Annotated in this window: 68 protein-coding genes, 2 tRNA genes and 1 rRNA gene (1 of these 71 running past the window's edge); 57 read left to right on the top strand and 14 right to left on the bottom strand. The window is 42.1% G+C overall.

From position 1 onward, the window contains the following. The 21 genes from AB5217_RS09960 to AB5217_RS09860 all read left to right on the top strand — a co-directional run. Positions 1-1652 carry the final stretch of a TonB-dependent receptor gene (locus tag AB5217_RS09960; protein WP_004299861.1) on the top strand. It extends 1924 nt beyond the left edge of the window, so 1652 of the gene's 3576 nt are visible here — the last part of the coding sequence; its start codon lies beyond the left edge, outside the window; it ends in the stop codon at positions 1650-1652. A gap of 23 nt (positions 1653-1675) precedes the next feature. Continuing rightward, entirely contained in the window at positions 1676-3427 is a 1752-nt protein-coding gene (locus tag AB5217_RS09955; protein ID WP_004299862.1) for a RagB/SusD family nutrient uptake outer membrane protein, read from the top strand. 18 nt (positions 3428-3445) lie between these two features. Then, positions 3446-5299, top strand: coding sequence for a phosphodiester glycosidase family protein (locus AB5217_RS09950; protein WP_368117364.1), 1854 nt, complete (start codon positions 3446-3448; stop codon positions 5297-5299). 44 nt (positions 5300-5343) lie between these two features. Next, complete coding sequence (locus AB5217_RS09945; RefSeq protein WP_004322169.1) at positions 5344-6363, top strand: phosphodiester glycosidase family protein; 1020 nt, start codon at positions 5344-5346, stop codon at positions 6361-6363. 271 nt (positions 6364-6634) lie between these two features. Next, positions 6635-8095 carry a rhamnulokinase gene (gene rhaB / locus AB5217_RS09940; RefSeq protein ID WP_117683211.1) on the top strand — a complete coding sequence of 487 codons (1461 nt, stop codon included), beginning with the start codon at positions 6635-6637 and terminating at the stop codon, positions 8093-8095. 46 nt (positions 8096-8141) lie between these two features. Further along, positions 8142-9398: an L-rhamnose isomerase gene (locus tag AB5217_RS09935; RefSeq protein WP_368112702.1), complete on the top strand. Its 1257-nt coding sequence runs from the start codon at positions 8142-8144 to the stop codon at positions 9396-9398. Between the two features lie 3 nt (positions 9399-9401). Next, positions 9402-10421, top strand: a complete 1020-nt coding sequence (gene rhaT, locus AB5217_RS09930; protein ID WP_008776397.1) for an L-rhamnose/proton symporter RhaT — start codon at positions 9402-9404, stop codon at positions 10419-10421. Between the two features lie 93 nt (positions 10422-10514). After that, on the top strand, positions 10515-11324 hold the full coding sequence (rhaD, locus tag AB5217_RS09925) for a rhamnulose-1-phosphate aldolase (RefSeq protein WP_004304990.1): 810 nt from the start codon (positions 10515-10517) through the stop codon (positions 11322-11324). Positions 11325-11343: 19 nt separating this feature from the next. After that, positions 11344-12498: a lactaldehyde reductase gene (fucO, locus tag AB5217_RS09920; RefSeq protein ID WP_004304988.1), complete on the top strand. Its 1155-nt coding sequence runs from the start codon at positions 11344-11346 to the stop codon at positions 12496-12498. A gap of 144 nt (positions 12499-12642) precedes the next feature. Beyond that, on the top strand, positions 12643-13542 hold the full coding sequence (locus AB5217_RS09915; protein ID WP_004304986.1) for an AraC family transcriptional regulator: 900 nt from the start codon (positions 12643-12645) through the stop codon (positions 13540-13542). Positions 13543-13653: 111 nt separating this feature from the next. Continuing rightward, positions 13654-17679, top strand: coding sequence for a hybrid sensor histidine kinase/response regulator transcription factor (locus AB5217_RS09910; protein ID WP_211420489.1), 4026 nt, complete (start codon positions 13654-13656; stop codon positions 17677-17679). A 335-nt stretch (positions 17680-18014) separates the two neighbouring features. Further along, entirely contained in the window at positions 18015-21152 is a 3138-nt protein-coding gene (locus AB5217_RS09905; protein WP_149944178.1) for a SusC/RagA family TonB-linked outer membrane protein, read from the top strand. 13 nt (positions 21153-21165) lie between these two features. Further along, positions 21166-22635: a RagB/SusD family nutrient uptake outer membrane protein gene (locus tag AB5217_RS09900; RefSeq protein ID WP_008776394.1), complete on the top strand. Its 1470-nt coding sequence runs from the start codon at positions 21166-21168 to the stop codon at positions 22633-22635. 14 nt (positions 22636-22649) lie between these two features. After that, positions 22650-23261: a fasciclin domain-containing protein gene (locus tag AB5217_RS09895; protein WP_004304976.1), complete on the top strand. Its 612-nt coding sequence runs from the start codon at positions 22650-22652 to the stop codon at positions 23259-23261. A 28-nt stretch (positions 23262-23289) separates the two neighbouring features. Continuing rightward, on the top strand, positions 23290-24852 hold the full coding sequence (locus tag AB5217_RS09890) for a hypothetical protein (protein ID WP_128857334.1): 1563 nt from the start codon (positions 23290-23292) through the stop codon (positions 24850-24852). Positions 24853-25240: 388 nt separating this feature from the next. Next, positions 25241-26797: a hypothetical protein gene (locus tag AB5217_RS09885; RefSeq protein ID WP_032849584.1), complete on the top strand. Its 1557-nt coding sequence runs from the start codon at positions 25241-25243 to the stop codon at positions 26795-26797. A gap of 57 nt (positions 26798-26854) precedes the next feature. After that, positions 26855-27868, top strand: coding sequence for a DUF6528 family protein (locus AB5217_RS09880; protein ID WP_004310453.1), 1014 nt, complete (start codon positions 26855-26857; stop codon positions 27866-27868). A 56-nt stretch (positions 27869-27924) separates the two neighbouring features. Then, positions 27925-29718, top strand: coding sequence for a glycoside hydrolase family 71/99-like protein (locus tag AB5217_RS09875; protein WP_022199023.1), 1794 nt, complete (start codon positions 27925-27927; stop codon positions 29716-29718). A gap of 8 nt (positions 29719-29726) precedes the next feature. Then, positions 29727-32084, top strand: a complete 2358-nt coding sequence (locus tag AB5217_RS09870; protein WP_368112700.1) for a TIM-barrel domain-containing protein — start codon at positions 29727-29729, stop codon at positions 32082-32084. Positions 32085-32103: 19 nt separating this feature from the next. Then, positions 32104-34779 carry a glycoside hydrolase family 2 TIM barrel-domain containing protein gene (locus AB5217_RS09865; RefSeq protein WP_032844611.1) on the top strand — a complete coding sequence of 892 codons (2676 nt, stop codon included), beginning with the start codon at positions 32104-32106 and terminating at the stop codon, positions 34777-34779. Between the two features lie 17 nt (positions 34780-34796). After that, positions 34797-35594: a sialate O-acetylesterase gene (locus tag AB5217_RS09860; protein WP_032844609.1), complete on the top strand. Its 798-nt coding sequence runs from the start codon at positions 34797-34799 to the stop codon at positions 35592-35594. 259 nt (positions 35595-35853) lie between these two features. Here AB5217_RS09860 and AB5217_RS09855 read toward each other — a convergent pair. After that, positions 35854-35926, bottom strand: a tRNA-Met gene (locus AB5217_RS09855). 237 nt (positions 35927-36163) lie between these two features. On the opposite strand from AB5217_RS09855, the gene AB5217_RS09850 reads away from it, so the two are divergent. The 4 genes from AB5217_RS09850 to AB5217_RS09835 all read left to right on the top strand — a co-directional run bounded on the left by AB5217_RS09850 (position 36164) and on the right by AB5217_RS09835 (position 40688). After that, entirely contained in the window at positions 36164-36754 is a 591-nt protein-coding gene (locus AB5217_RS09850) for a TetR/AcrR family transcriptional regulator (RefSeq protein ID WP_004299903.1), read from the top strand. A gap of 16 nt (positions 36755-36770) precedes the next feature. Beyond that, complete coding sequence (gene fabG / locus AB5217_RS09845; RefSeq protein ID WP_004299904.1) at positions 36771-37517, top strand: 3-oxoacyl-[acyl-carrier-protein] reductase; 747 nt, start codon at positions 36771-36773, stop codon at positions 37515-37517. 9 nt (positions 37518-37526) lie between these two features. Beyond that, positions 37527-38198 (top strand): RluA family pseudouridine synthase, encoded by a 672-nt coding sequence (locus tag AB5217_RS09840; protein WP_004304960.1) that lies wholly within the window; start codon positions 37527-37529, stop codon positions 38196-38198. A gap of 219 nt (positions 38199-38417) precedes the next feature. After that, entirely contained in the window at positions 38418-40688 is a 2271-nt protein-coding gene (locus AB5217_RS09835; protein WP_032844607.1) for a GH92 family glycosyl hydrolase, read from the top strand. Positions 40689-40989: 301 nt separating this feature from the next. Here the strand turns inward: AB5217_RS09835 and AB5217_RS09830 are convergent, their stop codons facing one another. The 5 genes from AB5217_RS09830 to AB5217_RS09810 all read right to left on the bottom strand — a co-directional run bounded on the left by AB5217_RS09830 (position 40990) and on the right by AB5217_RS09810 (position 48647). Further along, positions 40990-42150 carry a glycoside hydrolase family 130 protein gene (locus AB5217_RS09830; RefSeq protein ID WP_008997875.1) on the bottom strand — a complete coding sequence of 387 codons (1161 nt, stop codon included), beginning with the start codon at positions 42148-42150 and terminating at the stop codon, positions 40990-40992. Between the two features lie 495 nt (positions 42151-42645). Next, positions 42646-44091, bottom strand: coding sequence for a glycoside hydrolase family 125 protein (locus AB5217_RS09825; RefSeq protein ID WP_080706983.1), 1446 nt, complete (start codon positions 44089-44091; stop codon positions 42646-42648). A gap of 59 nt (positions 44092-44150) precedes the next feature. After that, positions 44151-45308: a glycoside hydrolase family 76 protein gene (locus tag AB5217_RS09820; protein ID WP_011108409.1), complete on the bottom strand. Its 1158-nt coding sequence runs from the start codon at positions 45306-45308 to the stop codon at positions 44151-44153. A 52-nt stretch (positions 45309-45360) separates the two neighbouring features. Continuing rightward, the gene (locus AB5217_RS09815; RefSeq protein ID WP_032844604.1) at positions 45361-46311 is read right to left on the bottom strand and encodes an endonuclease/exonuclease/phosphatase family protein; all 951 of its coding nucleotides are present in this window, start codon (positions 46309-46311) and stop codon (positions 45361-45363) included. A gap of 53 nt (positions 46312-46364) precedes the next feature. Next, positions 46365-48647: a GH92 family glycosyl hydrolase gene (locus AB5217_RS09810; RefSeq protein ID WP_004299912.1), complete on the bottom strand. Its 2283-nt coding sequence runs from the start codon at positions 48645-48647 to the stop codon at positions 46365-46367. A 210-nt stretch (positions 48648-48857) separates the two neighbouring features. On the opposite strand from AB5217_RS09810, the gene AB5217_RS09805 reads away from it, so the two are divergent. The 7 genes from AB5217_RS09805 (at position 48858) to AB5217_RS09775 (ending at position 64564) form a co-directional block, all read left to right on the top strand. Further along, positions 48858-52898: a response regulator gene (locus AB5217_RS09805; RefSeq protein ID WP_042994406.1), complete on the top strand. Its 4041-nt coding sequence runs from the start codon at positions 48858-48860 to the stop codon at positions 52896-52898. A 188-nt stretch (positions 52899-53086) separates the two neighbouring features. After that, positions 53087-55060, top strand: coding sequence for a LamG-like jellyroll fold domain-containing protein (locus AB5217_RS09800; RefSeq protein ID WP_032844600.1), 1974 nt, complete (start codon positions 53087-53089; stop codon positions 55058-55060). An 18-nt stretch (positions 55061-55078) separates the two neighbouring features. Then, positions 55079-56326, top strand: coding sequence for a SusE domain-containing protein (locus tag AB5217_RS09795; RefSeq protein ID WP_004299915.1), 1248 nt, complete (start codon positions 55079-55081; stop codon positions 56324-56326). Positions 56327-56340: 14 nt separating this feature from the next. Beyond that, positions 56341-57732, top strand: a complete 1392-nt coding sequence (locus tag AB5217_RS09790; protein ID WP_004299916.1) for a glycoside hydrolase family 76 protein — start codon at positions 56341-56343, stop codon at positions 57730-57732. Positions 57733-57768: 36 nt separating this feature from the next. Further along, positions 57769-61014 (top strand): SusC/RagA family TonB-linked outer membrane protein, encoded by a 3246-nt coding sequence (locus AB5217_RS09785; protein WP_032854814.1) that lies wholly within the window; start codon positions 57769-57771, stop codon positions 61012-61014. A 13-nt stretch (positions 61015-61027) separates the two neighbouring features. After that, positions 61028-62956 (top strand): RagB/SusD family nutrient uptake outer membrane protein, encoded by a 1929-nt coding sequence (locus tag AB5217_RS09780; protein ID WP_004299918.1) that lies wholly within the window; start codon positions 61028-61030, stop codon positions 62954-62956. A gap of 36 nt (positions 62957-62992) precedes the next feature. Then, positions 62993-64564, top strand: a complete 1572-nt coding sequence (locus AB5217_RS09775; RefSeq protein WP_368112699.1) for a LamG domain-containing protein — start codon at positions 62993-62995, stop codon at positions 64562-64564. A gap of 119 nt (positions 64565-64683) precedes the next feature. Here the strand turns inward: AB5217_RS09775 and AB5217_RS09770 are convergent, their stop codons facing one another. The 3 genes from AB5217_RS09770 to AB5217_RS09760 all read right to left on the bottom strand — a co-directional run bounded on the left by AB5217_RS09770 (position 64684) and on the right by AB5217_RS09760 (position 68370). After that, complete coding sequence (locus AB5217_RS09770) at positions 64684-64950, bottom strand: hypothetical protein (protein WP_004299920.1); 267 nt, start codon at positions 64948-64950, stop codon at positions 64684-64686. Between the two features lie 274 nt (positions 64951-65224). Then, positions 65225-66781 (bottom strand): sulfatase, encoded by a 1557-nt coding sequence (locus AB5217_RS09765; RefSeq protein WP_032845547.1) that lies wholly within the window; start codon positions 66779-66781, stop codon positions 65225-65227. Between the two features lie 215 nt (positions 66782-66996). After that, positions 66997-68370: a sigma-54-dependent transcriptional regulator gene (locus tag AB5217_RS09760; protein WP_004304936.1), complete on the bottom strand. Its 1374-nt coding sequence runs from the start codon at positions 68368-68370 to the stop codon at positions 66997-66999. Positions 68371-68457: 87 nt separating this feature from the next. Between AB5217_RS09760 and AB5217_RS09755 the strand changes: the two genes are divergently transcribed. The 23 genes from AB5217_RS09755 (at position 68458) to rodA (ending at position 107440) form a co-directional block, all read left to right on the top strand. Then, complete coding sequence (locus AB5217_RS09755; protein WP_022199759.1) at positions 68458-69297, top strand: peptidylprolyl isomerase; 840 nt, start codon at positions 68458-68460, stop codon at positions 69295-69297. A gap of 5 nt (positions 69298-69302) precedes the next feature. After that, entirely contained in the window at positions 69303-70541 is a 1239-nt protein-coding gene (locus tag AB5217_RS09750) for a M16 family metallopeptidase (protein WP_004299932.1), read from the top strand. 83 nt (positions 70542-70624) lie between these two features. After that, positions 70625-71983 (top strand): MATE family efflux transporter, encoded by a 1359-nt coding sequence (locus AB5217_RS09745; protein WP_022199757.1) that lies wholly within the window; start codon positions 70625-70627, stop codon positions 71981-71983. A gap of 40 nt (positions 71984-72023) precedes the next feature. After that, the gene (locus AB5217_RS09740) at positions 72024-74354 is read left to right on the top strand and encodes a hybrid sensor histidine kinase/response regulator (protein ID WP_032845537.1); all 2331 of its coding nucleotides are present in this window, start codon (positions 72024-72026) and stop codon (positions 74352-74354) included. A 65-nt stretch (positions 74355-74419) separates the two neighbouring features. After that, on the top strand, positions 74420-74995 hold the full coding sequence (locus tag AB5217_RS09735; RefSeq protein WP_004304929.1) for an RNA polymerase sigma-70 factor: 576 nt from the start codon (positions 74420-74422) through the stop codon (positions 74993-74995). Positions 74996-75028: 33 nt separating this feature from the next. Next, on the top strand, positions 75029-76201 hold the full coding sequence (locus AB5217_RS09730; RefSeq protein WP_004324638.1) for a FecR family protein: 1173 nt from the start codon (positions 75029-75031) through the stop codon (positions 76199-76201). A 16-nt stretch (positions 76202-76217) separates the two neighbouring features. Then, entirely contained in the window at positions 76218-79562 is a 3345-nt protein-coding gene (locus tag AB5217_RS09725) for a SusC/RagA family TonB-linked outer membrane protein (protein ID WP_032845534.1), read from the top strand. A gap of 20 nt (positions 79563-79582) precedes the next feature. Then, positions 79583-80998, top strand: coding sequence for a RagB/SusD family nutrient uptake outer membrane protein (locus AB5217_RS09720; RefSeq protein ID WP_032845532.1), 1416 nt, complete (start codon positions 79583-79585; stop codon positions 80996-80998). A 13-nt stretch (positions 80999-81011) separates the two neighbouring features. Beyond that, complete coding sequence (locus AB5217_RS09715; RefSeq protein ID WP_004304925.1) at positions 81012-81467, top strand: hypothetical protein; 456 nt, start codon at positions 81012-81014, stop codon at positions 81465-81467. Between the two features lie 12 nt (positions 81468-81479). Further along, on the top strand, positions 81480-84281 hold the full coding sequence (locus AB5217_RS09710) for a M16 family metallopeptidase (RefSeq protein ID WP_195647150.1): 2802 nt from the start codon (positions 81480-81482) through the stop codon (positions 84279-84281). Between the two features lie 48 nt (positions 84282-84329). Next, positions 84330-85832: a hypothetical protein gene (locus AB5217_RS09705; protein WP_225450265.1), complete on the top strand. Its 1503-nt coding sequence runs from the start codon at positions 84330-84332 to the stop codon at positions 85830-85832. Between the two features lie 100 nt (positions 85833-85932). Beyond that, on the top strand, positions 85933-87456 hold the full coding sequence (locus AB5217_RS09700; protein ID WP_032844154.1) for a calcineurin-like phosphoesterase C-terminal domain-containing protein: 1524 nt from the start codon (positions 85933-85935) through the stop codon (positions 87454-87456). Between the two features lie 269 nt (positions 87457-87725). Beyond that, positions 87726-92237 carry a translocation/assembly module TamB domain-containing protein gene (locus AB5217_RS09695; RefSeq protein WP_032844155.1) on the top strand — a complete coding sequence of 1504 codons (4512 nt, stop codon included), beginning with the start codon at positions 87726-87728 and terminating at the stop codon, positions 92235-92237. 2 nt (positions 92238-92239) lie between these two features. Continuing rightward, on the top strand, positions 92240-94582 hold the full coding sequence (locus tag AB5217_RS09690; RefSeq protein WP_032844153.1) for a BamA/TamA family outer membrane protein: 2343 nt from the start codon (positions 92240-92242) through the stop codon (positions 94580-94582). Positions 94583-94710: 128 nt separating this feature from the next. Then, entirely contained in the window at positions 94711-95622 is a 912-nt protein-coding gene (locus tag AB5217_RS09685; protein ID WP_004299937.1) for an NDP-sugar synthase, read from the top strand. Between the two features lie 142 nt (positions 95623-95764). Continuing rightward, complete coding sequence (locus AB5217_RS09680; protein WP_032844152.1) at positions 95765-97720, top strand: ABC-F family ATP-binding cassette domain-containing protein; 1956 nt, start codon at positions 95765-95767, stop codon at positions 97718-97720. A gap of 209 nt (positions 97721-97929) precedes the next feature. Then, the gene (locus AB5217_RS09675; RefSeq protein WP_004299939.1) at positions 97930-99966 is read left to right on the top strand and encodes a M13 family metallopeptidase; all 2037 of its coding nucleotides are present in this window, start codon (positions 97930-97932) and stop codon (positions 99964-99966) included. Between the two features lie 151 nt (positions 99967-100117). After that, positions 100118-101641 carry a bifunctional phosphoribosylaminoimidazolecarboxamide formyltransferase/IMP cyclohydrolase gene (gene purH, locus AB5217_RS09670; RefSeq protein WP_349824663.1) on the top strand — a complete coding sequence of 508 codons (1524 nt, stop codon included), beginning with the start codon at positions 100118-100120 and terminating at the stop codon, positions 101639-101641. Between the two features lie 126 nt (positions 101642-101767). After that, a complete protein-coding gene (locus AB5217_RS09665; protein WP_004299941.1) occupies positions 101768-102790 on the top strand; it encodes a rod shape-determining protein in 1023 nt (340 codons plus the stop codon). Between the two features lie 7 nt (positions 102791-102797). Then, entirely contained in the window at positions 102798-103643 is an 846-nt protein-coding gene (gene mreC / locus AB5217_RS09660) for a rod shape-determining protein MreC (protein ID WP_004299942.1), read from the top strand. After that, positions 103640-104137: a rod shape-determining protein MreD gene (mreD, locus tag AB5217_RS09655; RefSeq protein WP_004299943.1), complete on the top strand. Its 498-nt coding sequence runs from the start codon at positions 103640-103642 to the stop codon at positions 104135-104137. The genes mreC and mreD overlap by 4 nt, the downstream gene beginning before the upstream one ends. A 2-nt stretch (positions 104138-104139) precedes the next feature. After that, complete coding sequence (gene mrdA / locus AB5217_RS09650; RefSeq protein ID WP_004324644.1) at positions 104140-106002, top strand: penicillin-binding protein 2; 1863 nt, start codon at positions 104140-104142, stop codon at positions 106000-106002. Beyond that, positions 105983-107440, top strand: a complete 1458-nt coding sequence (gene rodA, locus AB5217_RS09645) for a rod shape-determining protein RodA (protein WP_004304911.1) — start codon at positions 105983-105985, stop codon at positions 107438-107440. Before mrdA ends, rodA begins: the two co-directional genes overlap by 20 nt. 2 nt (positions 107441-107442) lie before the next feature. Here the strand turns inward: rodA and gldH are convergent, their stop codons facing one another. The 5 genes from gldH to AB5217_RS09620 form a co-directional block, all read right to left on the bottom strand. Then, positions 107443-107916: a gliding motility lipoprotein GldH gene (gene gldH / locus AB5217_RS09640; protein ID WP_004324646.1), complete on the bottom strand. Its 474-nt coding sequence runs from the start codon at positions 107914-107916 to the stop codon at positions 107443-107445. Then, positions 107894-109408, bottom strand: a complete 1515-nt coding sequence (locus AB5217_RS09635; RefSeq protein WP_004304909.1) for a stage 0 sporulation family protein — start codon at positions 109406-109408, stop codon at positions 107894-107896. The genes gldH and AB5217_RS09635 overlap by 23 nt, the downstream gene beginning before the upstream one ends. A 15-nt stretch (positions 109409-109423) precedes the next feature. Continuing rightward, positions 109424-110548, bottom strand: a complete 1125-nt coding sequence (locus tag AB5217_RS09630) for an ATP-binding protein (RefSeq protein WP_004299948.1) — start codon at positions 110546-110548, stop codon at positions 109424-109426. 1 nt (position 110549) lies between these two features. Continuing rightward, positions 110550-111503, bottom strand: coding sequence for a methylenetetrahydrofolate reductase [NAD(P)H] (metF, locus tag AB5217_RS09625; RefSeq protein WP_004299949.1), 954 nt, complete (start codon positions 111501-111503; stop codon positions 110550-110552). A gap of 187 nt (positions 111504-111690) precedes the next feature. After that, a complete protein-coding gene (locus tag AB5217_RS09620; RefSeq protein WP_004299950.1) occupies positions 111691-112203 on the bottom strand; it encodes a ferritin-like domain-containing protein in 513 nt (170 codons plus the stop codon). Between the two features lie 1330 nt (positions 112204-113533). On the opposite strand from AB5217_RS09620, the gene AB5217_RS09615 reads away from it, so the two are divergent. Together AB5217_RS09615 and AB5217_RS09610 are read left to right on the top strand one after the other, a co-directional pair. Beyond that, positions 113534-115062: ribosomal RNA gene (locus AB5217_RS09615) — 16S ribosomal RNA — on the top strand. A gap of 184 nt (positions 115063-115246) precedes the next feature. After that, positions 115247-115323 (top strand) — tRNA-Ile (locus AB5217_RS09610). Positions 115324-115343 lie beyond the last annotated feature (20 nt).

Here is a 115343-nt window from a genome sequence, read left to right as displayed (position 1 = left end):
ACAATATTTATGGAAATTATACAAATACATTTGCCGATGTGCACCATGTAAGTGCAACTGCCGGTGTCAATTATGAAACTAAATTTTTTAAAGACATCAAAATACAACGTAATGATTTATTGTCCGAAGATTTAACTGATTTTAATTTAGCTAATGGTGATGAAATGAGTATTGCGGGTGGTAAAAATAGATATGCTCTTTTCGGTCTTTTTTATCGTTTGAATTATGACTATAAAAATAGATATTTATTTGAATTTAGCGGACGCTATGATGGTAGTTCACGGTTTGCCCGGGGACATCGCTATGGCTTTTTTCCTTCAGTTTCTGCCGGGTGGAGAATTAATGAAGAAAAGTTCTTTGCACCATTACGTAAACAAATTAGTAATTTGAAATTACGCTTTTCTTTGGGAGCATTAGGAAACCAACAAGTCGGATATTATGACTATTTGCAGACTATATCTTCTGGTGGTACAATTTCTTATGCTTTTGGTGATAAAAATAAAGCGTCAGGTGCTAGTATCTCTGCTCCGAATGCTTCTGATTTCACTTGGGAAACGGTTGTTACAAAAAATATCGGTTTGGATCTCGGACTATTGAATAATCGTTTGAATATGACGGCTGATATATATGTACGTGATACGAAAGATATGTTGATGGCTTCCAAGGATCTTCCGAATGTATATGGTGCTTCTTCTCCAAAAACAAATGCTGCTAACTTACGTACGAAAGGTTGGGAAGCATCGATTAGTTGGAATGATTCTTTTAATCTAAAGGGAAAAGCGTTCCATTATTCTGTCGTACTAGGCTTGGCTGATAATACGACTAAAGTGACAAAGTATAACAATGATAACAAAACATTGGGCACTCCATATGAAGGACAACAACTGGGAGAGATTTGGGGATATGTTGTTGATGGTCTCTTCAAAACTGATGAAGAAGCTGAAAACTATCCGGTAAATCAGAGTTACGTAAATAATATATTGAATATTTCTGTAAAATCTCAAGGTCTCCATGCGGGGGATGTGAAATATGTGGACTTGGATGGCGATAATATTATTTCTCCTACTTTATCGGCAAACGATGTGAAGGATCAGAAAGTGATTGGAAATTCTTTACCAAGATATACATATTCTGTCAGATTAGCTGCAGATTGGAATGGAATTGATTTTTCTGCTTTGTTGCAAGGCGTCGGTCGCCAACATTGGTATCCCAATGGTGAAACTAGTCTGTTCTGGGGTCCCTATGCCCGTCCTTATTGTACTTTTATTCCGAAGGATTTCTTGACAGATGTTTGGTCAGAAGATAATCCGGATGCTTATTTCCCACGTCCGAGAGGCTATGTGGCATTGGATGTTAATCCACGTGAGTTGTCTAAACCTAATACTCGCTATTTGCAAAATGTGGCTTATTGCCGTCTTAAAAATGTAACAGTCGGTTACTCTTTGCCACGTACTTGGCTAAAGGCTTTGCATATGGAACGTGTCAGGGTTTATTTTAGTGGAGAGAATCTTTTTACATTCAGCCCTTTACATAGTAATTATATTGATCCGGAACATGCTGGGGCTTCTACGAGCTGGAAAAGTGGTCATACGAACGTGACTTCTTATCCAATGAGTAAGACCTATTCATTTGGAATTGATGTGACTTTTTAATGGAAAATAAAAACTAGGATAATATGAGTAGTATAAAATATAAAATATGGATGCTCTTGCCTCTGATGGCAATGATTTCTTGTGAAAGTATTTTGGATAAATTTCCGGAAGATAAAATTACACCGGAAACATTCTTTACAACAGAAAACGAGTTAGAATTGTATTCAAACAATTTCTATGTCGCTTGTATTTCGGGTACAGGAGTGTTTAAAGATTACGGTGATGTAATTATTCAGCCTATCTTGGAAAAAGCGATTAGCGGGCAACGCACTATACCTGAAACAGATTCTAATTTCGATGGTTGGGGTTGGGGAGCCCTTCGTGATATTAATTTCTGCCTGGAGAACATTTATCGTTGCCAGAATGAGGAAGTACGGAATCATTATGAAGGTTTGGCACGTTTTTTTAGAGCTTATTTTTATTTTGTAAAGGTGAGGCGTTTTGGAGATGTGCCATGGTATGATTATGTGATTGGAAGTGCTGATACGGAAGCTTTGAGTAAACCTAGAGATTCTCGTGAGTTTGTAATGGGGAAAGTATTGGAGGACATTGATTTCGCGATTGATAATTTGAGAAAACAAAAAGATGTATACCGGGTGACTCGTTGGACTGCTTTGGCTTTAAAATCCAGAATTTGTTTGTTTGAAGGTACATTTCGAAAGTATCATGGTTTGAATGATTGGGAAAAGTATCTTCGTGAATGTGCATCCGCATCGGATATCTTTATCAATGAGAGTGGTTATACAGTTTATACGGCAGGTTCTACCCCTTATTTCAATTTATTTGGCTCTTTGAATGCTGAACCCACGGAAATAATCCTGGCGAAAGATTACAATGCAGCTTTGGGATTGACTAATATTGTACAGGCATTTTGCAATTCTCCTGGTGAGGCAAATTCAGGTGTGACAAAGCGTTTTGTTAATTCTTATCTGATGAAAGATGGTTCTCGTTTTACAGATAAGAGTAATTATGAGACTATTGGATTTGTGGAAGAGATGAAAAACCGTGATCCGCGTCTGACACAAACGATTCGTGCAGCAGGATATGTACGTGATGACGGGAAAAAATATCTGCCAAACTTTAAGTTGGCAAAATTAGGGTATCATCTGAAGAAGTACGATTGTGGAGTTAAATATGATATGTCTTCTGAATCTGATTTGCCATTGTTTCGTACAGCCGAAGTTTATTTGAATTGTGCGGAAGCAAAAGCAGAATTGGGGACATTGACTCAGGATGATTTGAATAAAACAATTAATAAGCTAAGGGCTCGTGTAAATATGCCGAATTTATTAATGGCAACAGCAAATGCTAATCCGGACCCTTATTTGAAGGAGTGGTATCCGCACGTGGAAAGTGACGATAATCAGGGGATTATCCTTGAAATTAGACGTGAACGCGCTATAGAACTGGTAATGGAAGGCTTTAGATATTATGATATCATGCGTTGGAAGGAAGGTAAAATATTTGAAAAACCATTTCTTGGTATTTATTTTCCCGGTCCGGGTGAATATGATTTGGACGGTGATGGAACGAATGATGTTTATCTGTATTTGAGTACTGATAAAGGAAACTCTTCTTGTGTAGATCAGTTTGAGATAGGTGGTGAACTTAGCTTGGATCATGAGACAAGTGGTAATTTGATTATTCATCAAAGTATCAAAAGAGTATGGAATGAGGACAAGGATTACTTGTACCCGATACCAACAAAGGATCGTGTTTTAACCAATGGAGCATTAACGCAGAACCCGGGTTGGAATGATGGACTTATTTTTTAATTTTAAATGGAGAAAATAATGAAAATGAAATATTTATATATGTCTTTTCTATTGGCGTTAGTCTATAGTTGTAGTGACTCTGGAGATAATTCAGATTATAGCGAAATGTTGAAAAAAGATTTCAACCAAGAAATTAAATGGGATGTGGATTCATTGGCTCTTATGAGAGCATCTTGGGAAAAAACGGATTTAGGTAACGGGGCAGCTGTTTGTACGGCACAAGCGAGCATGTGGGGGACTACCCAAAGCGTTTCTTATGTGGTATATCCGACGACTATGTTTTCTACCAGAGTTGCTGTATGTGATACTCCTGCCAAAACTAGTATGATTGCTAAAGATAAAAAAGCATTGTTTGCTATCAATGGCAGTTATTCTATTTCCGGAAATCCGTCTACATTTACTATGGTGGATAAGGTGGTGAAGGTTGCGCCTACGATCGAATCTGCCAGTAAAGTGAACGGAGTGATTGCTATTGATGCGGAAGGTTCTGTAGATGTGAAGTCTTGTACGTTTTCAGATTATACGGATGTGGAAGATGAATATGAATCAGCTTTAGCATCAGGTCCAATGTTACTTATGGAAGGGAAAGTGTGTTCGTTTCCTCAAGATGCTATTTATACACAACGTATGGCTCGGTCTGTGATTGGGATAACTGCTCAGGGAAAAATGATGCTGCTTACTATTGATGGTGCTATAACGGGAAATGCTGATGGTGAAACACTTGAGGAGGCAGCTTTTATTGCCAAAGCATTGGGGATGAAGAATGCGGTTTGTTTGGCTGACGGAAGTTCTTCCACGCTATGGACATCAGGTAAAGGCGTAGTGAATCATCCGGTTGGAAATGGACAGTATGATCATGAAGGCGAAGGTACAGTGTCTACTGTGATCTATGTTGCAGCTTCTTCTTTATTTGACGGTGGTGATGGAACGGTTGATAATCCTTATTTGATTAGCAATAGGAATCATATGAGGAACATGATGTCTGTTGTAGAACTTGATAAAACTTATTATTTCGAAATGACGAATGATGTTGATATGACTGGCATTGACTGGAAACCGCTGAATACGGGTGAGCCTGTTGACCGTTTTGATATAAAGATTCATTTTGATGGTAAGGGACATACGATTAGAAATTTACATTGTGAGATCAGTTCTCGGTACGCCAGTTTCTTTGGGGTAATGAATGGTTCATGTCGTAATGTGCGCTTTGAAAATGCGGAAGTTATTGGATATGGTTCTTCTTGTACGGGTATTGTTGCCGGTTATTTGGGAACAAATGCTTTGGAGTGTTTGATTGAAAATGTATATGTGTCTGGTACTGTAAGTGGCATACAGCAAGTGGGTGGTATTGGTGGCATTTTTGCTAAAGGTACTGTACGGAATTGTTATGCAGATGTAAAAGTAATCGGGTCTTCTCGTGCCGGTGGTATTGTTGCTGAACCAAGGAATGCTGTAGTTGTTGAAAACTGTTTTGCGACAGGAACTCTTTATAGTACAGGAAATGCAGGTGGTATTGCCGGAGGACTTAATGGCAATAATCCTACAATAAAAGGTTGTATCGCTTGGAATGAACAGATTGATGGTGAACCTGTATCAGGACGTGTTATTGGATGGCAGTCAAATACCTATACGAAGGCTACGGATTGTTATGCGAAAAAAGATATGATTATCGCATGGGGACCCAACAAAGGTATGACGGGGGCCGATGCTAATACTGCCGGAACTTATGATTGGGGTAACAATAAAACTGCAATTTGCCATGGTATTACTACGGAAAATAGTGTAGATGCTGCTAAGAAAATAGGTTGGTCTACAGATATATGGGATCTTTCAGGCGTAACTCCATTATTGAAATCTTTTAATGATAAGTAATGATACGAATAGGGAATCTATATGTTTATTTAAAAAATTATATTATGAAGTTTACGAAGTTAACAATTGCTTTTTTATCCGTATTTTTTTGTCTAGTTGTCGCTTGTGGAAGTGATGGGATCAATGATGACCCCAAAACACCGGATGTTACAGAGCCGGTAACACCAAATGAACCGGACGAACCGGACAACCCTTCCGTTGTAAAAGTTCCGACTCTACAGAAGAATGTCCAAGATGAATGGAAAATTGATTCTATCGATGATGGTTTTATTTATTATAACTATGAACGGTATGACGATGTGAGTAAGGCTCAACAGATTGTAAATGTGCTGGAAATTGATTTACTTTCCAATAAGTACAAAGTTGAATTTACATATAATAATGGAGATTCTCTTTCAACTACAGCACAAGTACGTGGGGCTATTGGTGGTATTAATGGTGGGTATGAACAGGAAGCTATTTATATTCGTATCAATGGAACTAATATCTCTGAAGTGACACTACCGGAGGGACATTTACGATACTGGAAACATGATGGTGCGCTTTATTCGGATGGAAAATCTGATATTGGAATTATATATGGCGGCAGAAATGGAAAGGCTGCAATTGATACATATAAACAACATTCTGCAAAGTATTTGTTAGCTAGTGCCCCCACACTGATTGACGATTACAATCCGTTAGGTGAAACTTTTGTTGGTAATTATACTATGGAACAATTGGAGTCTTTTGACTATGAAGATTATCGCAGACATCAAGGAGTACGTCATCCTCGTACGGTGGTTGCTGTGACAGAGGATAAAGATTTGTTGTTAGTCACTATTGATGGGCGCTGGGCTGGTAAGGCGGAAGGTATGAGCGCAAAAGAAGTAACCTTATTCCTCAAAAAGCATTTCAATCCTCAATATGCACTTAATATGGATGGTGGTGGATCTACTACTATGTATGTGAAGGGGAAAGGAGCGGCAAAAACAGATGTTGTCAATTATCCTACTGATAATGGAGTCTTTAACCACTATGGACAACGTCGTGTAACAACTCATATTATAGTAAAAAGAAAGTAGATCTTAATCATTTCATCATAAAATAGGTATTTTATATATTGTAAACGGTATAAATCCATTTAGCAAAGATGGCTTTATACCGTTTATTAGTACCTATACAGAGGTGTAGGGAAAATGTGAATCTGTTTATATTTGCAATTGTATTGTGTCTTTTGTCTTTTGTGTCAAAATGTATACCCTTTCAATCAAAATACATAAGGAAAAGGAGGAGGGAATCGCCTATCTTTGCCATGTAGGTAAATGGATACCTTAAATATATAGACAGAATACCATGAAACAAAACTTTTTTGCAGTCGACCTGGGCGCAACGAGCGGCCGTACAATCTTAGGAACTTTCATTGAAGGCGGATTGAATCTGGAAGAGATTAATCGTTTTCCTAACCACCTGATTGAAGTAGGTGGACATTTCTATTGGGATATTTATGCATTATATCGTCACATTATTGACGGATTGAAGTTGGTTGCTCATCGTGGCGAATCCATTGCTTCTATCGGTATCGATACCTGGGGAGTGGATTTTGTATGTGTCGGAAAAGACGGTAACTTGCTTCGCCAGCCTTATGCATATCGTGACCCGCATACAGTAGGAGCACCGGATGCTCTTTTCTCCCGTATTTCCCGTAGCAAAGTGTATGGTAAAACGGGTATTCAGATTATGAATTTTAATTCACTTTTCCAATTAGATACTTTACGTCGCAATCACGACAGTGCGTTGGAGGCGGCAGATAAAATTCTGTTTATGCCGGATGCGTTGAGTTATATGCTTACCGGAGAGATGGTGACGGAATATACGATTGCTTCGACAGCCCAGCTGGTGAATGCACAGACACGACGTTTGGAGCCGGAGTTGCTGAAAGCGGTAGGATTGAGTGAGAAGAATTTCGGCCGTTTTGTATTCCCGGGTGAAAAGGTGGGAGTATTGACGGAAGAAGTGCAAAAGATAACCGGACTGGGTGCAATTCCTGTGATTGCGGTAGCCGGCCATGATACCGGTTCTGCTGTTGCTGCCGTTCCGGCATTGGATCGCAACTTTGCTTATTTGAGTAGCGGAACCTGGTCACTGATGGGAGTTGAAACGGATGCTCCGGTGATTAATGCCGAAACGGAAGCGTTGAACTTTACCAATGAAGGTGGTGTGGAAGGAACTATCCGTCTATTGAAGAATATCTGTGGAATGTGGTTGCTGGAACGTTGCCGTCTGAATTGGGGAGATACAAGTTATCCTGAATTAATCAGTGAGGCGGATGCTTGTGAACCGTTCCGTAGTCTGATTAATCCGGATGATGACTGTTTCGCGAATCCTGCGGACATGGAAAAAGCTATTACAGAATATTGCCGGGCTACCGGACAGTCGGTTCCCGAGAAACGCGGACAAGTAGTGCGTTGCATCTTTGAAAGTTTGGCTTTGCGTTATCGCCAGGTGTTGGAGAATTTGCGTTCACTTTCTCCCCGTCCGATTGAAACATTGCACGTGATTGGCGGAGGTAGCCGGAATGATTTGCTGAACCAGTTTACTGCCAATGCGATAGGAATTCCTGTGGTAGCCGGTCCATCTGAAGCAACAGCCATCGGTAATGTGATGATTCAGGCCATGGCGGCAGGCGAAGCGACGGATGTTGCCGGTATGCGGCAGTTAATTAACCGTTCTATCCCGTTGAAGACTTATCAACCACAAGACACGGAAGCTTGGGATGCGGCTTATATCCATTTTAAAAATTGCGTTCGGAAATAAATAGAACGATCGACAGAATAATCATTTTTAAAACTAATAGAATATCATGAAAAAAGAAGAACTGATTCAGAAAGCGTATGAAATTGCTGTGGAACGTTATGCAGCAGTAGGTGTAGACACCGAAAAAGTATTGAAAACTATGCAGGATTTTCATCTGTCACTTCACTGCTGGCAGGCTGATGACGTTGCAGGATTTGAAGTACAGGCCGGTTTATTGACCGGAGGTATCCAGGCAACCGGTAATTATCCGGGCAAAGCTCGTAACATTGATGAACTGCGTGCTGACATCTTGAAAGCTGCTTCTTATATCCCGGGTACTCATCGTTTGAACTTGCATGAAATCTATGGAGATTTCCAAGGTAAGGTGGTAGACCGTGACCAAGTGGAACCGGAACATTTCAAGAGTTGGATAGAATGGGGTAAAGAACATAACATGAAACTTGACTTCAACTCTACTTCTTTCTCTCATCCGAAATCAGGTGACTTGTCACTTTCTAATCCTGATGAAGGTATCCGTCAGTTCTGGATTGAACATACCAAACGTTGTCGTGTAGTTGCAGAAGAAATGGGTAAGGCACAGGGCGATCCATGTATCATGAACCTTTGGGTGCATGACGGAAGCAAGGATATCACTGTAAACCGAATGAAATATCGTGCGTTGTTGAAAGATTCTTTGGATCAGATTTTCGCTACCGAATATAAGAATATGAAAGATTGTATCGAATCTAAGGTGTTCGGTATCGGCCTGGAAAGCTACACGGTAGGTTCTAACGACTTCTATATCGGTTACGGTGCTTCTCGCAATAAGATGATTACTTTGGATACCGGTCACTTCCACCCGACAGAAAGTGTAGCTGATAAAGTATCTTCACTGTTGCTTTATGTGCCTGAATTGATGTTGCACGTAAGCCGTCCGGTTCGTTGGGATTCAGACCACGTTACTATCATGGATGATCCGACAATGGAACTGTTCAGCGAAATCGTTCGCTGCGGTGCTTTGGACCGTGTACATTATGGTCTTGACTATTTCGACGCATCTATCAACCGTATTGGCGCTTATGTGATTGGTAGCCGTGCAGCACAGAAATGTATGACTCGTGCTTTGCTCGAACCGATTGCGAAGTTGCGTGAATACGAAGCAAACGGACAGGGATTCCAGCGTCTGGCTCTGCTCGAAGAAGAGAAAGCGCTGCCTTGGAATGCTGTTTGGGATATGTTCTGCTTGAAGAACAATGTTCCTGTAGGTGAAGATTTCATTGCAGAAATTGAAAAGTACGAAGCCGAAGTAACTTCTAAACGATAAGTTATGGAAATTTTAATCGGCTTATTGATTATAGCCATCGGTAGCTTTTGCCAGTCCAGTTCTTATGTGCCTATTAAGAAGGTAAAGGAATGGAGCTGGGAAAGCTTCTGGTTAATACAAGGTGTATTTGCCTGGTTAGTGTTCCCGTTTCTGGGTTCACTACTGGGTGTACCCCAAGAGAGCAGTTTGTTCGACTTGTGGGGAGCGGGAGGTGCTGGAATGAGCATCTTTTATGGTATATTGTGGGGAGTAGGAGGTTTGACTTTCGGACTTTCCATGCGCTATTTGGGGGTTGCACTGGGACAGAGTATCTCATTAGGGACTTGTGCCGGTTTCGGAACCCTTCTTCCGGCTCTTTTTGCAGGTACAAACTTGTTTGAAGGTAACGGGCTGATTCTTTTGTTGGGTGTTTGCATCACGTTGGCAGGTATTGCTATTATCGGGTATGCCGGTAGTTTGCGTGCGCAAAACATGAGCGAAGAAGAAAAACGTGCTGCTGTAAAAGACTTTGCATTGACAAAAGGGTTACTGGTTGCACTCCTGGCCGGTGTCATGAGTGCTTGCTTCGCTTTGGGACTGGATGCAGGAACACCTATCAAGGAAGCTGCCTTAGCCGGTGGAGTGGAAGGACTTTACGCCGGTCTCCCGGTGATTTTCCTGGTTACATTTGGCGGGTTCCTGACAAATGCAGTTTACTGCCTGCAACAGAATGTGGCTAATAAATCGATGGGTGACTATGCTAAAGGAAAAGTATGGGGCAATAATTTAGTTTTTTGTGCGTTGGCTGGCGTATTATGGTACATGCAGTTCTTCGGACTGGAAATGGGTAAGAGTTTCCTTACGGAAAGTCCGGTATTGCTGGCTTTCTCCTGGTGTATTTTGATGGCATTGAATGTCACATTTAGTAATGTTTGGGGAATTATTCTGAAAGAATGGAAAGGTGTGTCAAACAAGACCATAACTGTGCTGATAGCTGGTCTGATCGTACTTATCTTCTCATTAGTGTTCCCAAATTTGTTTTAAAAAATTTAGGTGTGGATTACATGGATTACGCGGTTTTTTTATAACTTGCGACGAAATCAGTGTAATCCATGCCTAATTAAAATTATATATAGAATGAAATCAATTTTAGAGAATCGTCCGGGACTTGCCAAAGAAGTAAACAAGGTAGCAGAAGTTGCCGGATACTTGTGGCAGAAAGGATGGGCTGAACGTAACGGTGGTAATATCACTGTTAATATCACAGAGTTTGTAGACGATGAAATCCGTCAGATGAAACCGATCAGTGAAGTTAAATCTATCGGTGTGACTCTTCCTTATCTGAAAGGATGTTATTTCTATTGCAAGGGAACTAATAAACGCATGCGTGATTTAGCTCGCTGGCCGATGGAAAATGGTTCGGTAATCCGTATTCTGGACGACTGTGCCAGCTACGTAATTATTGCGGACGAGGCTGTGGCTCCGACATCGGAATTGCCTTCTCACTTGAGCGTACATAATGACCTGTTGAGTAAAAACTCTCCTTATAAAGCATCTGTACATACACACCCGATCGAACTGATTGCCATGACACATTGTCCGAAGTTCCTGGAAAAAGATGTGGCTACTAATTTGTTATGGAGTATGATTCCCGAAACAAAGGCATTCTGCCCGCGTGGTTTGGGTATCATTCCTTATAAATTGCCTAGTTCTGTAGAATTGGCGGAAGCTACCATCAAGGAATTGCAGGATTATGATGTTGTGATGTGGGAGAAACATGGTGTATTTGCAGTTGATTGCGATGCGATGCAGGCGTTCGATCAGATCGATGTACTTAATAAATCGGCTCTCATCTATATCGCAGCGAAAAATATGGGCTTCGAGCCGGATGGTATGAGTCAGGAACAGATGAAAGAAATGACTGTTGCTTTCAATCTGCCTAAATAAAACAACAAATAGCACAACCATGAATCGAATTATTTTAAACGAAACTTCTTACTTCGGTGCCGGATGCCGAAGTGTGATTGCTGTGGAAGCAGCTAGACGTGGCTTTAAGAAAGCCTTTTTTGTAACAGATAAAGACCTTATCAAGTTTGGTGTGGCTGCTGAAATCATTAAAGTATTTGATGAGAACCAGATTCCTTACGAACTTTATAGCGATGTAAAGGCTAACCCTACTATTGCAAATGTGCAAAACGGTGTGGCAGCTTACAAAGCTTCCGGAGCCGATTTTATCGTTGCTTTGGGTGGTGGCTCTTCTATCGATACTGCCAAAGGAATCGGTATTGTTGTGAATAACCCGGATTTTGCGGATGTGAAGTCTCTGGAAGGTGTAGCTGATACCAAACACAAAGCTGTACCTACCTTTGCACTGCCTACTACTGCCGGAACGGCTGCCGAGGTAACTATCAATTATGTGATTATTGATGAAGATGCCCGTAAGAAGATGGTTTGCGTAGACCCGAACGACATCCCTGCCGTGGCTATCGTAGACCCCGAACTGATGTACTCAATGCCGAAGGGGCTTACTGCCGCTACCGGTATGGATGCTTTGACACATGCCATCGAAAGTTATATTACTCCCGGTGCCTGGGTAATGAGCGATATGTTCGAATTGAAGGCTATTGAGATGATTGCACAAAATCTGAAAGCAGCCGTAGACAATGGTAAAGATGTGGCAGCCCGCGAAGCAATGTCGCAGGCACAATATATTGCCGGTATGGGATTCTCGAATGTCGGTTTGGGAATAGTTCATTCAATGGCTCATCCGTTGGGTGCATTCTATGATACTCCTCACGGGGTAGCTAATGCCTTGCTGTTGCCGTATGTGATGGAATACAATGCTGAATCTCCGGCAGCTCCGAAATATATCCATATTGCGAAAGCAATGGGAGTGGACACTACCGGAATGAGTGAAGCGGAGGGCGTTAAAGCTGCTATTGAAGCTGTGAAAGCACTTTCTATCAGCATTAATATCCCACAGAAATTGCATGAAATCAATGTGAAAGAAGAAGACATTCCTGCATTGGCTGTAGCTGCTTTCAATGATGTTTGTACAGGTGGTAATCCTCGTCCTACTTCGGTAGCGGATATTGAAGCCTTGTATCATAAAGCATTCTAAATCTCGTCATAGTAAAGTTTGTTTTTATATAAACATCCGGGGATACTTGAAAGTACACTCCGGATGTTTTTTTATACCCTTGCATGTGTTTTCTGAAAATAATTCCTATTTTTGTCCAACTCAATTACATGAAAACACTCTGATATGATCGAGGATAATAGTTTGGGATTGGAATTTAAATATCTGATTGTAAATGACATGGACCGTAAATTCGGGCTGTGGGTGAATACCGTCGGCTATCAGTCTATCCCTCCTGATTCACCTTATCCATTGAAAGAGCATCCCTCCGGTTACTTTTTTAATGCGGAAAAAGGAAGGGTGCTTCGCGAATATCAGTTGGTCTATATCACAAAAGGGCGTGGTTTGTTTTCATCCGATTCCACTTCTGAAAAGCAGGTTTGTAAAGGCCGGCTGATGGTATTGTTTCCCGGGCAATGGCATACTTACCGCCCGTTACGGCAGACTGGTTGGACGGAATATTACATCGGCTTTGAGGGGCCAATGATAGATGCCATCGTTAATGATGCTTTTTTGTCGCAGGAGCAGCAAATATTGGAAATCGGTATTAATGAAGAGTTGGTTTCCTTGTTCTCCCGTGCTCTTGCTGTAGCTGAAGCGGATAAGATTTCCGCGCAACAATATCTTTCCGGGATTGTGCTCCACATGATAGGTATGATTCTTTCTGTCTCCAAGAATAAAGTTTTCGAGATGAGTGATGTGGATCAGAAGATAGAACAGGCGAAAATCATCATGAATGAAAATGTTTCCGGTAATGTAGATCCGGAAGAGTTAGCAATGCGGCTTAACATCAGTTATTCATGGTTTCGACGTGTTTTCAAGGAGTATACTGGTTATGCTCCTGCCAAATATTTCCAGGAATTGAAACTCCGTAAAGCCAAACAAATGTTAGTAGGAACTTCCCAATCCGTGAAAGAGATTTCTTTTTTTCTGGGTTTCCAGTCTACTGAATATTTTTTCTCTTTTTTCAAGAAACGTACAGGGCTTACCCCGTTGGAATATCGTTCGTTCGGACGGGAAGAATAAAATAGGGTGAAGTCTATATCTATCAGTTATTTTGCTCTGATTTTGGGAATATCATAAAAACTGTTACTTTTGTGACGAGATTAATGTGTGCTATAAACCATCATTCTTGATATGCGCGAACAAAGACTATCTAAGATCCATTTTTTTATTCTGCTATCTCTTTTTGGATTTGTATTTCCACTCCGGTCACAGGAATACAAGTTCAGAACATTGGGTGTGGAAGATGGATTGTCGCAAATAACGGTGAGCGATATTTGCCAGGATGAGAAATCGCGTATATGGATTGCCACTCTGGACGGGCTGAATTGTTTCGATGGCAATCACATCAAAGTCTTCAACCACTTTCATAACGACTCTATCAGTTATGGTAATTTATATGTGACTCAAATGGTGGAAGACGGTCAGGGAAGTCTTTTCCTGTTGACCTCTACCGGACTTTTCCAGTTCGACCTTGAAACAGAAAAATATTATATTCTTCCGGTGACTTCTCCCTCCACTCTTGCCAAAGGAAAGACGGGAGTGTGGATTGCAGAAGGAGGGAAACTGTTCTTATACGATAAGAATACCCGCCTCTTGAAACCGATGTATGCCGATTTGCAGCTGCCGGATAGTGGCCCGACGATGGTGGAAGGTTCCGAAGGAAGTCTCTGGATTGCTTTGAAAGAGGGTGGGGTGATGCGTGTAGATACTTGCGGATCGATGTCACTTCACTTGCCCGGAATTAAAGTGATGAAACTGATAAAAAGTAACGACCAGAATATCTGGATTGGTTCGCAGGATCAGGGCGTTTTCTGTTTTTCACCTCAAGGTACGATCATACATCACTATGAATATAATGATAAGAGTGTTTACACGGTTCGGGACGATATGGCGAGAGCGTTATGTCAGGATTTGGAAGGGAATATATGGGTAGGCTACAGAAGTGGATTGAGTAAGATTGAAGTGGCTACCGGGAAAATATTCCATTATCAGGCTGATCCTAACCGGGTGGGTGCTATGTCCAATCGTTCGGTGACGTCTCTTTATACCGACAAACAAGGAACTGTTTGGGTGGGGACTTATTGGGGAGGGGTAAACTTCTTCTCTCCGGAATATCAGCATTTTGTGCATTATCATGCTTCGGACACCGGATTGTCTTTTCCGGTGGTCGGTGCTATGGCAGAAGATAAAGTCGGAAATATCTGGATTTGTACGGAAGGAGGGGGATTAGATTTATATCAACCGGAACAGGGAAAGTTCAAGCATTTTAATGCGCATACGGGATATCATTTCAGTACGGACTACCTGAAAGATGTTGTTTTTGATGAGGCTAATAATTGCTTATGGATTGCAGCCGACTTTACCAATAAGGTGAATTGTTTTCATCTTAATAACTATCGGAATGATATCTATAATCTCGAACCGCTTGGAGAAGAAAGTGTAGGAGAAGCCCTGTTTGCCTTGGCGGATACTCCTCGTAAATTGTATGTCGGGACAACATCCGCTATTGTGAGTTTGGATAAACAGACCTTGAAATCCGAGGTGTTGTTTCATCAGAAGGAACTGTTTACACATAATTATAACACCCTATTGCTTGATTCGAAAAACAGATTATGGTTTGCTGCCGACGACGGTTGTGTAGCCTATGTGATTGATGAAAAGCGGTTTGAAACCTATAGGATAAGTCTGAAGAAACGGGTCAGATCTCAAAAAGAGTTGGTCAATGTTATCTATGAAGATCGAAAGGGAAATATTTGGGTAGGGACACATGGCAACGGACTTTTCTTGCTGGATAAGAAAGAACGTTTGTTTCGTTTACATACTTCTGAAAGTGTGTTGTCGGGAGAAAATATCAGGGTACTGGGGGAAACCCCTTCCGGGAATTTATTGATTGGTACCGGGCATGGATTGTCAATGCTGGAACAGAAAGAGAGGAAAGTGGTAAACTTCAATTCTAAAACCGGATTCCCGCTGACTCTTGTGAACCGGAAATCCATGCATGTATCCCGCAACCATGATATTTATATGGGAGGAGCTACCGGATTGGTAACCATTCGTGAAAGTAGTCTGTATTATCCTCCGAAAATATACGATCTGGAGTTGGCTCATTTGTATGTCAACAACAAAGAGATAACAACAGGCGATCAAACCGGTATTTTAAATAAATCCTTTGCCTATACCGGACGGATCAAATTGAATTACTTGCAAAATGTGTTTTCTATCGGTTTCTCAACAGATAATTTTCTGCATATAGGCGGTGGTGAGGTAGAATATCGGTTGATGGGGTATAATGATGAATGGAGCGAGAACCGTCTGGGAAATGACATTACTTATACAAATATCTCTCCGGGTGATTATGTCTTTGAGATCAGGCTGAAGAACTTCCCGGAAGTAATCAGATCGCTGGATATAACGATTACGCCACCTTTCTATGCTACTTGGTGGGCCTATACTATTTATGTATGCGTGATTCTGACTATTCTATTCTTCATCGTGAGAGAATATAGAATCCGTCTGTTCCTGAAAACTTCATTGGATTTTGAACTTCGCGAGAAACAATACATTGAAGAGATGAATCAATCCAAACTTCGTTTCTTCACGAATATCTCGCATGAAATCAGAACTCCGATCACTCTTATCCTGGGGCAGGTTGATCTGTTGCTGAATTCCGGCAAATTGTCTACCTATGCTTATTCGAAACTGTTGAATATACATAAAAATGCAGGTAACCTGAAATCATTGATTACGGAGTTGCTTGATTTCCGGAAACAGGAGCAGGGACTTTTGAAACTGAAAGTTTCTCAATTTGACTTATATTCTTTGCTCAAAGAGCATTATGTATTGTTTAAGGAGTTGGCTGCTAACAGGAATATTTCGTTTGTTTTGCATGCCGACTGCGAGCAATGCCTCGTGTGGGGAGACCGGATGCAAATACAGAAGGTGGTTAATAACTTGCTGTCTAATGCTTTTAAATATACTTCAGACGGTGGAACTATCCGTATGGAATTGGCTGATGGAACGGAGGAATGTATGTTTTCCGTTTCCGATAATGGTGCGGGAATATCCGAGGAAGACTATGTTAAGATATTCGAGCGGTTCTATCAGGTTGAGAATATAGGACAGTATGGAGGAACTGGTATCGGGCTGGCTTTGAGTCAGGGTATTGTGAAAGCCCACCAGGGAGATATAACAGTAGAAAGTCAGCTGGGAAAAGGTTCTTGTTTTAAGGTCACTCTGAAAAAAGGGGATGCTCACTTTGATTCTTCTGTCGCCCGGGTTGAACCGGAGCAGGATAAGGAATATATTTATTATTCGGAAGACAAAGAACTGCTGGTTAAAGAGGTGCAGTCAGCCCAAAGTGAAAGCGGGACTACTGACTGTAAATTACTGGTGATTGATGATAATGAAGAAATCAGAAATATCCTTGTAGATATCTTCTCTCCGTTGTATACGGTTGAAACTGCAAGTGATGGCAAGGAAGGGTACGAGAAAGTAAAGGTAATGCAACCCGACCTGGTTATTTCGGATATCATGATGCCCGGAATGCCCGGAACAGAGTTATGTGCCAAGATCAAGAACAATATAGAAACCTGCCATATCCCTGTCGTTCTTCTGACTGCCCTTAGTGCTCCCGAACGTGAGTTGGAAGGATTGAGAATTGGAGCGGATATTTATGTGGTGAAGCCATTTAATATGCGGCGGCTGGTGATGCAATGCAATAATCTGATTAATACCCGCAGACTTTTACAGAATAAATATGCCCATCAACTGGATAGCAAAGCGGAGAAGATTGCGACGAATGAACTCGACCAGAAGTTTATCGAACAAGCTACTCAAGTGGTGGAAGATAATATGGAAAATCCCGAATTCAGTGTAGATGCTTTCTCACGGGAGATGGGAGTAGGACGTACCGTCTTATTCCAGAAGATAAAAGGTATTACGGGAAGTACGCCAAATAATTTTATCATGAATCTTCGTCTGAAAAAAGCAGCATATTTTCTACTGAATGCTCCGGAGATGAACATTTCGGATATTGCTTACCGGTTAGGATTTGGAAATCCTCAATACTTCAACAAATGCTTTAAAGAACTTTTTGATATTGCTCCTACACAGTATAGGAAATCTCATGATGCCCCTTCCGATCCCTCTGTAAAGTGATTAAAATAAGTCATCTGAATTTTTAGACTAGATAAAACGAACAATTCGATAGGGTGCAATATGCTCAAATGCGATACTTTTGTGGCGTTGGATCATGCCAGCTTGTACTTGAGTTTTCTTTAATTGGGTGTGTCCGCACACACTTTTATTTAGCAGACCGGGTATTGTATAATCTTTATTCTAATATAATAATTATTGTATAGTATTATGAAAGACGATTATCTATGTGATAAATAAAAGATAACATCTTACGGGAGAGAGCCAATGTATTTCTCCTAATTAATTAAGTAGTGAGTAAAACCTTGATAATTAACCAATTTAATTTTATTCTAGTTATGAAAAATTTGCAGAGTAGGACAAAAGTGCGGTTGTTGCAGTCGTTTCTTTTGATTTCCTTGAGTCTCTTTTTCCTTGCCCATCCGGCTTATGCTCAAGGCGGGTTTGCAGTGAAGGGAGTTATTGTAGATAAAACAGGATTTCCTTTGCCTGGCGCCAATGTGATGGAGAAAGGAACATCTAATGGGACAATTACGGATTTGGATGGTAATTTCTCATTGAATGTTTCAAAGAAGGGAGTTACTTTGACTGTCTCATTCATGGGGTATACCCCTAAAGATGTGGTAGTGAAAGATAAAACAATGAATATTACGCTTGAAGAGAACGCTAAGTTGTTGGACGAAGTAGTGGTGGTGGGTTATGGTACGATGAAAAAGCGTGATGTAACGGGAGCTATTACTTCCATCTCAAGTGAGGCTATTGAGCAGAAGATGGCTACCAATGTTTTTGAAGCACTGCAAGGTACTACTGCCGGTGTACAGGTAGTGTCCGGCTCGGGACAACCCGGTGAATCTTCTTCTATTAAAATTCGTGGTACATCCACTTTCTCCGCCGAAGGAGTTACTCCTCTTTATATTGTAGACGGTGTGCCTTTGGAAAGTATCGATGGTATCAATACCAATGATATTACTTCCATGGAAATTTTGAAGGATGCGGCTTCTGCAGCGATCTACGGTTCCCGTTCGGCTAACGGTGTGATTATTATCACTACCAAGAGTGGTCAGGAGGGTAAAGCCCGTATTGATATCAAGTATAATCACTCGTGGGGTACATTGTCTCATAAGGTGCCACAGGCAAATCGTAAAGAGCGTCTGTTGTACGACCAGTACCGTAAAGAGTATTTTGAAACATACGGCGGAGGTAATCCGGATGAAAGTATTGATATTCTGGATGATCCGTTGAATTCATTCTTCAATGTAGACAATGATTATCTGGACATGATTACAAGTACTGCGCAGAAAGATCAGGTGGATATCAGCGTAGGTGGCGGTACAAAGAAACTGAAATATTTCATCAATACCGGTTATTATAACGAGAAGGGTATTATTTCCAATACTGGTTTCCAAAGATTAAATACTCGTATCAACTCCGATTATTCACCGACAGACTGGATGAATATGGGTAGCCGTATTTCTCTTACTTATTCTAAAAAGAAAGGTCTGAATGAAGGTACGTTATTGAGCGCAGTGTTGACTCGTCGTCCTTATTTCAATACTTATTATCCGGATGGCTCTTTGGTCGGGGTGTTTAATGGTCAGAAGAATCCTATTGCACAGGTCAATTATACCACTGACTTTACGGATTCTTATAAGGCTAACTTCTTCCAGTTCTTTGAAATCAAATTCAACAAGTACCTGAAGTTCAGAGCCAATATAAATGCCAACTTCTATTTGGACAAGCGCAAAAAACTCGAACCTAGTCTTATTACTGATGAATGGCAGAAACAGAATAAAGGGTATTCTTATAATTACCTCAACTGGAACTGGATGAATGAAGATTTCATCACTTATGCACGCAAGATAAAAGGACATAATTTCAGCGCGATGGTGGGTGTCAGTGCTCAACAATGGCGTTATGAAAATGAAACTTTTGTGGGATTGAATTCCTCTACCGACTTTATTTATACAATGAACGCGTTTGCTGCCAATCTGGATTTATCCTCTACGGGATCTACATTGAGTAATCACTCCATGGCTTCCGTTTTTGCACGTGTGACGTATGATTATCTGGGGAGATACCTGTTTACAGCGAATATGCGTCGTGACGGTTCTTCTCGTTTTGCGAAAGAAAACAAATGGGGTAATTTCCCGTCAGTGTCAGTGGGATGGCGTTTCTCAGATGAAAAATTCATGAAGTTCTCGAAGAAATTCCTGGAAGATGGTAAGATTCGTGTAAGTTATGGTATCACCGGTAATGAAGCGATCGGAAATTATGATTATATTTATTCTTATTCTCCGAATTCTATCTATGACGGAGTGGGCGGCGTTATTCCGACCCGTATCGGTAAAGACAATCTGAAATGGGAGGAAACTAAACAGTTCAACCTTGGTTTGGACTTGAATTTCTGGAATAGCCGTTTGACGATTACTGCCGATTACTACGATAAATACACAGACGGTTTGTTGGCAAACTACCAATTACCTAAGGAGTCTGGTTTTGCATATATGAAAACCAATGTCGGTGAGATGAGCAACCGCGGGTTTGAAATTGCCGTTACCGGTGATATTATCCGCACGAAGGATTGGAAATGGAATGCTTCTTTCAATATCTCCAGAAACATCAACCGTATTGAAAAGCTGTCTGAAGGTAAGGCATATATGGAAGGTGATATCTGGTGGATGCAGGAAGGCGGCCGTGTAGGTGACTTCTACGGATTTAAAAGTGCCGGTGTCTTTGCTTATGATGAATCAAATGCTTTTACGGATAACTGGGAGCAACTGACTCCGGTGTTTGAAAATGGTGTATTCCAATACAAGTATTTATTGAATGGAAAGGAATATGCAGGTGATATTCGCCAGAAAACGTTACCGAACGGCAAACCGTTCCGTGGCGGAGATTACAACTGGGAAGAACCGGAAGGAACCCGCGACGGTGTGATTGATGATAACGACCGTATGGTGATTGGTAATGCCATGCCTGATGTGACCGGTGGTTTGAATACAACCGTAACTTGGAAAAACGTAAGCTTGTATCTCGGATTCTATTATTCATTAGGAGGACAGATTTATAATGCAGCCGAGCATAATCGTAATATGTTCAAATATACCGGAACCACTCCTTCGCCGGAAGTCATCCATAATATGTGGTTGCATCCGGGTGACCAGGCAATCTATCCGCGTCCGTATAATGATGATTATAACAATGCACGTATGGGTAACTCGTTCTATCTGGAAGATGCTTCCTTTATTCGTCTGCAGAACGTACGTATAGCCTATGATCTTCCTGAAAACTGGATAAAGAAGCTGATGTTGAAGAATATAAATATCTACGCTTTTGTAAACAACGCATTGACATGGACCAACTATTCGGGATTCGATCCTGAATTCTCTACAAGTAATCCTCTGCAGGTAGGTAAAGACTCTTACCGCTATCCGAGAAAGAGAGAATATGGTATTGGTTTTTCTGCAAACTTTTAATTGAAGATATCGTATGAAGAATATAAAATATTTTGTTGGAGCTGTATGCCTGGCTCTATCATTGAATAGCTGTTCAGACTTTCTGAATGAGGAACCGGTGAGTGAGATCCCGGCAGGTGACATGTGGCAGACCGCCCGCGACGCTAAGGCAGGTATAAATGAAATCTACGGACTGTTGCGTTCCACTTTACGCGAGAATTATTTTTACTGGGGTGAGTTCCGTTCGGATAACGTAGCTCCCGGAGCACCAGTGATGGCCGATCAGGCACGTGTGATCAACAACCTGATGTCTACGGACGAGAAATGTGCGAAATGGACGACCTTGTATCAGATGATTAACCAGACCAATCTGGCCATCAAATATGTTCCTAATATCAGTATGCCTGATGTGGCAGACCGTAATGATTACCTCGGACAAGCGTATGCGTTGCGTGCTCTGGCTTATTTCTATGCTATCCGTGTCTGGGGAGACGTACCTTTGTTTATAGAACCTACTGAAAAGTATTCGGAGGCTATCTATAAGGAACGTACAGATAAGAATTATATTCTGGAACATGTTATTCTTCCTGACCTGAAAAAGGCGGAAAGCCTGATTAACCGTAATAAGAATTACGAACGCAAGCGTATTTCTATCTGTGGCGTATGGGCTATCATGGCGGACGCTTATATGTGGGCTGAAGAATATAATCTGGCTGACCAAACCATTGATAAAATGGCAACTATTGCCTCCAAAAAGGGTGGACGCTTTGTAGACTTCGAACCTAACATTGCTACTTGGCATACCATGTTTACAGAAGAACTGAACAATAAGCCTTCGGATGATACGCCCGAAAATGATGAATATAACTCCAGAGAGTTAATATTCCTTGTTCATTTCAACATGGATGAAGTCGGCACGAATGGTTACAGTTATATGTATCAATGGTTTTCCGGTTCAGGAAACCGTGCGGCAGTTATGTCCGACAAGTTTATGAGCATCTTTGATGAAAAGGATATGAAAGGTGATTTGCGCAAAGATTATACGGTGAAGAATTACCAGAATGGAAATGAATTGCGTAAATATATGGCAGGTGACATCAGTAACTCTTTGAATAAGACATGCGAAGTAGCCTATCCAATTTATCGTTACACAGATATGATGTTGTTGCAAGCAGAAGCTCGTGCTCATCAGGGAAAATGGGGTGAAGCTTTGGATTTAGTAAAAACTGTACGTGACCGTGCCGGATTGAACACGTTGACTGAAAATGATTTTGCTTCTGAAGACGAAGTCGTTAATTATATATTGCGTGAACGGCAAGTGGAATTAGCCGGCGAAGGACGCCGCTGGTTTGACTTGTTGCGTACCGGAAAGTGGAAGGAAGTGATGAAACCGATTAACGGAATGGAACAGGACGGAAACGAACTCTTCCCGATTCACTATTCACATATCTTGGAAAATCCGAAGATTGTGCAGAACACGTATTATGGTAATACTAACAACTAAAAAAGGTAGAAACAATGAAAAAGACAATATTATATAAGACCCTTTTCTTTTGTTGGGCGATATTGGCATTGACCGGCTGTGACCTGGACTTGCAGAAGAATTATGATTATGAGCCTTCGGTGGATGATCCGTATGTAAAAGTGACAGCGTGGGAATATTTCCAAGATCACAAAGATATGTTCTCGGAGTTGATAGCAGCTATTGAGTATACAGGTCTGAAGGACTATTATACCCAGACTGACAATAAATATACTTTTCTGGCTTTGAATAATGCAGGTATGCAGTTGTATCGTGAAAATGAATTTGCAGGTGCAGCATCCATTACCGATTGTGATAAAGAGAAAGTAACGAACATGTTGCTTTATCACATTGTAGACGGTGAATATAGTTCTTATGGACAGTTGCAGGTGGAACCGATGTTCGTATTGACGATGCTGAAAGGAGAGAATGGACTGATGACAATGTCCGTATGGAAAAACCCATGGCAGGCTGCAGTAGGTAAGATTCTGGTGAATCAGACCGGAAGCAACGGGAAATCTCCACAGCGTCAGGCTAAGACTAGCAACATTCTGCCGACGAACGGTGTGATTCATATATTTGAGAACTATTGCAAATATTCCAAATAACCACAGTTAATTAAAAAGAGAACTAATTATGATTCGTAAAATATATACCTTATTAATACTAGGACTTTGCCTGGGCTTTGCTGCCTGTAGCGATGATAATGATGGTCTGGATCCTAATGCGGCTGCTCCTGTGATTAAATTCCCGATGGAACAACTGGATGTGGATTTAAATAAAGTAGATAATCTGCCGGTAGTGGCTGTCATAAAGTCGCAGGCCGGACTACAGAGTGTGACAATGAAATTGCAGACAGTGGAGGGGGTGACCGAATATAAAACGGTGACTGAATTTTTTAATCCCAATTCTTACAGCTTGTCTGAAAATCTGGAATACAATGCAAATTACGAAGCCTTTATCATTGAGGCTACGGATAAATTGAATCATGTTACGAGCGGAACTTTACCAATTGCTGTTACCGATGTAATGGCACGTCCTGTCATAACATTCGACCCGGAAGAGATTATATATGATGAAATGGATGAAAACCCGGTAATTCCCCGTACTACTTTCGAAGTTGTTTCAGAAGCCGGTTTGAAGGTAGTGGAGGTCTATTTGGTATCTGCGACCGGACAGGAATCGAAAGGAAGCGTGGAACTGAATGGGAAGAAGGATTTCTCGTATGATGAGATGATTAATTACAAAGAAGGCGATAAAGGTTTCAAAGTAAAAGCAGTGGATATATATGATAATGTGACCATTTCAACTTTACCAGTGGAATATAGAACAGTGCCAATACCTGTATTGACCTTGCCTGAATTGCCTATTTTTGCTACAACGGATGCTAAACAAGGAGTGCCGGTAAAGGTGGAATCTGTACGTGGAGTTCACGAAGTGATTATTTACCGTATTGAGAATGGACAGGAAGTCGAAGTCTTACGGGAACAGAAGAATGGTGAGAAACAATTGGATTACACTCCGGAAATTGATTTTACTGAAACTACGTCTCAAATTAAAGTGGTGGTTTCTGATGGGAGAGTAGGAAAAGAAGCTGTCGGAACTGTGAAAGCATATGTAAATATGGACGTTGCTACTGTGAATATATCCAGTAAGACTTTTGCTAATAGTGCGCACGAAAAATATCCGGATGCTTATGGCTTGTTATCTTTCAAAGATTTGAAAACTTATTCTATTGATTATGCATTAACCAGCGCAGACAATGCGAAGAATGTTGATTTGAAATTCTATTGTATGGGAAAAGGTAAGGACGTTCCTTCAGAGCCTCGTCTGTATTCTATAAATGCAGCGAAATCTGATGAGTATAAAGGTTCTAATGGTGCAGGTCTGAACACTGCGGCAGTAAAGAATAGGACTACGTTAGCCAAACTCTCCGACTTTGATTATGATAATGCAACAGTTACTTCTATTGCTTCTGAAATATCAGCCAGCTTGATTGTGAAAGAAGACTTGATTCCTATAGCGGAGGGAGATATTATTGCCTTTAAAACTGCATCGACTTCTGCAGCAGGTGGAAATAGGATCGGAGTAATGAGAATTATCAGTATGACACCGTCTACCGGGGAAGGTGTGTTGAAGCCCGGAGATACAACAGCTCGTGTATTAACGGTTGAAATCAAATTCCCTAAGAAGAAGTAAACAGGGTAGTATTACCTACCGTCTGAAGTCTTAATAGAAAACTTCTTTTCTATTAAGACTAAACTTCCCTTTCATTGGGAATAAAGTTGTTCTCTGTCCGATACAAACTATAAACGAAGCTTCCGTTTTTATAAATGCAAGTTGCGTTTATAAAAACAAAGATTTCAATTATAAAAACAAAGCTTTCGTTTATAGTTTATGTTAGGGATAAAAGAAGTTTGCAACAAGGGGGAAGGGAGTTCTCTCCTTGTAGAGAATAACTTTTCTATTAATAGCCAACGCGAGAGTTAGTAACAGCTATCCGGTGAACCGTAGATAGAGTATACGAAAGATGCGACTGATAACAAATACGATGGTTAAGTAATAATGTGCAGTAGCTGAAAGTAATATGAGAAAACATATAATATATAGGTATTTCCTCTTTTTATCTTTGGTCGGACTGATGCAGTTGACGTTTAGCTGTTCCTCCTCTTCCAACGAAATAGAACCTTTGAAACCGGAAGGAGAAGATACTCCTTTGGAAAAAGATGAATATACTTTTATGAATGTAGAATACCGGAAGTGGCAGAACGGAACTTTCCAGGCATGGACAACGGCAGATTCAAGGGAAACACGTACCATTGATAATATGAATTGGTATACTCCCTCTTCGGGTTATAGCCGGACTGCATGGGGAGGACGAATCGGTTTGCAACCTTCATCTGTGGTTGGAAAAGAAGGCTTTTTCCGAGTGGCTTATTGTGGAGGCCGTTCTTATTTGCTCGATCCGGATAATGGAGCTGTTATCATTCATGGAATTCAGCATGTTCGTCCGGGAGAATCTACTGCTCATAAGAAGGCTTTCGGTACTCGATACGGTAGTGAGGCGCAATGGAGTGAAGAGACTGGCAAACTGTTAGCAGGCAATCATATAAACTATATTTCGTATGGCTCGAACCGTATTGAAGTATTTCCTGCTGCAGTACGTGGTAACTTGTTGACCCCTAAGACGCAAAAGATTGCTTATGCAGAGAATCTGTATCTGCTTCGTACCTTTATGTGGGATATGAGTAAGAATTTGGGCTACGCGTTTGATGATGACAAATATAATCGCTTAGTTCTTCTTTTTGAACCCACATTTGCTACGTACATAGATCGTCTCGTACAAGAGAAGTCAGCTTTATTTGCCGGTGACCGGCATTTTATAGGTTTCTATCTTGACAATGAATTGCCATTTGCCAGTTATCAGAATGCTGACCCTTTGCGAGGAATTGATCTGAAACATTTCTTGTCTTTGCCCGAACGCTATAAAGCTGCTCGTGAGTATGCAGAAAAGTTTATGCGGGATAACGGTATAGCTTCTACCGGAGTGATAACCAAGAAAAATCAGGAAGATTTCCGGGGGATGGTTGCTGATTATTATTATCAGTTGACCACCGCTACCGTCAGACGATATGATAAAGAGCATTTGATATTGGGAACACGTCTGCATGATTGGAGTAAATATAATCAGAAAGTGGTGGAAGCGTGTGCTCGTTATTGCGATCTTGTTTCCGTCAACTATTATGCACGTTGGCAACCGGAGGCAGATTTCTTGGCAAACCTGAAAGTCTGGTGTGGAGCGAAACCTTTTTTAGTTTCAGAATTCTATATAAAAGCGGAAGATGCCAGTTATCAGGGAACTGGATATGCTAATACTGAAGGAGGTGGCTGGTTGGTGCATACACAAAAAAATAGAGGTGAGTTTTATCAGAACTTCTGTCTTCGTTTGCTTGAAACTCGAAACTGTGTAGGCTGGGTACATTTTGAGTATAATGATGGTTACGATTCTAACGGGAAAGCTTCTAATAAAGGAGTGGTTTCCATCGAATACGAACCTTATGAATCTTTTCTGTCGCACATGCGGCAGTTGAATCTTTCAGTTCATTCATTGATCGATTATAACGATACAAAATCGGTTCAATAGATTGACGGAAACTTTAAATAGACAAATTGAATATTTAGAATTAAAATAGTTATGACCATGAAGAAGTTTAGTTTATTTGCAATCCTTTTAGGATTTAATATAGCTTTGGGAGCATGTTCCGATGATGATGCCGCTCCTGTAGTAAAAAATGAAATCTTTCAACTTCCGGAAAAGGCTTATGTACTGGCGGAACAATCCAGACGGGCTATTGTCATCAGAGATGCGGAGACGCACCGCAATATTTGGAGTTGGGATCCTTATACAGCCTGTGTTCCTGCTGCACAGCAGGGTTGGTTTGTTAATCCGAGTGAAGTAAAACCGGTTTTCAATAGACGCTATATCTTGATGACTGCCTCCGGCGGAGCTGTGGCTTTAATCCGTTTGTCCGATCATAAATTAATGTTCTACGCAAATTGCGGACAGAATCCCCACTCTGCGGAGGTATTGCCCGATGGAAATATCGTGACGGCAGAATCTAAATCCGGTGAAATCAATACCTTTGTGGTTGACACGGTTAAGGTATTGGGAGCAAAAGCTAATACGGTGAAGTTGGGTAATGCGCATAATGTTGTTTGGGATAAGAAAAGATCGTATCTTTATGCTACAGCTACCAAAAAAGAGGGAGTGACTGCATTATTCCGTTTTAAGTACGATGGCAACCGGAGTAATCCCAAGTTAATAAATCAGACTACCCTTTATACATTCAGCAATGAATCGGGTGGGCATGATTTGTTCCCGGTATATGGTGAAGAAGATAAATTATGGCTTACTGCTGCTTCGGCTGTCTATAAGTTTGATTTGACTGGAGTTACCGACGCTACGACTAATGACTCTACCGAACCTACTTGCGAGAAAGTTTACAGCATAGCCGATATAAAAAGCATCTGCAACGGACCGGACGGAATCCTGATGCTGAAACCGACTGAAGAATGGTGGGCAGAAGGACTTGTAAATGAGAAGGGAGAAGAACTTTTCAAAATGGACGGAGCCAAGATTTATAAAGGCCGTTGGATGATAGACAATCTTTTCAGTTATCCGGAAAAGCATGATTTCGTGTTGAGTGAGGACTGATTAAGTATGGTGGAAGATTGATTAAGTACATAAGTTGAATAATTAAGTTTGGAACAATGAGGAAACTTCTTCTTTTTTTATTGGTATCTATCGCATTACCGGCCTTGGCGCAGAATGGAAAGAAAGTGTATGCCGACTTTCACGGAGTGCGCTATACCCGGCAGCATGACGGAAAGCTGGGGCGTTGGGAGATGTATGCCAATACGGAAAAATCAAGTACCGGAAGAAAGTCGCTGTGTTATAATGCCGACCTGATAGACAGCGAAGGACGGCATGAGATAGCGGCAGTGGCTTATCCCCAAGTCGGAATGCAGTCCAATCTCGATCCCGATTATATCGAATATCAGATATTGTCGGCAAAAGCGGCTAAGATAGATGGATTCTTTATCGAATGGGGGTTCAAGCCTCACGAAAATGACATCTTGCTGCGTGAGATGCAGAAAGTGGCAGCAAAGTATGACTTTGAAATCGGCGTAAACTGGTGCGACGGTTGGTTATATTATGACTGGATTACGAAGATTTATCCGGAAGTTAACACCCGTGAGGCAAAGACCGAATACATGGCCAAATGTTACCAATATCTGGTGGATAGCGTCTTTACCGGTCCTACAGCTCCTATGGTGAAGGGAATGCCTGTTTTTTATCATTTCGGTCCCGGAGCGAAAGTGGATGAATATAAGAAAGTATTATCATTGGCGAAGTTACCGCAAGGAATGAAGCAGCCGGTTGCTTTACGCCGTTGGGCAGATTGGGGAAAACTGGAAAATGATAAATATATCCCCGTCACTCGTAGCGATGAAATGGATACCTGGAAAGAAGTGGGAGAAATACCGACTGCATGGCTTCCTGCCCGTGTCCGTACAAGAGATCAGGCACATGCCGAATGGGATAATTACGCCACTCAGGATGATGTTATTGAGTTTATGAAACCTTTCCGTGATTCAATTTGGCATAGTAACAATCCTGCTTATACCATTAAGTCGGGATTTGCCATGCCGGGAATGGATAACCGGGGATGTGCGGGCTGGGGACGTGGACACTTCTATTATATCCCACGTAACAATGGAGAAACTTATCAAAGTATGTGGAAGTTCTGTATGGCAGAGAAGGACAGCCTGGACATGATGTTTATCGCTTCGTGGAGTGACTATACCGAAGGACACGAAATAGAGCCGACCATTGAAAACGGTGACCGTGAACTACATACGACTTTAAAGTATGCGGCGGAATTCAAAGACGAACAGGCGGACGAGCGTGGATTAACCTTACCTTTAATGCTTTTCCGGCTGCGAAAAGAAGCCCGTTTCCTGGAAAAGACGAAGATGGACGTATCCGCTTGTCAACGTTCGCTCGATAAGGCAGCATTGTTGATTAGCCAGGGACGTTATCCGGTGGCAATAGGCTTGTTGTCACAAATAGAAAATGATGTCAAGACGGCAAAATCCGCTTTGGCGGTTGAGATGATGCGTTTGCGTGAGTCGGACATGAAGATTCAGGGAAAGCGAAAATCCGGTGGTTACAGTGCCGAAGAAACTCTCTCTATCTCTTTGCCCAAAGAGCTGGTTTCCAAATTACAAATGAATAACTATGTAGGGTATCTCTATTTTGAATACCTGGACAAGGGAAATGAATCTCTTTTTATACGTTCATCTACACAGCGCGAACCGAAAGAGCCGTTTAAAATTGTGTCCCGGATACGTACCGACAACACGGGTGAATGGAAAAGCGCAAAAGTAGAATTGTATAAGGATAATATCGTGAATGGATTCAATATGCCTACTTTCTATTTAAAAGGAAATGTCGTAGTCCGTAATTTGTCATTGGGCTATACGATCTACACAGTCAAATAAATGCATGGATGAAGAGTTTAAATAATTGGTTATTAGTTTTATCTGTACTATCCTGCTTCGGATGTTCCTCTCCGGTCCATGAAGATGACAGGGGATGTGCTTTCGTATCTGACAGTATTCAATATCGGGTTGAGTTTATGTCGGCGGGGTGCGTGCGGATTCTGTCTTTTCCCGAAGGTGATACACTGGTAACAAGAAGATTGGTGGTCGATTCGGAAAAGCCGGCTTTTAAAGATTATAAATGGGAAGATACGGGACAGAAGCTACTCTTTCGCACCCGTGAACTTTCCGTAGTTTTTGATAAGGCAGATGTGGCTTTCACTTTTCAGGAAACATCCACAGGTAAGTTATTACTAAAAGAGAAAGGGGATAGAAAGGCACGGAACTTCAAACGTTCGGTTGCCGGAGGTGAACAATGTCTCGAAGTCACTCAACGCTTTGTTCCTACCGAGGATGAGGCCATTTACGGACTGGGACAGTATCAGAATGGAATCATGAACTATCGGGGGAAATCTGTACTTCTGTTACAGGCCAATATGGATATTGTCAATCCGTTCCTTATTTCGACCAACGGATATGGTGTCTTATGGGATAATTATTCTTCTACGAAGTTTGAAGATACGAAGGAGGGCTACTCATTTACTTCCGAAGTAGGTGATGCCTCCGACTATTATTTTGTCTATGGTAAGAATATGGACGAAGTCCTTGCCGGTTATCGGGAATTGACGGGGGACGTGCCGATGTTTGGAAAATGGGTGTATGGCTTCTGGCAGTCCAAAGAACGATATAAGTCGTTCGATGAATTGAAGGCAGTCGTTAAAGAATACCGTAAACGGGGAATTCCGTTGGATAACATTGTGCAGGACTGGGAATATTGGGGAGACAAACCTCATTGGAACAGCCTGACCTTCCATCCGGCAAACTTTAATCATCCCCGTCAGGTTATTGATGAACTGCATCAACAGGACCATGTTCATTTTATGCTTTCCGTATGGCCCGGATTCGGACCGGAAACGGCTGTCTATCAGTCTTTGGATTCTATCGGTGCATTGTTTAGTGAACCTACATGGGCAGGTTATAAGGTTTTTGATGCCTACAATCCTGTCGCGAGGGATATTTTCTGGCAATACCTCAAGAAAGGACTCTATGATATGGGTGTGGATGCCTGGTGGATGGATGCAACGGAACCATCTTTCCGGGATGGATTCACACAGTTGAAGCAGGAAGAAAGGACCAAATCAGCTGGTAATACTTATCTGGGTAGCTTCCACCGTTATCTGAACACTTATTCTTTAGAAATGCTAAAGGACTTCTATCAACGCCTGCGCACCGAGAGCGATCAGAAGCGTATATTTATCCTAACTCGTTCCGCCTTTGCCTCGCAACAGCATTATGGTACAGCCGTATGGTCGGGTGACGTTTCGGCTTCATGGGAGAATATGCACAAACAACTGGTTGCCGGCTTAAACTTGTCTATGTCCGGTATTCCGTATTGGACTTCCGATACGGGAGGATTCTTTGTCACAGAACGGGATGCAAAATATCCCGACGGACTGAAAAGTAATGATTATAAAGAGTTATATTCCCGTTGGTTCCAGTTTAGCGCATTTACTCCTATCTTCCGTGCTCACGGTACGAATGTGCCGCGTGAAATTTGGCAATTCGGTGAAGAGGGGACATTATCTTATGATAATCAAGTGAAGTATATCCATCTGCGTTACCGTCTGTTGCCATACATTTACTCAATGTCCCATCAGGTAACCGCCAATAATTATACCATGTTGAGAGGTTTGGCAATGGATTTCACAACAGATACCCGGACATTTGATATTGATAATGCCTATATGTTCGGTACTTCCTTATTGGTGCGTCCGGTATTTCATCCGCAATCGGAAGAAAAGAACATCTGTATTTATCTGCCGGAACACAGTGGTAAATATTGGTATGACCTCTGGACCGGAGAAGCTTTTGAAGGAGGAAGAGAACAAATGCAGACAAATATCCTCGACATACTTCCGCTCTATGTGAAGGCTGGTTCTATCTTGCCTTTGGCAGAAGTGAAACAATATGCGATGGAATATCCCGATCGTGAACTGGAATTGCGTATCTATGGAGGAGCGGATGCTGCTTTTTTATGGTATGAGGATGAAGGTGATTCCTACCGCTATGAAGAGGGTGTATGTTCGAAAGTGCCGATGCAATGGAAAGATTCGGAACGGACATTGACTATTGGACTGCGTGAGGGAACTTATCCCGGTATGCCGGAACAAATAAAAATGCATGTGAAATTATATCTGCCTGAAGGTGCAGGTCTTGATAGCAAAGAGTGCGTCTACACAGGTAGAGAAGTAAAAATAAAGTTTTAATTATAAGTATATATCGATTATGAAGAAGTTTCTCTATATTTTTATTCTATTGTTTATTGTGGGATGGGCACAGGCGCAACAGCGTGTGGTATACACAATCAACGACGGATGGAAATTTACAAAAGGATCTCCGTTTGAAGCGCAGCTGGCCGGCTGTGACGACTTTTCTTGGGAGACGGTCAATATACCTCATACATGGAATAATAAAGATGCAGACGACGAAACTCCGGGATTTTATCGGGGACCGGCTTGGTACCGGAAACAATTGTTTGTAGATAAAAGCCAGGAGGGACGTCAGGCAGTGATCTATTTTGAAGGAGCCAATCAGGAAGTACGATTCTATCTGAACGGTCAGTTCGTGGGAGAACACAAAGGAGGGTATACCCGTTTCTGTTTTGACATCACTTCCCATTTGCGTTATGGACAGGAAAACCTGTTTGCCATTTATGTGAACAATGTCTATAACCCTAATATTCCTCCCTTATCTGCCGATTTTACTTTCTTTGGCGGTATCTACCGGGATGTCTATCTGCAGTTTATGAATCCGGTGCACATTGCAACGAATGATTATGCTTCGTCAGGAGTTTATATCCGTACACCCGAAGTGAACAACTCCGCAGCCTCGGTAGAAATTACTACATTACTGACGAATAATACACTTCAACCAGCAGAAATCAGGGTGGAAAATGTAATCTGCGATGCGGATGGTAAGGAAGTGAAAAAGACTCATGCGGAAATAAAGCTGGCATCCGGTGAAACAAAGACAGACATCTCTAAAAAGATAAAAATAGATTCGCCCCGTTTGTGGGATATAGACGATCCTTATCGGTATATGGTATATACGCGTATTCTCGATAAGAAAAAGGGTACTTTGCTGGATGAAGTGGTGAATCCGTTAGGCTTGCGCTGGTTTAAATTTGATTCGGAAAAAGGCTTTTTCCTGAATGGCAAAGGACGTAAACTAATCGGAACTGCCCGGCATCAGGATTATTTTCAGAAAGGAAATGCCTTGCGCGATGAGTTGCATGTACAAGATGTTCTGTTGTTGAAAGAGATGGGAGGGAACTTCCTGCGTGTGTCACATTATCCCCAAGATCCTGTAATCATGGAAATGTGTGATAAACTGGGTATTGTGACTTCGGTTGAAATCCCCGTTGTCAATGCTGTTACGGAAACTGAAGAGTTTTTGCAGAACTCCGTTGAGATGGCTAAAGAAATGGTACGTCAGGATTTCAACCGTCCTTCTGTTATGATTTGGGGGTATATGAATGAGATTTTTCTGCGTCGCCCTTATACCGAAGGCAAGCAATTGGAAGATTACTACCGCTTTACTGAAAAAGTAGCCCGTGCCTTGGAAGCGACCATTCGCGAGGAAGATCCTTCAAGATATACCATGATGGCTTATCATAATATGCCTCAATATTACGAAGACGCCCATTTGACCGAAATTCCGATGATTCAGGGGTGGAACCTGTATCAAGGCTGGTATGAGCCGGATATCAATGAGTTTCAACGTTTGCTCGACCGTGCCCATAAGGTATACAGGGGAAAAGTGTTGATGGTTACGGAATATGGACCGGGAGTAGATCCGGGACTTCATTCCTACCAGCCGGAACGTTTCGACTTCTCACAGGAATATGGTTTGGTGTATCATAAACATTATCTCCGTGAAATGATGAAACGTCCGTTTATTGCCGGTTCCAGTCTGTGGAATCTGAATGATTTTTATTCCGAATCCCGTGTCGATGCTGTTCCTCATGTAAACAATAAAGGAGTTGTCGGATTATACAGGGAGAAGAAAGATGTCTATTGGTTTTATAAGACAGCTTTGTCACGTCGTCCGATACTTGTTATAGGTAATCGGGAGTGGAAAAGCCGTGGGGGAGTGGTGAATACTGCACAGAAAGAATGTATTCAGTCTGTCCCTGTATTCTCTAATGCGGAAGAAGTAGAGCTGTTTGTGAACAATAAAAGTCTGGGAAAGAAAAAGGTAGAAGATAATTATGCCTTGTTCGACGTACCGTTCGTTGGTGGAGAGAATCTCTTGGAAGCAGTTGCCGTGGCTGGTGATAGCAAATTGCGGGATATGCTCCGGATTCAGTTCCAGTTGGTAGGCTCACAGTTGAAAGACGAAGCAATTCCATTTACGGAAATAAATGTAATGTTGGGTTCTCCGAGATATTTTGAAGACCGTACAGCAAATGTAGCATGGATTCCCGAGCAGGAGTATAAGCCCGGTAGCTGGGGATTTGTAGGCGGAACTTCTTATCGTCGTAAAACAGGATTCGGCAGTATGCTTGGTTCGGATATTGACATTCTGGGAACGGATATGAATCCAATCTTCCAGACTCAACGTGTTGGAATAAAATCTTTTAAAGCTGATGTACCGAATGGAGAATATTCCGTATATTTGTACTGGGCAGAATTGGAGTCGGACAAAGAGAGGGAAGCGTTGGTTTATAATCTGGGAGCTGACTCGGAACAGACGTTTGCCGGAAACCGTAGCTTCGGAATTTCAATGAATGGAACGACTGTTTTGGATGATTTCAACATAGCTCGTGATTACGGATATGCCCGTGCTGTTATCAAGAAATTTGTAGTAACGGTGAAGGATGGAAAAGGATTGAGTGTTGACTTCCATAAAAAAGAAGGAGAACCTATTCTGAACGCTATCCGTATTTATAGAAACTATTAATCATAAACACTGTCAATATGCTTAGGTCTATTTATTTACTGTCTTTTCTCCTCCTGCAATCTTTATTTGCTTTTGCCGGGAATGTAAAGGAGAATGTTCCGTCCTCTTTTGATTTGTATGTATGCATCGGACAATCCAACATGGCGGGGCGTGCAACATTAACTCCGGAAGTCATGGATACCCTCCAAAATGTGTATCTATTGAATGATAAGGGGAATTTTGAACCGGCAGTAAATCCTCTCAATCGTTATTCTACAGTTCGGAAAGATTTGTCAATGCAGCGTTTGGGACCGGCTTACGGCTTTGCTAAAGAGATGGCCCGACAAACGAAACGTCCTGTCGGACTGGTAGTAAATGCGCGTGGAGGCTCATCCATCAACTCCTGGCTAAAAGGGAGTAAAGACGGATATTATGAAGAAGCTCTTTCCCGGGTTCGGATTGCAATGAAGCAGGGAGGTGTTTTGAAAGCAATCCTTTGGCATCAGGGAGAAGCCGATTGTTCGAATCCGGAAGCGTATAAACAGAAACTGATTTCTTTGGTGAAAGACTTGCGGGAAGATCTGGGCATGCCGAATCTACCGGTTGTTGTAGGACAGATTTCTCAATGGAACTGGACAAAAAGAGAAGCAGGTACAGTCCCCTTTAATCAGATGATTAAAAAAGTTTCTTCATTTATTCCCCATTCTGATTGGGTATCATCGAAAGGATTGGGATGGTATAAAGATGAGAAGGACCCTCATTTTAATACGGAAGCACAACTGTTATTAGGAAAACGTTATGCGAAAAAGGTACTGAAGTTCTATAAACATCAATAGAATACCCTTTTTCGAGGAACATAAAAGCCGGCTGATTCATGAGGGATCAGCCGGCTTTTGTATGGTGAATAACTAAATACTGCCTTGTTGATAGAAAAGGAATCTATATAGTTAATTGTTTTATTATAAGTAAATTAACCTGTTGATAACTTTGTTGATATCCTTGTTGATAACTGAAATTAGGTTGTGAATAAAACCAGTAAAGAAGAGTCGTCATAAAAAAGAAGAACCGCATTTCTGCGATTCTTCTTATCTTTAGTTGCGGAGATCCGACTCGAACGAATGACCTTTGGGTTATGAGCCCAACGAGCTACCAACTGCTCCACTCCGCGATGTTTAACGGGTGCAAAGGTACGGCTTTTTTTGAAACAAACAAATAATTTGCTGAATATTTTTCGAGTAAATCATCATTTTTTTCTTATTTGGTTGAGAATGAATGAAATAATGATGAAACTTTTTCTTAGCACCTATTAATATACAAATGTTAATATTCTCTCTATTTTCTTGTATGGTCTAAAGAAAAGAATTACTTTTGCTCAAAATATTCAGCAATGTGCAATTTGTAACCTATGACCGTATCCAAGACAAAAGCCAAATTAGTAGATGTAGCCCGTCAGCTTTTTGCGAAGATGGGAGTAGAAAACACAACTATGAATGATATCGCTCTTGCTTCTAAAAAAGGTAGACGAACGCTCTATACTTATTTTAAAAGTAAGGATGAAATTTATTTGGCTGTTGTGGAATCGGAATTGGATATTCTGTCGGATATGATGAAGCGGGTGGCCGAGAAAAATATCTCACCGGACGAGAAATTGTTGGAGATGATATATACCCGGTTGGACGCGGTAAAAGAGGTGGTCTATCGAAACGGAACACTGCGTGCTTATTTCTTCCGTGATATATGGCGGGTGGAAAAAGTTCGCAAGAAGTTTGATGCAAAGGAAGTCCAGCTCTTTAAAGCCGTTCTTCTGGAAGGACAGGCAAAAGGAGTTTTCCATATTGACGATGTGGAGATGACTGCCGACTTGATACATTATTGTGTGAAAGGAATTGAAGTTCCTTATATTCGAGGCCATATAGGTGCACATCTGGATGAAGATACAAGAAATAGATATGTGTCCAACATTGTGTTTGGCGCACTGCATAGAACAGAAATTTAATTAAATAACTTTTAGTATGGGATTATTAGACGGAAAAACAGCCATTGTAACCGGTGCTGCTCGCGGTATTGGTAAGGCTATCGCTCTTAAGTTTGCTGCCGAAGGCGCAAACATCGCATTTACTGACCTTGTCATTGACGAAAATGCAGAAAATACAGCAAAGGAACTTGAAGCAATGGGCGTGAAAGCCAAAGGTTACGCTTCTAACGCGGCTAACTTTGAAGATACTGCAAAGGTCGTTGAAGAAATCCACAAGGACTTCGGACGGATCGATATATTGGTAAATAATGCCGGTATCACTCGTGACGGTTTGATGATGCGCATGAGCGAACAGCAATGGGATATGGTAATCAACGTGAACCTGAAGTCAGCATTTAACTTCATCCATGCTTGTACACCTATCATGATGCGTCAAAAAGCTGGTAGCATTATCAATATGGCCTCTGTTGTAGGTGTTCACGGAAATGCAGGACAGGCTAACTATGCTGCTTCTAAGGCAGGTATGATTGCATTGGCTAAGTCTATCGCACAAGAGTTGGGTTCTCGCGGCATCCGTGCCAACGCTATCGCTCCGGGATTCATCCTGACAGACATGACAGCTGCTCTTTCTGACGAAGTAAGAGCTGAATGGGCAAAGAAAATTCCTTTGCGTCGTGGTGGTACTCCTGAAGATGTGGCAAACATCGCTACCTTCCTGGCTTCTGATATGTCTTCTTATGTATCAGGTCAGGTGATTCAGGTAGATGGTGGTATGAATATGTAATCGAACAGAATGACTGTTGTATACGAAGACAACCATATCATTGTAGTCAACAAGACCGCTTCCGAGATTGTCCAGGCAGACAAGACGGGGGATACGCCGCTTTCGGAGACTGTGAAACAGTATCTGAAAGAGAAGTATCAGAAACCCGGAAATGTTTTCCTCGGTGTGACACATCGGCTGGACCGCCCCGTAAGCGGTCTTGTTATTTTTGCCAAAACGAGTAAGGCATTAACAAGGCTCAACGAAATGTTTCGCACCAGTGAGGTGAAAAAGACTTATTGGGCGGTTGTGAAAAATGCTCCGCAAGAACCGGAAGGTGAACTGGTACATTTTCTTGTACGTAATGAAAAGCAGAACAAAAGTTATGCATACGACAAAGAAGTGCCGAACAGCAAGAAAGCGATCTTGCATTACCGGTTGATCGGTCATTCGGAGAATTACTATTTGCTCGAAGTCGATTTAAAAACCGGACGTCATCATCAGATTCGTTGTCAGCTGGCAAAAATGGGATGCCCTATCAAGGGAGATTTGAAATATGGCTCTCCACGCTCCAATCCGGATGGGAGCATTTGTCTGCATGCCCGGAGAGTACGGTTCGTACATCCTGTCTCAAAAGAACTGATAGAGCTTGAAGCTCCTCTTCCCGAAGGGAATTTATGGAAAGGATTCGCCATAGATTAACACGGATTTCCACAGATTCATTTATTATGTTATTTAGTAGACGGTACGCAGTTTTTCTGTGGAAAACCGTGTAAATCTGTGGTTGGAACTTGCCAAAAGAGTAAACCTGCCTGCCATTTTTCTTGTAAACTCTAGCGACAGTTAGTTAATTCCTAAATAGGTAGTATATTTGCATCATTCGCTAACTATAATTTTCAATCATACCAAAGAAAAATACGAATGAAGGCATTTAAACTACTTGCACTTACTTCTTGTGTCTTGCTTGCAGCGGGAAATGGAGTAGCGCAACAGAACTATTCAAAAAGTGAAGGATTATTGCAGTACGTCGATCCGTATATCGGATCCGGTTATCATGGACACGTCTTTGTTGGGACGAGTGTTCCGTATGGAATGGTACAGCTGGGTCCTACCAATATCCATAAAGGTTGGGACTGGTGCTCGGGTTATCATTATTCCGATAGTATTTTAATCGGCTTTTCACATACCCATTTGAGCGGTACGGGCTGTACTGACTTATGTGATATTCTCATCATGCCATTGAATGAGATCCGTACTCCCAGAGGCAATCAGGATGATATACGTGATGGGTATGCTTCCAGATATTCTCATGCGAATGAAATCGCCCGTCCCGAATATTACTCTTTGCTTCTCGACCGTTACAATATCAAAGCCGAGCTGACAGCTACAGATCGTGTAGGCTTCCATCGTTATACTTATCCTGAAGGAAAACCGGCTTCCATATTAATCGACTTACGTGAAGGAAACGGATCGAATGCTTACGACAGCTATATCCGTAAGGTAGATGATTATACAGTAGAGGGTTATCGTTATGTGAGAGGCTGGAGTCCTTCCCGCAAAGTTTATTTTGTGTTGAAAAGTGATAAGAAGATAGAGCAGTTTACTGCCTATGATGATAATAACCCGCAACCTTGGGACCAACTGAAAGTGGCATCGGTGAAGAGTGTCCTCACTTTTGGTAACGTGAAGGAAGTGAAGATAAAAGTCGCCCTTTCTTCTGTCAGCTGTGACAACGCAGCGATGAACCTGCAATCCGAACTTACTCACTGGGATTTTGATAAGGTGGTGGATATGAGTGCCGACCGATGGAATAAGCAACTGGAGAAGATGACAGTAGAGACTGATGATGAGGCTTCCAAACGTGTATTCTATACCGCCCATTATCATACTATGATTGCCCCTACGCTTTTTTGCGATGTGAATGGAGAGTATAGAGGGATGAATGACATGATTTACACAGACCCGAAGAAAGTCAACTATACGACTCTTTCTTTATGGGATACCTACCGTGCATTAAATCCTTTGATGACTATTACTCAACCTGAAATGGTTGATCATGTAGTCAATTCGATGATTTCCATCTATCGTCAGCAGGACAAACTCCCTATCTGGCCTTTGATGAGTGGAGAGACCGATCAGATGCCGGGGTATAGCTCCGTGCCGGTGATTGCCGATGCATATCTGAAAGGATTTACCGGGTTCGATGCGGAAGAAGCATTGCAAGCAATGATAGCTACAGCTACTTATGAAAAGCAGAAAGGAGTACCTTATGTAGTCAAAAAAGGCTATATCCCTGCCGACAAAGTTCATGAAGCTACTTCCATAGCCATGGAGTATGCAGTAGACGACTGGGGAATTGCCGCTATGGCACGTAAGATGGGAAAGACAGAAGATGCTGAAACATTCTCAAAACGTGCTCATTATTACAAGAACTATTTTGATTCTTCTATCCATTTCATTCGTCCGAAACTGGAAGACGGCTCTTGGCGTACTCCTTACGATCCGGCACGTTCCATCCATACTGTTGGAGATTTCTGTGAAGGAAACGGATGGCAATATACTTTCTTTGCTCCACAAGACCCCTATGGGCTGATTGCCTTGTTTGGAGGTGACAAATCTTTTACAACGAAGCTTGATGGTTTCTTTACCAATACCGACAGTATGGGGGAAGAAGCATCGAGCGACATAACCGGATTGATCGGACAATATGCACATGGAAATGAACCGAGCCATCATGTTGCTTATCTTTACGCGTATGCCGGTGAACAATGGAAAACGGCGGAAAAGGTTCGTTTTATCATGAGCGATTTTTACACAGACCAGCCGGACGGTATCATCGGTAATGAGGATTGTGGCCAAATGTCTGCCTGGTATCTTCTTTCATCTATGGGACTCTATCAGGTGAACCCGTCGGATGGTGTATTTGTTTTCGGTAGCCCTTGTTTTAAGAAAGTAGAAGTGAAGGTACGTGGTGGTAACACTTTTACTGTAGAAGCACCCAATAACAGCAAAGAAAATATCTATATCCAGAAAGTGTATTTGAATGGCAAGCCTTATGATAAGAGTTATATCACTTATCAGGATATAATAAATGGCAGCACATTGAAGTTTGTAATGGGGAAAAAGCCTAATAAGAATTTTGGTAAGGCTCCGGCAAACAGACCGGTTGTTTTGAATAAGATAAATGGATAAAGATGGCTTACTTATAAAAGACAGCTAATTGTTGAAAGGAGGAAGAAGCCTCCGACAATGAAAGAATAAAGCTGGTTCTCAATATTCAATTCAGTTTTCAATAGGTATTATAAGGCTTTCCGATTGTAGCATTTAATTCTGCTTCGGAAAGCTTTATTTTATACTAGAAACGGCTGAAAAGCAAATCCTTAACAAGGACTTACTGTTTTCAGCCGTTTTGGGGAATATAGTTTTAAGAAATAAGTTAGTCCTGATTACATCTTTCCTTTAAAAAAGAATGTAATCAAGACTATTTTTATAACTATGGAAGCGGATCAGCTTTTGCCGGTCGTTTCGGATCATAAACGGCTACTCCTACTTTGGAGTCAGCACAACCATAATACAAATACCATTTGTTTTTGAAGTAGACCATTCCTTCTATAAATACGGTTCCATCCACATATTGCCCACTCTTTTCAAAGCTATCCATCGGACGGAAGAACGGTTCATCGAGACGGGTGATAAAGCGGGTAGGATCATTGGCGTCGAAGAGTGCTTGTCCGGCAGCATAGACATTGGCGGTATAGCGTTTGTCACCTCTTCCTGAATGGTTCTTACCATTATAAAGAAGGACAATTCCTTTCGGAGTGTAGATAGCCGGAGGCCCACATTCGGTGAGATGGCTGTCGAAGTAGCCGTCACGGGGAGAAAACAGCTTTTTTAGGGAACCGTCAATGTTGACAATCGGTGTCCAGTGGATTAAGTCATCGGAAGTAGCTGCGAATACATGCTCCTCTCCCCAGTACATAAAGTATTTCCCGTTGATTTTCTTGATAACCTGTTTCCCTTTAACAACTTCGGTCAGGATAGAGCCGGACTTACAACCCAGGTTGAAGAACTTTCCATCAAATGCTTTGGCAAAAGCAGGACCGTGTTTTGTCCAGTCTTTTAGGTTGCGGGAGGTCGCTACTGCCAGGCGAGGTACATGGCGATTCCATTGGGTGTACATCATTACATATAATCCGTCATCGGTTACGGCAATTCGTGGGTCTTCGCAGCCGCCGGGCCATTCCAACTCTTTTTGTGAATCATTATCCGGATAGAATACAGGAGTCTTTTCCCGTTGGAAATGTGTGCCGTCGGTAGAAGTGGCATAACCGAGGCGAGAAGTCCTGTGTCCGATACCGACACCTGATTTATCCTCTGCACGGTATAACACGACAATCTCACCATTGTAGAGTGTAGCAGCCGGATTGAATGTATCGTTCGATTCCCACGCAATAGAATCTTTGGTCAATGGACAGTAAAACTTGGTGTTTTCTATAGGAGATATTACCGGATTGACATTCTTTGGACGTTCAAAACCACCGAAAGCCCAATCGGGTAATTTGTTCTCTTTATGATTGGAAGACTGTCCGTAGGCAGTACAGGTCATCATGGTTGTAGTAAGTAGGAATAAAAAAGTTGATTTCATATTGTTCATATTATATGGGTCATTTATTTTTTAGGAGTCATATACTCCCTACATATAAATTGGAAAATAAATAAAATGCTGTCATCTGTCACCTGATTGGGCATAAATGATTGATTATAAATATACTGCAGTGTGACAGCATGATGTGACGGCAAGGTGACGACAACTTTGCTGTCACCTTGTTGAAAGTAAGGATTTTATTGCTTCTCTGCTATGTGGGCACTTATTTTTCTATCCGGAGCGGTATTCAAGGATTATCAGACTATTACGGAAGAGAGAGTTTCAGTACTTGAAACTAAAAGTTCTATTGCTTGAAACTTTTGTTTCGTCAGCGGGAAACTTTAGTTTCATCGGTGAGAAACTCTAGTTTCTCTTACTTGAAACTATGGTTTCAAAGGCGTGAAACTAAAGTTCTTCAACCTTGAAACTACTTTGGAAGCGTAAGCTTCAAGGTTAGAAACAGTTATCTCATAAGCGGGAATACAATAAAAACATAATAGAAGACTATTGGATACTATTCAGCAAGTCTACCTTTCCTTCATTCACGAGTTTTAGGATTAGTTCTCCGAACAGCGTATTTTGCCATGCAAACCAGGAACGAGTAAAGTTTTTCGGGTCGTTCTTGTGGAAAGATTCATGCATGAACCCTGTTCCGGCATCCGTATCCATCAGCATTTTGATACAGGTCTTGATTTCTGCGTCGTTTTGACTGGTGAATGCTTTCATCATAATACTCATGGGCCAAATCATATCATATCCGATGTGCGGACCGCCAATTCCTTCACCGGCAGTACCTTTGAAGAAGTAAGGATTATCTTCGCTCCATACAAACTTACGGGTATTCTGATAAATAGGATCGTTCACTTTCACATCCCCAAGATAAGGCAGGGCAATGAGACTCGGCACATTGGCATCATCCATTAACAGTTGATTGCCGAAACCGTCCACTTCGAAAGCATAGATTTTGCCATATTTCGGATGATTGTAAACCGCATATTTTTTCAGGGCTGCTTCCACTTCGTTCGACAGTGTAGTACATTCTTTAGCTAAATCAGGTTTCTTGTTGACTGTATTCAGAATTTCGGCAGCTTTGCGCAATGAAGTTACAGCAAAGAAGTTGGATGGAACGAGGAACTGGAAAGTTGTAGCATCATCCGAAGGACGGAAAGCAGAAGCAATCAGTCCGACCGGCTTTACAGGATTACCCCAGCCGTCGTTGGTCATCGTATCGAGTGCACGTTCCGTTTTACGTTGGAAACGATAAGGACCTTTCGGATCTTCTTTTCGTTGCTGTTCCTTAAACGTTTTCAGAACCTTGGCGATGGCTGTAAGCCATTCGTCGGAGAATATACTGGCATCTCCCGTCGTCTTCCAGTAATGATAAGCGAGACGGATAGGATAACAGAGCGAGTCGATTTCCCATTTGCGTTCGTGCAGTTCGGGCTTCATGTCCGTAAGGTCACTCATCCATTCGCCGCCTTCGGAATTCATGTTGAAAGCATTGGCATACGGGTCGATATTGATACACTTGAACTGACGTTTGATAACGCCGGCGAGCATTTTTTTCAGTTCTGCGTCTTTGTTGGCGAGTTGCACGTAAGACCATACTTGTGCACCCGAATCGCGCAACCACATGGCGTGGATGTCACCTGTATAAACAAACGTATCGTCTTTACCGTCAAAATGAACAGTAGTATCCAGTGTGTTCGGGAAACAGTTTTCGAACATCCATGCCAAGCGGACATTCGTCAGCAGTTGCTTGATATGCGCAATCTGTTGTTCCACAGCTTGTGAGACAAACAGACGTTTCGATGCTTCCGGACGGTTCGTCTGATAGTTGTTGATTTTGGTATTATCTTGTTGGATGACAAAATCACTGTTCGTTATAGCCTGCATATTGCTAGCACCAAAGAGTGCTATGGACAAACAAAAGGCTTTAGTTATATTCATGGTAATAGTCTTTTTTTGTTGATTAGTATTGATTATGAAAGTGTTGCGGAGAAGAAGTGTTAAATCTCTGCAAAGAATTCAATAAGACAGGCATTGTCGAGCAGCCATTTATACTGCTCCTTGTTATGTCCCGACCAATCCCTGCCTAATAATCCGTTTTCATCCCGGTAGTTTTCCCAGGCGTGAAGCGCATTTTCCACCATCGCATTGACATACGCCGGATTCTTGTCAATCTTATACAGAGCTTTCAGTCCTCTGAATAAGATCACGTTAAACCAGGCCATGTCTTTATGCACTTTGACAGTCGGGTCTTTCTTGTCGGCTTTTGTGCGGAAAAAAGCATCAGTTCCTGCGGCTGTCTGCTGTGCATCGCGCAAATACTGTTCATCTCCCGTTTCCTCATAGAGCAATACACCCGCCTGAATCATCTGTCCACTGTTGTAGGCGTACTTCTCTTTGGAAACTTTCCCTTTCAGGTTGATGTTATCCCAGTAAAGATGGTCGGTAGGGTCGCACAGATGCTTTTTCGTCCAGGCATACGTCTCTTTTGCTTTTTCGAGGTATTTGGCATCCTTCGTCAGCCGGTACAACTTGACACCGAGCACAGTAGACGGTGCATTGGAACAAGTATGCTTCGCTTCCTTCTGCTGTTCACACCAAAAGATGCCACCGCCTATCTCATCGCTCCATCCACTGTAGATATATTGATACAATGCAACGGCTTTTTCCAAAGATGCAGGCTTGTGAGTCAGTTGGTAATAATCGCAGTAATCCAGTGCAATCCAGATGTTATCGTCATAATAACGTCCGTGCTGCCCGTACTTGGTGGGGTATGACTGATAACAGGCCGGCAAGCGACTGTTATCCCAATACTGCTCCATTCCCGGTAGAATTCTTTTCTCGAGAATCTTTTTGTACTTCTTGTTTCCGGTCGCTTTGTATAAAGCCACACAACCCGACATCATCCCGGAATACGGCCATAGAAAAGAAGCCTTCAGCGTTCCGTTCTGCTGCGTTCCGCCCGCCAGATAAGTAATTTTTTGGTCGGGATTGACAGGATACGTTTCTGTTAGTAGTCCGTCATTCGTCTGATAGAGATTCAATACATTAGATAGAATTGAGTCGGCAATAGAAAGATAACGGGTATTTCCCGGTGTCTTTCCCACTGCGGAGGTAAGGCAAAATAACATACAGGCTACAAAACATATATTTCTCATAGGAATATCGGGTTGTGTGGTGAAACTTTCAGGTTATAACTAGATACAAAGATTATTTCTGCTGACGCTGGTCGAACTCCAGTTCCACCTTTACGGGGAAATGGTCTGAAGGAGTGCGCGCCTGATAAGCCTTGATGTCGATTTCTTCCGGGCAATCGTTCGCCTGCTTCTTTTCTCCCTTGCCTACGATGCTGCGGTAAGTATCAGTCAGCACACCATATCTTTTCACTTGGAAAGACGGAGAAACGAATATATGGTCGATACGGCTTTCCGTAAAGCTGTTCGGGTCGAAGTCGTTGAACGTGCCGTTGATAGCATAGCGGAAGCCGGCCTTCTCGTAAGAGTCGCACAACACCCCTTTGCTCACAAAAGCATCATAAGACTGGTGGGTCTGGTCGACATTGAAGTCTCCCGTCAGGATGGCCGGAAGCTCTTTGCCTTTGCCAAGTTCTTTCATCTTGTCCTGTACGAGGAATGCACTTTCCACACGTGCCTTCTTGCCGATATGGTCCATGTGCAGGTTGAAGAAAAGGAATTCGAAGCCGGTATCTTTGCATTTGAAGTGTCCCCAACTGCAAATACGCGGCAACACGGCATCCCATCCTTTGCTCGGCACGTCGGGAGTTTCCGACAACCAAAAATCACCTTTCTCTATCACGTCAAACTTGTCTGTGCGATAGAAAATAGCAGAATGTTCACCTTTCTCTTTGCCGTCGTCGCGACCTACACCGATATAATCATAACCGGGTAATGCCTCTTTTATATCTTTCAGTTGATGAATAAAGCACTCCTGCGTGCCGAAAATATCGAAATCGTGGTATTGCACTATTTGGGCAATGACCGGGTAACGTTGTCCCCAACCGTTTCCGTTGATTGAATCGCCACCGTTGGCGTTTCTCAAATTGTAGGAGGCAACGGTGATAGAAGTAGGCTGATAGTTACTTTGACAACCGCAAAAGACGATCGCAACAAGGGCAATTAGTAAAAGGTTTTTCAGTTTCATGTTTTTATAGTTTGTTTGGTAGATAATTCATTGATCTCCAAAAGTACAATATTTTATTCAAACGAAAGAGAGTAAGGTACATCTTTTTCTGTGGTTCCCCGTTGTTTATTGGGTACGGGGCTCATTTGAAATTGAATATTAGCACCTTTAATCAGCTGGTCATGTGTAAGGAAATTACGGGTTTGTGATTTCCCGTTTACTTTCATTTCCTTGATGTAGCGGTTGTCAAGCTGGTTGTTATCTGCCTTGATTGTGATGGTCTTTCCGTTCTCCAGATGTAACTTCGCTGATTTGAAAAGCGGGGTTCCTATGATATATTCATCCGTTCCCGGGCAAACCGGATAGAAACCGAGTGCGGAGAATACATACCAGGCGGAAGTCTGTCCGTTGTCTTCGTCACCGCAATAACCGTCGGGACCGGCGGTATATAGCTTGTTCATAATCTCACGTATCCAGTATTGGGCTTTCCAGGGCTCGCTCGAATAGTTGTAGAGATATACCATGTGCTGAATAGGCTGGTTGCCGTGCGCATATTGCCCCATGTTCATTACTTGCATTTCACGCATTTCGTGAATCATGCCGCGGCTTTCCATTCCCAGTTTACCCGGGATGACAAAGACGGAATCCATCATCGCGTTGAATTCTTTCTTGCCTCCCATCAGGTTGATAAGTCCTTGCGGGTCGTGGAATACGCAGAAGCTCCAGTGCCAGCTATTCCCTTCGCAAAATTCACCGCTCCAGTCCACTGCATCGAAATTCGGATTGAATACGCCTTTGTTGTCTTTGCCAACCATCAGTTTGCGTTCCGGGTGATAGACATTTTTGTAGTTCAGCGCGTGTTTCTTATAAATGTCGATTTCGCTCTCCGGTTTACCGAGTTTCTTGCCTAATGTATAAATTGCCCAGTCGTTGTAAGCATACTCCAATGTACGTGCAACGTTTTGTCCTATGCCGATATTGTTGGCAACATATCCCAGTTGGTTGTAAGATTCGTAACCGAGACGACCTGAAGCAGTCCCGCGAAGATGTGCATTTGCTCCATGTTTCAATGCTTCCCAAAGAGTTTCGATATCATATCCTCGCAATCCTTTGATGTAAGCGTCGGCCACTACGGAAGCCGAGTTGTTGCCTACCATACAATCCCGATGTCCCGGGCTGGCCCATTCCGGCAGGAAACCGCTTTCCTTGTAAGTATTTACTAGTCCCTCCTGCATCTTTTGATTCATTGACGGATACATCAGGTTGAGGAAAGGGAACAAGCAGCGGAACGTGTCCCAGAATCCGGTGTCGGTAAACATATAACCGGGACGCACTTCGCCGTTGTAGGGGCTGTAATGCATGACTTGTCCCTTAGCATCTATCTCGTAGAAACTGCGTGGAAAAAGCATGGAACGGTATAAACAGGAATAGAAGGTGCGTAAATTATCGATATTATCGTCTTCTATCTCTATTTTACTCATTTCACGGTTCCAAATCTCTCTTCCGTTCGCTACCAGTTGGTCGAAACTGTTTTTGCCAAGCTCTTTGAGATTCAACTCCGCCTGTTCGGGGCTGATAAAGGAGGAAGCAACACGTGCGTGTACGATTTCTCCCTTTTTCGTGGCGAATCCGATCACGGCCCCTGTGTGGTTTCCTTTTGCTTCTGTTTCATTCGGAAGAATGTTGTTTTCGAAAACTGTGGAAACGAATGTGAACGGTTTGTCGAATTGAATCACGAAATAGTTTTTGAAGTTTTCCGGCACACCGCCGCTATTCTTGGTTGAATAGCCGATAATCTTGTTTTCTTCCGGAATCACTTTCACATAAGAACCTTTGTCGAAAGCGTCTACAATCACGTAGGCATTCTTTGTCTCCGGATACGTGAAACGGAACATGACGGCACGCTCCGTAGGAGCAAGCTCGGTTGTTACATCATGGTCGGCAAGGTATACCTTATAATAATAAGGTTTGGCAACTTCCGCTTTGTGAGAGAACCAACTGGCACGTCGGTCTTGATCGAATACCAGTCCGCCGGTGATAGGCATGATGGCAAACTGCCCGTAGTCGTTCATCCAGGGACTGGGCTGATGTGTTTGTTTGAATCCCCGGATTTTGTCGGCATCATACGTGTACGCCCAACCGTCTCCCATTTTACCGGTCTGCGGTGTCCAGAAATTCATTCCCCACGGCAATGCCGTAGCCGGATACGTGTTTCCGGTAGACAGTTCAAACTTGGATTGAGTGCCCACCAGTGTGCTGACATAGTCTACCGGATTCTTAACGGCAGAAGATTGCAGGCTGTACAACACGGCACCTCCAAGAAATAGCAAGTGTTTAAATGAAAAATGTGTTTTCATGAACAAATGAATTTATTGATTTGAAAATAATTTCTACGACGAAAATAGGGAGAAAAGGAATGTGCTTCTAGTAATAGAGGGGCTAAATCGCCTCTTGTCGCTGAAATTAACTACTCTGGCACGGAGCTTTACTTATATTCCGGCCAAAAAAAAGCTCGGAATGTTTTTTTGTTTACCTTTGTCATATAGCAAATCTAAGAATAATACACTATGGGAAAACAGTTGGTTTTTATTCTATTCTTTTTTCTTAATCTGTTGATACATAACGCTTATGCTTATAATTTGAAGCAAGTTGCAGATAAAGAGTATATGTCTAATAGTTCGATTACATCTCTGTGCCAGGATGAACGTGGATTGATGTGGATCGGGACCTGCGACGGGCTGAATATTTATGATGGACAGGAGATTGAGGAATTTAAGACTCGTGACAAGGAGGATTACTTATCTGGTAATCTGATTGACAATATTGTGTATACGGGCGAAGATGTTTACTGGATTCAAACCTACTATGGGCTGAACCGTTTGAACCGGAAAACCAATACAATCACTCACTATAATGAATTTCAGAAACTCTTCTTTATGAATAAGGATAGTCATGGTAATCTGTTCATTATCCAGGATAGTAACTGCATTTATTATTATCATAAAAAAGAAGGAGTCTTCAAGAAAATCAATATCACGGGAATCCCGATTTCCGATATCGTAAACTTCTTTATCGACGGTAACAACCGGATGTGGGTAGTCATGAAAGGATATAACCGCTGTTATGATATACAGCAGGAAGCCGCATCGGGAGATATCACCCTGTTACCCCAGAAAACGAACCTGATTTATCAGACTTCCTTGATTTATTGTTTCAATGACGAGCAATCTCTTTATTACATAGACAAGGAATTTAATTTCTATGCTTTCCATATTCCGACCCAGAAGAATGAGTTTATTGCCAATCTAGGTAAAGAAATACAGGAACGTGGTAAAATTTCTTCCATCGTTCATTATCATAACAGCTATTTTGTGGGCTTTTTGATGGATGGTATTCTGCTGTTGGAGAAACAGAAGGAGACGAATCATTATCAAATTCAGTCGTTACCTATCAACAGCGGTGTATTCTGTCTCAAGAAAGACCGTTTTCAGGATGTTGTTTGGATTGGTACCGACGGGCAGGGTGTTTATCTTTATTCGAACCCGCTTTATTCTATCAAATCAATGGTGCTTAGCAATTATACCGAGAAAATAGAACGCCCCGTGCGTGCCATCTATCTTGATGATGAACGTACTTTCTGGGTGGGAACCAAAGGAAACGGAATTCTTAAAATCTATGATTACGAATTCGATAAAAACATCTCCGACTGTCGGGCGGAGGTGTTGACTACCTCTAATAGTGCTTTGAGTAGTAATGCCGTTTATTGTTTTGCCAAGAGCCACCGGAATTTGCTTTGGATAGGAGACGAAGAAGGATTAACTTATTATTCATATCGGGAAAAACGTATCAAGAGTATACCAATACGGATCGGTAACGAAGATTTCAAATACATCCATGACATTTACGAAACAGCAGATTCCGAACTGTGGCTGGCGAGTGTCGGCATGGGAGTGGTGAAAGCTCGTATTGCCGGAACACCGGACAATCCGGTGATTGTGGATGCGCAACGTTACATCATCAATGACGGCGAACTGGGATCGAACTATTTCTTTACTATTTATGCGGAGAATGAAGCCAACCTGTTGTTTGGCAATAAAGGATATGGGGTATTCCGCTATAACGAAACGACGAATGGCCTGGAACCGGTGTCTACTCACAAATACGAAAACATGACCCTGAATAATATTCTCGCTATCAGTAAAGACAGCAGCAATAACTATCTTTTCGGAACGAGCTACGGATTGATAAAGTACACATCGGAAACCTCTTATCAGCTCTTCAATGCCAAGAATGGTTTCCTGAATAATACCATTCATGCAATTCTTAGAAACTCGTCCGACAACTTCTGGTTGAGCACCAATCTCGGATTAATCAATTTCGATACGAAAAGGAATGTCTTTCGTTCGTATGGCTTTGGAGATGGTTTAAAAGTGGTAGAGTTTAGTGACGGTGCCGCTTTTCGGGATTCCCGGACTGGTACTCTGTTCTTTGGCGGAATCAATGGAGTCGTAGCTATCCGGGCGGATGGCCGTCCGGAGCAGCTTTATATGCCTCCTGTTTATTTTGATAAGCTGTCTATCTTCGGTGAACAATACAATCTGGGCGAATTTCTCACCCGGAAAAAAGAAACTGAAGTCTTGAATTTGCAGTATGACCAGAATTTCTTTTCTGTTTCATTTGCCTCTGTGGATTATCTGAATGGTAATAACTGTACCTATTTCTATAAACTGAAAGGATTGAGTGACCAATGGGTAAACAATGGTTCGGAAAGCGGAGTCTCTTTTACGAATATGGCTCCCGGCGAATATACCTTACTGGTGAAATATTACAATAGTGTCTTTGATAAAGAGAGTGATGTCTATTCTCTGGTGATTCGTATAGGTGATCCGTGGTATGCTTCCTGGTGGGCTTATTTGATTTATGCCCTGTGTCTGCTTTTACTGGCAGCCTTGCTGATACGTTCCTTTATCCTGCGCTCCAAACGTAAAAAGCAGGAATTGCTGAACGAGATAGAGAAACGCCATCAAAAGAATGTCTTTGAGTCCAAACTTCGTTTCTTTACTAATATCGCACATGAATTTTGTACTCCGCTGACTTTGATTTATGGTCCTTGCGGACGAATCCTTTCATCGAAGGGACTTAGTAAATTTGTCGTGGACTACGTACAGATGATTCAGACGAATGCGGAGCGTCTCAACAACCTGATTCATGAGTTGATCGAATTTCGTCGGATTGAAACGGGAAACAGGGAAGTGCGGGTTGAATCATTGAATGTGTCTTCCATTGTGAAAGGAATAGCCAAAACGTTTGTTGAAATGGCTAAATCCAGAAACATCACTTTCTTGAGCAAGATACCCGAGCAGGTGATGTGGAACTCGGACAAAGGGTTTCTGAATACGATTATTATTAATCTGATTTCTAATGCCTTTAAATATACTCCCGACGGACAAAGTATCAAGATTGAAGTGGATACGAGCGGGGAAAACATGCTGACTCTTCGTGTAGCGAATGAAGGAAGTACCATCAAGGAAAAGGATTTTCAGTATATTTTTAATCGGTATGCCATTTTGGATAATTTCGAGAATCAGGATGAAAAGAACTTTTCACGGAACGGACTGGGGCTAGCCATCTCTTATAATATGGCAAAGTTGCTGAATGGTACGTTGAAAGTGGAAAATACTCCTGACGGATGGGTGATGTTTACACTAACCTTGCCGGTCGTGGAACTGACTACCGGAGTGGTGGAAACCAAGCGGCTCACAGCGGAATACATCCCTAAGATAGATACTCAATCGATACTGAAACTTCCCCAGTATGAGTTTGATAAGATGCGTCCTACGCTTTTGGTTGTCGATGATGAAATCGAAATGCTATGGTTTATTGGAGAAATCTTCTCGGCTGACTTCAATGTGGTAACCTTGCAAGATCCTGAACGGCTGGATCAGGTGATGAATGAGGTTTATCCGAATGTGATTATCTGTGATGTCATGATGCCGGGAATGGGTGGCATTGAACTGACCAGGCGGATTAAATCGGTGAAAGAGACGGCGCATATTCCTATTATTGTGGTTTCCGGACGACACGAGATGGAACAACAGATGGAAGCCCTTTCTGCCGGTGCGGAAATGTATATCACAAAACCGTTTAGTGCGGAGTATCTTCGTATCTCTGTCTGTCAGGTGATAGAACGGAAAGAGGTGTTGAAAAATTATTTCAGTTCGCCGATCAGTTCTTTTGAAAAGTCGGACGGGAAGTTGACGCATAAAGAGTCGAAGAAGTTCCTACAGTCGGTTTTGAAGATTATCAATGATAATATAACGAACAAAGATTTGACTCCACGTTATATCGCCGATCGGCTGGCAATCAGTCCCCGGAGTCTTTATCGGAAGATGGAAGAGATAGGAGAGGATAGCCCGACCGATCTGATTAAGGAATGTCGTTTGCACATAGCGAAAGATTTATTGCTGACCACTAAAAAGACGATTGATGAAATTGTATTCGATTCGGGATTCTCGAACAAAGTTACTTTCTTTAAGGTGTTCCGTGAAAAGTATGAGTGCACGCCAAAAGAGTTTCGGATGAAACATTTGGAAGAGGTTCAGCAGTAGCCTGTGGCGGGAATTTTTAAAGAAAAAGAAGAAGTAAATATCCGTGTTAATATAGTAAATATCCGTGCCAAAAGGTAAAAAAGGATAGTTAATTTTCTTTTGGTAGAGTTTAGTGATTTTATCTTTGTCTCATCGAAGTTTTTGAGTAGATAAACTTGAAAAGTATTAATTTATTAATCTTTAATCTAATGAAAAGGAAACTTAGTTTTTTATTTCTTTCAGCATTGACCATTCCATTTTTTATGGTATCGTGCAGTGATGATAAAGAAGAACAGGAAGTGAAACCGGCAACAGATCTGGTTGTCGATAATAATTCGGTGACACTACTACAAGGAGACGAAATTACGGTGAGTATCACCTCCGGTAATGGCGATTATTATGTGAAGCCATTTGATGAAAACGTGGCGACGGCTACAATCAATGGTAATAAGGTGACTATTAAAGCTACCGAAAATAGCCAGTTGGAAGAAAATAACCGTACGGAAACCACTATATTAATAGTAGATGGACGTAAGAAAGTGGCTAGAGTGCTGGTTCGGGTAGCAAAACTCTGGGATTTGACGGTAGATGCACCGGAAGAAGGTTTTGACCTTTTTATCGGTGAAAAGAGACTGGTGAAGATTTTGACCGGTAACGGAGATTATCAGATTTCCATACCGGAAGGTGCTGATAAGTTTTTGGAAGTGGGTGAACTATCCGGACAAGTTATTCCGTTGACTGCCAAGTTCGAGACTGGAGCCGATCCGGTAAATATTACGATAACAGATAAGAAAGGTAAGACAATCACTATTCCTGTGGTAGTGAACATCGTGGATCTGACACTGAAAAGTGATGAAGCCACTTTTGCCGAACCGGATGCCGAATCTCAATATATCTCTATTGAGAGAGGTAATGGCGGATATAGTTTCGCTTATCAGGTGGGAGACGGCGAGCCTACTACGGATGCAACGATTGTGGAAGCTACTGAAAAAGAGAACCTGATTACCTTGAAACCCAAAGCTAGAGGTGATGTGAAAGTGATTGTGACAGATCAGAAAGGTTCTGTGGAGGAGATTTCGGTGAAAGTGAATCCATATAACCTTAAACTGGAAAATGAAGCAACTTCTTTAATCATCGGTGGTTATGAGGCATCTACAGAAATAGCTATTACCAGAGGAAATGGTGATTATAAGTTGGCACAACTCACAGATGATAATAAAACCTATTTGAAAACCGCAGAATTGATTACGGAAGACGGGGCTACCAAGTTAAAACTAACAGGAAAGAAGCTCGGGACTACCACACTGGAACTGTCTGATGCGGCAGGTCAGAAATTGACGTTACCAGTTTATGTGAATCCGGTATGTTATCGTATGGAATATGACGTATGCTTTAAAATTGATATTAAAAAGTATGCCGAATCACATTCAGAGGTGAAAAGTATGAATCAGCTTACTTTTGAGGTTGTGTTCTACCCGACTTATACTCGTTCTATGCAATCGTTTATAGGTTTGGAAAGTGTATTCCTGCTTCGTGCAGAAGCTAAGGATGTGAATCCGCGTTTTGAAATAGCCACTAAAATTAATGGTAAGAGTGATCCCCGTTTCCGTAGTCAGCAAACTATTTATTGCGATGATTCGGAAGGTGGACGTAAGACTCCAGGTAAATGGTATCATATAGCCATTGTATATGATGGAACGAAATCAAGTACTAAAGAGGCTTATAAAATGTATATAAACGGGGTGAGAGAAACGTTGACTCCTGCAGATAACTCTTATGAGGATTGTGCCCCTAATTCATCTCTCAATCTGACAGATGTAGGTGGAAATGATAAAGCACTGTTGATTGGACGTTCCGGAGATTCATATCGGGTAGGATATTGCAAAGTTTATCAGGCACGGATGTGGAAGAGAGCGTTGGACGAAAGTGAAATTAAAGCGAATATGTGCAAAATCCTTAATGCAGAAGAACACTCTGACTTGATGGGATATTGGGTATTCTCGAAAGGTGTCGGAGGTACTACAGTTTTTGAAAATTGGGGAAATGGCGGCAGCGGATTGGATGCGCAAGTTTGTTTGCAGAATATAAGCGAAAATAAACCTGCCTGGGGAGCGGAACTTCCTGCAACTTATAATGGAGATAAGAGCCGCTTTGAACCAATTGAATGTCCTCATTCATACTAAAACTAGGAATATAATAATATGAGAAACAATATGATAACAAAAAAACTAATCAAATTTGCCCTGCTGTTTTTTCTTATCGGACTGACGGCTTGTGACAATAAACTGAATCCGGGATTTGATCCGGATGATTATGAACCGATTGTTCCGCCTGAACCTGTTAGAACAATGGATGCAATGGCTAGTGGCGAGCGAGTAGTACTTTCGGGTGCTTCGTTGACGGATATTGTTCTGAAATGGACGCCTACCGAGAAACACGGAAATACAGTATATCGTTATGAAGTATTGATTGATACGATCGGGGGAGACTTTACCAAACCGGTAGAAACGATCTTTTCTGACAATAACGGTTTGGAATCACAGTTGACTTTAACCCATTATCAGGCAAACACAATAGGTAAACTGGCTAAATTCCGTTGCAATACCAACGGCACACTGCGTTGGAAGGTGCGTGCTTATTGCGGATTGGATCAGGCTCTTAGTAGTCTGGAAGGTTATTTCGTAATTTTTATGATGGACGGCATTGATGATATGCCTTCTGAAAACGAGCCGGTTTATATCACTGGCGTGGGCACGGAAGATGATGGTGATGAAGCGGAAGCACAACAAATGCTCCGTCAGAATGAAGGAATCTATCAGACTTTCACTCAATTGAAAGCCGACCAGCCATTTATATTTATGTCTACTGTAGAAGGTCGCAAATGCTATTATTATGTAGACGACAACGGAGTGTTGCGTGAGCGTAATGATGGTGAAGACTATACAGTTACGGTTCCTCAATCAGGCATCTACCGGATTACCATCAATATGGGTGAACAAACGATCAGTTACGATGAAATAGGAGCTGTATATCTTTATAACCATTCGGGTGGGTATAGACAGGATTTCAACTATCTGGGATATGGCAAATGGGGTGTGAAGAATTATACTGCCCGGAAACAAACGGAAAGTTGGGCAGGAAGCGGTGAAACCCGTCATAGCTTTAAGATGGAAATCAACGGAACAACCTACCGTTGGGGACATAAGGAGAAAGATAAAGGGCAACCGAATCTGACTACCGACAACAGCTATTATAATTTATATCAACTGGCATTGGGCACAGATCCATGGGATTACAGTTTCCGTTTCTGCGACGAATTACTGCAATGGGGCGAAAAGCAGGGAAATGTCTATTATGCTACGGTGAAAACCGATGTAACCCTCTATTTCAATGCAGAGTTTGGAACGTACACCCACCGTTGGGTAGCTTCGGAAACGAATGAAGATTAAAACTGAATAATAATATGAAGAACTATATAGTATCATTATCAAAAAGAGCTTTGTTGTTAAGCGGTGCACTGGCAATATTTACAGCTTGTGACGACGGCGATCTGGGAGACATCTACAAAGGTAATTCATCCGGTGAATATGTGTCGGATGTGAACTGGACAGATGCAGCCGACAAAAGTACGGGAACTTATATCAAATATTTCTATGAGAATGCCAGCGGACGGGATACCTTTTGCGGAAGCATTTACTGGGAAAAACCGAATACACCGGAAACCGGAGAACCGGCAAGCACGGGCGGTAGCGGCGGATGGTCGCAGGGACATGCATTGGACATCGTGATCGATGCTTATATCCGTCACGCAAACAATCCCGAATATCAAGCTCATTTGTATGAAAACATCATGAAACCTTTCCTGCCGGCTTTTGATGACTGGAATGAACATTGCGGTTATGGTGGCAAAGACTTCTGGAATAACTTCTATGATGATATGGAATGGATGGCACTGTCTTGTCTGCGGGTTTATGAATTGACTGGCGATCAGGATTACTACAGTGCGTTGATGAAGATGTGGAACCATATCAAGGGAGCGAAGAATGACTATAAAGGGGTAGGAGGAATGGCATGGAAAACGGATGCGCCGGCTTCACGTATGTCTTGTTCCAATGGTCCCGGTTGCCTTCTGGCTATGAAATTGTATCAACTTACCGTTAAGGAGGCTAAAGATGGCTGGGAAGAGCAGGCTGCTTATTACCTGAACTTCGCCAAAGAGGTATACAACTGGATGACGGCTTATCTGTGTGATATTTCCACCGGACAGGTATATGATAATCTTAGTATTAAAGATGACGGAACACCGGGAGATCCTGATAAAGTAGCCTTGTCTTATAATCAGGGAACATTTATGGCGGCTGCCCTGGAGCTGTACAACGCTACCGGTGAGGATGAATATCTTCGTAATGCGGTTGCTTTCGGCTCTTACCAGGTGAATAAGAAGATGGATTCCAACTATCCGGTATTCAGTGGTGAAGGAAATTCGGGAGATAATCTTTTATTCCGTGGAATATTTGTCCGTTACTTCCTGGATATGGTGAAACAGCCGACTAACAGCCTTTATCCGGAAAAGACCAAGAATAAGTTTATCGCTGCATTGCGCAGCTGTTCTGATGTGCTTTGGACGTTGGCTCATCCCGAAGGCTATTATGTGTGGGAGTACGATTGGGCAAAAGCACCGACCTTCGGTAATCGTGACAACAGGGAAGATCGCCTGACAATCTCCTTGAATGCGGAAGTCCCGGGAGCAACAATGATTGAAATCCGTGCTCGTTATGAAGACTGGGTGCAAGGTAAAGCAACGGAAAAGGCCAACTGGGTCGGACCGGATTTCGGTAAGAAAGCAGAGGAATAAGATTGATTTATTACACATAGAAAATCGAAAAGAAAGATGATACATATAAAAAGAAATATTTGTCTGGTGGCTGTTTCTTGCACTCTTCTTGCAGGTATACCTTTGCAGGGTGTGGCGCAAACGGGAAGAACGGCAAAGGTGCAGGCCACACAAAGTAATAAAATAACAGTGTCGGGTACGGTATTGGACAAGACGACAAATGACCCGTTGATCGGTGTGTCTGTTGTCGTGAAAGGGGTGGCCAATGCAGGTACGATTACCGATATGGATGGTAAGTTTACATTGAAGCTGCCTTATGCGGAAGCTCCGTTGGTGTTTTCTTACCTGGGTTACCAGCCACAGGAAATTGTTCCCGGTGCAAAGAAGGAACTGACTGTCTTACTACAGGAAGATACGAAAGCCTTGCAGGAAGTGGTTGTGGTAGGTTATACCAAACAACGTAAAGAAACGATGATCGGTTCTGTTGCTACCATCACGACAAAAGATCTGACGCAAAGTCCTACTGCCAATATCAACAATGCGCTTGCCGGACGTCTGCCGGGGTTGATTGTAAACCAGTATGCGGGTGGTGAACCGGGTGTGGATCAAAGTGAATTGTTTATCCGTGGTAAGGCAACTTACGGTAACCAGAGTGCCATTGTCATTGTCGATGGAATCGAACGTGACATGAGTTACCTCGCACCGGATGAAATTGAAACATTCACTATCCTGAAAGATGCTTCGGCCACTGCCGCTTATGGTATCCGTGGTGCAAATGGTGTAATCGTTATTACTACCAAACGTGGTAAGGCAGCGGAAAAGGCAACCGTGAACCTGAAAGCCTCTATCGGTATTAACCAGCCGATCGGTTTCCCCGAATATTTAGGCTCTGCCGATTATGCAACTTTATATAATGAAGCCAGATTGAACGATGCCAAGATGACGGGCGCAGACATCAGCAGTTTGAACCTTTTCTCTCAACAGGCGATTGACAATTTCCGCCGTGCGAAAGGAGACAATTCCGATGGTTTGGGATATGACTGGGATTATTATGATTTTGCCTTCAAACCCGGTTTGCAGGAAGATGTCAGCCTCTCCATTCGTGGAGGTACGGACAAGGTACGTTATTATGTACTGGCCAATTACTTTTCACAAGGAGGTAACTACAAATATGCGAATGCCGGTGAATATGATTCACAGACTAAATTCACCCGTTACAATTTCCGTTCGAACATCGATATTAACATTAATCGTTATTTGAGCACCCGTCTGGATTTGGGTGCTCGTATTACCGACCGTAATGCACCGGGTACAACAGCCGGTCGCCTGATGACCATCTGTGCTACCCAGCCTCCATATTTGCCCATCCTGGTGGAAGAAAACGCGCATCCGCAGAATGAGGAATACATTCAGCAAAACTCTCGTGGAATGCTTTATGGTGACAATATCTACCGTTACAATCTTCTGGGTGAATTGAGCCGTACCGGTTATCTGAATGAAAAGAACACGTATCTGAATGGTAGTTTTGCCATGAATCTGGATATGGAATTTCTGACGAAAGGATTAAAAGCGGAAGTGATGTTCTCTTATGATGCTTCTGAAGGACGCTGGATTAATCGTAAACTGGATACTTACAAAGACGGTTATCGTGAATATCCGAAATATGCGACGTTTATGCCGATCGAAGGTTCGGATGCTTATATGGCAGGCGGACACTATACGGGTGCTTACAAAACGGGTAACAAATATGATATTGACCAGACTATTGGCAACGGATTCAGTCATAACGCTTCTGACGGACGTACTTATATACAGGCACGTTTGGATTACAACCGTTTGTTTAGCAACCGCCACGAAGTGACCGCCATGTTATTGGCAAACCGTGGTAACCGTACTGTTAACAATGAACTGGCTTATCATAGCCAGGGTATCACCGGACGCTTTGCTTATTATTATAATCAGAAGTATCTGATGGAATTTAACTTCGGTTACAATGGTTCCGAAAACTTCGCTCCGGGCAAACGTTACGGGTTCTTCCCAGCTGGTTCAATCGGTTGGGTAGTCTCTGAAGAGGAATTTATGAAAAAGGCTTCCTGGATTGACTTCCTGAAAGTAAGAGCCTCCTATGGTTTGGTAGGTAGTGACAACGTTAGCAGCCGTTTCCCATATCTGGCTTTCTACGGTGGTGGCAGCGGTTATGATTTCGGTAATAACTTTGGTACGAATGTAGGCGGTACTTCCGAAGGTAATCTGGCTAATGCGAATCTGACTTGGGAGAAAGCCCGTAAACTGAATGTCGGTATCGACTTTACTACCCTGAACCAACGTTTGGCATTGACGATAGATGCATTTTATGAATATCGTTTTGACATTATTACAGATATGAATAGTGACGGTATCATGGGATATCCGGATATTGTAGGTAAAGATGCAGCTTTACAGAATCTGGGTGAAGTAAGCAACCGCGGTGTGGATATCGAATTGAGCTGGAATGATAAGATTGGAAAGGATTTCCGTTACTATATTCGTCCGAACCTGACTTTCTCCCGCAACCGTTTGGAATATAAAGCGGAAGTTGCCCGCAAGAACTCCTGGCGTAAAGAAACCGGTAAACGCTTATACGAAAACTTCGTCTATGTGTTCGATCATTTTGTAGCCGATCAGGAAGAGGCTGACCGTTTGAACAAGATCGGTTATCAGCCGTGGGGACAATTAATTCCGGGAGATGTTGTTTATAAGGATTTGGATCGTAACGGAGTGATTGATGATGAAGACCGTACAGCAATGGGAAATCCGCGTAGTCCGGAACTGATGTTCGGTATTCCTTTCGGTTTCCAGTATAAGAACTTTGATTTTAGTGTATTATTGCAAGGTGCGACAAAATCATCTATTCTGTTGAATGGGGCTGCTGTATTTGACTTCCCGCAATTTGAACAAGATAAGATCGGACGTGTGAAGAAAATGCATCTGGACCGTTGGACACCGGAAACGGCTGCTACTGCCAAATATCCGGCATTGCATTATGGAACACATGATAACAACAAGAATGGAAACAGTAGTTTGTTTTTGTATGATGCTTCCTACCTGCGTCTTAAGAATGTGGAAATTGGTTACAATGTATCACCCAAATTATTACGTAAATTCCATGTGCAACAGGCACGTATCTATGTGCAAGGTCTGAATCTGTTGACTTTTGATAAACTGGGTGATGTGGATATAGATCCGGAAACGAAATCCGGAGACGGAGCTTCCTGGTATCCTATTCAAAAGGTATTCAATTTTGGTATTGATATAACATTCTAAATAAGATAGAAATATGAAAAAGTTATATAGATTTTCAGCAATTGCTTTATTGGTCCTGCCGTTGGTCTTTACTTCATGTAGCGATTACCTGGATCGGGACGATGATGATAATATTACGGAAGCGGACGTTTTTGCCCGTTACGAAAAAGTGAACGGACTGGTTTCCGACGTATACGCGGCTGCAAAGAAAGCAGACCGTCCGCTGGTGTTCTTCGAGCACTTCAGCAACAGTGCCATTACGGACGAATGTGAAGGAACCAACGTAGAGGGAAACATTACGAATAACTTCAATAACGGTGCCTGGAACCCGAATTCTTTGCCCGGTAGTGTAGGGCAATATTGGGAAGCTCTTTATGAAGGAATCCGTAAAGCGAACCTGATTATAGAAAATGTACAGAAGTATAACACGCCCGACAACCCACAGCAGGATGGTGATCTTCGCAACCGTATCGGTGAGATGTATTTCATGCGTGGTTATTTCCACATGCTGTTATTGCGTATGTATGGCGAAGCTCCTTATATTGACCGTGTGATTAATGCCGGAGATAATATGGACTTCAAGAAAGAATCTGTTCATTCGATGGTTGAAAAGATTGTGACAGATGCGCAAACTGCTTATGGCATGGTTCCTAATAAATATGTGAAAACTTCCGAGAATTTTGGTCGTGTGGATAAGGGAGCCTGTCTGGGATTGATTTCTTTTGTTCGCTGGGTAGCGGCTACTCCGTTGTGGAACGGTGCTTCTCAATATGGATACAACTTGCGTCGTGTGTTTGAAAATGAGTATGCTTATGATGCTACTCGTTGGAGAAAAGCCAAAGAAGCGGCTAAAGCCGTTCTGGATTTCGAAGTCGGCGGAACCAAGCGTTATTCTCTCTATACGAAACATGATGCAAATGATTTCAAGGATCCGGCTGACGGTAATCTGAATGACAGCCGTGTATATGCTCGTTTGTGGGATATGTTTTATGATATGGATGCCTTTGCCAATGAGTATGTGTTCTTTATGACGAAGAGCAAGGATCAGGCATGGCAGGGTGATATTTATCCGCCCAGCCGTGAGGGAAGTTCGCGCCAGCAACCGGTGCAGGAACAAGTGGATGAATACGAATATATCGTAGGTGATTATGGCTATCCGGTATATTCGGCAGAAGCCCGCAAAGGTGGCTATGATGATACTAATCCGTATGTGAAAGGTACTCGGGACCCGCGTTTCTATCGTGATGTAATTTATCACGGAGCTCCTTACCGTAATAATAAGAACGAGTCGAAAACGATCAATACGGCGAGTGGTTCCGATAAGATTGGTGCTACCAATGCAACTACTACCGGTTATTATTTACGTAAATTCCAACAGGAGTCATGGAACAAATCCGGTAACTTCAGTATCAATGCGCCCGCCATCTGGCGTCTTCCGGAGTTTATTTATATTTATGCAGAGGCTTGTAATGAATTGGGCGAGGATATCGATGAAGCTTATAAATTGGTGAATACGGTTCGTGAACGTTCTTTTATGAAACCGATGCCGCCGGAAGTAAAGACTAATCAACAGTTGATGCGTGAATACATTCAGCGCGAACGTCGCGTGGAACTTTTTTATGAAGGAAAACGTCCGTGGACTTGCCGCTTGTATCTGGAACCCACCAGTAAGGAAGAGCTAGCAAAGGAAAGCCTTTGGAAATCGAGCGGGAGTGACAATTCAAAACGTACACAGAAATACTGGGCTGCCAATAACGGTGCATTGCCCCGTTGCCAGCGAATGATTAACGGAATGCGTCCGGTGCAGGATGAGAATGGGGCCATTACGGTTGACGGTGTGAAATATAGAATGGAGCGTTTCTGCGTGGAAGAACGTACGTTCTCTATTCAGCATTATCTGTTCCCGATTCGCCAGAGTGAGTTGCAGAAGACACCGACCATTGAACAAAATCCCGGATGGTAAACCGGTAGGAATGTATAACTTTAAAAAGAAAATCAGATGAAACGAATCTATACATATATGTGTCTGTTGCTTTTGTCGGTATTATCGTTTGCCGTTACAGGTTGTGATGACGATGATGATGACGATGTGGCTAAAGACTTGATAGAGTTGATTGTGAACAAACCGGTAATACGTATCGGGCAGAATGAGGAAGCCAAAGTGAATGTAGTGGTTGGAAACGGAAACTATACCGTGAGAAGTTTCAACACTGCCATTGCAACGGCTACCGTTTCCGGCGAATTGATAACTGTAAAAAGTGGCTCACAGAATGGGGCCACTACCGTCGAAGTAATGGATGGAGAAGGAGTAGTTGCCAATATTTCTGTGAATGTAGGTGTATTTGAATTGGAAGTGAATGAACCGGAGGTGATCTTGGAAGTTGCCGGTGAAAAGCAACTGATTGTCAGCATGGGAAACTTTTCCAGCAATGATGAATTGTCTTATGAGGTGGAGGATGAAACGGTTGTCAGCATGGTTAATACAGATCAGTTCCGTCCTTTCTATACTTTGACAGGTTTGAAGAACGGACATACAACAGTGACTTTTACAGACCATAAAGGAAAACAGGCGGTGGTTCAGGTGACGGTAAATCCGATTTCTATCGATGTCTCCAATCTGACACCGAGAGTGGGAGTCAACAATAAGATCATGATTACGGTAGAAAAAGGAAACGGAGGTTATAGTCTGACAGCAGAGAATGAAGAGATTGTAGCTATTCAGCAGGTGGATGACACTCGTTTCAATTTAATAGGTAAAAAAGCGGGTATCACTACCGTGTTTGTCAGAGACGAAGCGGAACAGGAATTAAGTCTGACCGTTACGGTGGTACAGGCAGATAAAGTAGCGAACCTGGGTAGCGGTAATTACTTTAAAGTACCGTTTGAATATAATGGTACGGCAGATGAATCGCTAAAGAATTTGAGTACGATCACATTTGAGGCTCGTTTCAATATTGAGTCGTTGAATGGCAATGACAATGGAAATGCCCGGATTAATACGGTGATGGGTATAGAGAAGAAATTCCTGCTGCGTGTCGACGTGCATAAGGGAGGAAGCAATGATGAAGAACGTTTCCTTCAGCTTGCTGCAGATGATAAAGGTAGTATTCGCTATGAGGGCTCTACTAAGATAGAAACCAATAAGTGGTATGATGTGGCTGTGGTATTGGATAATAGTAAGAGCGGAAGCGAACGGATTGCATTGTATGTAAATGGTGTCAGAGAAACGCTTCAATTATCAAACGGTACGCCGGATGATTTGAAAGAGATCAATCTTACTTCTGATTTCTACATCGGCCAGTCTGATGGTAAACGCCGGTTGAACGGAGCTATCAGTTATGCCCGTATTTGGACAAAAGTCTTGTCGGATCAACAGATCTCCGAGCAGAGCGGCAAGTTGTTGAGTGAGGATAAGGATGGAATGGTAGCTAATTGGTTATTCAATAATGGAAATGGTAATACCAAGACATTTGTGTCCTTGGCAGGAAAGAGCTTCGAAGCAGAGGCGGCAAATATTGTTTCAAGTTGGAAAACAGATCCGATATTGGAAACAAGTACTCCTACGGAATAATTGTAAGAAGATAGGATAATAAAAAAGCCATCCCCGGAATAGACGAAAGTAGGGATGGCTTTTTTTGTAGTGTGCTTACTATTCTTCGGCAGACTATGTCCTGCATGTTGTTGGCAAGGTTATTCCTTGACAGGCTCAGCCGGTTTGTCTTTTGATGTAGTGTCTGTGACAACTGTATCATTGACATTGGCGGCGAGTGCAACCAGTGATGCCTTTGCAGGCGCGTCTTCTTTAGTTACAGTATCTTTTACTACTGTATCATTGACAACTGTTGCATTGATTTCTGTCGGGGCTGTCACAGCTTCTGCAGAACTCTGAGCCTTTACAAGGAATGAACCACCACAAACAAACATAAACATTGCTACTACTAATACTAATTTTTTCATAATCGTTTGCTTTAATGATTATTAGACATATGTTTTCAATTCTCTACCTTTGTGTTAAGGAATCGGTTATTACTTTTCGCTAACGTCTAATTAAAGATCAAAGCGCGTGCCAAAATTAGATAATGTATGATAAGTGATTGATAAATAGGGAAATGATAAAGATGATGCCAATTAGGATAGTGGGGAAGTATGTGTGGAGTGTGTGGAAACTGTGGCGGGGAGTGTGGAATTATTCCACACTCCCCGCCACAGTTCTTTTATTTAGGTAATCTATTTACTTAATTTCATCCGGCCAGGGACAAGGTTTACCTGTCGCTTTGAAAGTTGGTCGTTGTGCATCTACTTTTCTTAGAAAGTTGCCCAGCTCTTTAGAAAGTTTCTTCACGATGTCCGGATGCTGTGCACTAAGGTCGTTGCTTTCTTCTATATCATCAGGTATGTTGAATAACTCTTTTTTTCCTGTTCCATAGTAATAAATCAATTTCCAGTCACCGTTTCGAACGGCACAATTAAAGTTGATTCCGGGACCGTCATTTCCCCAGTTGTTAGGCATATTCCAGAAAAGACTCCGACCCTTAGCTGGGTTGCCTGTCTGTTTCAGCAGAGGGATGAAACTGATACCGTCTATCGGTTGAACTGTCTGGTAGTTCTTGACACCTGCCATTTCAAGAATAGTAGGGTAGAAGTCTTCTATCAACAAGTAGTTGTTGCATTTGCTTCCCGGAGCTACTACTCCCGGCCAACTGACAATCATCGGTTCGCGGATACCGCCTTCATAAGTAGAACCTTTACCACTGTTCAATGGATAATTCTGTGTATGCAGCTTGCCGTCACGCCATCCGGATTCGGATGCAAGTCCTCCGTTATCACTCATAAAAATGATAATAGTGTTGTTGGCTTCTCCATTCTTTTTCAGCCAGTTCATTAAATCACCTAAACTTTTATCCATTCCTTCAATCAGTGTGGCATAAGCAGCTTCATGGTCTGTCATTCCTTTTTTCTTGTACTTCTCATAGAAGCGCATATCTTTGTTCAAAGGAATGTGGATGGCATATTGCGACATATACAAATAGAAAGGCTGATTATACTTTTTCGCTTTATCCAGTGCTTTAATGGCTTCCAACGTCAATGCTTCAGTTACAAAGGTTTCCGTTCCCCAATATTTCTCTAATCCGGGAACAGACATCAGTGATACCGCTTTCCCATCTTTGGTATGTCCGTAGTTCTCTTCTCCCAGGTAACTGGCAAGTCCACCGGCCGCATGTCCGGCAATATTTACCTCGAATCCCCAATGATGCGGATCTTCCCCTGGAGTATCTATCGCTCCGAAATGGGCTTTTCCACAATGTATAGTATGATAACCGCTGTTCTTTAGCAGTTGCACGAAGGAGGTTCCTACGAAAGTATGATTAGTGCCGGACACTTGACTTACTCCATTGTAATTCCAGTCAGGGACTGCCAGAATGCTATCTTTACGGTCTGTCATTGTATTCTTTTGCAGCGTCCAGTTAGTTACTCGGTGACGTGCGGCGTTGGTTCCGGTGATGAGGCTGCACCGGGTAGGAGAACTGATACTGTTGGCATACGCTTGAGTAAACATCATTCCCTGTTTTGCTAACCGCTCCATATTGGGAGTCTCGTACAATTCGTTATAGTGTGTCTTCTGTGTCCAGAATGGGAGTGAAGTATCCTGCCATCCCATATCGTCTACCATAAAGAGAATGATATTCGGACGTTTGTCCGCGCGTTCTATTTGCATATTGCTTTGTGCTTGCAGATTGGTTACTGCGAGTGGCACAAATGCAAGGGGTAATAATGTTTTTTTATTCATGGGGGTCATTTTATTCTATGGAATATGCATTAAAATTAATAATATCTGGTAATGCGATAGATTCGGTTAAAGATAAGTTCGAGCACTACAAAAAGGAATCATTTCTCACCGTGATGAGAATAAATACTCATAGTAATGAGAACTTTTTCTCATCGCATTGAGAAAATTTTCTCATAGGCATGAGAATACTTGAGAAAATGCAAGAACGTAACTTGTTACAAATCAATATTGTATAATTTCAATTTATTATATAAAGTCTTTCGATCAATATTCAGTAATTGCGCTGCTTTACTCTTATTGTTTCCTGTTTGGCGTAGCGCCTCCAAAATATGCTCTTTTTCAGTCTCTTCATTGCGTAATGCAATGCTCGTATTGCTGGATGCAGGAGTTTCTAAAAGCTCGGTCCCCAATTCCAATAAAGTAATGAAACTGCTTTGTGCCAATAAAGTTGCTCTTTTGACGATGTTCTTCATTTGGCGCAAGTTTCCCGGCCAATGATAATTCATTAAAGCTTGCGATGCTTTTGCATCGAAACCAATCAGGTGTTTATCCAGTTCCTTGTTTGCCTGATCGAGGAAGAAATTGGCAAAGAGCAGAATATCTTCTTTCCGTTCTTTCAGATCGGGCATACGGAGGGTAAATTCATTGATACGATGATAAAGGTCTTCACGGAAAGTACCTTTTTCAATGGCTTGTTCCAGATTCTCATTGGTGGCAGATACCAGACGAATATCTACCGATATCTCCTGTGTAGAACCTACCGGACGTATTTTTCTCTCTTGCAAGGCACGAAGCAGTTGTATCTGCACTTCATAACTAAGGTTTCCGATCTCATCCAGAAAGATAGTACCACCGTTGGCTGCAACGAAAGCCCCCGTTTTATCTGTCAGAGCACCTGTAAACGAACCTTTCACATGACCGAAAAATTCGGAAGCAGCCAGTTCTTTGGGGATAGAACCACAATCTACGGCAATAAACGGTTTATCGTTTCGTTTGCTAAGTTGATGAATACGGTGCGCCACATACTCTTTTCCTGTTCCGCTGGAACCGTTGATAAGTACGGACATATTGGTCGGAGCTACCAGACCTACATAATTGTAGAGTTGTTTGGCTGCATCACTTTCTCCTTCCAGATAAGCACGATGATTTTCTGTTGAATCTTTAGATGAAGTAGAAGCACCTTTTTTAGAAGAAGATTTAGCAACGTTATGAGTAGCAGGACTCTTTTCAGACTGCAGACATTCAGAAATTTTCTTCAGTAATTCTTCCGGATTTACCGGTTTGGCTATATAATCACGTGCTCCCAGTTTCATTGCCTGTACGGCGGATTGTATATCCGCATAGCCAGTCATGATGATTAAAGGAATGTCCATGCCTTGTTCATTCATCCATTTCAGCAGATCGATACCTTCGTGGTCGGGTAGTCGCAGGTCTGATAAAATCAGATCGACGTTTTGGCTTTCGATATGTTTTCGGGCGCGGGCAATATTACTCACTGATGATACTTCAAAGCCCTTTTTGCCTAGCCAGGTTTTTAGCATCATTCCAAAAGTGATATCATCTTCAACGATCAATATGGAGCTCATCATGTCAGGTTTTGATTCTTTTAAGTCACAAAGGTAAGAGGATTTAGGCGAAAGTGGTATATTTGCAAACTTAAATTAAATAAAAGTGTTATGAAAAAGATTCTATTGATAGTATTAACCATATCGTTTTGCGGACTTACTGCCTGCAAAACCGGAACAAAAAAAGGAGGAGACATGGATAAAGAAACGTTGGTAAAGATTGAGACAACTGTAGGAGATATCGAGGTGAAACTATATAATGAGACACCGAAACATCGTGATAATTTTATCAAACTGGTGAAGGACGGTGTTTATGAAGGCACACTGTTTCATCGTGTTATCAAAGATTTTATGATTCAGGCTGGTGACCCGGACTCAAAGAATGCACCGAAAGGAAAAATGCTGGGTACGGGAGATGTAGGTTATACTGTTCCCGCTGAATTTGTATATCCTAAATATTTCCATAAGAAAGGTGCCCTGTCCGCTGCCCGTCAGGGAGATAATGTGAACCCGAAGAAAGAATCTTCCGGTTGTCAGTTCTATATCGTGACAGGTAAGGTGTTCAATGACTCTACCTTGCTGGGTATGGAAAGCCAGATGAATGAGAATAAGATTAATGTTATTTTCAATACGCTGGCACAGAAACACATGAAGGAAATTTATAAGATGCGAAAAGCAAATGACGAAAATGGTCTTTATGATTTGCAGGAAAAGTTGTTTGCAGAGGCACAGGAAATGGCAGCTAAACAACCGGAATTTCATTTCACTCCGGAACAGATTGAAGCCTATACAACGGTGGGAGGAACTCCGCATCTGGATGGCGAATATACTGTGTTCGGCGAAGTAGTGAAAGGTTTGGATATTGTGGATAAAATCCAGCAGGTGAAAACCGACCGTAGCGATCGTCCCGAAGAAGATGTAAAAATAACAAAGGTGACAATACTTGACTGAAATATATGAAAATCAACAGGCATATTCTTGATAATGGGTTACGTCTGGTACATTCGCAGGACGAAAGTACGCAGATGGTTGCCCTTAATATATTATATAATGTGGGAGCTCGCGACGAAGATCCCGAACATACCGGTTTTGCCCATTTGTTCGAACACCTGATGTTCGGAGGGTCGGTGAATATTCCCGATTATGATATGCCGCTTCAATTGGCGGGTGGAGAGAATAATGCCTGGACGAATAATGATATAACCAATTACTACCTCACTGTACCTCGTCAGAATGTAGAAACCGGCTTTTGGTTGGAATCCGACCGGATGTTGAGTCTTGATTTTAGCGAACGGAGTCTGGAGGTACAGCGGGGAGTAGTAATGGAAGAATTCAAACAGCGATGTTTGAATCAGCCTTATGGGGATATCGGACATCTTTTGCGTCCTCTGGCTTATCAGACGCATCCTTATCAATGGCCTACTATCGGAAAAGAGTTGTCGCATATTGCCAATGCTACGCTGGAAGAAGTGAAGGCATTCTTTTTCCGTTTTTATGCTCCTAATAATGCCATATTAGCTGTGACCGGTAATATCTCTTTCGAAGAGGCGGTTGCTTTGACGGAAAAATGGTTCGGCTCTATTCCTCGTCGGGAAGTTCCTCAACGGAACCTGCCACAAGAACAGGAACAGACGGAAGAACGGCGGCTGACGGTAGAGAGAAATGTTCCTCTCGATTCTTTATTTATGGCATACCACATGCCTGCCCATTGCCATCCGGATTATTATGCATTTGATATTTTGTCGGATGTGTTGAGCAACGGACGTTCCAGCCGGTTAAACCAGCGTTTGGTACAACAGAAACAATTATTTTCGAGTATAGATGCTTATATTTCCGGCAGTGTAGATGCGGGGTTATTCCATATTAGTGGTAAACCTTCGGCAGGTGTCACCCTGGAACAGGCGGAAGCGGCAGTGCGGGAAGAACTGGAACTGTTGCAGCAAGAATTGGTTGACGAACAGGAACTGGAAAAAGTGAAGAACAAATTTGAGTCCACCCAGATATTCGGCAACATCAATTATTTGAATGTGGCAACCAACCTGGCTTGGTACGAATTGCTTGGCCGGGCGGAGGACATGGAAAAAGAGGTCGATCGTTATCGGTCTGTCACGGCTGAACAATTGCGGGCGGTAGCTCAATCTGCTTTCCGTAAGGAGAACGGAGTAATACTATATTATAAGAAACAACAAAATTAAATTCTCCCTTTTTTAATCTATCAGTGAAAGGGAAAAGTCCCTTTGCCTGAAAATGGAGATACGTTTAGGTAACGGAAAAGTAAATGAGACATATTTATAGTACATATAAAGAGCATTATAAAGCACTAATTTTTCTCGGACTGCCGATTGTGATCGGTCAAATAGGAGTAATCGTTCTTGGATTTGCGGATACGTTAATGATCGGGCATCATAGTACGATTGAGCTGGGAGCAGCTTCCTTCGTCAATAATGTGTTCAATCTGGCGATTATTTTCAGTACGGGTTTTTCGTATGGGCTGACTCCCATTGTGGGAGGTTTGTATGGAACCCGCCAGTATGCCCCTGCGGGACAGGCTTTACGCAACAGTTTGCTGGCAAACCTGATGGTTGCATTGCTGCTGACTGTCTGTATGACTGTTCTTTATCTAAATATAGAACGTCTCGGACAGCCGGAAGAATTGATTCCCCTGATTAAACCGTATTACCTTGTTTTGCTCGCTTCACTAGTGTTTGTCATGCTTTTCAATGGATTCAAGCAGTTTACAGACGGAATTACGGATACAAAAACCGCTATGTGGATATTGCTTGGTGGAAATGTCTTGAATATCATAGGAAACTATATCCTGATTTATGGAAAGCTCGGATTGCCCGAGTTAGGTCTGTTGGGAGCAGGTGTCAGCACGCTGTTCTCGCGTATCGTGATGGTGATTATATTTATCATCATCTTTATGCGTAGTCCGCGTTTTGTCCGCTATAAGATTGGCTTTTTCCGTTTGGGATGGTCACGAGCTGTATTTGGGCATTTGAATGGTCTCGGATGGCCGGTTGCTTTTCAAATGGGAATGGAGACAGCCTCCTTTAGTCTAAGTGCGATCATGATCGGTTGGCTGGGTACTATCGCTCTGGCTTCTCATCAGGTTATGCTGGCTATTTCGCAGTTTACATTTATGATGTATTACGGTATGGGTGCTGCTGTGGCTGTTCGTGTCAGTAACTTCAAAGGTCAGAATGATATCATTAATGTACGTCGTTCTGCCTATGCAGGTTTTCATCTGATGATGACATTGGGCGTTGTGCTTTCTTTGATTGTCTTCCTTTGCCGGAATTACTTGGGAGGCTGGTTTACCGACAGTCAGGAAGTGGCTGCTATGGTGACCTCTCTAATCTTCCCTTTCCTCGTTTACCAGTTTGGCGACGGACTGCAGATTACTTTCGCCAATGCTTTGCGTGGAATTTCAGATGTAAAACTAATGATGATTATCGCCTTTGTCGCCTATTTCATTATTTCTCTTCCTGTAGGTTATTTCTGCGGCTTTGTCATGGGATGGGGAGTAGTAGGTGTCTGGATGGCATTTCCTTTTGGTTTGACGAGCGCAGGATTGATGCTTTGGTGGCGTTTTCATCACATGACGAAACTCCCCGAACCTCACCCCAAAACCTGATGCTAAATACTTGATAATTAAAACTTAATACTTAACCCCAATGGCTTCCTTCCGTTTTACAAAGTTGAAAATAACCGCCGGTTACACTTTGTTGCTGGCGATCCTCCTTTTCTCGCTGGTGTTTGTACATCGTGAGATGGAAGCATTGTCGGCCGCCGACGATCAACAGAATTTAAGAACAGACAGTTTATTGACCCTTCTCCATGAGAAAGATCAAAACACGATTCAGATGTTGCGGGTGCTAAGTGAGGCAAACGACAGCCTTCTCTCTGCTTCGGAAATAGAAGAAATCATATCCGAACAGGATTCTGTGATTACCCAGCAACGGGTACAACATCGGGTCATCACCAAACGTGACTCGTTAATCACTACTCCTAAAAAGAAGGGATTCTTCAAACGACTCGCCGAAGTGTTTTCCCCTTCTAAACAAGACAGTGCCGTATTAGTAAATACATCGTTGGAAGTAGCCACTGATACCATTCTCCAACCGACCACTTCTAAAGATTCTCTTCAGCAGAAAATCCGCATGGCTACCGAAGAAAAACGGTTGCAACGGAGGAAAACAATCCGACGTACCAGTACAAAGTACCAGCGGATGAATACGCAGTTGACGGCACGGATGGATAGCTTGATTAAACAGTATGAGGAAGAAATGACCTTGCGTGCCCGTCAGGATGCCGAACTTCAGCAGGAAGTGAGGATGCGGTCGGCACGTATCATCGGCGGTATCGCGGTTGGTGCCGTACTATTATCGGCTTTTTTCCTGATATTGATTATGCGGGATATTTCCCGTAGCAACCGTTACCGCCAGCAATTGGAGGTGGCGAATAAACGGGCGGAAGATTTGCTGATCGCCCGTGAAAAATTAATGCTTGCCATTACCCATGATTTTAAAGCTCCGTTAGGCTCAATTATGGGATATACCGAACTCCTGTCCCGATTGACAGAAGATGAACGGCAACGATTCTACCTCGACAATATGAAAAGTTCTTCAGAACATTTATTGAAGTTAGTCAGTGACTTGCTTGATTTCCACCGGCTTGATCTCAATAAAGCGGAAGTGAATCGCGTAACCTTTAACCCTTCCCAGCTATTCGACGAAATTTATGTCAGTTTCGAACCTTTGACCGCTGCCAAAGGTTTAGCCTTGCAATGTCACGTCGTCCCGGAACTGAATGGAAGATATATCAGTGATCCTTTGCGACTCCGGCAAATTGTGAACAACCTTTTGTCCAATGCCGTAAAGTTTACTCAAAAAGGAGAAATTAGCCTGACAGCCAGTTATGATTCTTCTAAGTTAACCATCGCCATTGCCGATACAGGAAAAGGAATGGCATCAGAAGATCGTGAACGTATCTTCCAAGAATTTACACGTCTTTCCGGTGCGCAGGGGGAAGAAGGTTTCGGACTCGGACTCTCTATTGTGAAGAAATTGGTAACCTTGCTTGAAGGAACCATTGACGTGCAAAGCACATTAGGAAAAGGGAGCTGTTTTACTGTAACTTTACCTCTTTATCCGGTAGGTAAATCCATTGCGGAAAGCGAATCTCCGGAAAATGAATCTTCGGAGGACGAAAGTCCATACGCTCCCAAACAGTCGGTTGCCATTCCTCCCATGAAAGTCATTCGTGTGCTTTTGATTGATGACGATAAGATTCAGCTGAATCTGACTGCTGCCATGTTGAAACAGCATGGTATTGATGCCGTATGTTGTGAACAGCTGGAACAGCTGATTGAACAACTTCGCTCTTCCGTCTTCGATGTATTGCTGACAGATATACAAATGCCTGCCATTAACGGGTTTGATCTGGTAAAACTATTACGGGCTTCTAATATACCACAAGCAAAAACAATCCCTGTTATTGCTGTGACTGCCCGTAGTGAAATGGATAAAGCCGCTTTACATGAACATGGTTTTGCCGGTTGTTTGCATAAACCGTTTACAGTAAAGGAATTGTTGCTAACAGTAAATGAAGGTCAACTTTCGGCCGATGAAGCGCATATAACAGAAGATATGCAACTAAATGTAAATGCCCTCACTTCTTTTTCGGAGGATGATCCTGAAGCTACACATTCCATTATCCAAACATTTATAGAGGAAACACAAAAGAGTGCTGACCGGATGGTGCAGGCATTAAATGCTAAGGAGGTGGATGAAATAGCTGCAATAGCTCACAAACTTCTTCCTCTTTTTACATTGATTGGAGCTGGGAATGCTGTAATTCTACTGAGTTGGTTGGAGGCAAGGCGTGGGGAGGACTTTTCTACGGAAATAAATGAAAAGGTTGAGAGCATTCTTCAAGAAATTCAGAAAATCCTGAAAGAGGTAAACGGTGTAGAGTGTTCGAATATTCTTAATTCTGAAATATGATTTAATGTTTATTTATTGTTTTTTTCTATCGTTTATTTCTATATTTGCTGTCTAAAACTTGCTAAATGATACGTGAGCCTGGTTTTTCTATTAATCGGAAAGATATATTTGAAAGATTGTTCAGTGATTATTACGGGATATTAGTATGTTATGCTCAAAAATATACGAAACGTGAAGATATAGCTGAAGATATCGTACAAGATGTATTTGCATCTTTGTGGGAAGAAAATCGTATATTTCCTTCGCAAGCGAATTTTCGTTCATTTCTTTATATTTCGATAAGAAATGCGGCTTTTGATTATTTGCGACATCAAAATGTAGAAAGTCGTTATATTGAAGAAGCTTTGACTGCAAATCGTTTCTTGTCGGATGATTCTTTTCAGAAAGAAGAAGTTTTTCGCTTACTATTTAAACAGATTGATTTACTTCCGGAACGTTGTCGGGAAATATTCTTGTTACATCTGGAAGGTTATGATAATGATGCTATTGCTAAAAAATTATCGTTGTCAATAGAAACTGTTAAAACTCAAAAGAAACGTGCAATGAAAACTCTTCGGAACAATCTGAAAGAGAAATTGCAAAAAAAATATCCAGATACCTCATTTTTTATTCTTTTCTTGTACCTCGATTTATATCTATAATCGTTTGTGTAATACAAATGATAATTAGATAGTATGGAGATTGAAAAACTAATTGTTAAATACTTGGTCGGGTGTTTATCTAAAGAAGAAGACCAAATTCTAAAAAAATGGTTGCAAGAGGATGAATCTCATCTGCGTTTTTTTCAGAAAATCAACTTGGATAAGACTGCTGTTGAGGATTATCGTCAATATCATCGTTTTGATGCTAAATCGGATGAGGCTTTCCGTAAAGTATGGACCTCTTTACATAAGGGAACTAGAAGGATATCAACGCAAAGAAAAATAGGCTTTTTTTCTCGTCGTTGGTTGAAGATTGCTTGTGCTCTACTGATATTGCTATTTTCTGTAGGGGGAGGACTCTATTTTTACTATGAGGCATCACGAATAACTCCTGGAGAGTCAAAAGCAATATTGACTTTAGAAGATGGTAGTGCTAAACAATTGAAAAAATCAGGGCAAGAACATTGGATTTATATAGGTGATACACCTATTGCAAGAGAGTATGATGGGATGATTGTTTATCATATCCCAGAAACATCAAAAGTGGAAATAAGTCAACAGAATACTTTGTCTGTTCCTCGTGGAGGAGAATTTCGATTAACTTTATCAGATGGAACAAGGGTACATTTGAATTCTTTATCAGAGTTGAAATATCCGGTTAGTTTTAAAGGTATGAATGAACGAACTGTAGAATTGAAAGGGGAGGCCTTTTTTGAAATAGCGAAAGATTCATTACATCCATTTAAAGTAGAAACTCAAGGAATTTTGATACAGCAGTTTGGGACGGCGTTTAATGTGAAGTCTCGTGTGAAAGGAAAAGTTGAAGTTGCTTTAGTGCAGGGTAGCATTGGAATTTATACTCAATCTCAAAAGTTGCATAAACTATCACCAGGACAGCTAGCCATATGGGATGCTTCTACGGATCTTTTATCAGTTGAAAATAAAGATTTGTTATTAAATACCGCTTGGCATTCTAATCGTTTTATTTTTTATGATGAGAGTCTGGGAAGTCTGATGGAAGAACTTGCATTGTGGTATAATGTAGATGTTGATTTCTTAGATAAATCATTGAAAGAACTTCATTTCACAGGCAGTTTATATCGATATGACGATATAGCTGTCATTTTGAATGCTATCGAAGAGACAGTAAATGTTGACTTTAAGATTTCCGGACTTCGTATTAAAATTGATCGGAAGAATAAATAATAATATATAAGTGATTATGAGAATTCTAATTATTATAATGTTGCTATGTACAACATTAGTCCCTAATTACCTGTATGCCATTTCTCATGAAAATTATAGTGAGGAATCGTTCTTGTTCGTTGGTGAAGATTATATGCAAGAGAATTATAAGGTAACGTTACATTTGAGTGGTGTTTCTGTTAGTACATTGTTTAATGAGATCCAAAAACAGACCAAACTGGATTTTGTTTATAATACAGAATTATTGGAGACTATAACACCGATTTCCGTTACGGCAGAAAAGGAATCAGTTTTTGATGTTTTGAATCGTTTGTTTAATGGAACAGGTTTTATTTTTAAAAAGTCTGGCAATATTATCACTGTTAATAAAAAAGAAGAACTACAGCAGGATGATAAATTCTTAGTAACAGGAGAAGTAAAGGATGATACCGGTGAACCATTAGTCGGTGTAACTATACAACAAAAGGATACTCGTAATATTACGATAACGGATATGGATGGACGCTATTCAATTCAAGTGTCTAGTAAGGCAGAGGCTTTTTTAACTTTTTCATTTGTGGGGATGAAAACGAAAACAGTACCCGTTAAGGGAAGAGTACTTAATGTAAAACTTGTTCAGGATGCGATTTCTATTGATGATGTCGTGGTTGTAGGAGCGTATGGTACAGCACAAAAGAGGCTAGACCAAGTCGGTAGTGCTTTTCAAGTGAATGCTGACCAGTTAAAAGCATTACCAGCTTTACGAGTGGATAAAATGTTGGATGGCTTGATTCCGGGAGTGAAAATTGATCCGAATACAGATTCACCGGATAATACACGTGCACGTTACAATGTAAGGGTTCGTGGAGATGCTTCTCTATCTGCTTCGAACGAGCCATTGTGGGTTGTGGATGGGACTCCTATTTATACAGGTGAACATACTAATTTGATTCCTGGAATGAGTACGACTATCAGTCCGTTATCTTTTATCAATCCTGATGATATTGAGTCAATAACAGTATTGAAGGATGCTACGGCAACTTCCATTTACGGAGCGAATGGTGCAAACGGAGTCATATTGATAACAACTAAAAAAGGAAAAGAAGGTGACTTGCGTATTCATTTAACGGCTCAATATGGAGTTGCAAAGATTGATAAGAGTACTAGTCCGAAAGTTCTGAATGCCAATCAATATCTAATGTTAGCTAAGGAAGCTTATCAAAATGCAGGGAACGATTTAAAATACTTTCCCTATACTGATAATGAAATGAACAAATACAGCCTTACAAATACAGATTGGACAGATGTGTTTTATGATACCGCTAATACTTTTCAAACAAATTTATCTTTAATGGGAGGGGCTCGGAATACAGCGTATTATTTATCAGCTTCTTATTTAGAGAATACAGCAACGGTGAAAGGGAATAAACAACAGCGTTTTTCTATTCGTTCTAATTTGGATTTTACTTTTCTTCGAAAGTTTAAGGTCTCGGTTGATCTTGCTACTTCTTATAATGTGAATGATTTGTTTAATCCAGGAAGGGATTATTATGAGTACTTACCGATATTCGAACCATATAATGAAGATGGAACTTTTCGTCTTTACAATAAGGTTATATCCGGAAAAGAAACGGATGGAAGCCCTAAATGGTCGGAGAACCGTTTCTTGAACAGTGTAGCGGAAAGGGAAGAGAATATTTATAATCAAAAGACTTTATATACGAATGCCAATTTAATGTTGAGATATGATATTCTTTCAGGGTTATCTTACACAGGACAATTTGGTGTTGATTATCAGTCAGGTAAGGAAGAAATTTATTATGCTCGTACTAATTGGTCCGGAATGACGAGCGCTGATGGTCCGATAGGTTATTCCACTAGAAACTCATTAAATATGATGAACTGGACTACTGTACATCGCATTAATTATAAGCAGTCTTTTGATAAACATGATATAAGTGGATTATTGGGGATTGAGGCTGGTTCACAGGACTATGTGACACTTGGAGTTACAGGGTCAGGCTTCATTAATGATCATATTCAAGATGTGTCTTATGCAAAAGAGCGTAAAGGGACTAATACTAGTAAGACGAAACGCAAAGCTTCTATGTTAGGGCAGCTTAGTTATTCTTACGATCATCGATATTATGTGACATTAAATGGACGTAGAGACGGAAATTCACAATTTGGGTCAGATGTACGCTGGGCTAATTTTGGTTCTATAGGAGTTTCTTGGAATGTTCAGAATGAGAGTTTTTACAATATTCCATGGATGAATATTTTGAAAATAAAAGCTAGTTATGGGGCAAATGGAAATTCCCGCTTAGGTTCTCAGGAAGCTCTTGGCTTATATTCTTATGGGGAAAGTTATTCTTATGCAGGAGAAATAGGTGGTGTTATGTCGGGGTGTCCAAACAGCCGTTTGAGTTGGGAAACTACTTATATGACAAATATAGGTGTTCGTGTACGCTTGTTCGATCGTTTGGATATAGAAGTTGAAGGGTATCATAATAAGACAACTAATTTGTTGAGTAATTTAGATGTTTCTCGAACGACAGGTGATACTCGTGTGTATAGAAATGTAGGAACAATATTAAATAAAGGGATTGAAGTGACTATAACTAGTCACAATTTCCGGTCGAAGAAAGATGGTGATTTCAGTTGGTTAACTGATCTGAATCTAGCACATAATAGTAATAAACTCTTAGAGCTATATAATGGCATTCAGAAAAATATGGGTGAGATGGTTTGGAGGGAAGGATATGACATACATACATATAACTTAGTGCGCTGGGCTGGAGTTGATCCTCGTGACGGAGCACCTTTGTGGTATGATGCAAAAGGGAATATAACACGGATTTACAGTACGGATAACCGTGTCCCGTATAAGAGTTCAACTCCTGTCCTAGCTGGTGGCTTGACAAATACTTTAACGTACAAAGATTTTAGTTTGCGCTTTATGTTCAATTATTCAATAGGAGGCTACGGATTTACATCTTTCGGTAGGGCAAGTAATTCGGATGGGTTGAATATAATGACGGAAAATCAGTCTATTGACCAGTTGAATCGTTGGCAAAAATCCGGCGATTTAGTGCTGAACCCTAAACCAATATGGGGTGTCTCTACTCAGTCGGTGATGAACTCTACCCGTTATTTGTATAACAAAACTCAGGTTCGTTTGCAGAATCTAGTATTTTCCTATCGAATTCCCCGGACAATTCTACATTCGACTGGCTTAAAAGATTGTTCTATTTCTTTAATTGGAGATAATTTATGGGTCTGGACCCCTTATTCGGGAAAGGATCATAATTCTTATAAAACATGTATGAGTGGTTATCCGATGGAAAGATATTTCTCGATAGCACTAAATGTAGGATTATAATTAAATAGGTTTAAGATAACATGAAAAAAAGAATATATCTACTAGCCGGTGCTTTATGCATCATTATGCAATTGGTTAGCAGTTGTACCAATTTTTTAGAAGTTGAAGAAAAAGGAAAAACAACAATCCCTTCATTCCTTTCAGATCCTGACGGACTTAATGCAGGGCTGGTTGGCGCATATAATAAGATGTATGCTTATTATGACAATGAGTTTACAAAATATCCGGATGTTGCCGGAAATATGTTGTCAATGAAGTATGTCTCTGCAGGAGCAGATATGCTTGATCAGTATAATTTTACTTCTGATGCTTTACAAGAGACAGGAGCTGTAGGGTATATTTGGCGTAAAATATATGAAGCCTTGGCAAATGTGAATAATGTAATTCAATATCAGCCTCAGGTGATTTCAGCTTATCCGAATGCAAAGGATATGTGTCAACGTATTCTCGGAGAAGCTTTATTCTTGAGGGCATTGTGCCATTTCGATTTATGTAGGGTATATGCACAACCTTATAATTACACGTCAGATGCTTCACATTTAGGAGTTCCTATTCTATTAAAAACTCCAGGTCCCGATGATAATGTTTCCAGGGAGAGTGTTAAGAAAGTATATTTACAAATTTTAGCAGATTTGGAACGAGCTGCCGATTGTTTCAGGGGCATTGAATCAAGTGGAATATATTATGCTTCTTTACAAGCGGTCAACGCATTATATTCGAGAGTCTATTTGTATATGGAAGATTGGAATAACGCCCTGAAGTATGCAAAACTGGCAATTGGGACAGGGAAACTGTCTCAAGGAGATACCTATTTAAATATGTACCAGGATCTTTCTACTACGGGAGAAGCTATCTTTCGATTGAATGGAATAGATCAATCAGGAAAATTAAAGGCTTTTTATGATGCTTCCTGTGTTCCTGCAGATACATTATTTACGTTGTTCGATGAAGGGGATATCCGTCTTGGCTTACTTAGAAATAAAGATGGAATAGCTTATTGTTCCAAATATTATTCTCTAAAACAGCCAGATAATCAAGTGAATAGGGATGATCCATTTGTTTTCCGTCTTTCCGAAATGTATATGAATGCTGCTGAAGCAGCTTGGCATCTGAAAGATTATACAGCTGCTTCCGGATATCTTAAATCTATTTTGGAGCGTGCTGTAGATACAGACTATGCAGTCAATACACTTAGTCAATATTCAGACGCAAAACTGATACAACTGATAGAGAAGGAACGTGTAAAGGAACTCTGTTTTGAGGGACATAACTTCTTTGACATTATACGCTGGAAGCAGGATCTTAAACGTGAGGAAAATACGAATTCTTCAGTGGAAAAGATCGTTTATCCTAGTGATTATTTTGTATTGCCTATTCCGCAAGTAGAATTGAATGCGAATACAAATATGCAACCCAATCCGACAGTAAACAATTAAAAATAAATCATTTATGAGATCACTATACTTTATATTACTAATAAGCTGCCTTTGGGCATGTACTACTGATGAGAAAGAGCCTTATGATACGCCTTTTATTCATATTATGACAGATAAAGGTGTATCTAAAGTTATTGTCAAGTCGGATGTGAATAACATTAATACTTATAGTGTGTATCTGAGTTCGAAACCTCTGACTGAGAATCTGGAAGTGAACTATCAAGTCATAGTAGGAGATGGTCTGAAATCCGGTGTTGATTTTGAACTGGTAACAAAGGGTAGTACATTAACTTTTCTACCGGGTATTTATGATATGCCCATACGCATCCGATGGATGCCAAATCATTTAGATGAGAACAAAGACAATACAATAACCATTCGTTTGACTGGCAATAATCAAGGACTGACTATGGGGCTTCCAGGTCCCGACGGTTTACAGCGCGAACTGGTGATAGAGAAACAGAATTAATGAAGGAGTAGAATGAAAAAGTTTTTATGGCTGATTTTTATAGGCTTATTGCTAAGCCCTGTTGTATACGGGCAATCATCGGAGTTCTTACAGTATGATAAGAATCTGATTGTAAGAAAACTGGATAATGGATTAACCTATTATATTTACCCGAATACGAATCCCAAAGGGGAAGCCGTTTATCGTTTGTTTGTGAAGGCTGGTTCCGTCATGGAGAAGGAGAATCAACGAGGATTGGCTCATTTCCTAGAACACATGGCATTTAATGGTAGTTATCATTTCCCCTCTGATGGTATGGTTCGTTTCTTAGAGTCGAAAGGAGCCAAATTCGGGAAAGATTTAAACGCGCACACCTCGTTTAATGAGACTGTGTATAAATTGCAGTTGCCTTCATCCAATCCTCAAATGGTAGATTCAACATTAACTATCTTAGCTGATTGGGCAGGCGGGCTTTCTATCAATTCAATGCAGGTAGAAAAAGAACGTGGAGTTATACTTTCGGAATGGTTGTCGAAGAGAGATGCCAAACGCGATAGTGATACAGCTTTTCTATTGGAGCTTCTGAATAGTTCGCACTATTCCGAACGAATGACTATTGGTGATACGGCTGTCATTAGAAACTGTAAACGAGAGGATATTCTGGATTATTATCAAACATGGTATCATCCTTCACTAATGGCTGTGGCCGTTGTAGGTGATATAAATCCTGAACAGGTTGAGACGCTTATAAAGGAGAAATTCGGGAAACTATCGTCTCTTGCCTCTCCTATTTGGAAGCAATGCCACATTCCTGTTTATAAAAAGGAAGCGGTAAAGATACTTACCAATGAATCGCTGAAAACAATAGAATTGGATATGATTCAGTTGCTGCCACTTTCAAAACCGGTTCAGACAGCAAAGGATTATAAGGCTTATTTGACCCGAACATTATTGAATCGCCTTTTTAAGATGCGAATGAATGCTTGGGCTTTTGAAAATCCTTCTTATAGGAAAGCCAGTATTCAGTACTCAAGTTTTCTGAATGCAACTGGAGTATTGCTATGTTCGGTAGAACTACTACCTGGGAAAATGGAAAAAGGTATTTCGGAGTTTATTGCACAGCAACAGCAAATCTTTCGTTATGGGTTTACTGAGACGGAAATAGAACGTGCCAAAAAGGTTATTTATAATAACTTGGAGAATAAACTTCAAAATCAGCAAAATCCTGCTTCCGTTGAATTAATGAACGATATTTATGCCGATTTTTATGTAGGAAACAGATTTACCTCATTACAAGAAGAGTATCGATTAGTTCAACGATATTTTCCAGAACTAGACTCTGTTGCTTTGGTTAGGAATTTGGCAAAAGTATATTCACCCCAAAAGATGCATTATCTATTGCGAGCAAATGAAAAAGCTAATAAGGAAGTGAATGGAGATGCGACTTTGATGTCAATTATAAAAGAAGCCAGAAAACAATCTTCGAAACGGTATAATAAATATTTTTCTGTACCGGATGAATTATGCCAATTACCGTCGGGGGGACATATTGTCAGAGAAGAAAATATACCAGAGATAGGAGCTGTGTCTCTTTGGCTAAATAATGGCACGCGCATTATATTTAAGTCTTCAGAACTCGATAAGGGGAAGGTGTTGTTGACTGGTTTTCGGAAAGGAGGGCTTTATTCTTTAGATTCTTTACATTATTATACAGGTCTATTCGCTCCCAGTATTATTTCACTTTCTGGAGCCGGAAATTTTTCAAGGGATGCATTGAACTATTTTCTGGCAGGAAACTCTGCTTCTATGCGTCTACTTGTTGATAAGACACGTACTGGGCTAGCTGGAGTATCGCAGGTAAAGGATATGGAAACAATGTTTCAACTACTCTATACCAAATGGATGTACCCTCAGTTGGATACAGCAATTTGTAAACAAACAATAGAGAAGACAAAAGAAAATTATCGTGTCAAGCAAAAAAGTCCGACGGAGTTTTTTCAGGAAGAACTAATGTGGCTTTTGAACGGACGAAATTACACAAATACAATACTTTCTGATTCTTTAATAACACGATATGTAAAGCAAGAGGATATGCTTCCTCTATTCAATCGTTTTTATGGTGCAGCGAAAGATTACACATTTGTTATTTTGGGAGACTGTACTATACAGGATATAAAGCCGTTAATCACTACATATATTGGTGGATTACCTAAAGGATCGAATGATACGGATTGGTGTTATACAGAACGTAATATACCTTATAAATCCTGTTCATTGATACGTCACACGGGGGATTCTCCTAAAGCATCAGTTTCATTGATTTTCCAGCAAGACAGTTTGTTAGAGGAGTTTAGCTCATTCACATTGAAATCGAATGTAATGAAAGCGATGTTGCGCACTTGTTTACTTAACCGTTTGCGTGAGGAAATGGGAAAAGTCTATAGTGTAAGCGTAGCTTCGAGTGCGGGTTTATATCCTTCTTTCTTATCACGAACGATGATTGGATTTGTCTGCTTGCCAGAGGATGTTGATAGTTTGGTTAATGCTACACAAGAAGAATTACAAAGACTTTATGAATATCCGGAATCATTTGACGGTATATTAACGGATGTTAAACGTAATCTTTTGAAAGATTTTGAATTGGATAAACAAAAAAACTCTTTTTGGACTTCTTGGATTCGCAATTCCATATTCAATCAACAGGAGGATTGGAAATATCTGAATAATTATGCACAAACAGTAAATAGTATAACAGCAAAAGATATTTCTTCTTTTGCAAAATCTTTATTGAGCACTACTCCCATGATAAAAGCTGTGCTTTACCCTAAAAATTAGTAATAATATGATTGTATAACAGGACTCCGGTCCACAAATATTTATGGTATGAATAGAATGAAAGATTTATTTTGGATGGCAGTAATTGTTTTGTTTGCTGCGTTTTCATCTTGTTCGGATGACAAGAATGATGGGACAGATGAAGGAGTTGAAGCTAAGCTGTTAACCTTTGGGTTTTATGCTGAAGATAATTCAAGTATATTATCAGATGATTATATAGCTACCCTATCTTCCACAACAGCTAAGGTTACTATGCCTGCATTTATAGATAAAAGTGCACTTGTCGCTCGCTTTACGACGAACGATGGTAATATCGTCTTGGTAGATGGAGTTACACAAGTTAGTGGTGCTACTGCCAATGATTTTACAGCTCCTGTAGATTACATTGTTAGTAATGGAAAACAGAATGTAAAGTATACGATAACAGTTGCTAAGTCTTCTAATATGGCTTGGGTAAGAATGCCGGACTTTACAGCGACATCAGTTTTCAGTGGATCTGTTTTAAAAATAAACCCGGTGGATCAAGTTCCATATCTTGGTTTTAAACTAAAAGAAGAAGAGAAAATGGCTGTCATAAAACTTGTTGATGGTACAACTTGGACAGCAGTTGGTTCTTTAGAAGGCTTTGGAGGAGAAGTTAGTTTGTCAAATTATGATTTTGATATTGACAAGGATGGAATTCCTTATGTCGTTTATTCTGATAACAGTGCTACCACAGTTGCAGGTGCTGCGTCTTTAATGAAATGGAATGGGACTACCTGGAATTATGTAGGTAATCAAGGATTTGTAAATGCTCAATCTCAGCAATTACATTTAAGAGTATTAGATAATGGAGAGACTATTGTTTCACAAGTGAACAATAGCAACAAAGTTTCTTTTCCAAGGCGAGTGTTAGTTATGTCTATTTATCAGAACAGTTGGGCGAGTAGTGAATTACCACTTTTGGCTTCCGGGACTCCAATCTATAATTGTAATCTTGCTAAGACAGAGCATGCTGCCTATCTGTTGGTGGTTAACCGTGGGGCAGTAGCAGGCGTAAATTATGGTCATTCAGTATATGAATATAAAAATGGAACATGGAGTATTCTATTAAATAACTATGTAGAACCAAATGCTACTCAGACTGGTATTGTTGGATTGGATATTGAAGCAGAAGAAAATGGTACACTTTATATCTTAACAAGTGATGATGCAGTGACATCAGGTGTGTATAACTTGAGACTAAAGAAATATGATCCGGTAACAAAACAATGGTCCACAGTAGGAGGAAATCCATTGCCTTTGGATTTTAAAACCTCAACTTCAACTTCAGTGGCCATATCAATAGCTCCTGATGGTACTCCTTTTGTTGCCTACAGAGATGAACAAGATCAAGATTATCCAAAGGTTATTTATTTGGATAATGAAACTAAGCAATGGTCAGATCCTCATAAATTAGCAGATATTGCTTCTAGTAATTTGAATATAGCTTTCTCCTCCACAGGAGTTGGATATATTTCATTTACAGATGACAATAACCATGCTATAGTTTTTAAATATACAGATAAGTAAACGTTATGCTTTTAATAAAATAATGTAAATGCGAGGAAGGGTATAGATGGTTTTTATCTTAATATATCCTTCCTTGTTTTTATCTTAATAAGATGAAAAAATGAAAAAGTTCATGATTATATATATATTCTTCTTATTAGGCAGTTTTGTTTCCACAAAATGTTTGGCTCAAGATGTTGCTTGGATAGAAGGTTGTGTCTATGAAGATGGTAATCAAAATGGGATTCAGGACAAAGGAGAAAAAGGTATTTCGGGAATAGCCATATCTAATGGAGATACTGTTCTACTTGCAGATAAACAGGGACATTTCAGAATCAGACTTTCTAAGGGAAACAGTATCTTCCCGATTCTTCCGAATAATTGGACACTATTGTCTAATCAAATAGTAAATTCAGGATTTTATTATTGGAATAGTCATGGGGATACCGAGACGCAACAAATCAATTTTGGATTGAATAAGAAAAAGGTAAATAAGCATTTCTCAATAAACGCAATAGGAGATGTACAAGTCGGTAATTCTCAGGAGTTGGATTATGCTTCCCGTTCTTTATGGCCAGAACTTTTGCAAGCAGATTCGTCTTCGTTCAATATATTTTTAGGTGATTTAGTGAATAACAATTTAAATTTATTTCCCGCTATCAAACAGATGATGGAACTATTGCCTATACAATCATGGACAGTTATAGGTAATCACGATCGGGATGCTGATTCTATAAGGATTAATCAAACCTTTTCATATAATACAGCTTTTGGATCAGCGACTTATGCTTTTAACGAAGGAAACGTACATTTTATTGTTCTAAATAATGTCTATGGTAAAGGAACACGTTCTTATGTAGGGAAGATTTCTGATAGTCAATTGCGCTTTGTCTCAAATGATCTGAAACTTGTACCTAAAAATGCTCAGATCGTACTTTGTATGCATATTCCATTAGTACATACTACTAATTCATCCGCATTGATTGAAATATTAGAAGGACGAGGGAATGTTTTAGCTTTGACTGGGCACATGCATCAGGTGGAGAGGAATTTTTTACATGGTCAGGATGTTTGTGTACATGAATTAGTAACAGGGGCTTCTTGTGGTTTCTGGTGGGTGGGAGAAAAGGATTGGGAAGGTATTCCGTCTGCTTTGATGCAATGTGGTACTCCTCGTAATTATTTTGTTTTTGATTTTACAGAGAAAGACTATTCTTTCCGGTATAAGGGCATAGGGATGGATGCTTCCCGACAGATGAATATTTGGATTGCAGGTATTGACTCGACAGATGTTTATATCGATGAATTGAGAAAGAAACACCAGGGAGAAATGCTTGTAACTGTTTATGGAGCTTCAGATAGTACAATAGTACGTTGTCGTTTGGATAATGGTGAATGGTTATTATGTGAGAAGAAAGAAGAACTTGATGTGAATGTAGCAAGGGTGAGAAGTTGGAATCAGCTAAAAATATATCCAACTCGTTTCAATCGTAGAAATCCGTTCAGAAGGCAATTTTCTCCTCAAATCTGGGGACTACAATTACCTAAAGAGTGCTGCGAAGGTGTTCATTTGATCGCTGTTGAAGCTTCTGATCAATGGGGATTTAAAGCTAGTGGCGAACGCTGCTTTTATTATCAAAGATAGTATTTTTTAAGGAATTCTGTATATCTGTAAATAGAGCCAATATCTGTCTTATTAGACAATCGGATACATTGGGTAATATGACTAACAAGTAACTTCATCTTTTTTATTATGATATAAATGAAGCAATATAAGTCGCTGCTTCTGGTGAAGTCAGAAAAAACAGAATACTTATATTTCTTTTGTTGCAGAACATTTTGCTCCTGTCGTCAACCTTTTTTCGGAATAATTTGTTTACTTTGTGTCACCTTATTTACACTGACACATTTTACATGAAACGAAAATGGATACGTTGGGTAAGCTGGATACTGCTTACTCCTATAATACTCTTTGTAATACTAATGGTATTGCTTTATGTTCCTCCCGTTCAGAATCTTTTGCGTCGGGAGGTTACTGCATACGCCTCTAAAGTAACCGGCATGCAGATTCAGGTGGAGCGGATAGACCTTCGTTTCCCACTTAATCTGTTGGTACGTGGCGTGGAGGTCATTCAACAGCCGGACACCCTTTTGTCTTTAGAAAGCCTCAATGTCCGTGTACAGGCATGGCCGTTGATAAAAGGAAAAGTTGAAGTGGATGAAGTGACTTTGAGCCGGGTAGCCGTTAATTCAGCCGATTTGATGGAGGGAATGAAGATTAAAGGCGTTTTGGGACGTTTCTTCCTGCAAAGTCATGGCGTCGATCTGTCTAATGAACTAGCGGTAATCAATCAGGTCGAACTATCCGACACTCACATGCAGCTACTGATGAATGATACCACAACTACGCCCAAAGATACCACAGCTTCTGCTCCGATCAACTGGAAAGTAGCTCTTCATCAGTTGAAATTGAAAAATGTATCGTTCGGCATGCAACTTCCTGCTGATTCCATGCGTATGACGGCCCATATTGGAGAAGCGGCCATCAATAATGCTCAAGCAGATTTGAAGAATCAATACTACGACTTGAAGAAGTTCTTATTATCGGGAACCTCCGCCAGCTATGATACCGGAACTGCTCAACCGACAGAGGGCTTCGACGCTTCTCATATTGCCGTTCGGGATATTCGCATCGCTCTGGATTCCTTGCTGTATAAAGGGAGGGATATGAACGCAGTCATTCGTGAATTTACCATGAACGAACGCTCCGGATTGAGCGTCACTGCCCTGACGGGTAGAGCCTACTCCAATGATTCTGTTATCTGTGTTCCCAGTTTGAAACTGAACACTCCACATTCTGAAATCGATTTATCTGCACATACCTATTGGGAACTGGTCAACATCCCGACTACGGGCCGCTTATCTGCCCGTCTCAATGCCTATATTGGCAAAGAAGACGTCATGTTATTTGCCGGTGCTCTACCTGAAAGCTTCAAAGAAGCCTATCCATTCCGCCCGCTCGTCATCCGTGCCGGTACGGATGGCAATCTGAAAGAAATGCAGATTTCCCGCTTTACAGTAGACCTGCCAGGGGCTTTTGCATTGGAGGGCGGTGGTCTTTTGGAAAACCTCGCCGACAGCCTCACACGCACCGGAACCATCGGTCTGAAAATGACCACTCAAAACCTAAACTTCCTGACCGCTCTGTCGGGAGAAGCCCCTAATGGCACGCTTGTTATTCCTGACAGTATGAATCTGGTGGCGAAAGTGGATATCAAAGGTCCTGAATATAAAGCAAATCTCCGTTTGAAAGAAGGACAAGGAGCTATGGATGTGAATGCGGCCTTAAATACCGCTACCGAAGTCTATAAGGCTGATCTGAAAATAGACAATCTGCAACTTCATAGTTTCCTCCCGAAAGACTCTATCTATGAACTTTCTCTCTCGGCTGCAGCTAATGGTCGTGGATTAGATGTCATGTCCTACCATTCATTTGCCAAATTGAATCTTGCATTAGATCAACTTCATTATGCTAAATACCATCTTTCCGATCTTGATCTGACGGGAGAACTTAAAGGCGCATTGGTCACTGCACATCTGACAAGCGATAATGCTTTATTGAAAATGATAACAGATGCTGAATATAATCTGGCACACAGTTACCCCGACGGTAAAATAACGATTGATGTTACTCAACTGGATTTGCATGAACTGGGAATTATGCCGCAGTCAATGAAGCGTCCGTTGACTTTTAACTTAGTTGCCGAAGCCCGTCGGGATTTAGTTTCGGCACATTTAATCTCCGGTGATATGAAACTCGACTTGAGCGCACGCTCCGGTGTTAATCCTTTAATTCGCCAATCTACTCATTTTGTGGATGTATTGATGAAGCAGATTGATGAGAAAGCATTGAATCACGCTGAATTGCGTAAGGCGTTACCGACGGCAGTTTTCTCTTTCTCTGCAGGGCAAGAAAACCCCTTGGCGTATTTTCTGGCTACTAAAAAGATTGCTTACCATGATGCTTCAGTGAAATTTGGAACGGCTCCTGATTGGGGAATCAATGGAAAAGCCGCTATTCACGCTTTGAAAGTAGACACCTTACAACTAGACACGATTTTCTTTACCGTCAAACAAGATACTACACTCATGAAATTGCGTGCCGGCGTTATTAACGGACCGAAGAATCCGCAATTCTCTTTTTCTACTACACTGACGGGAGAGATTCGTGACCGGGATGCAGAACTGTTGGTAGACTTTAAGAATGGAAAAGGAGAAACAGGCGTACTGCTCGGTGTCAATGCTCGTCCTCTGTTTGAAGGTCATGGAAAAGGCGATGGGTTAGCTTTCACATTAATTCCGGAAGAGCCGATAATAGCCTTCCAAAAATTCCACTTTAATGAAAATCACAACTGGATTTATGTGCATAAGAATATGCGTGTATACGCTAATGTAGATATGTGGGATGATGAAGGAATGGGATTCCGTGTACATTCGGTGCGGGGAGATACTGTTTCTTTACAGAATATTGATGTCGAAATCCGAAGAATCAGTTTAGCCGAATTGAGCAAGGTACTACCTTATTTCCCGGAAATAACCGGTTTGTTCTCTGCGGAAGCACACTACGTACAGACTGAAAAAGATCTTCAGCTTTCGGTTGAATCATCTATTGACGAGCTGACTTATGAACATCAACGAATTGGTGATATAACATTAGGAGCTACTTGGTTACCGGGAGAACAGGGGAAACAATATCTTAACGCCTATCTGAATCATGACAAAGTGGAAGTGATGGTGGCGGATGGTAAGCTGGTTCCAACCCAGACAGGAAAAGACAGTCTGGAAGTAAACGCTACTCTGGAGCATTTCCCGCTACGTGTAGCTAACGTATTTATTCCTGATAAAATGGCTACGCTGGCCGGTGATATGGATGGTAATCTGAATATTGCGGGTAGCACCGAGCAGCCTTTGATAAATGGCGAACTGATATTGGATAGCGTTTCTGTTCTTTCCCGCCAATATGGTGCTAATTTCAGGTTCGACGACCGTCCGGTACAGATAAAGAATAATCGGTTGGAATTTGATAAATTCGCTATCTATACAACAGGAAAAACTCCATTCACGATTGACGGTTATGTTGATTTCAGGGATATGTCCCGACCGATGGCGAATCTGAATCTGCTGGCGCAGAACTATACGCTTCTGGATGCCAAACGCACTCGTGAGAGTCTGGTCTACGGAAAAGTCTTTGCCGATTTCCGGGCAACAGTGAAAGGGCCGTTGGATGGATTGAACATGCGTGGAAACATGAGCCTGCTGGGTAATACAGACGTTTCCTATATCTTGACCGACTCGCCGTTGACGGTACAGGATCGTTTGGGAAGTCTGGTAACCTTTACTTCGTTTAGCGACACCACTACGGTTGTCCAACAAGAAGTGCCGACTGTTTCTTTAGGCGGGTTGGACATGGTGATGATGGTACATATCGATCCATCCGTCCGTTTGAAAGTCGATTTGGATGCAAGCAATGACAATCGTGTCGAACTGGAAGGGGGAGGTGACCTCTCTATGAAATATACTCCGCAAGGTGATCTGACATTGACCGGACGCTATACGTTGAGCGGCGGTTTGATGAAATATGCTTTACCTGTCATTGCTGCCAAAGAATTTGCTATCGATAACGGTAGCTATGTGGAATGGACAGGAAACCCCATGGATCCGATGTTGAACTTCAAAGCAACCGATCGTATCCGTGCTTCTGTTTCCGAGGGAGAGAACGGCGGAACACGTTCGGTTAATTTCGATGTGTCCATCGTTGTCAAGAACCGGTTGGATAATCTTTCTTTTGCATTTGATGTATCTGCTCCCGAAGATGCAACCATACAAAACGAGTTGACAGCCATGGGGGCGGAAGAGAGAGGTAAACAAGCCCTCTATATTATGGTTATGAAAACCTATCTTGGCACCGGACCGATTGGTGGCGGAGGTGGTGGATTGGGTAAACTGAATATGGGTTCCGCACTGAACTCCGTATTAAGCAGCCAAATCAACTCATTGATGGGAAATTTGAAAAATGCCAGTGTTTCTGTCGGTATCGAAGATCACGATTTGTCGGATACGGGTGGTAAGCGTACGGATTACAGTTTCCGTTATTCACAACGTCTCTTTAACAACCGTTTCCAGATTGTAATCGGAGGTAAGGTGTCTACAGGTGAGAATGCGACGAATGATGCGGAATCCTTTATCGATAACATCTCTCTGGAATATCGTTTGGATAGAACCGGAACCCGTTATGTTCGTCTGTTCTACGATAAAAACTACGAGAGTGTACTCGAAGGCGAGATTACGGAAACAGGAGTCGGTCTGGTACTTCGCAAGAAACTGGACAAACTCAGTGAACTGTTCATCTTTAAGAAAAAGAAGTAAGCATGAAAGGGATATATAATAACATATTAGCAAGTTGTCTGATTGGTATCATTTTGTTTTCGGGCTGTTCGGTGACAAAACACCTGCCTGAAGGGGAGGTACTTTATACAGGAGGAAAAACGGTGGTAGAGAATAAGTCGGCAACACCGGTAGGAGAGACGGCTTTAACAGAGATTGATGCGGCTCTTGACAAAACTCCCAGTACAAAGATGTTAGGAGGCCTTCTGCCTATTCCTTTTAAAATGTGGATGTATAACGACTTTGTGAAATATAAAAAGGGATTTGGAAAGTGGATGTTCAACCGCCTGGCTGCCAATCCTCCGGTGTTTATCTCTACTGTCAATCCGGAGGTTCGTATCAAGGTGGCTACAAACTTACTCCGTGATTATGGTTACTTCAATGGGAAAGTGACTTATGAAACATTGGTCGATAAGAAAGACAGCCTGAAAGCAAGTATTCTTTATACGGTAGACATGAAGAATCCTTATTTTATAGATACGGTTTATTATCAGCGTTTCACTCCTCAAACGTTGCGCATTATGGAACGGGGACGTCGAATGTCTTATATAAGTCCCGGCGAGCAGTTTAACGTGGTCGATCTGGATGAAGAGCGTACCCGTATCAGTACGCTGTTGCGTAACCGGGGATATTTTTACTTCCGTCCCGATTATATGACTTATCAGGCAGATACGACATTGGTTCCCGGTGGACATATCAGCCTTCGTCTGATTCCCGTTCCGGGATTACCCGCTGCGGCACAACGTCCTTACTATGTAGGAGATGCTTCTGTTTACCTGTTTGGCAAGAATGGTGAGGCGCCCAATGACAGCATGATGTATAAGAATCTGAATATACATTATTATAAGAAATTGCAGGTACGTCCGAATATGCTTTATCGTTGGTTGAACTATCAACAGTTTGTGCGGAATGCACAGATGCGGGCTTCCAATCGCACCCGTCTTTACAGTCAGTATCGACAGGAGCAGGTGCAGGAGAAACTTAGCCAGTTGGGAATCTTCAGTTATCTGGATTTGCAATATGCCCCGAAAGATACGACAGCCGTTTGTGATACGTTGAACGTAACCATGCAGGCCACATTTGCCAAGCCACTGGACGCCGAACTGGAATTGAATGTCGTAACCAAAAGTAACGACCAAACCGGTCCCGGGGCATCATTCGGTGTCACCCGGAACAATGTATTCGGAGGTGGTGAAAGCTGGAACGTGAAGCTGAAAGGCTCTTATGAATGGCAAACCGGCGGAGGAGAAAAAAGCTCTTTGATGAACAGCTGGGAGATGGGAGTTTCCACCTCTCTGACTTTCCCGCGCGTGGTTTTCCCGCATTGGGGGAAAAGGGAGTTTGACTTCCCGGCTACCACTACATTCCGTCTATACATCGACCAGTTGAACCGTGCCAGGTATTATAAACTGTTGTCATTCGGCGGAAATGCTACCTACGATTTCCAGCCGACACGTACAAGCCGGCATAGTATCACCCCTTTCAAACTGACATTCAACGTCCTGCAACACCAATCGGAAGAATTCAGGGAAATTGCCGATGCCAATCCTGCATTATATATCAGTTTAAAAGACCAGTTTATTCCTGCTATGGAATATACCTATACCTATGATAATGCTTCCGCACGCGGTATTAAAAATCCGATTTGGTGGCAATCGACTGTAACCTCTGCCGGTAACCTGACCTCGGTGATTTACCGTGCTTTCGGTCAGTCTTTCAACAAAGAGGACAAACGTTTGCTGAACGTCCCTTTCGCGCAGTTTGTGAAACTGAATACGGAATTCCGCCATTTGTGGAATATGGACAAGAATAATAAGATTGCTTCCCGTGTAGCTTTGGGCGCTCTCTTCGCCTACGGTAATGCAACGATAGCCCCTTACAGCGAACAATTCTATGTGGGTGGTGCCAACAGCATCCGCGCTTTCACAGTACGTAGCATCGGCCCGGGCGGATACCATCCGGCAGAAAGCCGCTATTCTTACCTCGACCAGACGGGTACTTTCCGTTTTGAGGCAAATGTAGAATACCGTTTCCGTATCTTTAAAAGTTTTTGGGGAGCCACTTTCCTGGATGCGGGAAACGTGTGGCTGATGCGCAAGGATGAGGCCCGTCCCAATTCACAACTCGAACTGAAAACGTTCCCGAAACAGATCGCTTTGGGCACCGGTGTCGGTATTCGTTATGATATGGATATTCTTGTGTTCCGTCTTGATTTCGGTATTCCTTTGCATCTGCCTTACGATACAGAACGAAGCGGATATTACAATGTCACAGGATCCTTTATGAAGAATCTGGGAATACATTTTGCTATCGGTTATCCCTTCTAATGAATGATTTTTGTACGATTTTGGTAAATAATGATTGATATTTGTCCTGTTGGATTCAACTATTTTTGTAATTTTGCAACGAAATCTGATGCCGTTGACATCACTAACCTTTTAATATTACACAATTTATGAAACCAACTTTATTCTTATTGGCAGCCGGTATGGGTAGCCGTTATGGAGGCTTGAAGCAATTAGACGGACTGGGTCCTAATGGCGAAACTATTATGGATTACTCAATCTATGATGCTATCAATGCCGGATTTGGCAAACTTGTATTTGTAATCCGCAAAGATTTTGAACAAGATTTCCGTGATAAAATTATTTCCAAATACGAAGGTCACATTCCTTGCGAACTGGTATTTCAATCAATCGACGATCTTCCGGAAGGCTTTACTTGCCCGGCAGACCGTACCAAACCTTGGGGTACTAACCATGCAGTAATGATGGGCGCTGATGTGATTAAGGAACCGTTTGCAGTGATCAACTGTGATGACTTCTATGGTCGTGATTCTTTCCAGGTAATGGGCAAATTCCTTTCTGCTCTTCCTGAAAATTCAAAGAACGTTTATTCGATGGTAGGTTTCCGTGTAGGAAATACATTGAGCGAAAGCGGTACGGTATCTCGTGGTATCTGTAGTACAGATGCTAAAGGATTGTTGACATCTGTAGTAGAACGTACGAAGATTCAACGTCTGGACGGTGAAGTGAAATATATCGGTGATGATGGCGAATGGACGGCTACTCCCGATACGACTCCGGTAAGTATGAACTTCTGGGGCTTCACTCCTGATTACTTCGCTTACAGCCAGGAATTCTTCAAGACTTTCCTAAGCGATCCGAAGAATATGGAAAACCTGAAGAGCGAGTTCTTCATCCCATTGATGGTAGATAAATTGATTAATGACGGAACTGCCACTGTTGAAGTACTGGATACTACCAGCAAGTGGTTCGGCGTCACTTATCCGGAAGACCGTCAGAGCGTAGTAGACAAGATTCAGGCATTGGTAGATGCCGGTGAATATCCTGCTAAGTTGTTCTAAAGAAGAGCCATTGATTAAGATAAAGAGCAGTCATTCATAAGAATGACTGCTTTTTTTGTTTTTCATAACGTATCATACTAAGTAGTATCTAATAAATATTCAGTATCTTTGCAGTCCAAAATGTTATAAATCAGAAGCAGAAGTGATTTCAGTAGAAGGATTATCAGTAGAATTTAATGCGACGCCGCTTTTTGAGGACGTCAGCTATGTAATTAATAAGAAAGACCGCATTGCATTGGTCGGAAAAAATGGTGCCGGCAAATCAACCATGCTGAAGATATTGGCAGGTTTGCAGTCACCGACACGCGGAGTGGTAGCTACTCCGAAAGATGTAACCATCGGATATTTACCACAGGTCATGATTCTTTCTGACAACCGGACGGTGATGGGAGAAGCAGAATTGGCATTCGAACATATATTTGAGCTTCAGGCGAAGTTGGAACGGATGAATCAGGAACTGGCGGAACGGACAGACTACGATTCGGAAGAATATCATCAGTTGATAGATCGTTTCACGCATGAAAACGACCGCTTCCTGATGATGGGCGGTACGAACTTTCAGGCGGAAATCGAACGGACGCTTCTCGGATTGGGATTCAGCCGGGAAGATTTTGAACGCCCTACTTCGGAGTTTTCCGGTGGATGGCGTATGCGTATCGAATTGGCAAAACTGCTTTTACGTCGCCCAGACGTGCTTTTGCTCGATGAGCCGACCAATCACCTTGATATTGAAAGTATCCAATGGTTGGAAAACTTTTTGTCTACACGTGCCAATGCAGTCGTATTAGTCAGCCATGACCGTGCTTTCCTGAATAACGTAACTACCCGTACCATCGAAATTTCTTGCGGTCAGATTTACGACTACAAAGTGAAATACGATGAGTTTGTAGTCCTGCGTAAAGAACGCCGTGAACAGCAACTCCGTGCTTACGAAAATCAGCAGAAACAAATACAGGATACAGAAGAATTCATCGAACGCTTCCGCTATAAAGCAACGAAGGCCGTACAGGTGCAAAGCCGTATCAAGCAACTGGAAAAGATAGACCGCATCGAAGTGGACGAAGAAGATAATTCCGCCTTGCGTTTAAAATTCCCTCCAGCCAGTCGTAGCGGAAACTATCCTGTGATTTGCGAAGATGTGCGCAAAGCGTATGGTAGCCATGTCGTTTTCCATGATGTCAACTTGACTATCAACAGGGGAGAGAAAGTGGCTTTCGTCGGAAAGAACGGAGAGGGTAAGTCTACCTTGGTGAAATGTATCATGGACGAAATTGATTTCGAAGGTAAATTAACGATCGGACATAATGTACAAATCGGTTATTTTGCGCAGAACCAGGCACAAATGTTGGATGAGAATCTGACTGTATTCGATACGATTGACCGGGTAGCGACAGGAGATATCCGTCTGAAGATACGTGATATACTGGGAGCTTTCATGTTTGGAGGCGAAGCTTCGGATAAAAAGGTGAAAGTCCTTTCCGGTGGAGAACGTACGCGATTGGCGATGATTAAACTTCTGCTGGAACCCGTAAATCTACTGATTCTGGACGAACCGACCAATCATTTGGATATGCGTTCGAAAGATGTTTTGAAGGAAGCTATCCGCGAATTTGACGGAACAGTGATTCTTGTCAGCCACGACCGTGATTTTTTGGATGGACTTGCGACTAAAGTATATGAGTTCGGTGGTGGACTTGTAAAAGAACATCTTGGAGGTATCTATGAATTCTTGCAAAAGAAAAAGATAGATAGCTTGAACGAGCTTCAGAAAGGAGCGGGACTGTCGGCTTCTCCCACGGCTTCAGCTAAAGGTAATGAACCTGAAACCGTTCAGCCTTCGGAGAATAAGCTCTCTTACGAAGCCCAGAAAGAACTTAATAAGAAGATTAAGAAACTCGAACGCCAGGTGGCGGACTGTGAAGCTTCAATAGAGGAAACCGAATCCGCGATTGCTATCGTAGAAGCGAAGATGGCAACTCCCGAAGGAGCTTCGGATATGCAGCTCTATGAACGGCATCAAAAACTGAAGCAACAGTTGGATGGCATTGTTGAAGAGTGGGAGCGGGTTTCGATGGAACTGGAAGAAACGAAAAACTAGAACAAAACGCATACTTCCGAGCACTATGTGAGAGAAACGCTATACCTCGATAGAAGGTATTCCTGGCGGGTATCTGTTTCTCGGTGTCGAAACAGGTGTTTCTCGTTGAGGAACGAGGCGTTCCTCGGTGTCGGTCACCTTCTTCCTCGGTGCCGGACTGCGGGTAGGATGATTGTTGATTAGAGAGACTATTTAATTATTTATACAATATGAAAGTAACCAAGTATTTACCAATTCTTGCCGTATGCCTTATGACAACAGGATGTAACAGTAAGAAAGAGGCCGTGCTGACGTCCGGTATCGACCTTGCTAATCTGGATACCACGGCTATGCCGGGTACAAGTTTTTATCAATATGCCTGTGGAGGTTGGGTGAAAGATCATCCGCTGACAGACGAGTATTCACGTTTCGGTACATTCGACATGTTGCGCGAAAACAGTCGTGAACAACTGAAAGCATTGATTGCCGAATTGGCAGCGAAGAAAGATAACGCACCGGGCAGTGCTGCGCAGAAAGTAGGCGATCTTTATAATATCGCAATGGATAGCGTGAAGCTGAATCAGGAAGGTGTAGCTCCGATCAAAGCAGAACTGGCAGCCATTGACGCTCTCAAGGATAAAGGAGAAATCTACGCATATATCGCAGAGAGCCAGAAGAAAGGCATCCGTCCTTACTTCACCATGTTTGTAAGTGCGGATGATATGAACAGTTCCATGAATATCGTACAGACCTATCAAGGCGGTATCGGAATGGGACAGCGTGACTATTATCTGGAGAATGACGAGCAGACTAAAAATATCCGTAATAAATATCAGGAACATATCGCCAAAATGTTCCAGTTGGCAGGTTATGATGAGGCTACTGCACAGAAAGCTGTGAAAGCAGTGATGAACATCGAAACTCGCCTGGCGAAAGCGGCTCGTTCACAAGTGGAATTGCGTGATCCTCATGCTAATTATAACAAGATGGATAGGGCGACGCTGAAAAAGAACTTCCCGACTTTTGACTGGGATACTTATTTCACCGTTTCCGGTTTGAAAGATTTGGAAGAAGTGAACGTAGGTCAGCCTGCTGCCATGAAGGAAGTAGCCGATGTGATTAATACCGTATCACTGGACGATCAGAAGCTATATCTCCAATGGGGATTGATAGATGCTGCCGCTTCTTATCTAAGCGATGATTTTGAAGCACAAAACTTCGATTTCTACAGCAGAACAATGTCTGGAAAGAAAGAAATGCAACCTCGCTGGAAACGTTCCGTGAGCACCGTAGATGGTGTACTTGGCGAAGTGGTAGGACAGATGTATGTAGAGAAGTACTTCCCGGCTGCTGCCAAAGAACGTATGGTTACACTGGTGAAGAACCTGCAAACTTCTTTGGGAGAACGTATCAAAGGTTTGGAATGGATGAGTGAACCGACCAAGGAAAAAGCGTTGGAGAAACTGGCAACCTTCCATGTAAAAATAGGTTATCCTGATAAATGGAAAGATTACTCCGCACTGGAGATCAAAGATGATTCTTACTGGGCAAATATCGAGCGTGCCAACGAATGGGATTACAACGAAATGATTGCCAAAGCCGGCAAACCGGTAGACAAGGATGAATGGTTGATGACTCCTCAAACAGTGAACGCTTATTATAACCCGACTACCAATGAAATCTGCTTCCCGGCAGCTATCCTGCAACCTCCGTTCTTCGATATGAATGCGGACGATGCTATGAACTACGGTGCAATCGGCGTGGTAATCGGCCATGAAATGACTCATGGATTTGACGATCAGGGACGTCAATATGACAAAGACGGAAACCTGAAAGACTGGTGGACAGAAGAAGATGCTAAAAAGTTCGAAGAACGGGCACAGGTGATGGTTAACTTCTTTGACAGTATCGAAGTTGCTCCGGGCGTACACGCAAACGGTAGCCTGACACTTGGAGAGAACATCGCCGACCACGGAGGTTTGCAAGTTTCTTTCCAGGCATTCAAGAATGCAACAGAAGCCGCACCGCTGGAAATTGTTGACGGATTTACTCCGGAACAACGTTTCTTCCTGGCTTACGCTAATGTGTGGGCAGGAAATATCCGTCCGGAAGAGATTCTCCGATTAACCAAACTTGATCCTCACTCATTAGGCAAATGGCGTGTGGACGGTGCTCTTCCTCATATCCAGAATTGGTATGAAGCATTCAAAATCACCGAACAGGATTCGATGTTCGTACCTAAAGAAAAACGAGTATCTATCTGGTAATAGTTTTTGAATAGAGAACATATATGCGAAGAGGCGTTGATTTTCCGTTGAGGAGAGTCAACGCTTTTTTTTATTAATTCACACCTTATTTATTACGTACGATAAACAATATTTCGTAACTTTGCACACCAAATACTTAATAAGCAATTCAATGTCAGAGTCTAAAAGAATAAAAACTGCATTGGTATCTGTATACCATAAAGAAGGTTTGGATGAAATTATTACCAAACTTCATGAAGAGGGAGTAGAGTTTCTGTCAACAGGCGGAACTCGTCAGTTTATTGAATCATTGGGATATCCTTGCAAGGCAGTGGAAGATTTGACCACTTATCCTTCTATTCTCGGTGGTAGAGTAAAGACATTACATCCGAAAATTTTCGGAGGTATTCTTTGTCGTCGCGGCCTGGAACAGGATATGCAACAGATTGAGAAATATGAAATTCCCGAGATAGATCTGGTTATTGTTGATTTGTATCCGTTCGAAGCTACTGTAGCTTCCGGTGCATCTGAAGCAGACATTATTGAAAAAATCGATATAGGCGGAATCTCACTGATTCGTGCTGCAGCCAAGAACTACAACGATGTAATCATCGTAGCTTCTCAAGCTCAATACAAACCATTATTGGATATGTTGATGGAGCACGGCGCTACTTCTTCACTCGAAGAACGTCGCTGGATGGCTAAAGAAGCATTTGCCGTTTCTTCTCACTACGATTCGGCTATTTTCAACTATTTCGATGCCGGCGAAGGTTCTGCTTTCCGTTGCTCTGTTAATAGCCAGAAGCAACTTCGTTACGGTGAAAACCCACATCAGAAAGGTTATTTCTACGGAAATCTGGAAGCAATGTTCGACCAGATTCACGGAAAAGAAATCTCTTATAACAATCTTCTCGACATCAACGCAGCCGTTGACCTGATCGACGAATTCGATGACCTCACTTTCGCTATCCTGAAACACAACAACGCTTGCGGATTAGCTTCCCGTGCTACAGTTTTGGAAGCTTGGAAAGACGCATTGGCCGGTGATCCGGTTTCTGCTTTCGGCGGTGTATTGATTACGAATGGTGTCATCGACAAAGAAGCTGCGGAAGAAATCAACAAGATTTTCTTCGAAGTGGTTATCGCGCCGGATTATGATGTGGATGCACTCGAAATCCTGGGACAGAAAAAGAACCGCATCATCCTCGTTCGTAAGGAAGCTAAATTGCCTAAGAAACAATTCCGCGCTTTGCTGAATGGCGTATTGGTGCAGGATAAAGATACTAATATTGAAACGGTAGCCGATCTGAAAACCGTGACAGACAAAACTCCTACTCCGGAAGAAGTGGAAGATATGTTGTTTGCCAACAAAATTGTAAAGAACAGCAAATCCAACGCCATCGTATTGGCAAAGGATAAACAACTTCTTGCAAGCGGTGTAGGACAGACTTCACGTGTAGACGCATTGAAACAAGCAATTGAAAAAGCCAAATCATTCGGCTTCGACCTGAATGGTGCAGTAATGGCTTCCGATGCCTTCTTCCCGTTCCCCGACTGTGTGGAATTTGCAGATAAAGAAGGTATTACGGCTGTTATCCAACCGGGAGGTTCGGTAAAAGACGATTTATCCTTTGCTTATTGCAATGAGCACGGTATGGCGATGGTGACTACCGGTATCCGTCATTTTAAACACTAAAGCGATTTACTATTTGACAATTTACAATTTACTATTCAGCCGTTCGGCAATATGGATTTGATTGTCAGATAGTAATAAGTATGTATCAAATAGTAAATAGTAAATTGTCAAATAGTAAATAAAAAAATGGGATTATTTTCTTTTACACAAGAGATAGCAATGGACTTGGGCACAGCCAATACTATCATCATCACGAACGGAAAAATCGTGGTGGATGAGCCTTCGGTTGTAGCTTTGGATCGCCGTACAGAAAAGATGATTGCCGTGGGGGAAAAGGCGAAGTTGATGCATGAAAAAACCCACGAAAACATACGTACCATCCGTCCGTTGAGAGACGGAGTGATTGCCGACTTCTATGCCTGCGAGCAGATGATGCGCGGTTTGATAAAGCAGGTGAATACTCGCAACCATTTGTTTTCACCTTCTCTTCGCATGGTGATTGGTGTTCCTTCGGGAAGTACGGAAGTTGAACTCCGTGCTGTCCGTGACTCTGCGGAACATGCTGGCGGTCGTGATGTTTATTTGATTTTCGAGCCGATGGCTGCGGCAATCGGTATCGGCATCGACGTGGAAGCTCCGGAAGGAAACATGATTGTCGATATAGGTGGTGGATCTACGGAAATTGCCGTTATCTCTTTGGGAGGTATCGTTTCCAACAACTCCATCCGCACAGCCGGTGATGACCTGACAGAGGATATTCGCGAATATATGAGCCGTCAGCACAATGTGAAAGTCAGCGAGCGTATGGCAGAACGTATCAAAATCAATGTAGGTGCTGCTTTAACCGAACTGGGTGATGATGCTCCGGAAGATTATATCGTTCACGGTCCGAACCGTATCACGGCTCTTCCGATGGAAGTGCCTGTATGCTACCAGGAAGTAGCTCACTGTCTGGAGAAATCAATTTCAAAGATCGAAACTGCTATCTTGAGTGCGTTGGAAAATACACCTCCTGAACTGTATGCTGATATTGTGCACAATGGTATCTATCTCTCCGGAGGTGGTGCATTGCTTCGCGGACTGGATAAGAGATTGACCGATAAGATCAACATTCCTTTCCATATTGCGGAAGATCCTTTGCATGCAGTTGCCAAAGGTACAGGAGTGGCATTGAAGAACGTAGACCGTTTCTCTTTCTTAATGAGATAAACCGGGGATGAGGAATTTATTAAACTTCCTTCTGAAATACAATTACTGGTTCCTCTTCATCTTATTGGAGGTAGCCAGTTTTGTTTTGTTATTTCGGTTCAACCGTTATCAGCAGAGTGCATTCTTCACTTCTGCCAATACGGTTGTGGGGGCAGTTTATGAAGTTTCGGGAGGGATTTCCTCTTATTTTCATCTGAAATCAGTCAACGAAGATCTATTGGATCGCAACATGGTGCTCGAACAACAGATCACTAATCTGGAAAAAGCATTGAGAGAGCAGCAGCTCGATTCTATGGCAATCAACAGCATCCGGCAGGTGCCGCAAGCGGATTATCAGTTGTTTAAAGCGCATGTGATAAAGAACAGTTTGAATCTGGTTGATAATTATATCACGCTCGATAAAGGTTCCTCTTCCGGTATTCGCTCCGAAATGGGAGTAGTGGACGGTAATGGGATTGTAGGGATTGTTTATGAAACATCTCCTTCCTACTCGGTGGTGATTTCGGTACTGAACAGCAAGTCGAATATCAGTTGCAAGATTATCGGCAGTGATTATTTCGGCTACCTGAAATGGGAACATGGAGATTCGCGCTATGCTTATCTGAAAGACTTGCCTCGTCATGCAGAGTTTAATTTGGGAGATACAGTCGTTACCAGTGGTTTCTCCACTGTCTTTCCCGAAGGTATAATGGTGGGGACGGTAGATGATATGTCCGACTCTAATGACGGACTTTCCTATCTGTTGAAAATCAAGCTGGCTACTGATTTCGGTAAGTTGAGTGACGTTCGGGTGGTAGCCCGGACAGGTCAGGAAGAACAGAAGAAACTTGAAAATAAGGTGATGAAAGAATGATTATTACTTATATACATAGAATCGGATGGTTTATCGGCTTGGTACTTCTTCAGGTGCTAATCCTTAATAGTGTACATATTGCCGGCTATGCTACTCCTTTTCTCTATATCTATTTTATTCTGAAATTCAGCTCCGGCACTTCCCGGAATGAACTGATGTTGTGGGCTTTTTTCTTCGGGCTGACCATTGATATATTCTCCGATACTCCGGGAATGAATGCGGCAGCTACCGTATTGCTTGCCTTTCTCCGTCCCTCTTTGCTTCGTCTGTTCATGCCCCGTGATAATCCGGACAGCCTTATTCCCTCTTTCAAGACGATGGGAATCAGTCCTTTCTTAAAATATACTACTGCAAGTGTTTTTGTGCACAGTCTGGCATTACTCTCCATTGAGTTCTTCTCATTTACCAGCATTTGGCTGTTACTGTTGCGAGTGCTTCTTTGCACTATTCTGACTGTAACCTGTATCATAGCTATAGAAGGGATTAAGAAGTAACGATGGCAAAAGATTATATCTTAGAGAAGCGCAAATTTGTAATCGGAGGCATTGCTATCTCCATTGTTTTGATTTATCTGATACGTCTTTTTGTATTGCAGATCACGACCGATGACTACAAGAAGAATGCTGACAGTAACGCTTTTCTGAATAAGATCCAATACCCCTCGCGTGGTGCTATTTATGACCGGACCGGTAAACTATTGGTATTCAACCAGCCGGCATACGACATAACGATCGTGCCAAAGGAAATAGAGAATCTGGACACACTCGATTTATGCCAATCGCTGAATATCACCCGTGCGCAGTTTCTCAAAATAATGAGCGACATGAAAGACCGTCGCCGCAATCCGGGGTATTCCCGCTATACCAACCAGTTGTTTATGTCGCAACTTTCGGCGGAAGAATGTGGTGTCTTTCAGGAAAAGCTGTTTAAGTTTCGTGGCTTTTATATCCAACGGCGTACCATTCGTCAATATTCGTACAATGCTGCCGCCCATGCTTTGGGAGATATAGGAGAAGTCTCCGCAAAAGAAATGGAAGCGGATGAAGAAGGATACTACATCCGTGGGGATTATGTCGGCAAGTTAGGAGTCGAGAAATCGTATGAAAAGTACCTTCGTGGCGAGAAAGGAATTGAGATTCTGCTTCGCGATGCGCACGGTCGTATCCAGGGACATTATATGGATGGTGAATATGACCGTCCTTCCGTTCCCGGCAAGAACCTGACATTGAGTCTGGATATTGACTTGCAGATGCTGGGCGAACGTTTATTAAAGAATAAGATTGGAAGTATTGTGGCTATCGAACCGGAAACCGGAGAAATCCTTTGTCTGGTATCCTCTCCCAATTATGACCCGCATTTGATGATTGGCCGCCAGCGTGGTAAGAACCATCTGGCTTTGCAACGTGATATGACTAAACCGCTTTTGAATCGTGCCCTGATGGGAGTGTATCCTCCGGGATCTACGTTCAAGACAGCGCAAGGACTGACGTTCCTGCAAGAAGGAATCATCACTGAACAAAGTCCGGCATTCCCTTGTTCACATGGGTTCCATTACGGAAGATTGACAGTAGGCTGCCATGCTCACGGATCTCCCTTGCCATTGATTCCGGCTATTGCTACATCGTGCAACTCCTATTTCTGTTGGGGATTGTTCCGTATGTTTGGCGATCGTAAATACGGTTCGCCGCAAAACGCCATTACGGTCTGGAAAGACCACATGGTTTCGCAAGGATTTGGCTACAAACTGGGAGTTGATTTGCCGGGAGAGAAACGGGGGCTGATTCCGAATGCGCAGTTCTACGATAAAGCCTATCGCGGACATTGGAACGGACTAACAGTAATCAGTATCTCTATCGGACAGGGGGAAATTCTATCCACTCCCCTTCAGATTGCTAACCTGGGAGCAACCATTGCTAACAGAGGATACTTTGTGACACCGCATATTGTAAAGGAAATCCAAGATAATCAGTTGGACAGCATCTATCGCGTACCACGCTATACCACTATTGAGAAAAGACATTATGAATCAGTCGTAGAAGGGATGCGTGGCGCAGCTACCGGAGGAACTTGTCGTATGCTGTCAGTGATGGTTCCGGATTTGGAAGCCTGTGGAAAAACGGGTACTGCGCAGAACCGCGGACACGACCACTCGGTATTTATGGGCTTTGCGCCGATGAACAAACCGAAGATAGCTATTGCCGTCTATGTAGAGAACGGCGGATGGGGGGCTACTTATGGAGTTCCTTTCGGCGCACTGATGATGGAACAGTATTTGAAAGGCAAGCTCTCGCCGGAAAACGAGTTGAGGGCGGAAGAATTTAGTAACAGAGTGATATTATATGGTAACGAGGAACGATAGTTTGTGGAAAACGCTGGACTGGGTAACGATTTTTATTTACCTGCTCCTGATTGTTGGCGGATGGTTTAGCGTCTGCGGAGCCAGCTATGACTATGGCGAACGCGACTTCCTCGACTTCTCGACCCGTGCCGGCAAGCAGTTCGTGTGGATTATCTGTTCCTTCGGGCTCGGATTCGTGCTGTTGATGCTGGAAGACCGTATGTATGATATGTTCGCGTACATTATATATGTGGGGATGATTCTCTTGCTCATTGTTACCATCTTCATAGCACCGGACACCAAAGGATCACGCTCTTGGCTTGTCATGGGGCCTGTGAGCCTGCAACCCGCCGAGTTTGCCAAGTTCGCTACGGCCTTGGCGTTGGCTAAATACATGAATTCTTATTCATTCAGTATCAAGAAAGAAAAGTGTGCCTTTATTCTGGGATTCATCATTCTTCTCCCGATGTTATTGATTATCGGGCAGCGGGAGACAGGATCTGCATTGGTTTATCTTGCTTTTTTTCTGGTTCTTTATCGTGAAGGAATGCCGGGAGTAGTGCTTTTTGCGGGCGTATGTGCGGTAATCTACTTTGTGGTCGGCATCCGTTTTGATGAAGTCTTTATCGCCGATACTCCTACACCACTGGGAGAATTTATCGTATTACTATTGATCTTATTATTTGCCGGTGGTATGGTGTGGGTATATCGCAAGAAATGGTCTGCTACCCGCAATATCATTGGTGGAAGTTTGGCTATATTATTGATTGCTTATTTAATATCCGAATATTGGGTACATTTTAGCCTCGTTTGGGTGCAATGGGCGCTTTGTATTGTGGTGATAGGCTATCTGATTTATTTGGCATTAAGTGAGCGGCAGCGTACTTATTTCCTGATTGCCCTGTTTACAATCGGTTCTGTCGGCTTCCTGTATTCCAGCAATTATGTATTTGATAATGTGCTCGAACCTCACCAGCAAGTCCGTATCAAAGTAGTGCTCGGTTTGGAAGAAGATTTGACCGGTGCCGGATACAACGTGAATCAGTCCAAGATTGCCATCGGTTCCGGTGGGTTGACAGGAAAAGGATTCCTGAATGGTACGCAAACAAAATTAAAGTACGTGCCCGAACAGGATACCGACTTTATATTCTGTACAGTGGGTGAGGAGCAAGGATTTGTCGGCTCGGCTGCTGTCCTGTTGGCTTTCCTTATTTTGATCTTACGATTAATCTTCCTGTCCGAACGGCAGACTTCCAACTTTGGGCGGGTTTATGGATATTCGGTTGTCAGTATTTTCCTTTTCCACTTATTTATTAATATCGGTATGGTGCTGGGGTTAACTCCGGTTATCGGTATTCCATTGCCTTTCTTCAGCTATGGAGGTTCTTCTTTATGGGGATTTACGATATTGCTGTTTATCTTCCTGCGTATTGATGCAGGACGTGGCAGAAGACTCTAATCTTACTGCTTCTCAATACGGATACCTACATCGCTCAATCCTTGTAACTTTTCATCTTTCATTCCGCTCATAATTTTAATAGTATAATTTGTAGGATGTAAAGGGCGAACAGATGTAATAAAAGTTTCCGATTGGTAAATGCTTCCCCATCCGTGTCCCGTCCATCTTCCGGTAGAGTCAGCCAGGCAGAAAGCAATGGTATCAGTGCGCCATACCGTAGAATCCTGTAGATTCTGACTGATAAATAAATGGAGGTTATGATAAGGATATTCGATACTGTTGCGGACTTCCGCAAAAAGCCGGAGAGTAGTGGGAACGCTGTCAGTTATGGGAATCTGAAAAGAGAGTGTATCACTCTTTCCCCATCCCTTGTTGGGAAGGGATTGATAAGAGTGATACACTGTATGTTCATTGCAGGCTGTCAGTAAGCAAGCGCTGAATAGACTCAATATACTATTCTTGAGTAGGCTTTTCATTAGTTGACTGTTTCTCCTGATTCTGATTTCTTTCCGGTCTGGAAGGACGCTCGTGGTTGGGACGGCGTTCTTGACGTTCCTGCCCTTGCTGTTCCCGTTGACGGTCTTGTTGTTGCGGACGTTCCTGATTCGACCGTTCCTGTCCTTGTGGACGTTCTTGATTTGATCCTCTTTCCGGACGTCTGTTTTCGTTGTTCCGTCCCTGGTTTTGTCCTCTGTTCCGGTTGTTGTTATTGTTATTTCTCGGGCGGTTGTCTCTTTCCCCTCTGTTGCCGTTTTCTGGCTGTTGCGGGCGGTTTTCATTCTCCCGTTGAGGTTGTTGCGGACGATTGCCGCCTTCTGCTTGCTGTTGCGGGCGGTTTCCGTTATTATTGTTTCCTTTTTTCTTCTTTTTATTATTCCGGTTAGCGTTATTGCCGCCCTCTTTATTATTCCGGCTGCGGTCGAAACGGGTAACACTTTCCTGTTCCAGCAAATCAACTGGTTTTCTTGGTTCCGGTTTCTTTTCTTCTTCGAGCAAGCTGTCCGGTTTCATCCCTTTCTTATTCATGGAGATTACTTCAAACGCACGTTTGCCGCTGATAGTGACCAGATTGGCTGGGAAGTTTTTATCCGTAGAATAAGAAACCTGATTGCTTAGAATATCCGCTTTGAAGAAATAGAAAGTGCCATCTTTCGTTTCCAACTCTATCTCTCTTGAAGGGAGACGTTTTTGAGCTTCCACATAACAGTCCACCTCGTAGTTCAGACAGCATTTCAGCTTAGCGCACTGTCCGGCAAGTTTCTGCGGATTCAATGAGATATCCTGAAAACGGGCTGCACTGGTAGAAACAGAGACGAAGCTCGTCATCCATGTAGCGCAGCAAAGTTCGCGTCCGCAAGGACCGATCCCGCCGATGCGTCCTGCTTCCTGACGGGCACCGATTTGTTTCATTTCGATACGTACGCGGAATGCTTCGGCCAATACTTTAATCAGTTGCCGGAAGTCTACCCGCTCATCGGCGATATAGTAGAAAATAGCTTTGTTGCCATCTCCCTGATACTCCACATCACCGATTTTCATATCCAGATTGAGATTCAACGCAATCTGACGCGCACGAATCATCGTAGCGTGTTCTTTGGCTTTGGCTTCGTTGAACTTTTCCATATCTACCGGCTTAGCTTTCCGATAGACACGCTTGATTTCCGTATCTGCTTTGAAGTTTGCTTTCTTCATTTGCAGGGGAACGAGCCGGCCGGTCAATGTAACCACGCCGATGTCATGGCCGGGAGCCGCTTCAACGGCAACTACATCTCCTTTTTCCAGTTTAATCTTGTTGCTGTTCCGAAAATATCCCTTCCGGGTATTTTTGAATTGCACTTCCACCATGTCACTCTCTTCCGCATTGCCCGGAATGTCCGCCAGCCAATCGTAGGTGTTCAGCTTTTTATCTTGTCGGGAGCATCCTTTGCAGCAAAGGCCACCGCTTCCATTATGAAGTTTATATTCCATAAGTTTATATATTTATTATTGCTTCAACAGTACAATCATCTTCAGCGAGAAGTCGAAGAATACCATTTTAGCATTTACATTCTGTTCTATATGTAGTTGCGCTTCGCTCAGTTCGTCCATGATACCCATCACATTCCGTTCGTTGACAAAAGGCGCAAAGCGGGTTGCAAAATTCTGTTCATTAATCGTCATATACGTCAAATTGCGCTGGTGCAGGTTGAAGACAAAGTTTTCGCGGATCATGCGCTGGCAATATTCCAGAAAGTTTTTCTGGCGTTCGCGTCCCATGCTGGCCACCTGTTCGCTCCACATCTTCATCTCCTTTATTTTCCGTTGATAGGACAAGCGCATCAGGTTGACGAAGAGCTCGAAGAATAACTGATTTTCCTCATTCAGATGAATCGTTTCGAGTGCCTTGACGAAATTTCCGTTTGCCAGATGGGCAATCGAAATGCTATCCGCAGGCTGAACATGATATTTACTCTGCAATACCCGGTCGATGCTGGCTTCGTCAATTTTCCGCACATTCATACGTTGAGTACGGCTCAAAATGGTAGGCAGAATCATGTCCGGAGCTTCGGATACCAACAGAAAAATCGTCTTTTCGGGTGGCTCCTCAAGCAGTTTCAGCAACTTATTGGCGCATACCGGGTGCATTTTCTCCGGCAACCATACAATCGTAATCTTAAATCCACCTTCACTGGATTTCAGACTGAGCTTCTTCAGGATCTCATCGCTCTCTTTGGCATAAATCAGCGCTTGCGAGTTCTCCGCGTCCATTTCACCCAACCAATGGTTGAGGTTAAAATAAGGATTGTTAATAACGAATGGCCGCCAATCGGCAATATAATCATCGCACACTTCTTTCTTTCCTTTCGCACTTTTCACGATGGGGAATACGAAATGCACATCCGGATGTACCAGCTTATTGAATTTCACACAAGACGGACAGACACCGCAAGCATCTTCCTCGCCCCGATTGGTGCAACTGATGTAGCGTGCGTATGCGATAGCCAATGGCATTTTACCAACTCCCTCGGGACCGCAAATGAGTTGGGCATGTGGAATACGCCCCTCGTTCACTTCCTGAATGAGTCGTTGCTTGATTTCTTCTTGTCCGATTACGTCTCTGAAAAACATATCAATAAATGATTTTGGCTATTTCCTTGATACTGTCTACTGCTCCGATAGAATAGAAATGGATGCTCGGAACTCCGTGTTCCATCAACTCCTTGCATTGAGCCACGCACCATTCAACACCCACCTGTTCGGCTTCCGCATCATTCTTGCATTTCAATGCTTCTTTCACCAGATCTTCCGGTAAATCCACCTTGAATGTTTTGGGGATCATGCTTAGTTGGGAGATTTTCTTGAAAGGCTTGATTCCCGGAATGATAGGAATGTTGATACCTGCTGCCTTAGCCTGCTCCACAAAATCGAAATATTTCTTATTATCGTAGAATAATTGTGTCACAGCATACTCTGCACCAGTTTCTACCTTCTTTTTCAGCCAGTAAAGATCTGTCTCTATGTTAGGAGATTCTTCATGCTTTTCCGGATAACACGCCACACCATACGAGAAAGGACTGGCGGTGACTTTCATCTCCGAACCGTCAACGAAGATTCCCTTATTGAAATTATTAATCTGCTCCTGCAATTCAATCGCATGATGATATCCGTCTCCTTCGGGAGTAAATACCGATTCATGTTTAGCCTTGTCTCCACGGAGTACCAGCAAATCTGTTATATTCAGAAATTGCAAATCCAGCAATACATATTCGGTCTCCTCACGCGTGAAACCACTGCACAGGATATGAGGAACCACAGTAATATTATATTTATTCTGAATGGCTGCCGCCACAGCGACTGTTCCCGGACGCCTTCTCAGGCGGTTTCTCTGAAAGAGCCCGTTGCCGAGATCTTTGTAGACATATTCGCTGCGATGCGTGGTGATATTGATATATTTCGGATCAAATTCTCGAAGAGTGTCGATTGTCTGATAGAGCTTTTCGATTCCGGTTCCCTTCAAAGGAGGGAGAATTTCGAAAGAAAAAGCTGTACCTTTACTGTTATTTATTAAATCAATTACTTTCATTCCTTTTCGTTGATGTTGTTATCTACTTGGATTAAACATGCATATTGGGACAAAAATACGAAAAAAGAAAGATTTCTTCTTGATTTGTTTGAAAATAGTTTGGTTTTTATCGTACTATTACATAAAAGAGGGCATATCCTGTATTTCGGATGCACCCTCTCTCACCTAATCATTATTAAATTAGAATTTACTTTTCGAGAAATGATTTCTTCATTCTGGCAATGTCAGTCAGATAATCTTGTAAATCTTGTTCATGTTCTTCCTCTTCGGCAAGAATATGTTTGGCGATATCACAAGTGGTGAAATCTTTCCCGTTAGTAAAGTCGGCAATTTCCTGATAACGGAGAATGGCACAGCGTTCGGAAGCAACATTATCCTTCAGCAAACTGACTGAATCGAAGCCTTGCGGAGCATCATATTTGCATCTTGCCAGTTCGAACCATTGTTTCGGATCAAGTACCGGAACCCCTTCCAGCTCGATGATACGGTCGGCAAGCAGCTGTGCATGTCTACGTTCTTCTTCGGCATGTTCCTCGAACTCACCTTGTACGTCGGCACGCATGGCGCCTTCCACTACTAATGCACCTACCCAATATTGGTAATATGCCAACCACTCTTCAGCCAATGCTGCGTTCAATTGTGAAATTAAACTTTCTACATCTAATTTACCTTGTAGGATTTTTACACTTTCTCTAGCCATAATTTTAAAGTTTAGGTTACTATGTTTAAATCGCTAATGTAACAGACGGAGGTTCTTTTTGTTTGAGTATCCCGGAGGTTTTAACAGAAAGAATGCATTGCACTGTGCAGCTCCTTCTTTTTTAATAGAACATGGATGCTTTTAATATTTCATTTCAACTAAATTTTTGTATCACTTTTACCCTCACATCCTCACACCTTCGCTCAATTCCTTTATTCATCGTGGTTACAACGTGTGAGGGTAAGTGCGGTAGTAGGGTGAGGGTAACTTTTTACCCTCACCCTGTCTTGTCCTGATTCTATCTTAAACAGTTTATAATAAGTGTCTTGTCTATTCGCTTTTATCTTATACTCTCCTATACAATAGACGTCAATGCCTTATATAATAGATGTTTATCCCTCGTGATTCTTCTGATAAGCCCTAATGTCTTTTAACGGCTCACTGCAGTGAACGAATTTGTTTACTATCGTTAGCTTATTTGTTTACATCTGATAGCTTATTTGTTCACTGCAGTGAGCCCTTGCCAACTACTAAGCAAATGGATATTGAACATAAGAAGAAAGCCTATGAAGTGGCATATCTTATAAAGAAAGATACCTGTATGCTGAAATTAGGATAGTAATTTATTTATTGATTAGTAGGAGCGAATTATAAACTAAAGTAGAGTGATAACAGATAGCTATTCTCACTTTTTTATGTGTTCTTGTCCTGTAGAAATCTATTTTTTAGTTTGTTTCTTTAAGAGTACTTCTCTTTTTACCCTCTCTTTGCGAATATCTTTTTGTTATTTGCTCTACACGCGCGTATGTAATATAATAATGTACCATTTCCGGCCTGTTTTCATATAGATGTAACATATATGAAGAAAAATATGTTCTACAACATCGTTATGATTCAGTAAGTTAGGGCGGATATCTAAAAATAATTAGAAAAAATAGTCAGATATATTTGGATGTTATAGATAAGTTGTCTACTTTTGCACCCGCTTTGCTAGAGAGACAGAGCCTAATGATTGACATTCTGCTATAAGATGAAGGCCACAGAAAATAAAAACAAAAAAACTTTGAAAAAAGTTTGGAGGTTATCTGAAAAAGTCCTTATCTTTGCATCCGCTTTCGCAAAGAAAGCAGGCGCGGCGGAAGCCACGTTAGTTCTTTGAAATATTGATAAACAATACAAGTAGTACAAGTAAAAAAATAGAACCGTCAATACTTGTCTTATTCAGTAGCGATACAATTAAGACTAATAGGTATTTGAATAAGGTCAATAAATTTACGGCGTCCTGAACAGAGCAAAAAAGTCATCCTAAGGGATGATAAAAAATACTTTTACAATGAAGAGTTTGATCCTGGCTCAGGATGAACGCTAGCTACAGGCTTAACACATGCAAGTCGAGGGGCAGCATTTTAGTTTGCTTGCAAACTGAAGATGGCGACCGGCGCACGGGTGAGTAACACGTATCCAACCTGCCGATAACTCCGGGATAGCCTTTCGAAAGAAAGATTAATACCGGATGGCATACGAATATCGCATGATATTTTTATTAAAGAATTTCGGTTATCGATGGGGATGCGTTCCATTAGTTTGTTGGCGGGGTAACGGCCCACCAAGACTACGATGGATAGGGGTTCTGAGAGGAAGGTCCCCCACATTGGAACTGAGACACGGTCCAAACTCCTACGGGAGGCAGCAGTGAGGAATATTGGTCAATGGGCGAGAGCCTGAACCAGCCAAGTAGCGTGAAGGATGAAGGCTCTATGGGTCGTAAACTTCTTTTATATGGGAATAAAGTTTTCCACGTGTGGAATTTTGTATGTACCATATGAATAAGGATCGGCTAACTCCGTGCCAGCAGCCGCGGTAATACGGAGGATCCGAGCGTTATCCGGATTTATTGGGTTTAAAGGGAGCGTAGGTGGATTGTTAAGTCAGTTGTGAAAGTTTGCGGCTCAACCGTAAAATTGCAGTTGAAACTGGCAGTCTTGAGTACAGTAGAGGTGGGCGGAATTCGTGGTGTAGCGGTGAAATGCTTAGATATCACGAAGAACTCCGATTGCGAAGGCAGCTCACTAGACTGTTACTGACACTGATGCTCGAAAGTGTGGGTATCAAACAGGATTAGATACCCTGGTAGTCCACACAGTAAACGATGAATACTCGCTGTTTGCGATATACAGTAAGCGGCCAAGCGAAAGCATTAAGTATTCCACCTGGGGAGTACGCCGGCAACGGTGAAACTCAAAGGAATTGACGGGGGCCCGCACAAGCGGAGGAACATGTGGTTTAATTCGATGATACGCGAGGAACCTTACCCGGGCTTAAATTGCAACAGAATATATTGGAAACAGTATAGCCGTAAGGCTGTTGTGAAGGTGCTGCATGGTTGTCGTCAGCTCGTGCCGTGAGGTGTCGGCTTAAGTGCCATAACGAGCGCAACCCTTATCTTTAGTTACTAACAGGTTATGCTGAGGACTCTAGAGAGACTGCCGTCGTAAGATGTGAGGAAGGTGGGGATGACGTCAAATCAGCACGGCCCTTACGTCCGGGGCTACACACGTGTTACAATGGGGGGTACAGAAGGCGGCTACCTGGTGACAGGATGCTAATCCCAAAAACCTCTCTCAGTTCGGATCGAAGTCTGCAACCCGACTTCGTGAAGCTGGATTCGCTAGTAATCGCGCATCAGCCATGGCGCGGTGAATACGTTCCCGGGCCTTGTACACACCGCCCGTCAAGCCATGAAAGCCGGGGGTACCTGAAGTACGTAACCGCAAGGAGCGTCCTAGGGTAAAACTGGTAATTGGGGCTAAGTCGTAACAAGGTAGCCGTACCGGAAGGTGCGGCTGGAACACCTCCTTTCTGGAGCGATGCCGTAACTGTCACAAAACGTGGCAGCCACTAAAAGACTTTAAAGGTTCTGTTTTTTGTACTACTGGTACTTGTTTATTTATAACATATAGATCAACCATCTATAGAAGTATAGATAGAGATAAACAAGAGAAAAAGAAGCCGAGTCTAGACGAAAGGTAGACAAGGTTGAACTAGTCCTATAGCTCAGTTGGTTAGAGCGCTACACTGATAATGTAGAGGTCGGCAGTTCAACTCTGCCTGGGACTACCAAGCTCAAGAATGAGGAACAG

This window comes from Bacteroides sp. MSSM.1001136sp1_RTP21357st2_D2_RTP21359_211015, assembly GCF_040913205.1.
GTDB classification, from domain to species: Bacteria; Bacteroidota; Bacteroidia; order Bacteroidales; family Bacteroidaceae; genus Bacteroides; species Bacteroides ovatus.
Note: the sequence above shows the minus strand (reverse complement) of the source record. Positions and strands in the feature narration are given on the sequence as shown.

Bases quoted from the DNA above. Each gene is read 5' to 3' on its own strand.
- AB5217_RS09955 (WP_004299862.1), top strand. From the start codon at position 1,676: ATGAGTAGTATAAAATATAAAATATGGATGCTCTTGCCTCTGATGGCA.
- AB5217_RS09950 (WP_368117364.1), top strand. From the start codon at position 3,446: ATGAAAATGAAATATTTATATATGTCTTTTCTATTGGCGTTAGTCTAT.
- AB5217_RS09945 (WP_004322169.1), top strand. From the start codon at position 5,344: ATGAAGTTTACGAAGTTAACAATTGCTTTTTTATCCGTATTTTTTTGT.
- rhaB (WP_117683211.1), top strand. From the start codon at position 6,635: ATGAAACAAAACTTTTTTGCAGTCGACCTGGGCGCAACGAGCGGCCGT.
- AB5217_RS09935 (WP_368112702.1), top strand. From the start codon at position 8,142: ATGAAAAAAGAAGAACTGATTCAGAAAGCGTATGAAATTGCTGTGGAA.
- rhaT (WP_008776397.1), top strand. From the start codon at position 9,402: ATGGAAATTTTAATCGGCTTATTGATTATAGCCATCGGTAGCTTTTGC.
- rhaD (WP_004304990.1), top strand. From the start codon at position 10,515: ATGAAATCAATTTTAGAGAATCGTCCGGGACTTGCCAAAGAAGTAAAC.
- fucO (WP_004304988.1), top strand. From the start codon at position 11,344: ATGAATCGAATTATTTTAAACGAAACTTCTTACTTCGGTGCCGGATGC.
- AB5217_RS09915 (WP_004304986.1), top strand. From the start codon at position 12,643: ATGATCGAGGATAATAGTTTGGGATTGGAATTTAAATATCTGATTGTA.
- AB5217_RS09910 (WP_211420489.1), top strand. From the start codon at position 13,654: ATGCGCGAACAAAGACTATCTAAGATCCATTTTTTTATTCTGCTATCT.
- AB5217_RS09905 (WP_149944178.1), top strand. From the start codon at position 18,015: ATGAAAAATTTGCAGAGTAGGACAAAAGTGCGGTTGTTGCAGTCGTTT.
- AB5217_RS09900 (WP_008776394.1), top strand. From the start codon at position 21,166: ATGAAGAATATAAAATATTTTGTTGGAGCTGTATGCCTGGCTCTATCA.
- AB5217_RS09895 (WP_004304976.1), top strand. From the start codon at position 22,650: ATGAAAAAGACAATATTATATAAGACCCTTTTCTTTTGTTGGGCGATA.
- AB5217_RS09890 (WP_128857334.1), top strand. From the start codon at position 23,290: ATGATTCGTAAAATATATACCTTATTAATACTAGGACTTTGCCTGGGC.
- AB5217_RS09885 (WP_032849584.1), top strand. From the start codon at position 25,241: ATGAGAAAACATATAATATATAGGTATTTCCTCTTTTTATCTTTGGTC.
- AB5217_RS09880 (WP_004310453.1), top strand. From the start codon at position 26,855: ATGAAGAAGTTTAGTTTATTTGCAATCCTTTTAGGATTTAATATAGCT.
- AB5217_RS09875 (WP_022199023.1), top strand. From the start codon at position 27,925: ATGAGGAAACTTCTTCTTTTTTTATTGGTATCTATCGCATTACCGGCC.
- AB5217_RS09870 (WP_368112700.1), top strand. From the start codon at position 29,727: ATGAAGAGTTTAAATAATTGGTTATTAGTTTTATCTGTACTATCCTGC.
- AB5217_RS09865 (WP_032844611.1), top strand. From the start codon at position 32,104: ATGAAGAAGTTTCTCTATATTTTTATTCTATTGTTTATTGTGGGATGG.
- AB5217_RS09860 (WP_032844609.1), top strand. From the start codon at position 34,797: ATGCTTAGGTCTATTTATTTACTGTCTTTTCTCCTCCTGCAATCTTTA.
- AB5217_RS09850 (WP_004299903.1), top strand. From the start codon at position 36,164: ATGACCGTATCCAAGACAAAAGCCAAATTAGTAGATGTAGCCCGTCAG.
- fabG (WP_004299904.1), top strand. From the start codon at position 36,771: ATGGGATTATTAGACGGAAAAACAGCCATTGTAACCGGTGCTGCTCGC.
- AB5217_RS09840 (WP_004304960.1), top strand. From the start codon at position 37,527: ATGACTGTTGTATACGAAGACAACCATATCATTGTAGTCAACAAGACC.
- AB5217_RS09835 (WP_032844607.1), top strand. From the start codon at position 38,418: ATGAAGGCATTTAAACTACTTGCACTTACTTCTTGTGTCTTGCTTGCA.
- AB5217_RS09830 (WP_008997875.1), bottom strand. From the start codon at position 42,150: ATGAACAATATGAAATCAACTTTTTTATTCCTACTTACTACAACCATG.
- AB5217_RS09825 (WP_080706983.1), bottom strand. From the start codon at position 44,091: ATGAATATAACTAAAGCCTTTTGTTTGTCCATAGCACTCTTTGGTGCT.
- AB5217_RS09820 (WP_011108409.1), bottom strand. From the start codon at position 45,308: ATGAGAAATATATGTTTTGTAGCCTGTATGTTATTTTGCCTTACCTCC.
- AB5217_RS09815 (WP_032844604.1), bottom strand. From the start codon at position 46,311: ATGAAACTGAAAAACCTTTTACTAATTGCCCTTGTTGCGATCGTCTTT.
- AB5217_RS09810 (WP_004299912.1), bottom strand. From the start codon at position 48,647: ATGAAAACACATTTTTCATTTAAACACTTGCTATTTCTTGGAGGTGCC.
- AB5217_RS09805 (WP_042994406.1), top strand. From the start codon at position 48,858: ATGGGAAAACAGTTGGTTTTTATTCTATTCTTTTTTCTTAATCTGTTG.
- AB5217_RS09800 (WP_032844600.1), top strand. From the start codon at position 53,087: ATGAAAAGGAAACTTAGTTTTTTATTTCTTTCAGCATTGACCATTCCA.
- AB5217_RS09795 (WP_004299915.1), top strand. From the start codon at position 55,079: ATGAGAAACAATATGATAACAAAAAAACTAATCAAATTTGCCCTGCTG.
- AB5217_RS09790 (WP_004299916.1), top strand. From the start codon at position 56,341: ATGAAGAACTATATAGTATCATTATCAAAAAGAGCTTTGTTGTTAAGC.
- AB5217_RS09785 (WP_032854814.1), top strand. From the start codon at position 57,769: ATGATACATATAAAAAGAAATATTTGTCTGGTGGCTGTTTCTTGCACT.
- AB5217_RS09780 (WP_004299918.1), top strand. From the start codon at position 61,028: ATGAAAAAGTTATATAGATTTTCAGCAATTGCTTTATTGGTCCTGCCG.
- AB5217_RS09775 (WP_368112699.1), top strand. From the start codon at position 62,993: ATGAAACGAATCTATACATATATGTGTCTGTTGCTTTTGTCGGTATTA.
- AB5217_RS09770 (WP_004299920.1), bottom strand. From the start codon at position 64,950: ATGAAAAAATTAGTATTAGTAGTAGCAATGTTTATGTTTGTTTGTGGT.
- AB5217_RS09765 (WP_032845547.1), bottom strand. From the start codon at position 66,781: ATGAATAAAAAAACATTATTACCCCTTGCATTTGTGCCACTCGCAGTA.
- AB5217_RS09760 (WP_004304936.1), bottom strand. From the start codon at position 68,370: ATGATGAGCTCCATATTGATCGTTGAAGATGATATCACTTTTGGAATG.
- AB5217_RS09755 (WP_022199759.1), top strand. From the start codon at position 68,458: ATGAAAAAGATTCTATTGATAGTATTAACCATATCGTTTTGCGGACTT.
- AB5217_RS09750 (WP_004299932.1), top strand. From the start codon at position 69,303: ATGAAAATCAACAGGCATATTCTTGATAATGGGTTACGTCTGGTACAT.
- AB5217_RS09745 (WP_022199757.1), top strand. From the start codon at position 70,625: ATGAGACATATTTATAGTACATATAAAGAGCATTATAAAGCACTAATT.
- AB5217_RS09740 (WP_032845537.1), top strand. From the start codon at position 72,024: ATGGCTTCCTTCCGTTTTACAAAGTTGAAAATAACCGCCGGTTACACT.
- AB5217_RS09735 (WP_004304929.1), top strand. From the start codon at position 74,420: ATGATACGTGAGCCTGGTTTTTCTATTAATCGGAAAGATATATTTGAA.
- AB5217_RS09730 (WP_004324638.1), top strand. From the start codon at position 75,029: ATGGAGATTGAAAAACTAATTGTTAAATACTTGGTCGGGTGTTTATCT.
- AB5217_RS09725 (WP_032845534.1), top strand. From the start codon at position 76,218: ATGAGAATTCTAATTATTATAATGTTGCTATGTACAACATTAGTCCCT.
- AB5217_RS09720 (WP_032845532.1), top strand. From the start codon at position 79,583: ATGAAAAAAAGAATATATCTACTAGCCGGTGCTTTATGCATCATTATG.
- AB5217_RS09715 (WP_004304925.1), top strand. From the start codon at position 81,012: ATGAGATCACTATACTTTATATTACTAATAAGCTGCCTTTGGGCATGT.
- AB5217_RS09710 (WP_195647150.1), top strand. From the start codon at position 81,480: ATGAAAAAGTTTTTATGGCTGATTTTTATAGGCTTATTGCTAAGCCCT.
- AB5217_RS09705 (WP_225450265.1), top strand. From the start codon at position 84,330: ATGAATAGAATGAAAGATTTATTTTGGATGGCAGTAATTGTTTTGTTT.
- AB5217_RS09700 (WP_032844154.1), top strand. From the start codon at position 85,933: ATGAAAAAGTTCATGATTATATATATATTCTTCTTATTAGGCAGTTTT.
- AB5217_RS09695 (WP_032844155.1), top strand. From the start codon at position 87,726: ATGAAACGAAAATGGATACGTTGGGTAAGCTGGATACTGCTTACTCCT.
- AB5217_RS09690 (WP_032844153.1), top strand. From the start codon at position 92,240: ATGAAAGGGATATATAATAACATATTAGCAAGTTGTCTGATTGGTATC.
- AB5217_RS09685 (WP_004299937.1), top strand. From the start codon at position 94,711: ATGAAACCAACTTTATTCTTATTGGCAGCCGGTATGGGTAGCCGTTAT.
- AB5217_RS09675 (WP_004299939.1), top strand. From the start codon at position 97,930: ATGAAAGTAACCAAGTATTTACCAATTCTTGCCGTATGCCTTATGACA.
- purH (WP_349824663.1), top strand. From the start codon at position 100,118: ATGTCAGAGTCTAAAAGAATAAAAACTGCATTGGTATCTGTATACCAT.
- AB5217_RS09665 (WP_004299941.1), top strand. From the start codon at position 101,768: ATGGGATTATTTTCTTTTACACAAGAGATAGCAATGGACTTGGGCACA.
- mreC (WP_004299942.1), top strand. From the start codon at position 102,798: ATGAGGAATTTATTAAACTTCCTTCTGAAATACAATTACTGGTTCCTC.
- mreD (WP_004299943.1), top strand. From the start codon at position 103,640: ATGATTATTACTTATATACATAGAATCGGATGGTTTATCGGCTTGGTA.
- mrdA (WP_004324644.1), top strand. From the start codon at position 104,140: ATGGCAAAAGATTATATCTTAGAGAAGCGCAAATTTGTAATCGGAGGC.
- rodA (WP_004304911.1), top strand. From the start codon at position 105,983: ATGGTAACGAGGAACGATAGTTTGTGGAAAACGCTGGACTGGGTAACG.
- gldH (WP_004324646.1), bottom strand. From the start codon at position 107,916: ATGAAAAGCCTACTCAAGAATAGTATATTGAGTCTATTCAGCGCTTGC.
- AB5217_RS09635 (WP_004304909.1), bottom strand. From the start codon at position 109,408: ATGGAATATAAACTTCATAATGGAAGCGGTGGCCTTTGCTGCAAAGGA.
- AB5217_RS09630 (WP_004299948.1), bottom strand. From the start codon at position 110,548: ATGTTTTTCAGAGACGTAATCGGACAAGAAGAAATCAAGCAACGACTC.
- metF (WP_004299949.1), bottom strand. From the start codon at position 111,503: ATGAAAGTAATTGATTTAATAAATAACAGTAAAGGTACAGCTTTTTCT.
- AB5217_RS09620 (WP_004299950.1), bottom strand. From the start codon at position 112,203: ATGGCTAGAGAAAGTGTAAAAATCCTACAAGGTAAATTAGATGTAGAA.